This is a genomic window from Pseudomonas sp. S8 (assembly GCF_050473925.1).
Lineage (GTDB): Bacteria > Pseudomonadota > Gammaproteobacteria > Pseudomonadales > Pseudomonadaceae > Aquipseudomonas > Aquipseudomonas parakoreensis.
Genome location: NZ_JBFDVZ010000016.1, coordinates 6,049,652 through 6,163,518, shown reverse-complemented (window position 1 = coordinate 6,163,518; position 113,867 = coordinate 6,049,652). Strand labels below are relative to the sequence as shown.

Here is a 113,867-nt window from a genome sequence, read left to right as displayed (position 1 = left end):
CTCATCGCCAGCGGCATGGCCGCAGGTGTCGTTGACCAGTTTGAACTGGTCCAGATCAAGGAACATCAGCGCATGCCGACCGGGCTGGCGCGTCAGATTGTGCAGGGCCTGCTCCAGGCGATATTCGAATTCGCGGCGGTTGGCCAGACCGGTCAGAGCATCGTGGGTGGCCTGCCACGACAGGTTGGCGATGTATTGCCGTTCCTGAGTCATGTCATGCAGCACCAACACTGTGCCACTGACTTTCTCGGCATTGCGGATCGGTGCGCCCACCAGCGTCACGGAAACCGTGCTGCCGTCCAGGCGCTGAATCAGTTTGGAATGTTCGCTGCCGCCGACCAGTTGCCCGCTGAGGATATGCTCGATCAGCGTCAGCCCTTCTGCCTGCGCGTTGTCGTCCAGCAGATTGAACAGCGCGGCCAGAGGCAGCCCCGCCGCATGCTCGGACTTCCAGTGCGTCATGGCTTCTGCCGCAGGATTCATGTAATCGATCGCACCATTGACATCAGTGGTGATGACCCCGTCGCCAATCGATTGCAGGGTGATGTGCGCCCGGTCCTTCTCCAGCTGCAGCGCCTGGGCAAAGGCATGGCGCTGTTTGAGCAGTTTGTGGGTGCGCAACAGTGCCAGCACGATCAACCCCAGCGCCGTGGCCAGGTTGGTGAACAGCAGCAGGCGCAGGATCATCCGCGAGCCTTCGCCCAAGGCATCGCTGAAAGCCTTGGCCGCCGGCGTTACACCGTCATTGATGGCAAAGATTTGCGCTTTCCAGTGCTGGATATCAGCCGGCGTCGCGACATTCTCGCTGATGCCCTGATGCATCTCGCGCGCGACATTGTCCAGTTGCACCAGATAGGCATCGCCGATGGTCCAGCGGTCGATCGCTGTTTCCAGATAACTGAAATGACGGAAATTGAGGTACAGCCAGATCAGGCTCGAAACGTCATCGGGATGGTTGCCACCCTTGAGAATCCCCTCCCGCGCCGCCTGCAGATCCGGTGGTTGACGATCCAGCGCCAGACGCAACTGGTGACCGCCCTGGGGCACCGCAATCGCGTCCTTGTACTTGAGGAAGATCGCCTCGTCACGGCTGTCGGCATACAGGTTCAGGTAATAGATGGCGTCCTTCTGGCCCTTGGACCAGAGACTTTCACCGGCGACATAGCCACGCACGGCCGACAGGACGTAGAGACTCACGCCCCCCAATAACGCCTGAAATAACACGACGGCAATAAATGGCCAGACGATGCCCAACAACCGTGGCGTTCCGAGTGTCCTTTTTTGCTTCATGAGGTCCTTTGCGCACGTACTGCCATCATCAAGGGGAAACCGCTAAAGCCAGACTAGGGGGCGTTCCCCCTTCCGGCAAGCCAGGAAGCTTGCAACCGACGATACATAAGTACCGCACCCGAGGTGCGCGATGCTTCGACACTGACGGCTTTCAATCATCCAGAGCCGTTTTCCATGCAGTCACTTACAACCGCGCTGCAACGCCATACTGCCCAACAGGACGAATACCGCGCAATGATCACTGCCCTGCGCGCGGTCCTCGACGCTTCGACTTCACTGGAGTCCTGCTACCTGGCGCCCCAGGCCCATTCACGCCTGGGCGCAGCGCAAGAGCAGGCGCAAAACATGCTGCAAACGCTGTTCGAAAACAGCGGCGAACCGCTATTGACCGCGTATCTGCAGACCTCCAGAGGAGCCCTGCTGCAAGTCGACGCCACGGCGGATCAATGCAACTTCTCCTTCAACCGTCGCGATGGCAGCGTCGCCCGTTATGTCATCGAGAGCGTCAGCCAGGCCTCCAGCAGCCTTCAAGCGTTTCAGCGAGCGTTGCTGAGTATAGGCGCACACCTGCGTTCCGACAGGCTGCAGCCGCTGTCACAACTGCTGCGTGAGTCCGGGTTCACATTTGCGGACGCACCGGACGCCACGGCACTGACCCGGCTGATCGGCAAAGTCGAAGAACAGCGCGCCAGCCACCGATTGAATCTGCGACATCACCCGACGCTCGCGGTGTTGATGAACGACGAGGACAAAGCCGCGATTCACGACGTGATGGGCGACTGGCTCATCGGTAAACCCCTGTCGGCCATTGACAGTCTGGCCAGCGAAGTCACGCCTCCTTTTACCGTCCAGCAACTGGAGCAGCAGCCCGCCACCTGCCTGGAGCGCCTGCTCGACACCCCCCAAGCCCATGGCTTGGGCCAGCGCTTGCTGCAAAGGCTGCAATGGTACGGCGCCCGCCCCGATGAACTGACCGTCCCCGATATCGGCCTGCGTTTACTGCTCGAAGCCTTGTGCCTGTGGTACGACCTGCCCGGCAACCGCAGCTCAACCGAGGTGGCCGGTTTTGCGCTCGAACAACGCGCTCACTACGGAGCCGGCTACGCCACCATTCGCCGGGACTTTTTACAGCATCTGGAGGATTCTCACCGAACCTCGACGACGATCGAGAAACACCTGCTGGGATGGGTCTGTCTGGCGCAATTCGGACCGGAATTTCAAGTGCGCGACATCCCTGACGACCTGCCTTACGCCAGCTCGGTAGTCTGGGTCAATTTCGTGCATGGCGTGCACCTCGCTCATGCCCTTGATCCACGGTCGTTGGAGCATTTGAGCTTTCAGCAACTGGTCGATCTACCGCTGCACAAAAGTCACAACGCCAGCAGCGACCTGCAAACCCTGATCGCCATGACCCGCGTGGCTGCCGCACGTACCTGGACCGCAGCCACCGGAGCGCTGGCTGTCGCGAGCGAAGCCTCCAACGGTCACGCGCCGCTGAACGCTCTGGAAGACCATGAGAAACAACTGAACGCGGCGATCCTGCAACTGGACATCGAGCCGCCACGCAGACTCGCCCTGGCGCAACAGGAACTGAACAAGGCGCTGACCAACGATCTGTACGATCACACGACGATTCGCCTCAAGCGCTACCATCATTCAGCGCGCAACCGTGCCCGACGCAGCATTATCGATACCGAGGAAGTGGCATTGCGCACCTGGCCGCTGCTGGAGGTCTATGCCTCTGGCGGGCTGAACAACGACACGCGCTGGTACGTCAGCAGCGATGGCCGCAACGCCAGCGAATGGATCAGCCTGAATCCGGAAGGCAACCTGCACAGTGGTTTTGTCGACACCGGACATCAACCAGGCGAACGTGTTTCACGCTTCCCGAGCAAGTGCACCCTGCCCGATATCAGGACAGTGTTCGATCGGCAGTTCGACGATTATCTGAGCAAGACCCGCAAAGCCTATGAATATTTGATCAAGTCGCTGTTGGTCACTCTGCCGTGGGCTGACCGCCGGGCACTGGAACACGGCGAAGTGAGGATTCACAGCCTCAGGGATAAGACGCGGCACATCGAGGCTCACCTGGAAACACCGGAAAACCTCCTGCCGCTTCGGGCACGCATGGGTTTCTTTCTGCAAGTGACGTATCAGGGCATATCACGCTTCTACGAATGCCTGCCGCGCGCCGGCATCATTCGCCAACGTACAGATCTGGATAGCACCCAAATGGGCGGTGTGTTATTGCCACCACTGCCGCCGAAACGTGGACGCACCAGGGCGCAGAGCATCACTCGCATCGTCGCCCGCCGCCTGCCATTCGATCGAGAAGCACACTGGAACGGCTCGCCCCCCGCCACCGACGCCATGTGCATCGCCATCCTCGAACCACTGGGCGAGCCCCTTCCGGTTTCGATGATCCCGGCGGCCCATCAGGACAGCTCGCCGAACCTGAGCTTCACCTCGCCGCGCACTGCGCAAATCGCCTCTGTCATCGCGACGCAGCTGTTCTATGTCGACGAACAGGCGCTGCGCAGCGACGCCTGGGGAAAAACCCGCTTCGAACAAGACAACAGCAAAACGCACTGGATTCATGCCCTCAAAGGATTTATTCCGTTCTGGGGCAGTCTCGAAGACCTGCAATCGGACAGCCCGGAGAAACGCGCACTGGGCGTACTCGGCCTGTTCCTCGATATCGTCTCGTTCGCGATTCCCCTGGGCAAGTTTGTTGCCGGCAGCATCCGCCTCGCTGCAGTGGCAGGAAAAATGGCGATTCGCGTCGCACTGCCACGCATGGCGCAATTGTCGAAGAACCTGCTGGTTTCGAGCTTGAGAAACTTCAATCCGCTGGACGCTGCGCCTGCCTTGTTCAAGCTTGGCGGCCGAGGCGCAATCGGCGCAGTGCGGGCCGTGGCGCATCTGGAACACCGCGCCGTCATGCGCCTGAAAAAACTGGCCGGCAGAAGCACTGACTACGACCTGATGCACAGCCTGCCTCAGGCACTGGATGCCGGGCGCTGGAAAGCACTGAACCCTGCCGATCATCTGGCCGTGGTCAAAGGCATTGACGATGTGCCGGTGCGCAACGTCGCTGTCGGCGATTCCCGGTATCACCTGCTTGATCCGCTGTCCGACCGTCCTTACGGGCCTCAGTTGCTCGCACACGAACACGACTTTTCGCTGGGGCGTTCGCACTACAGCGTCGTGAAAAGAACCGACAATCAGCTCGATATCGAGCTGGCGCGCGATACGCGCATCGAACTCATGCCCGAGGCTGGCGGACGCACCACAGTACTGATCGATGATGTGCCCTATCGACTCGACGGCGATGAACTGCGCCGGGTCGATCTGCTTGATGACAGTCAGCACTGGACGCTGCTGCCATGCCGGGTACGTCGCGCACCGGGCGCGGGCGACTGCCGCGTCAGCTACGTCACTGCAGAACCGGCTCCGACACCCGGCCTTGGCACGATCGACAAGGAAAAAGGTTACGCGCCGTGGTTTGGCGAGCGGATTTCGGAGCCCGCCGCCCTGCCCCGGCAAGAAGGAACGTTCCTGGCGGTCGATGCCAAGCTTTATCAAATCATCGATAACCGCCCGCGGCTGTTCACCGGTGACCTGCGTCGTCTGGGCTTCAATCAGGGCAGGCTGGTGCCAAGACAACAGATTCAAGCCACGCTGCAGTTTCGCAAAGGTATTTATGCCCGGATAAAAACCGGCGGTACCTACGAGGGGATCAATGATTCACATCAGGTCGGCGCAGTGCTGCTGCCGGCCATCGACGACTCGGCCACCCATGTATTTTTCCGGGTCAACAACCATGAGTACTACCTCGCCACTTTCGCCAAAGGCGAAGTCCCGGGCAGGCAGCTGACATTCAAACGCCTGGCTCCCGCCGAACTGGCCGACGGCAGTCTCGGTGCGGAATTGCTGACCGTCTACACCGGCTCGCTGCACGCCAACAACATCGTGCGCATCCATGGCCTCGAATCGGTGCAGCGCGCGATGAAGACCATGGAGCAGATCGCAATTCCCATCGGCACCACAGCCAGTCCGGCCAACAATCTGAAATGGCTGAAAGTCGACACCAGCCCGGGCGAGGCGCTGATGTTCGATCACTCGACGCGGATGATCGTCACCCGTCTGCCCGAAGGCGCCGTCACGTGGGCGCGCAGCAAGGAAGCGCCGGAAGCCTTTCGGCAGAAAACCGCAGAGATTTTCGACACGTTGTTCCTGTCACCGACGATCAACCCGGCCAACAACAACTCAGCACTGCGTATCGACAGTGCCATGCAGAAACTGCACAACCTGTTGCCCGTGCGTGAACGGCCGCTCAACGCACGTAACATCGCCTATGCCGAAGTCACCACGGCCAGCGGCAAACGGGAAGTCTACGTCAGCGTTTCCGGCGCTCAGGGCAGCACCCAGCGCCTGCCGCTGTTTCGCCACATGGGCGCCAATCATGTGCGGATCGGCAACACCACTTACATCAACATCGACTACAACCCGGCCTTCCCGCGCACCTCGCTGGAGGTCACCGAGCAAGGGCAATTGCTGGCCGTGCCGCTGACCATCAAGGATCTGAAAACCTATCAGCCGACGCAGACCAGCCGGCCGACCTCGCTGGACAGCGAAAGCAAGCTGATCAGCGTGCTGCGCGAGAAATACCCCGATCCGAAGGAGATCCGCTCGGTCGACATCGCGACGACCATGCGCCCGTGCGAATCCTGTTCGGTGGTAATGAAGCAATTTGGCCATGACGGCGGGGAGGCGGCGCTGCAAGTGCTGTGGGGCTGATTACAGACGCTGCAAGTGGCCGTAGAGCTTGGCGTAGAGGCCGCCGTCGGCGATCAGTTGCTGGTGGTCGCCATCCTCGGCCACTTGCCCGCCATCGAATACCAGCACGCGATCGGCCTGCTTCACCGCCGACAGGCGATGGGCAATGATCAGCGTGGTGCGGCCGCTGAGAAAGCGCGCCATGGCCTGATGCAGGTTGTATTCGGTAGCGGCATCGAGGGCCGAGGTGGCCTCGTCGAGGATCACCACTTTCGGCTCGGCGAGGATCATCCGCGCAATCGCCAGACGCTGGCGCTGACCGCCGGACAGGCGCACGCCGGAACGTCCGACGATGCTGTCGAGACCGTCTGGCAACGCCCGAATGGTCGCTTCCAACTGAGCGATTTCCAGCGCCTGCCAGCAAGCTTCGTCGCTGCGGGTGCGGCCCATGGTCAGGTTGGCGCGGACGGTGTCGTTGAACAGCGCCGGATGCTGCAGCACCACCGCGACGTTTTCACGAATCAGCTCCAGGCCGATTTCCTGCTGGGTCGAACCGCCGAAACGAATGGTACCGGACAACGGCGTGTATAACCCGAGCAGCAACTGCACCAGCGTGCTCTTGCCGCCGCCACTGGCACCGACAATCGCGACTTTTTCACCGGGAGCGATGGACAGGTTCATCTGATCCACCACCAACTCGTCGCCATAGCCGAAGCTCAACCCCTGCACCTCGATGCCCACGGTTTCACGGCCCTTGAACGGGTCGACGCCACCCGGGTACTGCGGCTCGTCAGCCCGCGCCAGCAGTTCGTTGATCCGCGCCAACGCGCCGCCCGCCGCGTAGTAGGCGTATTGCAGATTGAGCAGTTGCTCGACCGGGCCGATCATGAACCACAGGTAACTGAACACCGCGAGCATCTGCCCGATCGACAGGTCGGAGAACAGCACCGTGAGCATCGCCGCCGCGCGGAAGATGTCGATGCCGAACTGAAACAGCAGACCACTGGCGCGGTTCGACGCGTCGGTTTTCCACTGCGAATTGACCGCGTAGTTACGCACCTCCTGTGCGCGCAAGCCGAGTCGCCCGAGGAAGAAGCCCTGACGGTTGCCGGCGCGCACTTCCTGGATCGCATCGAGGGTTTCGCTCAAGGCCTGAGTGAAACGCGAGGTGCTGTCGTTCTCCAGTTTCTTCAGGTGCTTGACTCGCTTGCCCAACTGCACCGTGGCGTAGATCACCAACGGGTTGAACAGCAGGATCAGCAGCGCCAGTTTCCAGTGCATCCACACCAGAATGCTCGCGGTGCCGACCAGGGTCAGCATCGCCACCAGAAACCGGCTGAGGGTTTCGCCGACGAATTTGTCGAGGGTGTCGAGGTCAGTGACCAGATGCGTGGTCACGGTGCCGCTGCCGAGGCTTTCGTATTCGCCGAGGGAGATACGTTTGAGGCGTTCAATCAGGCGCACGCGAATGCGGTAGACGATGTCTTTCGCCAGCCGGGCAAACAGCCGCGCCTGCAACACGCCAAAACACAGGGCGCTGCAACGCAGCGTCAGGGTGACCAGCAGCATCAGACCGATGTAGCCCGCCGCCTGCTGCCACATCGACGGCAACACATGGTTCATGACTTTCAGCGCGGCATCGCCATGGCCGAGCAGGACTTCGTCCACCAGCAACGGCAACAGCAACGGAATCGGCACGCTGCACAGCGTCGCCAGCACGGCCACGCCGTTAGCGATCCACAGGGACTTTTTGTGATGCAGTGCCAGGCGCCGGACTTCTGCCCAGCTCAGCCGGTCGACACGCTTTACGGCTGGCGTGTCATCGGCCCGGTCAGGCACAGGCTGCGCGCTCCAGCCAGCGGCCGAGCAACGGCGACAGCTCACTGAGCGGTTGATAGCCGTTGGTCAGCAAGGCCAGTTGGCCATTGCGTTCGGCGAGCAGGGTCGGGAATCCGGCAATGCCCAAATCCTGCACCCAAGTGAAATCCGCCTGAGTCGCTTTGTGTTGGTCGGCATGATCGAACAAGGCAGCAAATTCGATGCGCGGCACGCCAGCCTTTTCAGCCAGCTCCACCAGCACACTGGCCTGGGTAACATCGCGACCTTCAGCGTAAAACGCCTGCTGGATCAGGCCGACCAGTTTCCACGCACAATCCGGTGCCAGGCTGCGCGCGGTAACGATTGCGCGACAGGCCGGTTCGGTGTCGTAGACAAAACCGTCAGGCAACGCGCCGTCGAACTTGAACGGCTGACCGGTGGCCTCGGTGACCGCTTGCCAGTGCTCAAGGATGTAGCGCCGCGTGGTCGGTTCCAGCGCCGCACCGCTGCCAGTGCGCAAGCCGCCGACCACCAGATGCAGCTCCACTCCCGCTGCCTGCGCCTGCTCGACCAATGCCTTGGCGACCGGAGCGAACCCCCAGCACCAGGAACACATCGGATCCATCACATAGAGCAGGCGCGCAGTCATGATCAGGCCTCGGTGGATGCTTGTTTATAGTTGTAGCCGATCGGGTGCGGCATGTTGCGCGCTTTGGCCAGTTCGATCTGCTTCTGCCGATCGATGGCGCTGCGGCGGGTTTTCTCGCTCAGCTTGTCCCAGCAATGCGGGCAGCTGATGCCGGCCACGTAGTGCTCGGAGGCGCGATCTTCAACACTGACCGGAGTGCGGCAGGCATGACATTGATCGTAGTCGCCTTCGCTGAGGTCGTGACGCACGGTCACGCGGTTGTCGAAGACGAAGCAGTCGCCCTGCCACTTGGTTTCTTCCTGCGGCACTTCTTCGAGGTACTTCAGGATGCCGCCCTTGAGGTGGTAAACCTCTTCGAAACCCTCACCCAGCATGTAGCTGGAGGCTTTCTCGCAGCGAATGCCACCGGTGCAGAACATCGCGACCTTCTTGTGCACGGCCGGGTCGAAGTGCTCTTTGATGTAGTCGGGGAATTCACGAAAACTGGTGGTTTTCGGATCGATGGCGCCTTCGAACGTGCCAATCGCCACTTCGTAATCGTTGCGGGTGTCGATCAGCAGCACTTGCGGGTCGCTGATCAGCGCGTTCCAGTCCTGCGGTTCGACGTAGGTGCCGACCTTTTTGTTCGGGTCCACGCCTTCGACGCCGAGGGTGACGATCTCTTTCTTCAGCTTGACCTTGGTGCGATAGAACGGCTGCTCGTCGCAGTACGACTCTTTGTGGTCAATGTCGATCATGCGCGGGTCATTCTTCAGCCAGGCGAGCAGGCCATCGATGCCTTCGCGGCTGCCGGACACGGTGCCGTTGATGCCTTCTTCGGCGATCAGCAGCGTGCCTTTGATGCCGTTGTCGACCATCGCTTTGAGCAGTGGCTCGCGCAGGTCAACGTAATCTTCGAGGGTGACGAACTTATACAGTGCCGCCACGACAATCGGTTGTGTCATGGGTATTTCTCCAGGTGGCTACCCTCGCAAAGGGTGAACCGGATTCAAAAAAAACGCGCCGGCTGAGCGGCGCGTTGCGGATTCTAGCAAAAAAGATCGCAGCCTGCGGCAGCTCCTACAGGGAACTCAATCCAATGTAGGAGCTGCCGCAGGCTGCGATCTTTTGATCTTAATGTTTGCTACCGCCGGCACAGGTTGGCGACGCCGGGGCGGCGCCCACTTCTGCCCATTCCTGCGGGGTGTAGGTGTGCAGCGCCAACGCATGGAACTCGCCCATCAGCTCGCCGAGCGTGCCGTAGACTTTCTGGTGGCGCTTGACCCGATTCAGGCCTTCGAACTGCGCGCTGACCACCACCGCCTTGAAGTGCGTCTGTAACCCGCGACTGTGCATGTGGCTTTCGTCCAGCACTTGCAGATGCTCAGGCTGCAGCAGGCCCAGCGTCGATTCGATGCGTTGTTGCATGGTCATCACGAACTCCGCTTACTTCTTCTTGGCCGGCGCAGCGCCTTTCGGTGCCAGCTCGTTGGTCATGTCGTCGAGCAGCTTGTTGACGACTGGCACGGCGCTTTCCAGTTTGGCCTGGGTCATCTGGGCCGATTGCTGGGTCAGCTGAGGCATTTTTTCCAGGACTTTCTTGCCCAGTGGCGACTGGTAGAACGCGACCAGGTCTTTCAGCTCCGATTCGCTGAAGTTGCTGGTGTAGAGCTTGACCATGTCAGGCTTGAGCTTGTTCCAGCCGATGGCCTGGTCCAGCGCGGCGTTGGCCTTGGCCTGGTAGGTTTCCAGTACGGCTTTTTTGGATTCCGGGGCTTTGGTCTGTTCAAAACGCTGAGCGAACATTTGCTGCACTTGCATGTACACCGGAGTGCCCAGCTTGTCAGCGTGCGCCAGGGTCAGGAAAGCTTCAGCACTGGCGTTGTGGCTGGCGGTATCGGCAAGCACCTGGCCGCTGGCGCAAACCAGTGCAACCGCGGTGCAGATGGCACGAAGACGAGTCATCGAGTTTCCTTTTCAGCTAGGCGAGGTCAAACCCCAAGGGCGACCATTCTGCGCCTAAAAAACCTCGTGGCTCAACCCCCGAGCCTTGCCGTGCTTGATTGGCCGGGTTTTGCCGGTCAACAATCGGTTCGAGGGAACCACCTGGGCCTGACCGGGCCTAAACTGCGCAAACAGACCAACAGGAGTGTGCACGATGAGCCGTATCGAAACCGACAGCCTGGGCCAGATCGAAGTCCCGGACGACGCCTACTGGGGTGCTCAGACGCAACGCTCGCTGATCAACTTCGCCATTGGTCAGGAACGCATGCCGCTGCCGGTATTGCACGCGCTGGCCCTGATCAAGAAAGCCGCCGCCCGGGTCAACGACCGCAACGGCGACCTGCCCGCCGACATCGCCCGCCTGATCGAACAGGCCGCCGACGAAGTCCTCGACGGCCAGCACGACGACCAGTTTCCGCTGGTGGTCTGGCAGACCGGCAGCGGTACCCAGAGCAACATGAACGTCAACGAAGTGATTGCCGGTCGCGCCAACGAACTGGCCGGTAACCCGCGCGGCGGCAAGACGCCGGTGCACCCCAACGATCACGTCAACCGCTCGCAAAGCTCCAACGATTGCTTCCCCACCGCCATGAGCATCGCCACGGCCAAAGCCGTGCAGGAGCAATTGCTGCCGGCCATCGCCGAGCTGTCCGGTGGTCTGGCCGAACTGGCGGCGCGCCACATGAAACTGGTGAAGACCGGTCGCACGCACATGATGGACGCGACGCCGATCACCTTCGGTCAGGAGCTATCGGGCTTTATAGCGCAGCTGGATTACGCCGAACGGGCGATCCGCGCCGCGCTGCCGGCGGTGTGTGAGCTGGCGCAGGGTGGCACCGCGGTCGGCACCGGTCTGAATTCGCCGCACGGCTTTGGCGAAGCGATTGCCGCGGAACTCGCCGCGCTGTCCGGGCTGCCGTTCGTCACTGCGCCGAACAAGTTTGCCGCGCTGGCCGGGCATGAGCCGCTGACCAGTCTGTCCGGCGCCTTGAAGACCCTCGCCGTGGCGCTGATGAAAATCGCCAACGACCTGCGCCTGCTCGGCTCCGGCCCTCGCGCAGGCTTTGCCGAAGTCAAGCTGCCGGCCAACGAACCGGGCAGCTCGATCATGCCCGGCAAGGTCAACCCTACCCAGTGCGAAGCGCTGTCGATGCTGGCCTGCCAGGTGTTGGGCAACGACGTCACCATCGGCATTGCGGCGAGTCAGGGTCACCTGCAACTGAACGTCTACAAACCGGTGATCATCCACAACGTGTTGCAATCGATCCGCCTGCTCGCCGACGGTTGCAGCAACTTCCAGCAGCACTGCATTGCAGGCCTTGAGCCGGATGCGCAGGTCATGGCGCAGCATCTGGAACGTGGCCTGATGCTGGTCACCGCGTTGAATCCGCACATCGGCTACGACAAGTCGGCAGAAATCGCCAAGAAGGCTTACAGCGAAGGTCTGACCTTGCGTGAAGCGGCGTTGCAACTGGGCTATCTGACCGATGAAGAGTTCGATGCCTGGGTGCGGCCGGAGAACATGATCGAGGCTGGCGCCAAGGGCTAACAGCAAAAAGATCGCAGCCTGCGGCAGCTCCTACAGGGGAACGCATTCCAACTGTAGGAGCTGCCGCAGGCTGCGATCTTTTGCTTTTCAGGCCACCCGCATGCGCCGCGCTTTCAGCCCGGCAATCAACGACGGCCCCAGCGCCACCAGCGCCGACCCCAACACCACCAGCACCGCTCCGCCATAACCCAGACCATTGATCTGTTCGGCATGCACATAATCCGGCCACATCCACGCCGCCAATGCCACCGCGCCAAAGGTCACCAACGGCGTGATCGCCAACGTCGCACTGACGCGCGACGCCTCCCAATGCGCCAGCGCCTCGGCAAATGCACCGTAGGCAATCAGCGTGTTCATACAGCAAGCCAGCAGCAGCCAGCCCTGCAACGGGCTCAATTCCAGCGCTTTGAGCGGATGCACCCACGGCGTCAGCAACAAAGCGCAGAACAGGTAAATCACCATCATCACCTGCAACGAATTCCATACCGTGAGCAATTGCTTCTGGCCCAGCGCGTAGAACGTCCAGACGGTCGAGGCCAACAGCACCAGCAACACGCCGGCGGTGTAGTCCGACAATGACGTCAGCAACTCGGCCAGCCGTTGATTGAAAAACAGCACGAAGCCGATCAGCAGCACTGCCAGACCCATGCCCTGACCGATGCTGAAGCGCTCCTTGAACACAAACAGGCTGGCGATCAGCAACATGATCGGCCCCATCTGCACCACCAGTTGCGCGGTGCCGGGGCTGAGCAGATTGAGCCCCATCAGGTACAGCACGTAGTTGCCCACCAGCCCGAGCACCGCCATCAACACCAGCCAGCCGCCCCGGGGGCCGAGGACTTTGCGGCTCGGCAGACGCTTGACCGACGCCAGATAAATAAACAGGCAACCACCGGAGACCAACAGACGAAACCAGGTCACGGTGATCGGGTCCATCACCTGCAACACCTGTTTGAGCTTGATCGGCAGGATGCCCCACAAAAACGCCGTCAGCAGCGCCAGGAACAGACCGTAGACCCAGCGACCGGATGAAATGTGCATGCGAACCCCAAAGCCTGCTGACGAGAGCGGTCATTCTAGGCCCGCGCGCAGGCGCAACACAGGGACAGTTCGGGCCAGGCCGCGAATGAAACTGTGCAGGTCGCAGCATTAAATTGACGTTTTGCCGTTGATCGGCTGACCGGGCGCGCCAAGTGCTTCAGGCATAAGCTCATTGGATCCCTTTCAGCGCATCAACCAAGGAGGCCGATCATGTACGGAATGCGCGCCCAGGACAGCGCCCCCGCCACCCACTTTCGCAGTGAGCGGATGTGCCGGGTCAATGGCGAACTGTTTTTCTGCACGCGGGAGAACACCCTTGAAGGGCCGTTCGCTTCCCCGGAGAAGGCTGAGCAGGAAATAAAAGCGTATATCGCGCGGATGCAGCTTCTGGATTCCAACCGGTCATCAGGTTGATCCCATCGCTGGCAAGCCAGCTCCCACAGTGTTCCAGAGTGTTCACAAATACAGGCAACACCTTCAGAACCTGTGGGAGCTGGCTTGCCAGCGATGACGGCTTGAATGCCGACAATTATCTCCAGGCTTACCGAACAGCCTCAAACAACCCCGTCGCCCCCATCCCGCCCCCCACGCACATGGTCACGATGCCGTAACGCAGGTTACGCCGCTGCAACTCACGCACCAGATGCCCGACCTGCCGCGAACCGGTCATGCCGAACGGGTGGCCGATGGAAATCGAGCCGCCGTTGACGTTGTATTTGTCGTTGTCGATTTCCAACCGGTCCCGGGCATACAGGCATTGCGAGGCAAACGCCTCGTTGAGCTCCCACAGATCGATATCCGCCACCTGCAAGCCTTTGGCCTTGAGCAGTTTCGGCACAGAGAACACCGGGCCGATGCCCATCTCGTCCGGCTCGCAACCGGCGACGGTGAAACCGCGGAAAAACGCCTTCGGCTTGAGCCCCAGTTGCAGGGCTTTCTCCAGACTCATCACCAGCGTCATCGACGCGCCGTCGGACAGCTGCGACGAGTTGCCGGCCGTCACCGAACCGTCCTCGGCAAATACCGGTTTCAGTCCGGCGAGACTTTCGTAAGTGGTGTCCGGGCGGTTGCAGTCGTCGCGATCGACGATGCCGTCGAGGATCTGCACCTCGCCGCTGTTTTTGTCCTCGACCCGGTATTTGACCGCCATCGGCACGATCTCGTCATCGAACAGCCCCGCCGCCTGAGCCTGGGCGGTGCGCAACTGGCTTTGCAACGCATAGCGATCCTGCACCTCGCGACTCACGTCATAACGACGCGCCACGACTTCAGCGGTTTGCCCCATGGTGTAGTAGATGCCCGGCACCTGCTGCTTGAGCAACGGGTTGATCAGGTGATCGGTGTTGACGCTTTTCAGGGTCAGACTGATTGATTCGACGCCGCCGGCGACAATGATGTCGCTGCAACCGGAGGCGATCTGGTTGGCGGCAATCGCAATCGCCTGCAAACCCGAGGAGCAAAAACGGTTGAGGGTCATGCCGGCCACATGGGTGCCCAGCCGCGAGAGCACCGCCACGTTGCGACCAATGTTGTAACCCTGCGCGCCCTCGTTGGAGCCGGCCCCGACAATGCAGTCCTCGACGCTGGCCGGGTCGATGTCGTTGCGAGACAGCAGCGCGTTGACGCAATGGGCCGCCATGTCGTCGGGGCGGGTCTGGTTGAACTTGCCGCGAAAGGACTTGGCCAGGCCGGTCCGCACGCTGTCGACGATCACCACTTCACGCATGGCATACCTCAATTGTTGTTGTCGGAGGAGAGTCAACCGAGGATAAGTCCACCCCGCCGCCGACCGCGACAATCATTCACCCCGCGTATGCGTGCCCATCGGCTCAGTCCTTGTGTTTTTTCGCGCGCTTGTCGGACTTCTCGAACGCCTCTTCGAGTGCTCGGTTGATCGTGCGCAGCACCTTGACCCGCGCCCAGCGTTTGTCATTGGCCTCGACCAGCGTCCACGGCGAAATCTCGGTGCTGGTGCGGTCGACCATGTCGCCCACGGCGGCGCGGTAGGCATCCCACTTGTCGCGGTTACGCCAGTCGTCCTCGGTGATCTTGAAGCGCTTGAACGGGATCTGCTCGCGGGCCTGGAAACGTTCCATCTGCGTGTCCTTGTCGATCGCCAGCCAGAACTTGACGACGATGACCCCGGCGTCGGCGATCTGCTCTTCGAAGTCATTGATCTCGCTGTAGGCGCGCAACCAGTCGGCCGGGCTGCAAAAGCCCTCGACCCGCTCCACCAGCACCCGGCCATACCACGAGCGGTCGAACACGGTGAACTTGCCGCGTGCTGGCAAATGTCGCCAGAAGCGCCACAGATACGGCTGCGCGCGCTCCTCTTCGGTCGGCGCGGCAATCGGCACGATGCTGTACTGACGCGGATCGAGCGCCGCTGCCACCCGGCGAATCGCCCCGCCCTTGCCCGCCGCATCATTGCCTTCGAACACCGCCACCAACGCATGGCGACGCATGCGCTTGTCACGCATCAACCCGGACAGCCGCGCCTGCTCGGTGATCAGTTGTTCTTCGTAATCTTTCTTTTCCAGCTGCTGGTTCAGGTCGAGGCTGTCGAGCAGGTTGAGTTCGTCGACGGCAGTGCCCAACGGGGCGGCGTTGACCTCTTCGGTATGCACCTCAGGACGCTTGAGCGCGTTCTGCAAGCCCTCCAGCAGGATCTTGCCCACCGCGAGGCTGCGGTAGTTGGCGTCCATGCCTTCGATGATGTGCCAGGGCGCGTAGTCGCGGCTGGTGCGGCGCAACACGCGCTCGCCGTATTTGACGAACTTGTCGTAGGTCTGCGATTGCTGCCAGTCCAGCGGGCTGATGCGCCAGCTGTGCAGCGGGTCGTCGGCCAACGCCTTGAGGCGGGCCTTCATCTGTTTCTTGGACAGGTGAAACCAGAACTTGAAGATCAGTGCACCTTCATCGCAGAGCATCTTTTCCAGACGCTCGGCGGCGTTGATCGCCTGATCCAGACGCGGATCCTTGAACAGCCCGTGAACCCGGCCCTGAAGCATCTGGCTGTACCAGTTGCCGAAGAACACGCCCATCCGCCCCTTGGCCGGGAGCATCCGCCAGTAACGCCACGCCGGTGGCCGCGCCAGTTCTTCATCGGTCTGCTGATCGAAGGTACGCACCTCGATCAGACGCGGGTCCATCCACTCGTTGAGCAACTTGACGGTCTCGCCCTTGCCGGCGCCCTCGATGCCGTTGATCAGAATGATCACCGGGAAACGCTTCTGCTGCTGCAACTCGAACTGCGCTTCCAGCAGTGCTTCACGCAAGGCAGGCACAGCCGCGTCGTAAGTCTCTTTGTCGATGGCATGGCCGATTTCGGCGGATTCAAACATGGGGACGGCTCCTTCCAGGATTCAGCAAGACTAGCGGATTGGGCATGGGCACGACGGAGAAATTCCGCTCCTTTTGGCTTCAGGAAAAACTCTGTGGTGAGGGGATTTATCCCCGATGGGCAGCGCAGCGGCCCCAAAGCCATTCAACGCCACATGCACGCTGGTAGCGGGATTGCGACTGCTACGCAGCCGATCGGGGATAAATCCCCTCGCCACAGGTTGCTCTGATCAGCGCCCAAATCATCGATTGTCTTCGAGGCTGCGCACCCAGGCCTTGCCTTGGATCAAGCACCCTCCGCCCGATCGGCTAGAATGGCCGCCTTGTCGTTGCCGAGCCTGCCATGAAACCTGTATTGCCCCACGCCCAACTCGACTGGGATGACCAGGGACGCCCGCGCTCGCGGGTGTTCGATGATGTGTATTTTTCCGACCAGTCGGGGCTGGATGAAACCCGTTATGTGTTCCTCGAACAGAATCGCTTGGCCGAGCGTTTTGCCGCGTTGCCGGCGCACGGGCGACTGGTGATCGGCGAAACCGGGTTTGGCACCGGGCTGAATTTTCTCTGCGCCTGGCAGTTGTTCGAACAGCATGCGGTGGCCGGAGCACGCCTGCATTTTGTCAGTGTCGAAAAGTACCCGCTGAGTCCGGCGGATCTGCAACGGGCTTTGGCCCTGTGGCCGCAACTCAAGCCGCTGGCCGATCAGTTGCTCAAGCATTACGTGGCGATCCATCAGGGCTTTCAGCGGATCATTCTGGGCAATGGCCGCGTGACGCTGACGCTGCTGATCGGCGATGCGCTGCAGCAGCTGCCGCAACTCGATGCGCAGATTGACGCGTGGTTTCTCGACGGTTTCGCCCCGGCGAAAAATCCCGACATGTGGACCGCCGAACTGTTCGTCGAACTGGCTCGACTGGCCGCCCCCGGCTCGACCATCAGCACCTTCACCAGCACCGGTTGGGTCAGGCGTTTGCTCAACGCCGCCGGGTTCAAGATGAAACGCACCCCGGGCATCGGCCACAAGTGGGAGATCCTGCGCGGCGAATTTCTCGGCTGGCCGCAGGATGTCGCGCCACCGCTGCCGGACAAACCTTGGTTCGCCCGCCCTGCTCCGCTGACCGCTGAACGTCGGGCGCTGGTGATCGGCGCCGGACTGGCCGGTTGTGCCACGGCCGCCAGTCTCGCGGCGCGCGGTTGGCAGGTCAGTCTGCTGGAGCGGCATGCCGAGGTGGCGCAGGAAGCGTCAGGCAATCCACAGGGCGTGCTGTACCTGAAGCTGTCGGCCCACGGCACGGCGTTGTCGCAACTTATTGTCAGCGGTTTCGGCTACACCCGTCGTCTGCTGGAAACCCTGCAACGCGGCACCGACTGGGACGATTGCGGCGTGCTGCAACTGGCGTTCAATGCCAAGGAAGCCGAGCGTCAGGTGCAATTGGCCGCGGCGTTCCCGGAAGACCTGGTGCACTGGCTCGATCAGCCGCAAGCCGAGATTCAGGCCGGCATCGGTCTGGCCCATGGCGGTTTGTACTATCCCGAAGGGGGCTGGGTGCATCCGCCCGCGCTGTGCCAGGCGCAAGCCGCGCAGGCGAACATCGAACTGCTCAAGCATCACGATGCGCTGGAACTGCGCAAGGTCGAGGGACAGTGGCAAGCCCTCGATGGCGAACGGGTGCTCGCCAGCGCGCCAGTGGTGGTGCTGGCCGGCGCAGCGGAGATCAAACGTTTTGCGCAAAGTGCCGAGCTGCCGCTCAAACGCATTCGCGGGCAGATCACGCGCCTGCCGCAAACCGCCGAGAGCCAGGCGCTACGCACCGTGGTCTGCGCCGAAGGTTATGTCGCCCCGGCACGTCTGGGCGAACACACGCTCGGCGCCAGTTTCGACTTCAACAGCGACGACCTGACACCGACCACCGCCGAACACCTGGGCAATCTGGCGATGCTCGAAGAGATCTCCAGCGATTTGGTAGCGCGTCTGCACATCAATGAGCTGCCCCCGGAAACCCTGGAAGGACGCGCCGCATTTCGCTGCACCAGTCCTGACTATCTGCCGATTGTCGGCCCCCTCGCCGACCGCGAAGCCTTCGCCGAGGCCTATGCCGCATTGAGCAAGGATGCGCGACAAGTGCCGGACATCGCCTGCCCGTGGCTCGATGGCCTGTACGTCAACAGTGGCCATGGTTCACGCGGGCTGATCACCGCACCGCTGTCGGGCGAGCTGCTCGCGGCATGGCTGGACAACGAGCCGCTGCCGCTGCCGAAAAGCGTCGCCGAGGCCTGCCATCCCAATCGTTTCGCCTTGCGCACGTTGATTCGCGGCAAATGAAAAACGGCGGCTGGCCGCTGGTCAGTCGCCCCCTCTTATAACTCATCGTTCTAAAACTCCCACATCTGCAGCGGGTCAGTTTCTGAGTACCGGCCATTTTGGCCAGACTTGAATGCCCCCTCCCCAACGGAAAAACCGGTAAGGACTTTATGTGCGGATTAGCTGGCGAGTTACGTTTTGATCATCAACCTGCAGACCTTGCAGCGGTAGAGCGAATCACCCATCACCTGGCCCCTCGCGGCCCCGACGCGTGGGGCTTCCATGCCCAAGGGCCAATTGCCCTCGGCCATCGTCGCCTGAAAATCATGGACCTGTCGGACGGCTCGGCGCAGCCGATGATCGACAGCCAGCTGGGCTTGTCCCTGGCCTTCAACGGCGCGATCTACAACTTCCCGGAACTGCGTGCCGAACTCGAAGCGCTCGGCTATGCCTTCTATTCCGGTGGCGACACCGAAGTGCTGCTCAAGGGCTACCACGCCTGGGGCGAAGCGCTGCTGCCAAAACTCAACGGCATGTTCGCCTTCGCCATCTGGGAACGCGATGCCCAGCGCCTGTTCATCGCCCGTGACCGCCTCGGCGTGAAGCCTTTGTACCTGTCGCGCACCGGCCAGCGTTTGCGCTTTGCCTCGGCCCTGCCGGCGCTGCTCAAGGGCGGCGACATCAACCCGATCCTCGATCCGGTGGCGCTCAATCACTACCTGAATTTCCATGCGGTGGTGCCGGCTCCACGCACTTTGCTCGCAGGCATCGAAAAGCTGCCGCCAGCGACCTGGATGCGCGTCGAAGCCGATGGCCGCACCGAGCAGAAAACCTGGTGGACCCTGCCCTACGGCCCGCACGACGACGAGAAAAACCTGACCCTCGAAGACTGGCGCGACCGCGTGCTCGACAGCACCCGCGAAGCGGTAGCGATTCGTCAACGGGCGGCGGTGGATGTCGGCGTGCTGCTATCCGGCGGTGTCGATTCGAGCATGCTTGTCGGCCTGTTGCGTGAAGTCGGCGTGGAGAACCTGTCGACCTTTTCCATCGGCTTCCAGGACGCTGGCGGCGAGCGCGGTGACGAGTTTCAGTATTCCGACCTGATCGCCAGACACTACGGCACGCAGCACCATCAATTACGCATCGACGAAAAAGAGATCATCGAGCAACTGCCTGCGGCGTTCCGCGCGATGAGCGAGCCGATGGTCAGCCACGACTGCATCGCCTTCTATCTGCTGTCGCGCGAAGTGGCCAAGCACTGCAAAGTGGTGCAGAGCGGCCAGGGCGCCGACGAACTGTTCGCCGGTTATCACTGGTACCCGCAGGTCGACGGTGCGGCCGATCCCTACGCGGCCTATCGCGCGGCGTTCTTCGACCGCAGCTACGACGACTACGCCGCCACCGTGCAGCCGAAATGGCTGACCGCGAATGACGCCGCTGGCGACTTCGTGAAAGAGCATTTCGCCCAACCTGGCGCCGAGGCCGCGGTCGATAAAGCGCTGCGTCTGGACAGCACGGTGATGCTGGTGGACGACCCGGTCAAACGCGTCGACAACATGACCATGGCTTGGGGTCTGGAAGCGCGCACGCCGTTTCTCGATTATCGACTGGTTGAGCTCTCCGCAAGGATTCCCGGTCAGTTCAAGCTGCCGGACGGTGGTAAACAAGTGCTCAAAGAAGCGGCGCGTCTGGTGATTCCAAGCGAAGTGATCGACCGCAAGAAAGGTTACTTCCCGGTGCCGGGCCTCAAGCATTTGCAAGGCGACACCCTGAACTGGGTGCGTGAACTGCTGCTGGATCCGAGCCAGGATCGCGGCCTGTTCAACCCGGCCATGCTCGACAAACTGCTGACGGATCCGCAAGGCCAACTGACGCCTTTGCGCGGCTCGAAACTGTGGCAACTGGCGGCCCTGAACCTGTGGCTCAGTGAACAAGGAATCTGATTAATGAAACCTCACGCCACAGCGATCAATCAGCGCCTGATACGCGGCCAGACACCGTCGTATGAACGCTTGCAGGCGCGTCTGGCCGAAGACGGCAGCGAGCTCGGCGCCGACCCCATCGCCGTGCATTGCGGTTGGGGCCGGCTGCTGATCGGCCACACTTTCCCTGACCCGGCGACCCTGGCGCAAGAACTGCTCAACGAGCAGCCCGGCGAACGCGATATCGCCCTGTACGTTGCCGCACCGCAGCAGATTCTCGGGCTGGAACCGACGCAACTGTTTCTCGATCCGTCCGATACTCTGCGCCTGTGGTTCAGCGATTACCGTCAGGCCACCCGGGTCTTTCGCGGCTTCCGCATTCGCCGGGCACAAAGCGAAGCCGACTGGCAAGCAATCAATCTGCTGTATCAGGCACGCGGCATGCTGCCGATCGATGCCACGCGCCTGACTCCGCATCATCAGGGCGGCCCGGTGTACTGGCTCGCCGAAGATGAAGACAGCGGCGCGGTAATCGGCAGCGTCATGGGCCTCAATCACCAGAAAGCCTTCAACGATCCGGAACACGGCAGCAGCCTGTGGTGCCTGGCGGTGGATCCGCAATGTTCGCGGCCCGGCGTCGGCGAAGTGCTGGTGCGGCACTTGATCGAACACTTCATGAGTCGCGGCCTGAGTTATCTGGATCTGTCGGTACTGCATGACAACCGTCAGGCCAAGAACCTGTACGCCAAACTCGGCTTTCGCAACCTCTCGACCTTCGCCATCAAGCGCAAGAACGGCATCAATCAGACGCTGTTCCTCGGGCCCGGGCCGGAAGCCAATTTCAACCCTTATGCGCGGATCATCGTCGAGGAAGCGCATCGCCGAGGCATCGACGTGCAGGTGGATGATGCCGAAGCCGGGCTGTTCACCCTCAGCCATGGCGGGCGTCGCGTGCGTTGCCGCGAATCGCTGAGCGACTTGACCAGCGCGATCAGCATGAGTTTGTGCCAAGACAAGAGCCTGACCCACAAAGTGTTGAAAGGCGCCGGACTGAAGCTGCCCTCGCAGCAATTGGCAGGCAACGCCGACGACAATCTGGCGTTTCTCGATGAGCATCAGCGGGTGGTGGTCAAGCCGCTCGACGGTGAACAGGGCCAAGGCGTGGCGGTGGATTTGCAGAGCATCGAAGAGGTGCAGCAGGCCATCGAAGCCGCCAAGCGTTTTGACAGCCGCGTACTGCTCGAAAGCTTCCACGAAGGCCTCGACCTGCGGATTCTGGTGATCGGTTTTGAAGTGGTGGCGGCAGCGATTCGTTGTCCCGCCGAGGTGGTCGGTGACGGCCATCATTCGATCGGTGCATTGATCGAGGCGCAGAGTCGACGCCGGCAAGCCGCGACTGGGGGCGAGAGCAAGATCCCGCTGGATCACGAAACCCAACGCACTCTGCATGCGGCCGGTTATGACTACAGCACTGTCTTGCCGGCAGGCGAACACCTGTTTGTGCGCCGCACCGCCAATCTGCACACCGGCGGCACGCTGGAAGACGTCACGGCGATTCTGCACCCGACTCTGGTCGATGCCGCCGTTCGTGCAGCGCGGGCGCTGGATATTCCAATGGTCGGCCTCGACTTGATGGTGCCGGCAGCGGATCAGCCGGAGTACGTGTTTATCGAAGCCAACGAACGCGCCGGACTGGCCAATCACGAGCCGCAGCCGACGGCGGAGCGCTTTGTGGATCTGTTGTTTCCGCACAGTCAGCCGGCTGTTTCTTGATCCTTTAGAGCCTGAACCGGACCCATCGCTGGCAAGCCAGCTCCCACACGTTTACCGGTGTACCCCATCACTGTGGGAGCTGGCTTGCCAGCGATGAGGCCCTGACAGGCAACACAAATTCCCTCATCGAAACCATCGATGCGCCTCAACTCATCAGGAGTTTCCATGACCACTCAAATCCCCGAACCGGATCTGAACTACCTGCAAAAAGTCCTGCTGGAAATGCTCGCCATTCCCAGCCCCACCGGCTTCACCGACACCATCGTGCGCTACGTCGCCGAGCGTCTGGAAGAACTCGGTATCCCTTTCGAAATGACCCGTCGCGGCACCATTCGCGCCACGCTCAAGGGCAAGAAAAACAGCCCCGACCGCGCCGTTTCCGCGCACCTCGACACCATTGGCGCCGCCGTGCGCGCGGTGAAAGACAACGGTCGCCTGACCCTGGCCCCGGTCGGTTGCTGGTCGAGTCGGTTTGCCGAAGGCAGCCGGGTCAGCCTGTTCACCGACAACGGTGTGATTCGCGGCAGCGTGTTGCCATTGATGGCCTCCGGGCACGCGTTCAACACCGCCGTGGACGAAATGCCGATCAGTTGGGATCACGTCGAACTGCGTCTGGATGCCTACTGCGCAACCAAGGCCGATTGCGACTCACTGGGCATCAGTGTCGGCGACGTGGTGGCGTTCGACCCGTTGCCGGAGTTCACCGACAGCGGCCACATCAGCGCCCGTCACCTCGACGACAAGGCGGGTGTCGCCGCGCTGCTCGCCGCGCTCAAAGCCATCGTCGACAGCGGTCAGGAATTGATGATCGACTGTCATCCGCTGTTCACCATCACCGAAGAAACCGGCAGCGGTGCGGCGGCGGCATTGCCTTGGGATGTCAGCGAATTCGTCGGCATCGACATTGCACCGGTCGCGCCGGGCCAGCATTCCAGTGAGCACGCGGTGAGCGTAGCGATGCAGGACTCCGGTGGCCCTTACGACTATCACCTGTCGCGGCATTTGCTGCGGCTGGCCAGCGAAAACGAACTGCCGGTAAGGCGCGACCTGTTCCGCTATTACTTCAGCGACGCGCATTCGGCGGTGACCGCCGGGCACGACATTCGCACGGCCCTGCTCGCCTTCGGTTGTGATGCAACCCATGGTTACGAGCGCACGCACATCGACAGTCTGGCGGCGCTCAGTCGTTTGCTTGGAGCGTACATTCTGAGTCCGCCGGTATTTGCCAGCGATGCCGCGCCGGCCAATGCTTCGCTGGATCGCTTCAGTCACCAGATCGAGCACGACACGCAGATGGAGAGCGATACGCGAGTGCCTTCGGTGGACAGTCTGGTGGGGCAGCGCTCCGACACCTGATCCGGGCTTCCGGGGTGGCTGGACTGGCCCCATCGCTGGCAAGCCAGCTCCCACAGTTTTTGGGGTGGCTCAGTTGTTTGTGTACACCATCAAACTCTGTGGGAGCTGGCTTGCCAGCGATAGGGCCGATACTGCCCACACAAAACTGGCAGCCAGCCACCAATCGCCGTAGCATCCCGCCATTGATTGAACCGAGGTGCCCATGCTGATTCCCTACGACGCTCTAGAAGTCGACACCCTCACCCGCCTGATCGAGGACTTTGTCACCCGCGATGGCACCGACAACGGTGATGACACGCCGCTGGAAACCCGCGTGCTGCGCGTACGCCAGGCGTTGACCAAAGGCCAGGCGCTGATCGTCTTCGACCCGGAAAGCGAACAATGCCAACTGATGCTCAAACACGACGTGCCCAAGCACCTGTTCGACTAGCGGACCTTCTCGGTGGCCTGTTTGCGCTGAATCCGCTCGTAGACCTCCGAACGGTGCACATTGATCTTCTGCGGCGCTTCGACACCAAAGCGCACACTGGAGCCGTTGACGGACAACACCCGCAGGGAAATGTCGTCACCGATGGAAATCAACTCGCCCACAACACGGCTGAGTACAAGCATGGAGTTCGTCCTTCAAGGGTTAGCCAGCCCTGAAGATGCGCGGTGCGCGCCCGCTCTACAATGCGTGGCGAGCAATTCAGTCTTGCCCTACACCCGCAAGCGCTGCGCCCGTCAGACGTTTCCTGCAAATCGCTAAACAGTCTCGCCTCACGCGGCGCTAAACCGCGGCCCGAACAGGATCACACTGGCGCCGATCACGCACAGCGCCACGCCGATCCAGTCCGAACCCAAGGGACGTACCCGTTCAACCACTGCCAGCCAGCCAATCGACGCGACGATATAGATCCCGCCATAGGCGGCATAGGCGCGACCGGCGTAAGCCGCTTCGACACGGGTCAGCAACAGGGCGAACAGCGTCAGGCTGAGCAGCGCCGGGATCACCCACAAGGCACTTTTGCCCTGGCGCAACCACATGAAAAAGGCGAAACAACCGGCGATTTCAAACAGCGCCGCGAGGAAGAACCACAGGTAATTGAGCATTGATGCCTCTCGACAGGGTGACCATTGCGGCCACCCTAACGACGCGACACCCATGGGGCAAGTTCAGCCGTTGGTTTGTTTGGCCTTGGCGCGCATTTTATCGGCCATGGTGGTCATTTCGTTGTAGATCAGTTGCGGGTTCTTCTGCTTGATCGCCCAGGCCATGCGTCCCTGCTCGTGCGGCAGGATCATGAACTCGCCGGCGGCCACTTGCTGATAAATGTAGTCGGCGATGTCGGCTGCGCTGATCGGCGAACTTTCCAGCAACTTGCCAACCTGAGCTTTCATGGCTGGCGTCGGGCCACGGAACGAGTCGAGCAAGTTGGTCTGGAAGAACGACGGGCAGACCACATGCACCCCAACTTCCTGCTGCGCCAGCTCCACCAGCAAACTTTCAGACAGCGCCACCACACCGGCCTTGGCCACGTTGTAATTGCTCATCGCCGGGCCCTGCATCAATGCCGCCATCGAAGCAATGTTGATGATCTTGCCTTTGCTCTGTTCCAGCAGCGGCAGGAAGGCCTTGCAGCCTTTGACCACGCCCATCAGGTTGATCGCGATCTGCCAGTCCCAGTCCTCCAGCGACAGTTCGCTGAAGAACCCGCCGGACGCCACACCGGCGTTGTTGACGATGATGTCGATGCCGCCGAGCTTCTCTTCGCAGGCCTGGGCAAACGCGGTGAGCTGGCTGTAATCACGCACATCACAGCGCTGGATGAACCCGTCGCCACCGGCCTCGCGCACCCGCTTCAGGGTTTCCTGCAGGCCAGGTTCGCTGACGTCGGACAAGGCCAGCTGCCAGCCTTCACGCGCCCAGCGCAGTGCAAGTTCGCGACCTAAACCTGAGCCCGCACCCGTGATCATCATGCGATTTTGCATAGCAGACAGCCTTGTTGTTCTGTAGGAGATGCGCCGAGTGTAGCGAAGGAACACTGGCCACCCACGCTCCATCAGAATGCTGAATACAGGATCAAAAGATCGCAGCCTTCCGCAGCGCCTACATCAGTTCCCTGTAGGAGCTGCCGAAGGCTGCGATCTCTTGATCTCGCGCTTCAAAGGAAATAAACGAGTCATCCAAATACATTAAAAAAACATTGAATTTTCTTTCATACGCACCGGTCGGAATTTGTAAGCCGTCTGGAATTAGTTAGCCTCCAGTCGCCCTTGAATACCAAGACTTCTCGAACGCTATAAACAAGGAAATCGACATGGGCACAATTCTTATCATTATCCTGATCCTGTTGCTGATCGGTGGTCTGCCGGTCTTCCCGCACTCCAGAAGTTGGGGTTATGGCCCTTCGGGCATTATTGGCGTGGTGTTGGTGGTGCTGTTGGTCTTGCTGTTACTTGGCAGGATATAAAACCCCAAGACAAAAAAAAGAGGCCCTCAGGGGCCTCTTTTTTGTGCAGCGGTTTTATCAGTCCGGCTTGCCGTTGATCACACCGGCCGTGTTGTCCATCAGGCTCTTGGTCGCCGTTTGCAGGAACGCTTCAAGCTTGAGTTTCAATTCGGCGGTACGCGGTGCGTCCGGAATGATCTCGGCAGAAGGGTTCGCGCCCAGTTGGTACTGGTAGATCTTCGGTGCCATTTCCTTCTCTTTCGGCAAGACCAGGATCTGGTCAGCGGTGACGATGGCAGTGGTCTGCTCGCTGCCCGACGGCTTGATCACACCGAAACCGGTGTCGCCGGCCGGCAGGTTGAGCAGGTCGCGGCCCCAGCACTGGTGACGCACTTCGCCACCCAGACGACCCATGATGGTCGGCACGATGTCGATCTGGGTGCCCACGGTGTGGTCACGGGTACCGAACTTCTCCTGAATGCCCGGCGCAATCATCAGCATTGGCACGTTGAAGCGGCCCAGGTCCATTTCGGTGATCTGACGCTCGTTGCCGAAACCGTGGTCGCCGACGATGACGAACAGGGTTTCCTTGAAGTACGGCTCTTTGCGCGCCTTCTCGAAAAACTGACCCAGGGCCCAGTCGGCGTAACGCATGGCCGTGAGGTGCTCGTTGAGCGTGCCGCGATCCGTCACGCGCTCCACCGGCAAAGGCGTTGGCAAGGCGTACGGCGTGTGGTTGGACAGGGTTTGCAGCAGCGCATAGAACGGCTTGCCGTTTTCCCGCGCCTTCAGTTCCACCAGACCACGGTCGAACATGTCCTGGTCGGATACGCCCCAGGTCGGATCGGAGAACACCGGGTTGACGAAGTCGTTACGGCCAACAAAGTTGGTCATGCCCTGGTTGCTGAAGAAGCCCGACTGGTTGTCCCAGGCGAAGTCGCCGTTGTAGACATACACGTCGTCATACTTGCGCGCACTGAGCAACTGCGGCAGACCGGAGAGTTTGTGGCTGCCTTCCGGGGTCTGCATCAGGTATTCGAAACCCGGCAGGTTCGGGAAGCACGCCATGGTCGCAAACATGCCCTGGTGGGTATGGGTGCCGTTGGAGAAGAAACGGTCGAACAGCAGGCCTTCCTTCGACAGTTTGTCGAGGTACGGCGTGATGTTGCCCGGCGCGCCCAGAGCGCCCACCGAGTGACCGGCCATGCTTTCCATCAGGATCACGACCACATTCTTGATCGGCAGGGTCTTGTCAGCCGGTGGCGTGTAGTCACGACGCACCGCCGCGATGTCGGCATCGACCAGTTTGTCGTCCGGCATCACCAGCATCTCGCGCACCACTTTCTGCGCCTGTTCCTGCGGCAGGGTGGCTTTCCAGATGTTGTTGCGATCCTCGCCCATGCGGTCCTTGGCGGCGGCGATCAGCGACAGCGTGCCGTTGAGGCCAAGCTGGTTGGCGAAGTTCGATTCGGTGGTGTACACGTCACCCCAGCGCAGCGGCGGGCCCTGACGCAGGGTGCCACGGGCCGCCACGACGCAGATCAGCAGGCACACCACAAACACCGCCAGACGGGTGTACCACGGCGCCACCTGGCGGGTGCCGACGTTGCCGCCGCTGAACGGGCCGCGCGGACGGGTTGCACGATCCGCGCCCTTGAAAGCCAGGGTCAGGATCACGGTGCCGATCACCCACGCCAGCAGGTAGCGCACCACCGGGAAACCGTACCAGAGCATGCTCATCACGGTTTTCGGGTCTTCTTTCACGTACTGAAATACCAGGCCATTGAGGCGCTGGTGAAACTCACGGTAGAAGTCCATCTCCATCAGGCCGAGGAACAGCGCGATGCTGGACGCCACGGTCAGCCACAGACGGAAGAAGCCACGCGCAGCCATCGCCCGCGCACTGAACAGTGCCAGCAGCAACGGAACGCAGACGTAGACCACCAGGCGCAGGTCGAAACGCAGGCCGTTGGCGAAAGCTTCGAGGAAGGTCGAAGCCGGGGTATCGAGGATCATCTCGCGGTTGTAGACCAGCAGCGCGAGGCGCAGCACGGAAAACATCACCATCATGACCAGGGCACACAACAGGGTGTAGGCCAGATGCGATTTGACGGTCGGTTGCAGCAGGCGAGTTGAAGATCGCTGCTGATTCAGGGCGTCCGGGTTTGCCATGTCGTTTTAGGACCCATTGGAAGTTGAAGTTGCAAAATACAGCGGCGCCATGCCCTCTATTGGCCATTCCAGGCCCCGGGGCGTGCGCGGTGCGCAAATGTTGCACGATCACCGGCAGCATTGCCATTGATTAGTGCCCCGCTGCCCGACTCTTTCATAAAGGCAATCGTTCGCAGACAGCACGCATTGCGCGGGCGAATTGTCAGGAACGCTTTGTGAAAATTTCGTGCAGCGCATATCTGGAAACATAATATAACGACAAAACAAAACGCCCCGAATCGATCGGGGCGTTTTTGCGCAAAGCGCGCGGATTACTTCTCGGCGCGCTCTTTCAGGGCTTTAAGGGTGTTGAACGGCGCATCAACCACAAACTTGTTGGCAACCATGGCCGGTACGCTGCCGCCTGGCTCAGTGTGCACTTGATAGGTCACTTCGACCTGATCACCTTTCGGCACGAACTTCCAGAAGCCTTTGACCTGAGTGACGCGCACAAAGCCTTTCTCTTCGGGAATGTACTTCGGCAAGCCTTCGAGGTTGCGGGTCAGGCTGCCATCGGCACCTTCCACGGTGGTGATGTGCAGCACCGAATCACGCGAAGTGACTGGCCACGGCGTGTTGAACTGCGTATAGGTCCAACTCTGATCGCCCTCGTGCTTGAGCAGCTTCTGGGCCTTGCACTCGTAGATCCACGCACAGGCTCCGGACACGTCTTCCTGCAAGGCACGCAGTTTGGCCACGGTGGTCTTCATCAGAGTCACGCCCTGATAGGACTTGTAATCCGAGCCCGGTACTTCAGCCAGCGAGACCTTGATCCCGTCCTGTTCCTTGGCGACCTTCCAGTCCTCGGCCTGAGCCACCGACGTAGCCAGCACAGCGGTCAAACCACACAACACAGCGATACGATGCAGCGAACCCATAGTCTTATTCCTTATTGTTGAAGTTCCGTTCGTTTGACACATCACGCCGCCGTCATCTGCTCCCACCAGCCGATCAGTTTGATCGCTTCCTCGGAGCTGCTGCCGCAGACTTCGACATCGGCGGCAAATCCTGAACAAACCGCCGGACGCTCCGGCTGGCCGAAAATGCTGCACAGGTTTTCGACCGAGAGTTGCACGCAACGTTCGCCGGCAGGTTTGCCGTTGGGCATGCCTGGAATGGCAGAACTGATGGAGGGGGCAATACAGCAAGCGCCACAGCCTTCACGGCATTTCATGACGAGCAAGTCCTCGCGACGGGCAATGTGTTAAAGAGACACGGACAGAGTAACCGCTAAAACGGTTGTTTCAAATTCCCTGCACCGGGGTTTTTACCGATAACTGAATGTGACTGACCAGTCTCCGACAAAGCGTCTGGTTCGCGGGTCACGGATCGATTGAATTTATTGCTTGAACTCGAAATCCAGTGCTGCGCCTTCGATATCACGGCGTTCATCGTTGCGCAGCTGCAACTGCATTTCGTTGCTGAGCAGGCGACCATTGAGCTGGAAGCCGCTGTTTTTCTCGCCGAACATCTGCGGCAGGATCGCCTCATGCTTGGGCAGCGATACAGTACCGGCGGGTTTTAGTTGCTGGACCATGTCCTTGGGCAGGCTCAGATCCAGCTTGGCCGGCGGCAATCTGGTTTTCACCACCTCACTGGCCGGTTTCGACTTGGACGCGACCGGGGGCCGTTTCTTCACCGCGGCGGCTTTCTTCTGAGGGGCTTTTTTAGCCGGAGCTTTGTTATCCGCAACGGCTTTTTTGCTCGCCGCCGGTTTGTTTGCCGGCGCGGACGTTGCGGGCTTTTCCTGAACGGCAGCTGCCATGACACCGGGCGCATGGCCCATCATCAACACACCAAGCAATATCCAAGCAGCAGGCAAAATCGCTTTCATGAACCCTACAACACTAACGGCAGAGGGCCATATGCTCGCCTGTTGAGCGTCACAAGACAAGCACGACGCGCCCCCCGTTCAGAAACCGCCAGCCGTTTCCTGACACAGTTGAGTCGCCAGCAAACCGAGGGTCATCAGCGCCCTTTCCGCCTCGCGATTCCACGGTGTGCCGCAGTTCAGGCGGATGCAGTGATTGAACTGCTCGGTATTACTGAAGATCAGCCCCGGTGCAATGCTGATGCCCTGCTGCAATGCGCGGACATGCAATTCCTGGGTATTGACCCTGCCCGGCAGACTCACCCAGAGGATGAAACCGCCCGTGGGCCGGGTCATCTGTGTACCTTCGGGAAAGTACTGCTGCACCGCCAACTGGAACGCGCTGAGATTTTTCCGGTATTCCTGGCGGATGTACCGTAAATGCCGGTCATAACCGCCATTTTCCAGATAAGCGGCAATCGCCATCTGCGTCACGCTGCACGCCGAATGCGTGGTGAAGGTCTGCAGACGCTGGATTTCCTGCTGATATTTGCCGGCAATCATCCAGCCGACGCGCACGCCCGGCGACAATGTTTTGGAAAAGCTCGAGCAGTAAATCACCCGATCCAGTCGATCGTAAGCCTTGAGGGCTTTGGTGCGGCCCTGTTCGAACATCAACTCACCATAGATATCGTCTTCGACGATCTGGATATCGAAGTCCGAAGCCAGACGCAGCAGTTGTTTCTGCCGTTCTTCCGGCATGGTGCCGCCCAGCGGATTGCTCAGGCGCGTGGTCAGAACCAAAGCCTTGATCGACCATTGGTTGGCCGCCAGTTGCAAGGCTTCGAGGCTCATGCCGGTGGCCGGATCGCTGGGGATCTCGATCACTTTCAGGCCCAACAGATCGGCCAGTTGCAGCAAACCGTAATAGGTCGGCGATTCGGCAGCGATCAGATCTCCCGGACGGGTCAGTACCCGCAGCGACATCTGCAGCGCATCGACACAGCCGTGGGTAATGACCACTTCCGACGGATCGACCACCACCCCGGCGTCGCGCATGCGGATTGCCACCTGCCGGCGCAACGGTTCGAAACCCGGGCTGAACATGTAGCTGAAGGCGCGTGGGCTGTGGAATCGGGTGACCTTGGCCAGTTGCTGATGCAGTGCGCGAACCGGGAGGTAATCGACACTCGGCACCGCAGCGCCTAACGGGAAAACCCCCTCGCGGCGAGACTCGACCAACACTTGCTGAATGATACTGGCGCGGGTGACCAGGCCTGGGCGCTCGACCCGGGCGATGTCCGGGGTCGGCGCCGTCAATGCCGGGGTCTGGTGCACGTAGTAACCGGATTGCGGCCGTGCGCGGATCAGGCCCTGATCTTCGAGATTGGCATACGCCTGCAACACCGTCGCATGGCTGACATTGAGCTGCGAACTCATCTTGCGCACCGACGGCACGCGTTCTCCGGGTTGATAGACACCGCGCCGGATGTCTTCCGCCAATTGTTGAGCAATACGTTGGTAGAGCAAGAGGTTGGTCATGACGCAGCACTCGATTTCACGGGCATTTTATTCTTGTGTGAAACAATACCGGAACAGTTTAGAAGTGTACTGGGACAGTTGCCACCATAGTCGACCGTACAGTGCAGTGTCAGCCAAAACTGTACGGATTTGCGTGCTATTCGACAGTCGTAAAAAAGCCCGGCGCTGCATGACAGGCCGGGCTTTCCAGAGACGCAGCCCTCAACGGGCGGCGCCGAGCTGGCCTTTTTCGTCGGAGAAGACAATTTCCACCCGACGGTTCTGTGCCCGACCGCGCTCGGAAGCGTTGGCGTCCACCGGGTATTCGTCACCGTAACCTTCGACCTGAATCCGCTTGTCCTCAATCCCCAGGTCCATCAACACATCGGCTACTGCTTGCGCGCGATCACGCGACAGCTTGAGGTTTTCCTGTTTGCCACCGGTGCTGTCGGTGTAACCCTCGATACGCACCACACGTTTCGGGTTGAGTTGCAGGAACTGCACAATCTTCAACACCACGCGATTGGCCGAGTTCTTCAGCTCCGCCTCGCCAGTGTCGAACAGTACATCGCCGAGGGTCATCACCAGGCCGCGATCGGTCTGCGTAGTGGCCAACGCCACGATCTGTTCCTCAAGCCATTTACCCTGCTGCTGCACGCTCAGCAGTTTGGACTCGCGCAGGGCCAGCTGCAGACGCTGACGCTCCAGTTCAAGCTTCGCCGCGCGCTCTTCGTTGAGCACCAGATTGGTGTGTTCGCGAGCGATTTCGCTGTAGCGCTGACTCAAGTAGGCGTAATGCACCACGTCCGCGCCACTGCCCCAATAGGTGGACAGGCGATCGGCGCGGGCCAGCGACTCACCGGCGCGGATCACATCCTTCGGCGCGATACGCAGCACATTGGAATCTTCCTTGACCTTCTGAAAGTCGCTGCCAGCCTGTTGCAGTGCGGTTTCGCCGTGTTGACCGGCGCAGCCATAGAGGCTTGCGCAACCGGCCAGAATCATCCCGCCGAGGATTTTGGACTTGAGGTTCATTGGGCATCTCCCAGTTGCTTGCGCAGACGGATGATGCGGGTGTTGAGCACGTTGAGTTGCTCTTCGCTTTTTTGCGTCAGCACTTTGGCTTCGGCCAGACGCGCATCCAGCTCGGCCTGTTCGGCGCGCATGCGGGCGTTCTTGAAAGACTCGTCGGTCATGTTGCCCTTGGCCCGGTTGAACTTGTCTTCGGCCAGTTTCATTTCCGGCATTTCATCGGCGGTCGCACCGACAGCCTTGGCCTGGGTGATGGCCTGCTCGGTCAGGCGCATTTGCTCATGGGGTGCCGGATCGTTGGCGCAGCCGGCCAGGGCCAGAACGGCCATGGCCGCGAAAAGAGGTCGAATACTCACTAAGAATCCCTACTGTTTTGGGGCACTGACAGGTGGCTGCGGTTGTTGCTGCTGGGCCTTCCAGCGCTCGATATTGCGTTGCAGCGCGGCCTCGGTCAGTCCGGACGCGGGCAATTCTGTCATCTTTTTAGCGAGCTGTCCGCGCAACCACGGATCGTTGCAGGCCGAGTTATGTGAAACCGCGAGGAACAATCCCGGTCGGTCGATCGGCTGTTCGAACGCCAGCAGGTCATTGGCCATGCCTAATGCCTGCGCGGCAGCCATGCCCGAATAGCGCCCAGCGAGTACATATTCCACTTCGCCCAGCAGAAGTTTCTGAAAGGCCTGAGTGATGTTTGCTGTCCGCGTCAGGGTCAGATTCTGCTCGGCGAAAGTGCCAAAAGCCTGGGTCATTCGAGACTTTTCCGACAACCCGCCAGCGTGCCCGTGCAGGTCTTTTGCTTCGCTGTAGGCAAGCGTCGAGCCTTTGCGCGTCCACACCAGGTAGTCGTTTTCCAGCAACGGCGGATAGACGTAGTCGAGGTTCTCCAGCTCATTGAACATCAGCGGCGTGTCCGCCAGCATGTCCATGCGCCCGCTGCGCACTTCGTCGAGGGCCTGCGCGCGTTTGCCGGCGTAGAGCAGCTCGACCTTGATCCCCAGATCCTTGGCCACTTGCTGCAACAGGTCGGCACTGGCGCCGATCAGATGTTTGGGATTCTGCGGGTCCTGCCACAAGTACGGCGGCGCGTCCGGACTGCCGGTAACGACGAGGCGCTCGCATTTGCCGGCAGCCGCAGCCATCCCCGGCAACAGGATCAATCCCAATAACAACCTGTGGCGCAGATCCATGGCAAACGCTCCCACTCAAATTCGAGACAAAAAAAAGCCCGACCAGAAGGCCGGGCTCTTTATAAGTGAAGCCGCCGGATTAGACCAGCTTCTCCAGCTCAGGGACTGCTTCGAACAGATCCGCCACCAGACCGTAATCGGCCACCTGGAAGATCGGCGCTTCTTCGTCCTTGTTGATCGCAACGATCACTTTGGAGTCTTTCATGCCGGCCAGGTGCTGGATCGCGCCGGAGATACCGACGGCGATGTACAGCTGCGGCGCAACGATCTTGCCGGTCTGACCGACCTGCATGTCGTTCGGTACGAAACCTGCGTCGACCGCGGCGCGGGAAGCACCGACGGCGGCGCCCAGCTTGTCGGCCAGGGCGTAAAGGTGTTTGAAGTTGTCGCCGTTCTGCATGCCGCGACCGCCGGAAACGACGATCTTGGCGGCGGTCAGCTCAGGACGATCCGACTTGGCCAGTTCTTCGCTGACGAAGCTGGAAGTGCCGGCGTCGTGCGCAGCAGCAACGGCCTCAACAGCCGCCGAACCACCTTCAGCAGCAACCGGGTCGAAACCGGTGGCACGCACGGTGATCACTTTGATCGCAGCGGTCGATTGCACGGTAGCGATGGCGTTACCGGCGTAGATCGGACGCTTGAAGGTGTCGGCGCTTTCTACCGAGATGATCTCGGAGATCTGGTCAACGTCCAGTGCAGCGGCAACGCGCGGCAGGATGTTTTTGCCGTTGGACGTGGCGGCAGCCAGGATGTGGCTGTAACCCGCGCCCAGCTCGGCTACCAGCGGAGCAACGTTTTCCGGCAACTGATGCGCGTAAGCGGCATTGTCAGCATTCAGGACTTTGCTCACGCCTGCGATTTTCGCCGCAGCTTCGGCCACGGCGCCAGCGCCCTGACCTGCAACCAGTACGTGAATGTCGCCGCCGATTTTGGCAGCAGCAGCCACGGTGTTCAGCGTGGCCGGGGCCAGCACTTTGTTGTCGTGTTCAGCGATTACCAAGATAGTCATTTTTAGATTACCTTCGCTTCGTTTTTCAGTTTCTCGACCAGTTCAGCCACCGACTTGACCTTGATACCTGCGCTGCGTGCAGCCGGCGCTTCGACTTTCAGGGTCTTGTTGGTGGAGGCGGTGGAAACGCCCAAAGCGTCCGGAGTCAGCACTTCGAGAGGCTTCTTCTTGGCTTTCATAATGTTTGGCAGGGACGCGTAGCGCGGCTCGTTCAAACGCAGGTCGGTGGTGACGATGGCCGGCAGTTTCAGGGAAACGGTCTGCGCGCCGCCGTCGATTTCGCGGGTCACGGCAACGCTGTCGCCGGAGACTTCGACTTTCGAAGCGAAAGTGCCCTGACCGTAGCCGCTCAGTGCAGCGAGCATCTGGCCGGTCTGGTTGTTGTCGCTGTCGATCGCCTGTTTGCCCAGGATCACCAACTGAGGCTGTTCCTTGTCGACCACAGCCTTGAGCAGCTTGGCCACAGCCAGCGAAGTCAGGTCTTCAGCGGATTCGACGAGGATGGCACGGTCGGCACCCAGAGCCAGTGCGGTACGCAGCTGTTCCTGAGCGGTGGACGGGCCGATGGAGACGACGACGATTTCAGTCGCAACACCTTTCTCTTTCAGGCGTACGGCTTCTTCCACTGCGATTTCGCAGAACGGGTTCATCGACATCTTGACGTTGGCGAGGTCTACGCCGGAATTGTCCGCCTTGACGCGAACCTTGACGTTGTAATCCACAACGCGTTTGACAGCTACAAGAACCTTCATGGATTCCTCGTTACTCTCCGGTGAAAAGAAAGTCGCCTAGGCGAACCTGGCGGTTGATGCTCATCGGGCACAAGGGCACCTCTAAAAACGCCGGCTGGGGGCGATGACCGTTCGTCAGTGGTGACCAACGGGTCATTGAATCGCACGGTGTGTAAACTGCGCGCCGGACTTGCGCTGCGCATCACCTTGAACTGCCTGTGCCCTGTCTTTAGAGGTGCTCTTGAAACCGCCAGTCTGCCTACGGCGAGCGCAAAACCGCCCGTATCTTGACCGGAACGCCTATTCCGGTCAATACGGCAAAATGGCCGTTCATAAGCCGCGCTTCTTTGATTTCTCTGGGCTGGAGCCGATTCAAACAAACGTTTGTATTGGACGCTCCGAGTGGTGTAGATATAATGCGCCGCCTAGAGAGAAAGGTGGTTTGCCCATTATTACCCTTGACGTTAACGTAAAGGCAATAACGGATGCGACACCGAACCTCCAAATTAGAAAAAAAACTGTTGAGCCTTGAGTAGGAGATAGCCTGTGGAACGCGAATACATGGAATTCGACGTGGTCATCGTCGGTGCCGGCCCCGCTGGCCTGTCCGCCGCCTGCCGTCTGAAGCAGAAGGCCGCCGAAGCCGGTAAGGAAATCAGCGTCTGCGTGGTCGAAAAAGGCTCCGAAGTCGGCGCACACATCCTGTCCGGTGCCGTGTTCGAACCACGCGCTCTGAACGAACTGTTCCCGGACTGGAAAGAACTCGGCGCCCCGCTGAACACGCCGGTCACCCGCGATGACATTTTCGTGCTGAAAAACGCCGAAAGCGCGCAGAAAATTCCTGACTTCTTTGTGCCCAAGACCATGCACAACGAAGGCAACTACATTATTTCTTTGGGCAACCTGTGCCGCTGGCTGGCCCAGCAGGCCGAGAACCTGGGCGTGGAAATCTACCCGGGCTTCGCCGCTCAGGAAGCCTTGATCGACGAAAACGGCATCGTGCGCGGGATCATCACCGGTGATCTGGGCGTCGACCGTGAAGGCAACCCGAAAGAAGGCCTGTACACCCCGGGTATGGAACTGCGTGGCAAGTACACGCTGTTCGCCGAGGGCTGCCGTGGCCACATCGGCAAGCAACTGATCAAGCGCTACAACCTCGACAGCGAGGCCGACGCCCAACACTACGGCATCGGCCTGAAAGAAATCTGGGAAATCGACCCGGCCAAACACCAGCCAGGCCTGGTGGTGCACACCGCCGGTTGGCCGCTGGACATCATGGGCACCGAAAACACCGGCGGCTCGTTCCTCTATCACCTGGAAAACAACCAGGTTGTGGTCGGTCTGATCGTTGACCTGTCTTACAGCAACACTTACCTGTCGCCGTTCGACGAGTTCCAGCGCCTCAAGCATCACCCGGTGCTGGCGCAGTACCTGGAAGGCGGCAAACGCGTCAGCTACGGCGCCCGCGCGATCTGCAAAGGTGGCCTGAACTCGCTGCCGAAAATGGTCTTCAAGGGCGGCGCGCTGATCGGTTGCGACCTCGGCACCCTGAACTTCGCCAAGATCAAAGGCAGCCACACCGCGATGAAGTCCGGCATGCTCGCCGCGGAATCGGTGGCCGACGCCCTGTTCGCCGAGAAGGATGGCACCGAAGAGCTGACCACTTACGTCGACGCGTTCAAGAAGAGCTGGCTCTACGACGAACTGTTTGCCAGCCGCAACTTCGGCCCGGCGATCCACAAGTTCGGCGCGATTGTCGGCGGTGGCTTCAACTGGCTGGACCAGAATATCTTCGGCGGCAAACTGCCGTTCACCCTGCACGACACCAAACCGGACTACGCCTGCCTGAAGCTCGCGGCCGACTGCAAGAAGATCGACTATCCGAAGCCGGACGGCAAACTCAGCTTCGACAAACTGAGCTCGGTGTTCATCTCCGGTACCAACCACGAAGAAGAACAGCCGTGCCACCTGAAGCTGACCGACCCGAGCATTCCGCTGAGCCGCAACCTGCCGATGTACGACGAACCGGCACAGCGCTACTGCCCGGCCGGTGTATATGAAGTGATCACCAAGGAAGACGGTGAAAAGCGCTTCCAGATCAACGCCCAGAACTGCGTGCACTGCAAGACCTGTGACATCAAGGACCCTTCGCAGAACATCACCTGGGTCACGCCGGAAGGCGCTGGCGGCCCGACTTACCCGAACATGTAAGTCGCATCGCTGAACAACGAGGCTCCCGAAATGGGGGCCTTTTTGTTGCCCAAAATTTAATGCATCACATCATCCCCTGTGGGAGCTGGCTTGCCAGCGATGGGGCCGTGTCAGTCGACATCTTGGCAGCCTGGATCACCGCCTTCGCTGGCAAGTCAGCTCCCACAGGGTCACGCAAACTCTCAGGCAACGCGCTCATCACCAGGGCTACGCTCGAAGTAGCGCTTGTATTCGCGACTGAACTGCGAAGTGCTCTGATACCCCACCCGATGCGCCACTTGCGCCACACCCAGCCCTTCGGCGACCAGCAAGGTCTGCGCCTTGAGCAAGCGCAGGCGCTTGAGATACTGCACCGGCGACAACAGCGTGCTGCGCTTGAAGTGCTCGTGGAAGGACGACACGCTCATGTTGGCGCAACTGGCCAGAGTCTCGACGTTCAGCGGCTCGGTGTAGTGCGCATGCAAATGGCTGATTGACGCCGCGACCCGGGCGAACTGCCCCTGCTGTTCGACCAGTGCGCGCAACACATCGGCCTGCGGCCCGCGCAACGCAGTGAACAACAATTCGCGGACCCGCGCCGGTCCGAGAATCTGCCGCTCCAGCGGATCGTGCAGGCAACGCAGCAAGCGTTCGACACAGCCTCGCATGTCATCGTCGAGCACCACCGAGGTCATCGACTCCGGTGTCTGCGCCGGAATGTGCCGCCCCGGCGCCAGCCCCATGGCCAGCACCAGTTCGCCAAGCAACACCCGGTCGATGGCCACCGACACACCCAGCAACGGTGCATCCGGCAAGGCAAAGGTTTCACACTCGAACGGCACCGGCAGCGCCTGAATCAGGTAGTGCCCGGCGCCATATTCCATGGTGCGCGGGCCGAGGAACGCCAGTTTGCTGCCTTGGGCGATGATCATCAGGCTCGGTTCATAAATGTGCGGGCCACGCGCCACGTCGCAACTGGCGCGCAACACCTGCACACCGGGTAACCCGGTCTGGCTGTAACCGTCGCAAAGCGCCAGCGGCTCGATCAGCGAAACCAGCGTGGCATTGGCATCAAGGTGGCGAGTCAACTGCATCGGAGGGGTCTTCAAAAAAGTCACGGAAAAAGGCATGCAAGCATCATCGCAGATCCTTTTGCCAATGCGCTTGCCCAGACCTGCATGCCGGAGGATTAGGCATGAGACCCGGAGGAATCGTCATGGCCGCAACGGCAGTCGGCGCCCAAAATGCGCCACCTCACCTGTCACTGCTTCTGCGAGGTTTCTCATGTACACCGCTATCGGTTATGCCGCTCAATCGGCCACCACTCCCCTCGCCCCGATGAAATTCGAACGCCGCAGCCCGCGCGCCGACGACGTGGCGATCGAGATCCTGTACTGCGGCGTCTGCCACTCCGACATCCACCAGGCGCGCAACGAATGGGGCATCGCCGTGTATCCGTTGATGCCCGGCCACGAAATCGTCGGCAAAGTCACCGCCATCGGTGCCAACGTCACTCAACATAAAGTCGGCGACCTGGTCGGTGTCGGTTGCATGGTCGACTCTTGCCGCACCTGCGCCGCCTGCCAGCAGAACCTCGAGCAATACTGCCTCGAAGGCCCGACCATGACCTACGCCACCCCGAACCGGGTCGACGGCAGCAACACCATGGGCGGTTATTCGGACAGCATCGTCGTCAGCGAGCACTTCGTGGTACGCATTCCGGAAAAGCTGGATCTGGCCAGCGCCGCGCCGATCCTCTGTGCCGGCATCACCACCTACTCGCCGCTCAAGCACTACGGGGTCAAGGCCGGCGACAAGGTCGGGATTCTCGGCATGGGCGGCCTCGGCCACATGGGCATCAAGTTCGCCAAGGCCATGGGTGCGGAAGTCACGCTGTTCACCCGTTCGGCGAGCAAGGCCGAAGAAGGCCGTCGTCAGGGCGCCGATCATGTGATCGTCTCCACCGATGCCGAGCAAATGGCCGCCGCTGCGGGCCGTTTCGACTTCCTGCTGGACACCATTCCGGTGCAGCACGACCTCAACCCGTACCTGCAAACCCTGCGCTTTGATGGCGTGCACATTCTGGTCGGCCTGATCGAACCGATCGATCCGCCCGTGCACGCCGCCAACCTGGTGCTAGGCCGTCGCGTGCTGGCCGGCTCGTTGATCGGCGGTATTGCCGAAACCCAGGAAGTGCTGGATTTCTGCGCCGAGCACAACATCACCTGCGACATCGAAATGCTCGACATCCGCCAGATCAACGAAGCTTACGCGCGGATGATTGCCGGTGACGTGAAGTACCGCTTCGTGATCGACATGGCGACCTTGAAGCTTTAAACCTTCAAGCCAAGCTCCGCCGAGAGCCGGGCTGTGACCCCTTTGATCAGGGGGATCAGCTCGGCCATTTTTTCCAGCGGCATGTACGGCACGGTGCTGGCGATGCTGATCGCCGCGACAATGCGCTTGCTCGCATCGCGAATCGGCGCCGCCACGCAGCGGATCGACGGTTCGTTGTCCTCCAGATCGAAGGCGTAGCCGCCGGCCACGTACTCGGTCATGCGCTGCTCGAGCTGTTCCCACGATTGCTGGGGATGCTGCGGCCAGAACTGACTTTTCCCACCCGCCGGCAGGCTGATGTCGTACAGGCGCTGCCAATCCTGCGGCGCATCATCGAGCATCAACGCCTTGCCGATCCCGGTGCGCGCCAACGGCATGCGGTGGCCGACTCGCGAGCGCATTTCCGGGCCGTTGCGCCCCGGATTCTTCAGCAGGTACAAGACCTCATCGCCCTCACGAATGCCCAGGTGCACGGTGTCGCCGGTCAGCGCCGACAACTCGTCCAGATACGGCCCGGCCAGACTCACCAGCGGCAACTCTTCACGCGCCTGAAACCCCAGCTCGATCAGCTTCGGCCCCAGCAGATAGCCGATTTGCGGCACTACGCGCAAATAGCGCTCGTCCACCAGGCAACTGGCCAGACGATGGGTGGTGCTGCGCGTGGTGCCGATCAGCCGGGCAATCTCTTTCAGATCGCGGGCGCCACTGGCCACCGCGTGCACCACGCCCAGGCCGCGAAGCAGCGTCTGGGTGCCGGTGGGGGCGGCGTCCTTGGTTTTTTCCGGGGCGTCTTCCTGCATATCCAGCCTTTACCGTTGAGCGAGGGAACGGGCGGCATTATGGTCGCCCGACGCAGACGACTACAACTCGATACGCTCGACCTTGCCCACCAGCAGCACGTAGGACAATGCACCGATCAGCGCCAGAACCGCGATGTAAGTAATCGCCGGGGCGAACGAATCACCGCTGGCGAGGAAACCGATGACAATCGGCGTGGCAATTGCCGACAGGTTGCCGATGAAGTTGAACACCCCGCCGGTCAGCCCCAGCAACCGCGCCGGAGCGAGGGTCGAGACCAGCGACCAGGTGATCGACGCCAGCCCGTTACCGAAAAACGCCAGCGCCAGGAAGGCAATCACCAGCGGTGTCGATTCAACGAAGTTGGCACCGATGATCGAGGTGGAAATCAGCAGCCCGCCAATGATCGGCAACTTGCGCGCAAAGCCGACGCTGCAGCCACGGCGGATCAACAGGTCGGAAAAGAACCCCGAACACAGCACGCCAATGAACGCGGCAAGAAACGGCAGCGACGCCAACAGGCCGGATTTGATGAAGTCCATGCCGCGATATTTCACCAGATAGGTCGGAAACCACGTCAGGAAGAACCACAGCGTCGAGTTCAGACAGAACTGGCCGAGGTAGATGCCCCACAACTTGCGTTTGCTCAGGACGATGCCGAGATCGGTCCAGCTGAATGAGGCCTTGGTTGCTTGCGCTTGAATGTCTACCAGTCCGCCACCCTCGCGGATCAGGTCAATCTCCGCGTTGTTGGCGCCCTTGAAGTCTCGCGGTTCGCGATACACCGCATACCAGATCGCTGCCCAGATGATGCCAGCCGCACCGGTTGCGACGAACACCATGTGCCAGCCGAACTCATGTTGCAGCCAGGCCAGCACCGGGGTCAGAAACGCCAGGCCGACAAATTGCCCGGAAGTGTAGAAACCAATTGCCGTGGCTCGCTCGCGCTCGGGAAACCAGGTGGTGACCACGCGGCTGTTGATCGGATAGGCCGGCGCTTCCAGCGCGCCGACCGCCATGCGCAGCACGAACAGCGCAATGAAACTCGCGGCGAAGCCGAGCAGCACCGTGGCCAGCGACCACAACAACAGCGCGACGCTGTAGAGAATGCGCGGCGGCACCCGATCCACCAGCCAGCCGCCGGGGATCTGCATCGCGGCGTAGGTCCAGCCGAATGCGGAGAAAATCAGCCCGACGTGAACCGGGTCGATGCCCAGTTCACTGGTCAGCGCGGGCGCGGCAATCGACAGGTTGCTGCGGTCGAGGTAGTTAATGACCACGGTGATGAACAGCAGCACCATGATGAAAAATCGCTTGCAGCTGGGCGTGACTAAAGACGCCTGCCCGGTGAGGGTTTGCGTTGGCATGGGGGTGCCTCTTTTTATGATTATTTGAGGACAGTCGTAAAACTTGCGCCGAACCCTGTGGGAGCTGGCTTGCCAGCGATAGCGGTGCATCTGTTACATCAATGTCGGATGTGCCGCCGTCATCGCTGGCAAGCCAGCTCCCACAATGGATTTTGGGTGGGTCAGAAGGGACTCACCACTCGGCAAAACTGCCGTCGGCATGGCGCCAGATCGGGTTGCGCCAGCGGTGGCCGACGACGGCACGCTCGATCACGTATTCTTCGTTGATCTCGATGCCCAGTCCCGGCCCGTTCGGAATCTTCACGAAGCCCTGGTCGTAGTCGAACACCCGCGGATCCTTCACGTAGTCGAGCAAGTCGTTGCTCTCGTTGTAATGGATACCCAGGCTCTGCTCCTGGATAAACGCGTTGTAACAAGCCGCGTCGAGTTGCAGACACGCCGCCAGCGCAATCGGCCCCAGCGGGCAATGCAGCGCCAACGCCACGTCGTAGGCTTCGGCCATGTTGGCGATCTTGCGGGTCTCGGTGATGCCGCCGGCGTGGGAGGCATCGGGCTGAATGATGTCGACGTAGCCTTCGCTCAACACCCGTTTAAAGTCCCAGCGCGAGAACAGCCGCTCACCGAGGGCAATCGGCGTGCTGGTCAACGGCGCCAGCTCCTTCAGTGCCTCATAGTTTTCACTGAGCACCGGCTCTTCGATGAACATCAGCTTGTACGGGTCGAGCTCCTTCATCAGCACCTTGGCCATCGGCTTGTGCACCCGACCGTGGAAGTCGACACCGATGCCGACGTTCGGCCCGACCGCATCGCGCACGGCGGCGACATTGGCCAGGGCCAGATCGACTTTCTCGAAGGAATCGAGGAACTGCAGCTCTTCGGTACCGTTCATTTTGACTGCCGTAAAGCCACGGCTCACTGCCTCTTTCGCGGCACGTGCGGTGTCGGCCGGACGGTCGCCACCGATCCACGAATACACGCGGATCTTGTCACGCACCTGACCGCCGAGCAGATCACTGACCGACACACCAAGGGCCTTGCCCTTGATGTCCCACAGCGCCTGATCGATACCGGCCAGCGCACTCATGTGGATCGCGCCACCACGGTAGAAGCCACCGCGGTACAACACAGTCCAGATGTCCTCGATGTTGCGTGGGTCTTTGCCGATCAGGTAGTCGGACAATTCTTCAACGGCAGCGGCGACGGTGTGTGCGCGGCCTTCGACCACAGGCTCGCCCCAACCGGTCACGCCCTCATCGGTTTCGACCTTGAGGAAGCACCAGCGCGGCGGCACGATGAAGGTGGTGAGTTTGGTGATTTTCATCTGCTTGTCTCTCTTGTTAGATGCAGCGCACGCAGCGCCGGATAAATCTCAGCGAAGGGCTTTCCAGGCGGCCACGTAGGCCTTGGCGTTGGCGGCCACTTGCTCAACCGTCATGCCCGGTTTGAACAGTCCGGAACCGAGGCCGAAACCTTTTACGCCGGCATCGATGAACGCTTGCATGTTGTCCGGGGTGATCCCGCCGACCGGCGCCAGCACCGTCCCGGAAGGCAACACCGCGAGCCACGCCTTGACCACCGCCGGGCTCATCTGCTCGGCCGGGAACAGCTTGAGAATGTCCGCGCCCTCCTCCAGTGCCGCGAAGGCTTCGGTCGGCGTGGCGACACCCGGCGACAGGTACAGCCCCGCCGCTTTCGCTGCACGCAACACCTTGGCATCGCTGTGCGGCATGACGATCACCTGGCCGCCAGCCTCTTTCACCAGTTCGACCTGCTCCGGGGTCAGCACCGTACCGGCACCGATCAGGCAATCGGCGGGCAAGGTCTGACGCAGGATGCGGATACTTTCATACGGCGATGGGGAATTGAGCGGTACTTCGATGACGCGAAATCCGGCGGCATACAGGACTTCTCCGACAGCAGCGGCTTCCTGCGGATGCAGGCCACGCAGGATTGCGATCAGACCGTTTTGTGCCAATGCTTGCTTGAGCATGTCAGGCCTCCAGTCAGGGTTAACGGGATGAGGAATCGAGCAGCCCGGCGGCCAGCGCCAGTTGCCACAGGCCACGCTCGGTGGCCTGCTCGGCCAGCGTGACGCGAGCGAAACCGCAAGCCTCGAGGGCACGGCCGTAACGGGCGCAGAGTTGCGCGTTGCCAATAAGGATGATTGCCGGCAGATGCACGCTGTGGCGCCGACGCCGCTGCACCGCAGCAAGCGCCGCCAGTTCATGGCCGATCATCAGCCCGGACAGGTAATCCGCTTGCGCCGTCGGGGCCAGTTCGCCGGTCAGGCCCAAAGCGCGTGCACTGAATAATGTGGAGAGCACACCCAGTTCGCCGTCCGCCGACAGCGCCACTTGCACGCCACGGTCAAACGCCAGCCCATCGAACGCTGCACCCTGTTGCTGGGTACGCCCGAGAATGCTGTGTTCACTGAGCACGGCGAACACTTCGCCGGTCATGAACGTATCGAAATGCGTGATGCAGCCGTCGATCACTTCCACCCACTTGGAATGGCTGCCCGGCAGACCGATCAACAGATCGCCGCCCGCCTCGGCCGGCAAGTTCTGCAGTACGCCGAGGACTTGGGTTTCTTCACCGCGCATGACATTGGGCAGACGAGAGCGCTGGATCACGCCCGGCACGATATGCACCCGTGTGCCGCGCAGGCTGACCAGCGTTTGTAGGGAGTTTCCGAGATTGGCGACGTTTGCCGGCGTTTCGCAGTAGGCCGCCTCGCGCCAGCCCTGGGCGCTGCCCACCATGCCGCAGGCGATCACCGGCAGATCCGGCTGCGCATCAAGCCAGTCGCCACACGCCTCTTCGAAGGCCAATTCAAAACCGTCGGAGCATTCACCACCGTTGATGACTCGCGGCGTCTTCGGTAACTGCATGATTCCGGACGACAGCGCACGCTGCTCCAGCACCACTGCGCCCGCCGCGAGTTTGTAAGCACGTAATGAGGTCGTCCCCCAATCGAGCGCGATCAATTGCGCCTGCATCGCATCACCTGTTTTGTTTTTGGCAGTGAGTGCGACGGACTATAAACCTTGGCGAAGGAAAATCTCAATATATAAATATCATTCCCACATTGTGGGATTGAAGCAAAAAAGATCGCAGCCTTCGGCAGCTCCTACAAGGATCAGTGCAGGAGCTGCCGAAGGCTGCGATCTTTTCTTACAGGTTAACTACCCTTCGGCAAACTCACGCAACACCTTGCCATCCATGCGATAGCGCACCCACTCTTCCTGCGGCTGCGCACCAAGGGATTTGTAGAATTCGATGGCCGGGGTGTTCCAGTCCAGCACACTCCATTCGAAGCGGCCGCAGTCGTTGTCGCAGGCGATTTTCGCCAGATGCCGCAGCAGGGTTTTACCGGCACCGCCGCCGCGTTGTTCGGGGGTGATGTAGAGGTCTTCGAGGTACAGGCAATTGCTGCCGAGCCACGTCGAATAGCTGAAGAAGAACACCGCAAAACCGATCGGCACACCGTCACGCAGGCAGATCAGACCATGGGCCGTGGCGCCTTCACTGAACAGGCTGCGCTCGATATCGGTGACGCTGGCGATCACTTCGTGGCGGGCCTTTTCGAAATCTGCCAGTTCGGTGATGAAGGCGAGGATTTGCGGCGCATCGCTGGGGGTCGCCGGGCGGATTTCGATCGTCATGAACGGGCCTTGTCGGAAAAGGGAAAGCGCCATACTAAAGCCGTGGGCGGCGCTCGTCACATTCCATACCTGGTAGAGAAACTTGTGGTGAGGGGATTTATCCCCGATGGGGTGCGCAGCAGCCTTGAAAAAGGGGAGTGCTTCGCACTCCATCGGGGATAAATCCCCTCACCACAGAAGTATCATGGGCTTCAAAATTCAGGTAAGTCTGCAAGGATGTTCATGAACGCCACTGCTTTTGCGCCGCTCACCTCACTCGCCGCCGAGTTGCTGCCCCACGCTCTGGAGACCTCCGACGACGGTGCCCACGACCTCGCTCACTTGCAACGGATCTGGCACACCGTGCGCACCTTGCAGGCCGAGGAAGGCGGCGACTTCGAAGTATTGCTCGCCGCCGTGCTGCTGCACGACTGCGTAGCTGTCGAAAAGAACTCGCCGCTGCGCTCGCAGGCCTCGCGCCTTGCCGCTGACAAAGCCGCCAACGTGTTGGCCGATCTGGATTGGCCCGAAAGCAAAATCGCCGCCGTCAGCCACGCCATCGAAGCCCACAGTTTTTCCGCCAACATCACCCCGCTGACTCTCGAAGCGAAACTGGTCCAGGACGCCGATCGGCTCGACTCGCTGGGCATGCTCGGCGTTGCCCGCACCTTCTACGTCGCCGGGCGCATGGGCAGTGCGTTGTATGACCCGCTGGACCCTGAAGCCAAGGAGCGCGACTACGACGACACACGCTTCTGCCTCGACCACTTTCAGACCAAGCTGCTGCACCTGGCCGACGGTTTCCAGACTGGCGCTGGTCAGCGTCTGGCGCAGATCCGCCATCAGCGTCTGAAGGGTTTCATGGAGCAGTTCAAGGAAGAGATCGGCATTGATGCCGCACTTCGCCAATAGACCGTTCGTCGATCATCAGGCACCAATCCGATTCAGGGGCAGACCAAACACAGGTAAGGATTCCAATCACTGGAGAAGCCCTATGATCCCGTCAAGGTTGACTGCCCTCGTTTTCGCCGCCCTGCTGAGCCCTGCGGTTTTCGCCGCTTCTACCACTGCAGCGGGCACCGGCCCTACCGATCCGGTTCCATCACCGCGCGCCCCGGCCATTAACAGTGCCCCAGGCATGAACACCGATGGCTCCGGGGTGCCGTTGATCAACCAGCCACCTGCCACTGGCACCGACCCACGCACACAAGGCAGTGACCCCGGCCGCCAGGGTGGCATGAACACCCCCGACTCCCCCGCAACACCCGATAACGCCGGCCCCGGCATCGGCTCGAAAACCACCACCGGTGGCTCGGGTTCCGAAGGCAGCGGGCAGTAGTTCGCCGACGCGAGCGTCCTATTCACATCCATGAAGAGGTAACCATGAACGTCGATAAAAACCTGGAAAAAGAAGTCCTTACCCGCCTGCTGCACGCCCATCCGAGTGGATTGGGCAAAGAGGTGCTGGACAACTATCGCGGTGAGAAAGTCGTGGCCAGCGCCCTCGCCGCCCTGCAGGATCGCGGACTGATTCACCATGGTCATGTAACCTGCAACGAGGCCGGCGAACACTCCTTGAATCTGCCGATCAAGCTCAGTGCCGCGGGCGTTGAAGCGGCGAGAAAGCTGGATGTCTAGAAGCGGTGGTTGTGTGAACACATGATCTTTTAGGAGCTGCCGCTGGCGGCGATCTTTTGATCTTGCTTTTTAAAATCAAAAGATCGCAGCCTTCGGCAGCTCCTACACATGAAACCCATCTACTGGTGCAAGGAGAAATCCCATGCCTCGTGGAAGCAAAGACAAATACACCGCCGAACAGAAGCGCAAGGCCGATCACATCGAAGACAGCTATGAGAAAAAAGGCTTGTCGAAGGATGCAGCCGAGGCGCGGGCCTGGGCGACGGTCAATAAACAGTCGGGCGGTGGCGAAAAGGCTGGCGGCTCCGGACGCAGGAAACCGGCGAGTGCCAAGTCCGAAGATCGCAAAGAATCATCGCGGCGAGCGGTGGCCAGTCGCGAGGGACATGCGCGCGACAGCAAGACTTCGCGCGAGACGCAGACTGTCGACAGTCTGCGGAAAGAGGCGCGGGCGAAGAATATCGCCGGGCGCTCTTCGATGCGCAAGGATGAGTTGATTGCGGCGTTGCGCAAAGCCGGCTGATATTTGTTGTGAGGCTGATGGCCTTATCGCTGGCAAGCCAGCTCCCACAGTGACTCCGGGGTACACAAATTTGCGTTTCACCCTGTAAACCTGTGGGAGCTGGCTTGCCAGCGAAAGCGTCAGTTCAGTCGCCGCAGGACTCGCGGATAAACCCATCCACTTCAGCCGCCCCCGGCGCTGTCGCCGGCCCCCATCGCGTGACTGCCAAAGCCGCCGCCGCATTCGCCCGCCGCGCCGCCTCATGCGCATCCAAGCCCTGCGCCAACCCGGCGACAAACACCCCGGCATGCGCATCCCCCGCACCGTTGCTGTCCACGGCTTTCACGGCGAACCCCGGCACATGCCGACGTTCACCGGCCTGCTGAATCCAGCAACCCTGCGGCCCGTCGCGTACCACCAACAGCACGTCTTGCGGTAAGTGTTCGGCGAGTCGGTCCAGTGCCGCGCCAATGTCCGCAGCTCCGGTGAAGCGCAACGCCTCGACGCCGTTGCTGGTCCACACATCGATGCGCGGCAGCAGCGCTTGCATCAACGCCGAGTCCGGCGACTCGACCAGCGGGCCCGGATCGAACACCACGTTGATCGCGTCCGGCAGCGCCAGCGTCCAGTCCAGCAAAGCTTGCGCCTTGCCTGCATGCAGCAGGCTGTAGCCGCTCACATAAACGTAATCGCCCGCCTCGGCGGCCACGCTGTTCAAATCCTCCTCGGTCACCTCGCCTTCAGCGCCGATGTAGGAAATGAAACTGCGCTCGGCCGACGCATCGGTCAGCGCCACGCAAATCCCGGTGTCGCGTTGCGCAGGCGTCGAGATGCCAATATGAATGCCTTCATCCTTCATCGCCTGACGCGCCAGATCACCGAAACGCCCACTGCCGTGGCGACCGAGATAAACCACCGGCAAACCATTGCGCACGGCTGCGGCCATCACGTTGAAGCCGCCGCCGGCCTCGAACGCGGCAGACTGCGCCAGCACATCGCCGCCGATTTGCGGCAACCGATCCACGGCCATGACCAGGTCGATGATGACCTGGCCGGTGTGCAACATCTTAGGCATGAGCATTCTCGACTTGCGCGGCGCGGCGGTCTTTCGCCCCGCCGAGAACCAGGTAAATGCCACCGGCCACCACGAAGGTCATGATCCAGCCCAGACCGTTGTGGCCCAGCCACGAGTCAGACAGGAAGCCTTTGAACCAGACGTTCTCGGCGGTGGTGCCGATGGTGGTGAAACTGAAGCCGAGCACGATGGCAATCGCCCAGGCGCCGAACGCACGCCACTCGATGCCGCCGCGATACCAATAGGCGCTGCTCGGGCTGACATCGAGCAGGTCTCTGGGGCTGTAGTAATGACGGTGAATCAGGTCGACGACGAAGATCCCGACCCACGCAGTGATCGGCACCGCCAACAGGGAAATGAAGGTGATGAACGGGCCGTAGAAGCTGTCGGCAATCAGCATGAAGTAGATCGAGCCGGCGAAGATCGCGACGATATCCACCACCACCGCGTAGACGCGTTTGACCTTGAGACCCAAAGTCAGCGTGGTCAAACCGGCGGAGTACACCGAAAGGTTGTTCGACAGCAGCAGGCCGCCGAATGCGGTGATCAGGTACGGCACAGCCATCCACGTTGGCAGCATGTCGCGGATTGCCACGATCGGGTCAGTCGCCGATGCCAGGTCGTTGTTACCCACCGACAGCAGGCCGCCGAGGGTGATCAGCAGCACCAGCGGAATCCCCGCACCGAACGCCGCCGACGCCACCAGCCGTACAGCCTTGACGCTGCGGTGCTGATAGCGCGACATGTCCGCGCCGGCGTTGGCCCAGCCGATCCCGGTGCCGGCGGCCATGGTGCCGATACCAATGATCATCGCGCTCAGCGGCGCTGGCGTGGCGTTGAACACGGCGCTCCAGTCGATGGTCGCGCAAAGGAAGCCGCCGACCAGAATGTTCAGCGCGCCGAACACGTAGGTCGCCCACTTCTGGATCACCAGCAACGTCGCGTGACCGAGGCCGGAAACCGACAGGGTCAGCAACACGAAAATGGCGATGAAGAGCAGGGTCAGCACGGGCGCGCTTTTCGCTTCAACCGGTGAGCCAAACAGGATCGAACACAGCGACAGCAACACGAATGCCGCGGTGGTGGTGTTGACGGTTTCCCAGCCCAGACGCGACATCAGCGAGACCAGGGTCGGGCCGATATTGCCGCGCACGCCGAAGATTGCCCGCGACAAGGTCAGACTCGGCGCGCGGCCGCGGCGACCGGCAATCGAGATGATTCCCACCACCGCAAACGAACCGGCTGCGCCGACAATCGCGACAATGATCGCCTGCCAGATTGCCAGCCCGCGAAACGCCACCAGCGTAGCGCCGAGCGGCAGTCCGAGAATGGAAATGTTGGCGGCGAACCAGACCCAGAACAGTTGCAGCGGATGGCCGTTGCACTCGGCTTCCGGCACCGGCTCGATACCCCGGGTTTCCAGCTGCCCGGCGCTTGGCCCGACGTTTGATGAACTCATGAACAGTGCTCCTGTTTGCCTTTATTGTGTTTGTGGCAATGACGCAAAACGACAAGACATCTGTGGCCTTCCCGGGCCTGTCTGTGCGATCCATTGCGGGTGAATAATTCATAAATGCGTCGCGCCTATCGCGGGCAAGCCCGCTCCCACAGGTTCAAAGTGAACCTTAAGATATGCACGATCCCTGTGGGAGCTGGCTTGCCAGCGAAGGCGTCAATTGAATCAACGCAAGGCCAACAGCCCCTGCACCAACGGCTCAAGCTCCAGATGATTAACAGCCTTCACCGTCTTGATCATCTCGGCAGGCCAGCTCTCAAGACCCAGGCAGGCCCCGAGCATGGCGCCGAGAATCGCCGCGATGGTGTCGGTGTCACCGCCCAGGCTGGCAGCCATGCACAACGCGTCGAACGCGCTCATCTCGCCGACCGCCACTTGCTGCGCCAGGGCAAACGAGACCACCACCGATTCCTGCGAGGCCACTGACGTGCCGATCACGTCGTACAGCAGATCCGCCAGCAGCGCCTTGTCGCTGTCGACGCTGATGCTGCGCGCCCAACTGATGCGCGAAGCGATGCGCCCGCCAGCGACCCAGTGCCCATGTGCCTCGGCCTGTTGCGCAATCTGCTGGCCAAGGTTCAATGCCTCGCCCAGATCCATGCCGTTGATCCCGGCCGAAACCACCGCCGCCACCGCCGCCGCGCTGGAAATCCCCAGCGTGGTGTTGTGGGTGACCTGACAGGCCTGCACCACGGCCGCAATGAAACGCTCGGGATCGGCGACGTTTGCGGCGATGCCAACCGGGGTGATGCGCATCGCCGCGCCATTGGTGGTGCCGTAACGCCCGGCCTCCTCCGGCGAATGCCCGGCGAGGATCATTTCAATGGCGCGTTTGGTCGACGGGCCGAGCAGGTCCTGCGACCCCTTGGCCTGCATCTCGGCTTCCCATTCGATCAGCCGTTGGGCGAGGACTGCCGGCTCGATCTGACCCTTGCCTTCGACCAGCAACTGACCGACCAGAATCGCCTGTTCGGTGTCGTCGGTGATCGAGCCTTTGGGCATGTTGGCGGCAATCGGTTGCAGAGGACCGGCATCCTGCAGATCGGTGATCCGGCCAAAGCGGGTCTTGATCGTTTCGCGGTTCAGCGATTGCGTCGGCATGCCCAGCGCATCACCGAGGGCCAGGCCGTAAAACGCACCGAGGGCACGGTTGAGCGCGGTCATTTCGATTCTCCAAATTGCAGGTGCAGGCGGAAATGCACCGGGTCGAGCAGGCTTTCGACCTGTTCCATGAAACGGTTCTGTCGGTCGTAGGTGGTGCGCAGGGCCTTGAGGAACACGGTCCCAGTCGGGCGCCCGAGCAGTTCGGCGTCCTCGGCATTCAGCGGTTCGGCGCCGATCCATTGATCGCCGCGTTCGCCGATGTAGCCGTAGGCCGCGAGGGTAATGGTCAACGAGTTGTCGATCAGACCGACACGCGGCAGGCTTTCCAGGCCGCCGGTGGCCGGCATCAAAGAGCGCTCGAGGGACACCAGGGTGCCGTCGTTGGAGCGGCGACGGCGGTCGAGGGTGATGAATTGGTCGGTACCGAACCGCGAGAGCAGATCGGGCCGGGTCACGGCTTCCAGGCGCAGCACTTCGGTGTTGATCAGCGCCCCGCTGTCGGCCAGCGCCTGCGCCCAGCCGCTGCGCTGATCGAGCGCTACACCGTCGAACGTGACAATGGAGCCGACCCCGCTTTGCGTGGCGATGTAATTGCGCCGCTTCAGCTCGGCCAGCGCCTCGCGCAACGTGCCACGGCTGACGTTGAATTCCTGCGCCAACTGATGCTCGCCGGGCAACAGAAAGCCGTCCTCCATGAGGCCGCTTTCGATGCGCCGGACGAGCTCGTCGACCACCCGTTGTTTCTTGTCAAATCGTACCTGTCTAATCATGTACAAAGTGATACCCGAAACGGGCGCGAGCGGGCAAGGAATTTTTAGGAGAGATGACGGAAGGTCTGGCGCGGCGCAACCACCTGTGGGAGCTGGCTTGCCAGCGATGGCGGCGGAACATTCAAAGTTAATGTTGAATGATCAACCGAAATCGCTGGCAAGCCAGCTCCCACAGGTTCGCGTGCTGAGCGGGAATCAGCGTTGTTTGAGGCGGTCGATGACCACGGCCAGCAACAGAATCGAACCGCGAATCACATACTGATAAAACGTGTCGATGTTCTTCAGGTTCATCGCATTTTCGATGATCGCCAGAATCAGCACCCCGGCAATCACGTGGCGGATCATGCCGATCCCGCCGCTCAACGACACGCCGCCGAGCACACACGCCGAAATTACGGTCAGCTCGAAACCCTGGCCAATCATTGGCTGCCCGGAGGTCATGCGCGATGCCAGAATCACCCCGGCCAGTGCGCCGATCACGCCGTGCACGGCAAAAATGATGATCTTGGTCCGGTCAACGTTGACCCCGGCGAGCAACGCCGCTTCCTGGTTGCCGCCGATGGCCATGGTGTTGCGCCCGTAGGTGGTGTAGTTCAGCAGCCAGCCGAAGAACAGGAAGCAGACGATGGTGATCAGGATCGGCACCGGCACGCCGAACAACTGGCCGTTGCCGAAGACGAAGAACGACTCCTGCGACACGCCCACCGCTTTGCCGTTGGCAAAAATGTAGGCCAGGCCGCGAACAATCTGCATGGTCGCCAGCGTGGTGATCAACGCGTTGACCCGCAACTTGGCAATCACGATGCCGTTGATCAGCCCGACCATCAGGCCCATCACCAGCGCCGCGCTGACGCCGAGGAACACGCTGTTGGTGTCGCGCATCACCACCGCCGCAACGACCCCGGCGCAAGCGATCACCGAGCCTACCGACAAGTCGAAGTGCCCCGACGCCAGGCAATACAGCATGGTGCACGCGGCAATGCCGGTGGTGGAAATCGCCAGGCCCAGCCCGCGCATGTTCAGTGGCGAGAGGAAGTTGTCGATCAGCAGCGTGCAGGCGACGAAGATGCCGATGGCCGCCAGCAGCATGACCCAGTCGTCGAGGAAGCGCCGCAGGTCCAGCGGTTTGCGGGGAGTCGGCAGCGCCTTGTTTTGGATGGTCATCATAGTCACCTCTCAGTTCGCCACGCCGTCAGCGCGATGGCGCGGCAAAGCCAGTTGCAGCAGGTTGGATTCATTGGCCTGGTCGCGGCTGACTTCGCCGCGCAGCGCGCCTTCGCAGAGCACCAGAATGCGGTCGGAAATGCCCATCACCTCCATGAGGTCGCTGGACACCACGATCACCGAAATGCCGTCGGCGGCCAGGTTATGGATGATCTGGTAGATCTCGGCCTTGGCCCCGATGTCGATGCCGCGAGTCGGCTCGTCGAGCAGCAGAACCTTCATCGGCATTGACAGCCAGCGACCGAGAATGGCCTTCTGCTGATTGCCGCCGGACAGGAATTTGATCTGCTGACCGGCGTGCGGGGTTTTGACTTTCAGCGCCTTGATCTGCTTGTCGGCGTTGCCCTTCTCCCACAGCCCGCGCAGCAGGCAGCCGAGACTGGCATTGGCGCCGCGCGCGCTGATGTTGATGTTCTCGGCAACGCTGGCCAGCGGAATGATCCCTTCTTTTTTCCGGTCCTCGGGGCACAGCAGGATCCCGGCGGCAATCGCGTCGCGCGGCGAGCGCAACTTCAATTCATGCCCGCGTAATTCGAGGCGTCCGGCGGTGTTGCGTTCAAGCCCGCTGAGCAGCCGGAACAATTCCGTGCGCCCCGCCCCGACCAGGCCGAACAGCCCGAGAATCTCGCCCTTGTGCGCCTCGAAACTCACCGGCTCACGCAGCCCCGGGCCGAGCAAACCGTCGACCTTCAACGCCACCGCGCCGCGTGGACGGCTGCGGTAATCGTAGATGTCCTGAATGTCGCGACCGACCATGCAGGTCACCAGTTGATCGTGGGTCAACTGGCTCATGTCATCGAAGGTGCGCACGTAACGGCCATCCTTGAACACCGTCACCGCGTCGCAAATGCGGAACACTTCTTCCATGCGATGCGAGACGTAGAGCACCACTTTGCCCTCATCGCGCAGGCGGCTGATGATCGCCATCAGACGGTCGATTTCGCGCGCCGAGAGGCTGCTGGTCGGCTCATCGAAGGCGATCACATGCGCGCCACGGGACAGCGCCTTGGCGATTTCCACCAGTTGCCGCTGGCCGAGCGACAGGCGCCCGACCTTGGTCTGCGGGTCGATCTCATCGGCCAGGCCCTTGAGGCAGGCCAGGGCATTCTGGCGCAGGACACCACGATTGATCAGGCCGAAACTGGCCGGCAGATGACCGAGAAACAGGTTCTCGGCCACGCTCATTTCCGGCACCAGATGCAGCTCCTGGTGAATCACCGCGACGCCGCTGCCGATGCTGTCGGCGGTCGACTTGAACGCCATGGTCTGCTCGCCGATCTGCAACTCGCCGCTGCTCGGGATGTAGGCGCCGCCAAGGATTTTCAGCAGGGTCGATTTGCCGGCGCCGTTCTCGCCCATCAAGGCGTGCACCTGCCCCGGGTGGGCGACGAAGCTGATCGCGTCCAACGCCTTGACCCCGGGGAAGGTCTTGCCGATCCCGTTGAAGCGCAGGCTGCCGCCGGCGCTGCTTGCATGTGTCTGTACTTGCGCGTGCATCTGAGTCACCTCTTCACACCGATCGAGCAGCCATCAGTTCCACAGGCCGATTTTTTCCAGCTCTTGCTTGAAGTTCTCGCGGGTGATCAGGGTGACATCGTCCATCGCCGTGTACTTCGGCGGTTCTTTGCCGGTGGTGACCCACTCGTACATCATCTCGGCGGTCTTGTAGCCTTCGATGTGCGGGCTTGGCAGCATCGAACCGAAGAAACCGCTATTGGGCTTTTTCAGCTCACCGATGGCGTCGGTGCCATTGATGCCGATACCAATCACGTTGGCCGCAGCGAACCCGGCGGCTTCGGTGGCGCGCACGCCGCCGAGCACGGTGTTGTCGTTCATGCCGCCGATGATCAGGTTCTTCGCTGCGCTGGGCAGCTTGACCAGCGCCGAGTTGGTGGCGTCCATGCTGCCCGGCACGTCGAGGGTTTTCAGCGCGGCGGTCAGGATGTGGTCTTTCGGCAGGCCGGCGTCTTCGAGCGCCTTCATCGAACCGTCGGTGCGCTTCTTGCCGGTGTCGAGCTCGTTGTAGGTGTTGACCACCGCGTAGGTGTCTTTCCAGTCCCAGTTGCGTTTCTTCGCTTCGGCGACCATCGCGTTGCCCTGCTTCTGGCCGACTTCGAACGCGGCCATGCCGAGGTATGGCACGTCTTCCATGAACTTGCCGCTGGCGTCGACGAAACGATCATCGACGGCAATCACTTTGAGGTCATTGAGCTTGGCTTTGGCCATGATCGCCGGGCCGAGCGAGACGTCCGGCGGGCAGATCACGAAGCCTTTGGCGCCGTTCGCCGCAAGGCTGTCGATGGCCGAGAGGGTTTTCTCGCCGTCCGGCACGGCGATCTTGATCAGTTCGAAGCCTTTGTCCTTGGCGGCTTTTTCAGCGAAGGCCCATTCGGTCTGGAACCATGGCTCTTCAGCCTGCTTGACCAGGAAACCGATTTTCACGGCGTCGGCAGCGAGCAGCGTACTGCTCAGACTGAACGCGGTGACCGCCAGCGCGGCACTGCACAGGGTACGAATCCCGAAACGACGTTTCATAAGCTGACTCCTTGTTATTTTTCTTGAGCAAATTAAACAGCTTGTGGCGAGGGAGCTTGCTCCCGCTGGGCTGCGAAGCGGCCCTAAAACCGGTTACCTCGGTCAATCAAACACACCGCGCAGCCCGAATTTACGACTGCTGCGCAGCCGAGCGGGAGCGAGCTCCCTCGCCACAGGTGTGGTGGCGTGACACGTACTGCTGCAAAGCCTGTTGAAAAAAGTCATATCGTATGATGATTGGATTTCAAGCGGAGTGCACCGCTTGAAACCCGATCCACTCAGTCGTGGTACATCACCGAGCGCCCACCATCGATGGTGATACACGCGGCATTGATAAACGGCGCTTCATCACTGGCCAGGAACACGGCGGTCATGGCCACTTCAATCGGCTGGCCGATACGTTTCGGCGGGTGCAGATCGAATGCGCGCTGACGCTCGGCGTGCGGGTCGGCAAAGCCGTTCCAGTAATCGACGTTGAGTTGCGTCTCGATGTAGCCCGGGGCGATAGCGTTGACCCGAACGCCCTTCGCCGCGTACTCGATACCCAGCGCCCGGGTCAGGCCGAGCAGGCCGTGCTTGGCCACCGGGTACGGGAAGCAACCGGGAATGATGTGGGAGGAATGGGTCGAAGCGATGTTGATGATGCTGCCGACACCTTGCTCGATCATCTGCGGCAGCACGGCTTTGCAACCGTACCAGGCGCCGTCCAGATCGATGGCGAAGCAACGACGCCAGTCTTCTTCGGTCATTTGCAGCGGGTCGCGGAATACGTTGACCCCGGCGCAGTTGACCAGCACGTCGATGCGCCCGTGCCGCTCAACCGCCAGTCTGGCCATGGCGTGCAGGTCTTGCTGGCGCGAGACGTCGGCCTTGATTGCCTGCACGTCAGCGCCCTGCTCGCGCCAGTGCGCGGCAACCTTCTCGACCTTCTCTGCCTGAATGTCGCTGATCACCAGCCTGGCCTGCTGTGAGGCGAAGGTGGCGACGATGGCTTCGCCGATGCCTTGGGCCGCGCCGGTCAGCAGCACCACTTTGTCTTTCAGACGCTCACCCTTCGGCGGCGCAGGCACCGGCGGCAAGGAAAGAGGTTCAGCCATGGATCAGGACTCCTGTTCGTCGACACAAAAAAACCGGGCATCTGACGATGTCCGGTCTGGAAGACTGTGAAAACGAAACAGGCAGGCGCGGCGAGCGACGCCGGGCCGTTGCGAGACGCTGACTCCGTTGGGGAGTGCGATAGAGATCCGCTGCATCACTTCACCTGTTTTGTTCTTTTTAAGTGTGAGTGCGTGTTACTGCTGGAGCCGACTATAAACCCGACCGCCGAACAATCTCAATATATAATTTTGCATCCCATATTTTGGGATTCAGCCAGCGAAGCGTGTGCAGAGTTTGCCCGGTACATCGACCCGCATCGACAACAGCGCGCCATCCAATGGATGGTTGTGCGGACTCTGGGCGCTGGTGATGTAGAGGGTTTTCAGGTCTTCGCCGCCGAATACGCAACTGGTCGGTCGGCTGACGGGCAGGTCGATTTTGCGCTCGACCTTGCCTTCCGGGCTCAGGCGCAGCAGACAACTGCCATCCCAGCGGGCGTTCCACACGTAGCCTTCGGCGTCCATTGCCGAACCGTCCGGGCCGCCGTTCTGGTCAGGACCGTACCAGCGTTTGGCGACATCGAGATTGCCATCGGTGTGAATGAAATAGCGATTGAGCGCCCCGTCCAGGCTGTCGCCGAATAGCAGCGTGGTGCCGTCGTCGCTCCACAGCAAGGTGTTGGGAATCCCCAAGCCACGCAGCAACGGTGTGACACGCTGGTCGGGATCAATGCGGAACAGGCCACCGGAACGACGCTCGATCGGCAGGTCTTCGCCGTTGGCGCCGATGTTGTTCTGCATGGTGCCGAGCCACAATCGCCCCTGACCATCGCAGCGCGCTTCATTGGGCCGATTGCCCGGTTGCGGGTCGACGATACAGAACAGCGTCAGGCGTGGCTCGAGGCCTGGTGAGTCGAGATCCAGACGATAGACGCCGCTGCTCAGGGTCACCAGCGCATCGCCGCTGGCACACGGGATAAACGCCGAAACGTGTTCGGGCATCTGCCAGATCTGCACGTTGTTGCCGATCAGTCGCAGCGCCTGCTGGCCGGCGATATCGACCCAGTACAGCGCCTGGGTGGGGGCGTCCCAGAACGGGCCTTCTCCGAGTCTGGCGCGGTGTTGGGTTACGGCGGTCCAGCTCATGGCAACTCCTTGGTTTTTGTGGTTTTTATGGTAGGGATTTGTGTTGTCAGCTGGCTTTTTTGTCGGCCATCACCTGCGGGTAAAAGCGCTTGATTGCCAGGTCGGCATTGTCGATCAGGGTCATGCAGGCCCACACACCGCGCGCCGCATCGCGGGCGACGATGGCGTCGGCCATGTCCTTGTGGATCGGCAATGTGCGACGCAGTTCATCGGGGTCAGCGGCGGAGACTTCAAACGACACGGCGAGCAGGGCGCCGAGGGCCGGGACCATTTGCTCAATGAACTGGTTATGGCTGGCTGCCAGAATGCACTCGTGGAACACCTGGTCGGCACGGTTGTAATCGATGCCGCTGTCGACCGCCCGTTCCAGCGCGTTGTAGGCCAATTGCACCGCATGAATCTGCTCCAGGCTGGCGCGCTCGCAGGCCCAGCGCACGGCCATCGGTTCGATGGTGCGACGCAGATCGAGCAGGTCATCGACAAAGTTTTCCGGCAAGCCATTGCGTGACAGCCAGCCGACGACTTGCGGATCAAACAGGTTCCAGCGCCGCACTGGCAACACGCGGGTGCCGACTTTCGGCCCGACTTCGAGCATGCCTTTGGCGACGAGGGTCTTGATCGCCTCGCGAATCACCGTGCGGCTGACGCCGAGTTGCTCGCCCAGATCGGCCTCGACCTTGATCGTCTGCCCCGGCTTTACCTGGCCAGCGGCAATCCAGCTGCCCAGCCAATCGACCGTTGATGCATGAAAGCTGCTGGACATGAAAACCTCAAAGCGCTTGGCGATGGGTGTCCACGCTAATGATCATATGATTAGCCGTCAATCGAGATTTTAAGGTAATTCTCAAAACCAATGGGGGAGCTCGCTCCCACAGGGATTTTTGTTTAAGGCTCGAGGCCGATGCGGAAGAATTCGCCGCCACTCCATACGCCCAACCAGCGCTGCCCGTCGATTTCGCGACTGACCGCCAGTTCCACCAGTTGGTAAAACACATTGCGGTGAATCAGCGCTTCGAGGTTGGTGCGCACGTGCACGTAAGGCGCGGGCTCTTGAGTCACCGGGTCGATCTCGACGCGGATCGGATGTTCCGGCCCGGCCTCGGCGGTCTCCTCGACGTTGGTGGTGAAGCGCAGCAACTGCGCTTCACCCTCGCCTTCAACCTCCACGGCAATCGCCACAAACGGCGCGTCGTCGACTTTGATCCCGACCTTTTCCACCGGGGTAATCAGGAAGTAATCATCGCCGTCGCGGCGGATGATGGTGGAGAACAGCTTGACCATCGGCTTGCGCCCGATCGGCGTGCCCAGGTAATACCAGGTGCCGTCACGGGCGATGCGCATGTCGATGTCGCCGCAGAAGTCCGGGTTCCACAAGTGCACCGGCGGCAGGCCTTTGGTTTTGGGGATTTGTCCCAACAGGTCATTGGCTTTTTGCGGGCCACTCATGGCGTACTCCTTGGTTTATTGGTCGCCGACTCCCAGCAGGCTGCGCGCATATTGCGCCAGCGGCGGGCCGATCAGGTCTTCCGGCTTGTTGTCGTGGAACGTCAGTAAACCGCCACGACTCTTGATCCGTGCAGTATCAATCAAATACTGGGTGCTGGTCTCGATCAACATGATCTGAATCACCCCGCCGTCGATGCCGAGGCGATCCACGGCTTCCTGATCGAGCCACTCGTCGGAGTTGCCGATGCGGTCGTCAGCCTTGGCGAAGCGGGTATACAGCAGGTAGTGAGCACCGGCATCGCGGGCTTCGCCCAATGCCTGATCGAGGCCTTCCGGGGCTCGCGCACGGCGGACCATCGGGAAGTATTCGACAAAACCTTTGAACGCTTCTTCGGCCACAACGTTCGGGCGCGGATAGGAGCCACCCGGCGGCGCGAATGAACCCTGGGCGATGTAGATGAACGAGTCCGGCTGAATGCGGAAGTTGTTCACACCGACGGCTGTCGCTGTGATCCAGCAGCCCCGCGTCGCTCATCTGATAGCGAGTGCCTTCGGCCATATCGCTGACAGTCATACAGCCGCCAAGCGCCAAAACGGCCAGCAGCAAAACCAGGCTACGCATCCTCATCCTCCAGAAGCCGGTGACGGAAAACCGGCGAATGGCCGTTGGATGCAGCTTTTGCGCCAGCTCAGGAAAATCGTTGATTGTAAGATCGTATTCGCGAGCAAGCTCGCTCCCACAGGAGAATGCATTCGAAATGTGGGAGCGAGCTTGCTCGCGAAAGCGGTTGTTCAGCCGCCGATAATCTTCATAACGGTCGCGCCACCGGAGAACGCCACTTCCTGCTTGTCGCCCAGCGCCTTGACCAGCAAGCGCTGCAACGCTGGTAATGCCTGATGACGCGGCTTGTCGAGCAGATCGCCGACATAGTGACGGTTGCTCGACGACAGGCAGCCGTGCAGCCATCCCGTCGAAGACAGACGCAAGCGCGAACAGGTTCGGCAGAACGGCACGCTTTCGTTGGCAATCACGCCGAAATGGCCCAGCCCCGGGATCGCATAACGCACGGCCGTTGCATCGACTGGCGCATCGGCTTGCGCGTACTCGTAACGCTCGCCAATCAGGCTCAGCAACTGCTGCAGGCTGACGAACTGTTGCAGGAAGGCATTGGAGTCAGTGGCGAGGTGGCCCATGCGCATCAACTCGATGAAACGCAGCTCGTAGCCACGTTCCAGACAGTAATCGAGCAGCGGCATCACCTGATCCAGGTTCTGCCCGCGCAACGGCACCATGTTGACCTTGATCTTCATCCCCGCCGCTTTCGCCTGGTCCATGCCATCGAGCACGGTCGCCAGATCGCCGCCACGGGCGATACTGCGGAACGCGCCGGCTTCCAGGGTATCGAGGGATACGTTGATCCGGCGCAGACCGGCGTCCACCAGCAGCGGCAGCTTCTTCGCCAGGAGTTGACCGTTGGTGGTCAGGCTGATGTCTTCCAGGCCCATCTTGCCGACGGCACTCATGAAAGATTCGAGTTTGGGGCTGACCAGCGGCTCGCCACCGGTGATGCGCAAGCGCTCGATGCCGGCGGCTTCGATCAGATACGCCACGCCACGGGCCATGGCTTCGGCCGACAGTTCATCCTGCGCAGCCACCAGCCGCTTGCCGTTGGGCACGCAGTAGGTACAGGCGTAATTGCAGGCTGAAGTCAGGCTGATGCGCAAATTGCGAAAACGCCTGCCTTGACGGTCAACGATCATGATCACTCCGGCGATAGAATTTCGAGCCGCTAAAACTTGACTCACAAATCAAGTTTTAGCAAGCCCTATGCCTGAGTATATTCCTGCGGTACTGCGTCATGTAGCGAAATCATGGCGCAATAAGGCCGCTGAATGATTCAGCTGCTCGGTGTTTCCGGGTCGCGCTTGCGCTTGTTGCCCATGCGCACGCCGATGTCCATCAGGAACTGGAAGAAACCTTCCTGATCTTCCAGAACATTGCTCCAGAACGGCGAGTGATACAGCGCCACCGCGCCGTGCACCAGCGCCCAGGACGCGCAGTAGTGGAAGTACGGCGGCACGTCTTCGAGCTTGCCTTCGCTGATCCGGCCCTTGATGAGCAAGGTCAGGCGTTCGAAGTTCGAGGCACGGATCTTGTGCAGTTCCTCGACCATTTCCGGTACCTGATTGCCTTTCACCACCTTCTCTTCGAGACGGTCGAACAGGCGATAGCGCTGAGGGTCGCGCATACGGAATTCGAAGTAGGCACGGGACAGCGCTTCCTTGTCCTTGTCGACATCGGCCGAATGCAGCAGCTCGTTCAAATCGCGCTCGTAATCGAGCATCAGCCGCAGATAGATCTCGGCCTTGGATTTGAAGTGCTTGTAGATCGTGCCTTTGCCGATACCCACGGCATCAGCAATCATCTCGACGGTGACACTGTCTTCACCTTGTTCGAGGAACAGCTTGAGCGCGGTATCGAGAATTTCTTGCTCGCGGCGACGAAACTCACGGACCTTACGAGGTTCTTTGTGCATAAGAAAAGGTCTGTAGGGGTCAAAATTCGAAGCCGCGTATTATGCCTAACTTGCACAAAAATGCACGGATCATCCGACCATATCTGTGTTTCTTGTTCATTTTGCGAACGCTGAGGCGGCAATGAGAACTCAACTGAAGCGCACGTATTCCAAATTTGTTTAAAAACCCCGACCGCTCAACTGGACTGAACGCCAGACTGATCAATACTTGAACTGTCGGGCGGCATCTCCCCCAAGTGCCGTGCCGGTAAAGGTACCAAGGGACCGCGTGCCTTTGTTTTACTCCTAATGGTCTTAACCCGGATTCACCCCCCAGAACCCGGGTTTTTTTTGCCTGCGATTTGCCGATGACCTACATGGCAGATTTGACAGAGGCCAGCGGAAACAGGCGCTTGAAGTTCTCGGTGGTCTGCTCGGCAAACCGCTCATAGTCTTCCCCACGCAGCATCGCCAGAAACTCCGCCACCTCGCGCACGTACTGCGGCAGGTTCGGTTTGCCGCGATACGGGATCGGCGCCAGATACGGCGAGTCAGTCTCCACCAGCAGGCGATCAGTCGGCACCTTGCTCGCCACATCGCGCAGAGCGTCGGCGTTGCGGAAGGTGACGATGCCCGACAGGGAAATGTAATAACCCATGTCCAGCGCAGCCTTGGCCATGTCCCAGTCTTCGGTGAAGCAATGCAGCACACCGGCCTGGGGCAACGCCGCTTCGCGCAGCAGTTCGAGGGTATCGGCACGGGCGCCACGGGTGTGGATGATCACCGGTTTACCGGTCTGCCGGGCAGCTTGCAGGTGCAGGCGGAAGGATGCCTGTTGCAGCTCGGCGGCTTCCGGCTCGTAGTGATAATCCAGACCGGTTTCACCGATCGCCACCACTTTCGGGTGATTGAGCTCATGCAGCAGCCAGTCCAGCGCCGGCGCCGCGCCCGGTTGCACATCCAATGGGTGCACACCGACCGAGCAATCGACGTCGTCATAGCGCTCGGCGAGGGCTTTGACGTCGGCGGCGTTGTCGGCACTGACGCCGATGCACAGAAAATGCCCGACCCCACGCTGGCGGGCCGCATCAAGTGCAGCATCCAGCGAGCCGTCATGGGCGGCGAGGTCGAGGCGATCAAGGTGACAATGGGAATCTACGAGCATAAAAGAGACGGCTACTTACATCGTATGAGTGGGACGGTCGGATTTCAGGGCTCCGGCCAGATGGGTTTCGATGCGACTGCGGGCGGTGTTGTCGCCCTCGTTGAATTGCACGCCGACGCCGGCTGCGCGGTTGCCCTGAGCGCCTTTGGGGGTAATCCAGGTGACCTTGCCGGCCACCGGGATCTTCTCCGCCTCGTCCATCAGGTTCAGCAGCATGAACACCTCGTCGCCCAACTTGTAGCTCTTGTTGGTCGGGATGAACAGGCCACCGTTCTTGATGAACGGCATGTAGGCGGCGTAAAGCACCGATTTGTCCTTGATCGTCAGGGACAGGATGCCGTTGCGCGGCCCAGGGCTGATGGCTTCATTCATGTTGACCTCCACTGCTGATGTTCAGAGTCTAGGTACACATTCTTATCTTTGACCAGGCAAACCCGCCCATTGCACCAACAACGCTTCCAGCAGCAGTGCCGGGTTGAGGTTGGCTTTGCTCAGGACTTTCTGCCGCTGGGCGAGAATCCAGTCCTGAATATCGAGGACTTTGCCCTGAGCGCTTTTCTGCGCCAGGTACTGCACGACTTTACGCATATCGGTCAGACCGAGGCCGGTTTCATCCTGGGTCAGTTGATAGCGCAGGACCAGGCTGGACCAGTCGCAGAACCAGTCGAACAGGCGCAGCATCGGAATGCTTTTCCATTCTTCGGCCAATTGTGTCGGCGATTGCTGCTGCTTGAGCAACTTCTTCACCCCTTCGACCACCTGCGCCCGCTGCTCACGCACGCCTTGGGACTGCAGACTGACTGCCGCCAATGGCGAACCTGCCGCCAGCGTCAGCAATTCGATGCGCTCCTCTTCGGAACACTCCGGCAGCGCCTGTGCCAGCCATTGCAGGCTCATGGCCTCACCGGGCAGCGGACACGCCTGCTGCACGCAGCGGCTCTTGATCGTCGGCAGCAAACGGCTAGGCTGGTGGCTGACCAGCAACAGCACGGTATCGCCGGAAGGCTCTTCAAGGCTTTTTAGCAAGGCGTTGGCGGCATTGATGTTCATCGACTCCACCGGCTCGATCAGCACCACCTTGCGCCCGCCCAGTTGCGCGGTCTGCACCACGAAACTGACCAGATCACGGACCTGATCGACCTTGATCGCCTTGTCGGCTTCTTCCGGCTCAAGGATGTAATTGTCCGGATGGCTGCCGGCCTTGAGCAGCAGGCAGGACTTGCACTCGCCGCACGCTTCCGGCGTAGGACGCTGACAAAGCAGGCTGGCCATCAGACGTTCGGCCAGCGCGCGCTTGCCGATCCCGGCCGGGCCGTGCAGCAAATACGCGTGAGCGTGCTGACTGCGTCCGGCCAGTTGCTGCCAGAGGCTGTCCTGCCATGGAAAGGCCTCAGCCACGAATCAGCTCCAGCAAGTTCGGAATCAAGGTATCCAGCGATTGCTGAACCTTGACCAATGACTGACCGGCATCGATGCGCACATAGCGCGCAGGATCAGCCTCAGCGCGCTTGAGAAACGCATTGCGCACGGCTTCGAAAAACGCCCGGCCTTCCAGCTCGAAACGATCCAGACGGCCACGGGCACTGGCGCGAGCCAGACCCATTTCCACCGGCAGATCGAAAATCAGTGTCAGATCCGGACGCAAGTCGCCCTGAACGAACGTCTCCAGCGCAGCAATACGCTCCATTGACAAACCACGACCGCCGCCCTGATACGCGTATGTCGAATCAGTGAAACGATCACACAACACCACCGCGCCACGGGCCAGTGCCGGACGAATCACTTCGGCCAAATGCTGGGCGCGCGCGGCGAACACCAGCAACAGCTCGGTGTCGGGGTTCATGACCTCATCGGCCGGGGCCAGCAGCACGTCGCGAATCCGTTCGGCCAGTGGCGTTCCGCCGGGTTCGCGAGTCAGCACCACTTCGATACCTTCGGCGCGCAGACGCTCGGCGAGGTACTCGCGGTTGGTGCTCTTGCCGGCGCCTTCCGGGCCTTCCAGGGTAATAAACAAGCCAGTCACAGGCAGTCCTTAATCAAAGTCATTGCGCGCTCTGCGGTGCGGTCGTCGCGGGTTCGGCAGCAGGGGCTGGCGCAGGTTCCTGAGGCGGAACTTGCGGTAGCGCCTCAGGGCCGGTGTCCGGGGACGCCGCGGCCGGCGCATTTGCCGGGGCCGGGCTGGAGCGGTAATCGGCGCGGCGCTTGAGCTGAAATTCGCGCACCGCACTGTTGTGTGCATCCAAATCATCGGAGAACACATGGCTACCATCACCACGGGCGACAAAATACAGACTGTTGCCTTCCACCGGATTGAGCGCGGCGTGAATCGCCTCGCGTCCGACCATGGCAATCGGCGTCGGCGGCAACCCGGGAATCACATACGTGTTGTACGGCGTCGGCTCTTTGAGATGCGCACGGGTCAATTTGCCGGTGTAGCGGTCGCCCAGGCCATAGATCACGGTCGGGTCGGTCTGCAACTGCATGCCCAGCGCCATGCGACGCACGAACACGCCGGCAATCTGCCCACGCTCCTGCGGCACACCGGTTTCCTTCTCTACCAGCGACGCCATGATCAGCGCCTGATAAGGCTCGCTGTACGGCGCATCGGCCGAGCGGTTTTCCCACTCCTTGGCCAACACTTCATCGAGCCGGTCAAAGGCCTTCTTCAGCAATTCGACATCGGAAACGCCCCGCACGAAACGGTAGGTATCCGGGAAGAACCGACCTTCCGGGAACAATCCACGATGACCGATTTTCTCCATCACTTCGCTGTCGCTCAAGCCCTTGAGGGTTTGCTCGATCTTTTCATCTTTTGCCAGCGCGGCGCGGACCTGGTGGAAATTCCAGCCCTCGACCAGCGTCAGACTGTATTGCACCACTTCGCCACGCTTCCACAAGTCGATCAGACCGTTGACGGTCATGCCTGGCAACATGCGGTACTCGCCGGTATGGATCGGTGTGCCGGCCAGATTAAAGCGCCAGTAAATGCGCAACCAGAAGGCGTCCTTGATGACCCCATCGGTTTCGAGTTCAAGAAAGGTGCGGGTCGGTGTCGAGCCTTTCGGCACATCCAGCAGTTCTTCCTGCGTGATGTTCAGAGGCTGTTCCAGCGCCGAATGAATTTTCCAGGCGCTGGCGCCCAGTAGCAGCCCTGCCAGAACCAGTCCGGTTTCCAGCAGCAGCAAGAATTTACGTCTCACGAATCAGGCATCCAGTAGCGCGCGGGCAATGGTTTGCAGTTTACGGGTGAGCGGGCCAACCGGCCAGCTCAGTGCAGCGTAGGCGCGTACCGGCCAGACGCCATAAACGCTGTTGCAGATAAAGACTTCGTCAGCCCATTGCAGCTGTTCGAGGCTGACATCGGTAATTTGGGTGGGGATGGCCAATGACTCGGCCTGAAACAATAGTTCGGCACGCATCACACCGGCCACGCCACAGCGCTTCAGATCCGGGGTGATCAGTACGCCGTCGCGCACCAGAAACAGGTTGCTGAACACGCCTTCGATGACGCGTCCGGCCTGATCAAGCATCAAGCCTTCGGCGTGTTCGCCGTCGCGCCATTCGGCGCGGGCAAGCACTTGCTCCAGACGATTCAGATGCTTGAGCCCGGCCAGCAACGGCTGATTCGACAGCCGCGTGACGCAGGGAAACAGACGCACACCCTGCTCTCCATGCACGGCAGGATAAGCCGCAGGCGGGTTGCCTTGCAGGATGCGCCGACCCTGCGCCGCAGGATCGGGCGCGTAGCCACGCAAGCCATCACCACGGGTGAGGATCAGCTTGAGCACGCCCTCGCCCATTGCCGCGGCATAGGCCCGCAGTTCCGTGCGAACCCGATCAATATCCGCAGTGATAGCCAGTCGCGAGCAACCCTCGGCCAAACGCGTCAGGTGACGATCCAGCAATATCGGCTGGCCGCCGTGCACGGCGATGGTCTCGAACAGCCCATCGCCATAAGCCAGGCCGCGATCTTTCAGCGACAGAGCGTCAGCCGGCTGACCGTCGACCCAGCTGTCCATCAGCCGGCGAACCGACGGAACGCCAACGTGCCGTTGGTGCCGCCAAACCCGAAGGAGTTGGACAGGACGACATCGATGTCCATGTTGCGCGCCGTGTGCGGCACGAAATCGAGATCGCAGCCTTCATCCGGCTCGTCGAGGTTGATGGTTGGCGGGGCCACCTGGCTGTTGATTGCCAGCACACTGAAGATCGCCTCGACCGCCCCCGCCGCACCCAGCAGGTGACCGGTCATGGACTTGGTGGAGCTGACCGCCAGGTTGTAGGCGTGATCACCGAACACGGTCTTGATCGCGTTGGCTTCGGCAAGGTCGCCGGCCGGGGTCGAAGTACCGTGGGCGTTGATGTACTGCACCTGTTCGATGTTGATTTTCGCATCGCGCAGGGCATTAGTGATGCAGCGCGCTGCACCAGCGCCATCAGCGGGTGGCGAAGTCATGTGGAACGCATCGCCACTGGTGCCGAAGCCGATCAGCTCGGCATAGATGGTCGCGCCGCGAGCCTTGGCGTGCTCGAGCTCTTCGAGCACCAGCGCGCCGGCACCGTCGGAAAGCACGAAGCCATCACGGCCCTTGTCCCATGGACGACTGGCGCGAGTAGGTTCGTCGTTGCGGGTCGACAGCGCACGGGACGCGCCGAAGCCGCCCATGCCCAGACCGCATGCGGCCATCTCGGCACCACCGGCGATCATCACGTCGGCTTCGTCGTACATGATGTTGCGCGCCGCCATGCCAATGCAGTGCGTACCGGTGGTACAGGCAGTGGAAATGGCGTAGTTCGGCCCCTGTGCACCCAGATGGATGGACAGAAAACCGGAAATCATATTGATGATCGAGCCTGGCACGAAGAATGGCGAGATTCGACGCGGGCCCGTCTCATGCAGGGTACGGCTGGTTTCTTCGATATTGGTCAGACCGCCGATGCCCGAACCCATGGCCACGCCAATGCGCTCACGGTTGGCGTCGGTGACTTCCAGACCAGCATTGCGAACAGCCTGAAAACCCGCGGCCAGACCGTACTGAATGAACAGGTCGAGCTTGCGTGCTTCCTTGACCGACAGGTATTCCTCGACATTGAAGCCCTTTACCGAGCCGCCAAAACGGGTGGAATAGGCAGAAAGGTCGGTGTGTTCGATCAGACCAATGCCACTGCGGCCAGCCAGAATGCCCTGCCAGCTGCTTGGCACATCCGTGCCCAGTGGCGACAACATACCCATACCGGTGACTACGACGCGTCTACGCGACACAGCACTCTCCTTTTTCAAATGACGACTTTGCATCAGGCCTAAAGAAAAAACCGCACGCCATGATGGCAGTGCGGTTTTTCCATGACAGCAGACAACGATTACAAACTATTACGCCTGGTGGCTAGTAACGTAGTCGATTGCAGCTTGTACAGTAGTGATCTTCTCAGCTTCTTCGTCAGGGATTTCGGTCTCGAATTCCTCTTCCAGAGCCATCACCAGCTCAACGGTGTCAAGGGAGTCGGCACCCAGGTCTTCAACGAAGGAAGCAGTGTTGACCACTTCTTCTTCTTTAACACCCAGTTGCTCGGCAACGATTTTCTTGACGCGCTCTTCGATGGTGCTCATACCTTGTTTTCACTCCTAATGGACAAATTCAGGCAGCTGGCCAGTGGGTAAGTGTATAGAAAGGCTTTTCAGCTTTTCAACTGAAAGCTTCACTCCTCAAACCCTGCGGCCCTCTGCCTATAAATAGATTGCAGCTTTATAACGGATTTTAGACAGCTCGTATGACATTTTTTTGAAGCAATCCGTCACATTTTACTTACATGTACATCCCACCGTTCACCGGGATTGTAGCCCCAGTGACGTATGCCGCACCGTCGGATGCAAGAAAAGCGACCACCGAGGCGATCTCTTGAGCTTGCCCCAGACGACCCAGCGGAATCTGCGTCTGCAAGGCTTCACGCTGTGCTTCCGGCAGTTCGCGGGTCATATCGGTGTCGATGAACCCTGGGGTTACCGAGTTGACCGTAATCGAACGCGAACCGACTTCACGCGCCATCGCACGGCTGAAACCTTCCAGACCGGCCTTGGCGGCTGCATAGTTTACTTGGCCTGCGTTGCCCATGGCACCCACCACCGAGCCAATACTGATAATTCGGCCCCAGCGCGCTTTGGTCATGCCACGCAAAACGCCCTTGGACAGGCGATACAGACTGTTCAGATTGGTATCGATCACGTCGTACCATTCATCGTCTTTCATGCGCATCATCAGATTATCGCGGGTGATGCCAGCATTATTGACCAGAATGGCCGGCGCACCGAACTGCTCCTGAATGCTCGCCAGCACCGCGCTGACCGATTCGTCGCTGGTGACGTTCAGTTCCAGACCCGTGCCCTGGATACCGTGCTCTTTCAGGGTGGCAGCAATGGCCTCGGCGCCTTTGGCGGAGGTCGCGGTGCCAACAACGATGGCGCCCTGACGACCCAGTTCCAGTGCGATGGCCTGGCCGATACCGCGGCTTGCACCGGTGACCAGTGCAACTTTACCTTGCAGACTCATGCAAGTTTCTCCTGATTCAGGCCAGCGCTGCACGGGCGGCAGCGAAAGCGTCTGGGGTATTGAGGTTGGAAGTCGAAACGCCTTCGGCGCAACGTTTGTTCAGACCGGCCAGGACTTTGCCCGGACCGCATTCGACCAGACTGGTGGCGCCTTTGGCGGCCAGGGTCTGGACCGATTCAACCCAGCGAACGGGCTTGTACAGTTGTTCGAGCAGATCACGCTTGAGGGTGTCCAGATCGGCCGGCACTTGCGCGCTGACGTTCTGTACGACCGGGATCTGCGGTGCCTGCCAGTCGATGGCAGCGATGGATTCGGCAAAGCGCTCGGCCGCCGGACGCATCAGCTCGCAGTGCGACGGCACGCTCACCGGCAACGGCATGGCACGCTTGGCACCACGGGCCTTGCAACCTTCAATAGCACGCTCGACGGCAGCCTTGGCACCAGCAATCACCACCTGGCCCGGCGAGTTGAAGTTCACCGCGCTGACCACTTCGCCTTGCGCCGCTTCGGCACAGGCGGCCAGCACATCAGCGTCTTCCAGACCGAGAATCGCAGCCATGCCACCCTGCCCGGCCGGAACAGCTTCCTGCATCAGCTGACCACGGCGCTCGACGAGCTTGACCGCATCAGCCAGGCTCAGGCTGCCAGCAGCAACCAGCGCGCTGTATTCACCCAGGCTGTGACCGGCAACGAATGCCGGACGCGCGCCGCCTTCAGCCAGCCACAGACGCCACAGGGCGATCGAGGCGGTCAGAATGGCCGGTTGGGTTTTATCGGTTTGATTGAGCAGCTCTTCCGGGCCCTGCTGGGTCAATGCCCACAGGTCATAGCCCAGAGCCTCAGAGGCTTCTTTGAAAGTTTCGAGGATCAGCGGATGTTCCGCGCCCAGCTCGGCCAGCATGCCGAGGGACTGCGAACCCTGTCCTGGAAAGACGAATGCGAGGGAAGCAGACATGTAACAAGCCCCTAATGATCTTGTCGTCGGAAAGTGACGCCCCACCGGGGGACGCAAGAAACTGACAGTTGGATGGCCCTTTGAACCGGGCGGTCACATTTAAGCATTGTCCGACGAAAACGCCTAAGACAACAGATCCTCCAGACGACCGTGGAGGCGCTCGGGCAGGTTCTCCTGAATCTCGATCAGCGCGCGCTGAATCGCGCTCTGAAAGCCCTGAACCCCGGCCGAACCGTGACTTTTCACCACGATGCCCTGCAAGCCGAGAAAACTTGCGCCGTTATGTCGCGCAGGCGCCAGATCCGCCTGCAGACGCTTCATCAATGGCAGGGCCAAAGCACCCACCACGCGGGAAGCGAAGCTTTGCTTGAACAAGGCCTCGATACGCGCAGCGATCATTGTCGCCAGGCCTTCGCTGGACTTGAGCAGGATATTGCCGACAAAACCGTCACAGACCACCACATCCGCCTCGCCGCGATACAGGCCATCGCCCTCGACAAAACCGATGTAGTTGATGCCGCGCGCCGCCTGCAACAAGGTCGCCGCCAACTTGACCTGCTGATTGCCCTTGATGTCTTCGGTACCAATATTCAGCAACGCGACACGCGGCCGGGCGATGCCCAGCGTCTGCGCCGCCACCGAGCCCATCACCGCGAACTGCAATAGATGCTCGGCGCTGCAATCGACGTTGGCGCCCAGGTCGAGCAACTGGCAATAACCCTTCTGCGTCGGAATCGCCGCCACCATCGCCGGCCGATCAATCCCCGGCAAGGTCTTGAGCACAAATCGCGACAGCGCCATCAACGCCCCGGTATTGCCGGCGCTGACACAGGCCTGGGCCTTTCCGTCACGCACCAGTTCCAGGGCGACACGCATCGACGAGTCAGGCTTGCCACGCAAGGCCTGGGTCGGCTTTTCGTCCATGGTGATGACTTCAGACGCCGGGACAATTGTCAGGCGCGCGCGATCGGCAGCCGATTGGCCGTTGATCAGTTCTTCAAGTAGGGAGGGTTGACCGACGAGGGTCAGGTGCAGCGAGGGCGTAGCAGAAAGGCAAGCAAGGCTGGCCTGAACAATGCTGCGGGGACCGAAGTCCCCGCCCATTGCGTCAATCGCGATGACTTGAGCGGACAAGTGATTACTCGTCAGCGCCCTTGTCGATCACTTTACGGCCACGGTATACGCCTTCTGGCGATACGTGGTGACGCAGGTGAACTTCACCAGTGGTTTTTTCTACAGACAGGGTGCTAGCCTCGAGAGCGTCGTGCGAACGGCGCATGTCACGGGCAGAGCGGGATTTTTTGTTCTGCTGAACAGCCATAATTGATTAACTCCTAAACGTTTGGGTCACGCTTTAACTGCGCCAATACACTGAACGGGTTGGACCGCGTTACCTCGTCCTCGCTCGGTTCGGGCTCATCTGCTCCCGCCGGCTGCTGGCATTCTTCCGGATGATGAGCAGGCACAATGGGCAAGGCGAGCAGAAGCTCCTCCTCGATCAGTGACTGCAGATCCAATGGATCTTCGCCCAGTTCCAGCACGTCATAACCTTTCGGTAACGACTGGGTATTCGCACCCTCCTTCACAACAGCGTAACTGCATTCGCTGTGGATCGGCAGGGTGACCAGCTCAAGACAACGCTGGCAAACCATTTTGACTTCGGTGTCGATAAAGCTGTGGATCACCACAGATTTACGTTCATCTCGCTCAAAAACGAATTTGGCCTGCACCGTACCGACATCGTCGGAAAGCGGGTCGCAGAGTCTCTTCAAATCGGCCAGCAGCAGTTCACCTTGAAGGGTGGTGCCACGGTCAGCCAATTTGCGCGGGTCAACGTGAGGTGGAATCGGGTCATTCAACATAGGCGCAGCATTATAGGGATGCCCCCACCCATGTCAAAGGAAATTGTGCCCTGTCCGTCACTTGCGTGCCTCCGCTAGAATTCGCGCCTGCCTCAGGAGACGTCAATGCTGCCTTTATTACTTGCTTCGAGCTCGACTTATCGCCGTGAATTGCTCGCCCGCCTGCACCTGCCGTTCGTCTGCAGCTCGCCGGATATCGACGAAAGCCACCAGCCGGGCGAATCCGCCATCGAACTGGTCAAGCGCCTCGCCGAACAGAAAGCCCGCGCACTGGCCGCCAGCTACCCCGCTCATCTGATTATCGGCTCAGACCAGGTCGCAGTGCTCGGCGAACGGATCATCGGCAAGCCACACACCTTCGATAGGGCTCGCGAGCAACTGCTGGCCGCCAGCGGCGCCAGCGTGACCTTCCTCACCGGCCTGGCCCTGCTCAACAGCCAGACCGGCCACTGCCAGGTCGACTGCGTGCCATTTACCGTGCACATGCGCCAGCTCGACGAGGCGCGCATCGAGCGCTACCTGCGCCTGGAGCAGCCTTACGACTGCGCCGGCAGCTTCAAGGCCGAAGGCCTGGGCGTGAGCCTGTTTCAGTCCACCGAAGGATCTGACGCCACCAGCCTGATCGGCCTGCCACTGATTCGCCTGATCGACATGTTGCTGGCCGAAGGCGTGCAAATCCCTTAAAGCAAAAGATCGCAGCCTGCGGCAGCCCCTACATTGATCTCTGTAGGAGCTGCCGCAGGCTGCGATCTTTTGATCTTTACAACGAATCAGCGCAACGAAGGCCCGTGGAACCCCATCCACATCGCCAACTGCTCAGCCACACTGGCACCGAGCTTTTTCGAGAAGCGGTCGAACGGCGACTCCTGAACCGTGAAATCCACCAGCTCTTTCTCGCCAATCACGTCCCGCGCCACCGAACTGGCATTCCCCAAACCATCGATCAGGCCCAGCGGCAGCGCCTGCTCGCCAGACCAGACCAGCCCGGAGAACAGCTCCGGATGCTCCTTGTCCTTCAGACGTTCGCCACGACCCTGCTTGACGCTATTGATGAACTGCTTGTGCGTGGTGTCCAGCACGGTCTGCCAGAACGCAGTCTCATCAGGCTTCTGCGGCTGGAACGGATCGAGGAACGACTTGTGCTCACCCGACGTATAGGTGCGACGTTCGACGCCCAGCTTGTCCATGGTGCCGACAAAACCGTAACCGGCCGCCGTTACACCGATGGAGCCGACCAGACTGGCCTTGTCGGCATAGATCTGATCCGCCGCACTGGCGATGTAATAGGCACCGGACGCACCGAGATCGGAAATCACCGCGTACACCTTGGTATCCGGATGCAGGCCGCGCAAACGCTTGATCTCGTCATACACATAACCCGACTGCACCGGGCTGCCGCCAGGACTATTGATCCGCAGAATGACACCCTTGACCTTCTTGTCTTCGAAGGCGGCACGCAAGCTGCCGACGATGTTATCGGCACTGGCAGGCTCCTTGTCGGCAATCATGCCGGTGACGTCGATCAGCGCGGTGTAGTTCGGGCCACGAGTGGCGCTCTTCTCCATGTCCATCAGCGGCGTGAACAAGATCAGCGCAACAAACAGGTAAACAAATGTCAGCAGCTTGAAGAAAATCCCCCAACGCCGTGAGCGACGCTGCTCCTGCACACTGGCCAGCAAGGTCTTTTCCAGCAGCTTCCAGCTTTTCTCGTCACCGTCGTCGGCACTTGCCTTGGCCGGTGCTTTCCATTCGTCGGTCATGCGCTGTACCCCAGCAAAAACGTATTAAGCCTGCTGCCCCAGCCAGGCGTGCAATTCACTAAAACGGTCGATCGACAGGCACGGTTCGAACTGCTGCAACGACTCGATCGACTGCGCGCCATAGCTGACAGCCACCGACGCCATGCCCGCATTGCGCGCCATCAGCAGATCGAAGGACGAATCCCCGACCATCAGCGCCTGCTCGGGCCGCACGCGACAATGCGCGAGAATCTGCTCCAACATCAACGGATGCGGCTTGCTCGCGGTCTCGTCGGCGGCGCGGGTGATATCGAAATAATCTTCCCAGCCATTAGCCTTGAGCACCCGGTCCAGTCCGCGACGATTCTTGCCGGTCGCGACCGCCAGGTGATAGCCCTGCTCGCGAAACGACGCCATCGACTCGACCACACCCTCGAACAGCGGCGAAGGCACGGCTTCTGCCGCGATGTAATGATCGGCGTAGTACTCACGAAACAGGGTCATTTCGGCATCGCTGATGTCCGGGTACAAGGTACGGATTGCCTCGGGCAAGCCCAGACCGATGATGCCCTTGACGGCAAAATCATCACGCAACTCGAAACCGGAACGCGCGGACGCAGAATGCATCGCCTCGACAATCCGACCAATGGAATCGGCGAGGGTGCCGTCCCAATCGAAAATCAGCAGTTTGTAATCAGATGGGCGCACTCAATCGCTCCACGGTCTTGGCCCACATTTCATCCACTGGGGCTTGCAGCTTGAGTTCACCGCCATCGGGCAGTGGCACGGTCAGCATGTAGGCGTGCAGAAACAGGCGCTTGCCGCCCAGATCACGGATTTCCTTGCTGAAACCGTCATCGCCGTACTTGGTGTCGCCGGCAATGCAATGCCCGGCGTGCAACGTGTGGACGCGGATCTGGTGGGTGCGCCCGGTGATCGGCTTGGCTTCGATCAGGGTGGCAAAGTCGCCAAAGCGGCGCAGGACCTTGAACACGGTCACCGACTCCTTGCCCTCCTCCTCGTCGACCTCGACCATGCGTTCGCCGGAGCGCAGGTTGCTCTTGCCCAGCGCCGCGCGGACTTGCTTGATCGAAGTCGCCCAATTGCCACGCACCAGTGCCATGTAGCGCTTGTCGACACCATCGCCACGCAAGGCGGCGTGCAAGTGCCGCAACATGCTGCGCTTCTTGGCGATCATCAGCAGGCCGGAAGTGTCACGGTCGAGACGATGAACCAGCTCCAGCTCCTTGGCATCGGGACGCAACTGACGAAAGGCTTCGATCACCCCGTAATTCAAGCCGCTGCCGCCGTGAACCGCAATGCCGGCGGGCTTGTTGATCACGATCAGAGCTTTGTCTTCGTAGACAATCGAGGCTTCCAGACGCTGCAACAGGCCTTGAGCCAATGGCACCGGTTCGTCGCGCTCAGGCACACGAACCGGCGGCACGCGCACGATATCGCCGGCCTGCAGCTTGTATTCGGGCTTGATCCGCCCCTTGTTCACGCGCACTTCGCCTTTACGCAAAATGCGGTAAATCAAGGTCTTGGGCACGCCTTTGAGCCGGGCAAGGAGGAAATTGTCGATTCGTTGGCCGGCATACTCCGGCGAGACTTCAAGCAGTTGAACGCCTGGAGTCGAAGGGGCAGTAGTTGTCATGCCGCGGATGATAACAATTTTTATGGAATTGAAGCACTTAATCATTGCTGCTATAGTCGCGAACGCCGCCAAAAGCGGCCTGGACAGCGGAACCACGGTCAAAAACCGGCCCTGACCAACGCAATTCACCAGGACGCGAGGCCGTCCTACGGGGCTTTCGCTACGTAACGGTGGAGTTTGCAGTTGTAACAAGCGCAGGTGACATGAGGCCTGAATTACACCGTCGAGCAGAGTTTTCACTCGCCTGACAGGCACATATTCAAGGCCAGTTCACAAAGTGCAGTCAGCTGCAGATGACCCCGAGCGAAGGCTTCGGAAACATCGCCTGAATTAGCCATGATGCGTGACCTCCCCTTTCGGAGCTCACGGTAAATGCCAACCCGCTGCGGATTCTGCGCGCGGCAGCACCCGAATTATCAGGGATACGTGTAGGGTGGAGATGCACAACCGCCGGACTGTGTAGCAATAGGCTTTATCAAGACGCTTCATCTCGTCCACAGCCGCTGGTTGATTCCTCCTCCTGACTGAGTGCTTAAGTAGCCACAGCAAGCAGGACGCGTACGTCGCGATATCGGCCCAATTGGCCTGACATCGCTGGACACGGGAATGGCCAACCACTCCCGACGCACCTGACACCGACCGTGAGAAGTCGTGTGTGCCGAACGCCGTTTCCGGCAGCCCGGAAACCGACGGTACTACATGAAAAGAATGCTGATTAACGCAACTCAACCCGAAGAGTTGCGTGTTGCACTGGTAGATGGCCAACGCCTCTACGACCTGGACATCGAATCCGGTGCACGCGAGCAGAAAAAGGCCAACATCTACAAAGGCCGTATCACTCGCATCGAACCAAGCCTTGAGGCTGCCTTTGTCGATTTCGGCTCCGAGCGCCACGGCTTCCTGCCCCTCAAAGAAATCTCCCGCGAATACTTCAAGAAAGCCCCTGAAGGCCGCGTCAACATCAAGGACGTCCTGAGCGAAGGCCAGGAAGTCATCGTTCAGGTCGAAAAAGAAGAACGTGGCAACAAGGGCGCCGCCCTGACCACCTTCATCAGCCTGGCCGGTCGTTACCTCGTGCTGATGCCGAACAACCCGCGTGCCGGCGGTATCTCCCGTCGCATCGAAGGCGAAGAGCGCAACGAACTGCGTGAAGCGCTGAACGGTCTGGTTGCTCCAGCCGACATGGGTCTGATCGTGCGCACTGCCGGCCTGGGCCGCAGCAGCGAAGAAATGCAGTGGGACCTCGACTACCTGCTGCAACTGTGGACTGCCATCAAAGAAGCCTCGCTGGATCGCTCCGCGCCATTCCTGATCTATCAGGAAAGCAACGTGATCATCCGCGCCATCCGCGATTACCTGCGCCAGGACATCGGCGAAGTGCTGATCGACAGCGTTGAAGCCCAGGACGAAGCCCTGACCTTCATCCGCCAGGTGATGCCGCAGTACGCCAGCAAGATCAAGCTGTACGAAGACAGCGTGCCGCTGTTCAACCGTTTCCAGATCGAAAGCCAGATCGAGACCGCTTTCCAGCGCGTCGTCGAACTGCCTTCCGGCGGCTCCATCGTCATCGATCCGACCGAAGCCCTGGTGTCCATCGACATCAACTCGGCGCGCGCCACCAAAGGCAGCGACATCGAAGAAACCGCGCTGCAGACCAACCTTGAAGCCGCCGAAGAAATCGCCCGTCAGTTGCGCCTGCGCGACATCGGCGGCCTGATCGTCATCGACTTCATCGACATGACCCCAGCCAAGAACCAGCGTGCCGTGGAAGAGAAAGTCCGCGAATGCCTGGAAGCCGACCGCGCTCGCGTGCAGATCGGCCGCATCTCGCGCTTCGGCCTGCTGGAAATGTCCCGTCAGCGCCTGCGTCCATCCCTGGGCGAAAGCAGCGGCATCGTCTGCCCGCGCTGCAACGGCACCGGCATCATCCGTGACGTCGAATCGCTGTCGCTGGCGATCCTGCGCCTGATCGAAGAAGAAGCCCTGAAAGACCGCACTGCCGAAGTGCGCGCCCAGGTGCCGATCCCGGTCGCCGCGTTCCTGCTCAACGAAAAACGCAACTCGATCACCAAGATCGAACTGCGCACCCGTGCCCGTATCGTCATTCTGCCGAACGATCACCTGGAAACCCCGCACTTCGAAGTTCAGCGTCTGCGTGACGACAGCCCGGAAGCTGCGACCAACCAGTCCAGCTACGAAATCGCTGCTGCCGCTGCCGAAGTCGAAGAAGTCCAGCCAGCCGCTGCGACCCGCACCCTGGTTCGCCAGGAAGCCGCGGTCAAGACTGCGCCGGCCCGTGCCAATGCGCCGGTGCCGACCGAAGTCGCCGCGCCTGCCGCTGCTGCACCGGCTCCGGTTGCCGCGCCAGAGCCAAGCCTGTTCAAGGGCCTGGTGAAATCGCTGGTCAGCCTGTTCGCGACCAAAGAAGAGCCAGCCGCTCCGGTCGTCGTTGAAAAACCGGCCACCGAGCGTCCGGCCCGCAACGAAGAGCGTCGCAACGGTCGTCAGCAGAGCCGCAACCGTAACGGTCGCCGCGATGAAGAGCGCAAGCCGCGCGAAGAACGTGCACCGCGTGAAGAACGCGCCCCACGCGAGCCGCGTGAAGAGCGTCAGCCACGTGAAGCCCGTGAAGTCCGCGAGCCACGTGAAGCCCGTACCGAGGCGCCAGCCGCTCGCGAAGAACGTGCTCCACGCGCTCCACGTGAAGAACGTGCGCCACGTGCTCCACGTGAAGACCGCAAGCCACGTGGCGAGCGTGAAGAGCGCGTGCGTGAACTGCGCGAGCCTCTGGACGCCGCTCCGGCTGCACCCGTAGCGGCTGCCACTGCCGCCGTGGTGGCAGAAGAACGTCCGGCCCGTCAGCCACGCGAAGAACGCGCACCGCGTCCGCCGCGTGAAGAGCGTCAACCGCGCGCCGAGCAGGCCGCTGCTGCCGTCGCCGAAGAAGAAGTGAACACTAACGAAGAGCAACTGCCGGAAGACGGTCAGGACAACGCCGAAGGCGATCGTCCACGTCGTCGCTCCCGTGGTCAGCGCCGTCGCAGCAATCGTCGCGAGCGTCAGCGTGATGCCAACGGCAACGTGATCGAAGGTTCGGAAGAATCCGAGTCCGGCGAAAACGCCGCTGCTCCAAGCGCTGCCGATCTGGCTGCCGGCCTGGCCGTGACCGCCGCTGTTGCCAGCAGCGTGATCAGCGCTCCGGCCGAAGCACAGGCTCACGAGCAAGCCGAACGCGCTACCGCCGCGGTTCAGGAAACCGCTCCAGTGGAAGCGCCGGTTGTTGAGGCCACTACCCCGGTGGAAGTGATTGCTGCTCCGGAAGTCGAAGTCGCGCCGGTTCGCGAAGCTCAGCCTCAAGCTGACGTCGCTGCCGAACCTGCTCCGGTGGTTGAAGCGCCAGTCGTGGCCGCAGAGCCGGTTGCTGAAACCGTCGCTGAAACCGTGACCGAAAGCGTGCGTGAAGTTCGCGAAGAACAGACTGCGTTCAACTGGGTTGCCGAGCCTGCCGTCGCTGAAACGCCAGCGCCAGTCGTTGAAGCCCCAGTGGTTGAAGAAGCCAAGGCTGCCGCGCCAGTGGTCGAAGCCGCTGCACCTGCTCCAGCGCCAGTCGTTGAAGCACCGGTCGAAGCACCTGTGGTGGCCGAAGAGCCTGCTCCAGTGGTTGAAGCCGCTCCGGTCAGCGCCCTGACGCCAAACGGCCGTGCACCGAACGACCCACGTGAAGTGCGTCGCCGCAAGCGTGAAGCCGAGCGCCTGCAGAAGGAAGCCGAACTGGCTGCCGCTGCTGCTGCGGCTACTGAAGTGGTCGAGGTTGCTGCCGTGACTGAAGAAACCGTGGTTGAATCGGTCATCGCCGAAGCACCACGCTCCGTTCAGGACGCGGTCGAGCATCACCAAGAGGCCCAGGAAAAAGAACACGAGCCTAAACCGCTCGTCTGATTCCGAAAGCCAATAAAAAGCCCCGCCGGGTGAAAACCTGGCGGGGCTTTTTTATTTCATTTAGAAGATCAAAAGATCGCAGCCTTCGGCAGCTCCTACATAGGTCTCCTGTAGGAGCTCCCGAAGGCTGCGATCTTTTGATCTGGCTTTATTTGAACACCAACGCTTCTGGCACATCGATATCCCACAACACCCCGGGATCATCCACCGCTACCTCAATCACCCTGCCCTGCTTGAACAAAGGCCTGGCGCCGCGATCACCACTCAAGGCCTGCAAGCCCGGCCCGAACGAACGCCCAAACCCCACCGGATGGCCAAATTCGCCCTCCTGCACCGGCACACTAACCGCGTCATCGGTCATTGCCGCCACCACCCGCTCAATGCTCGACGGCAAAATAAACGGCATGTCCCCCAACACGATCAGCCAGCCATCCGCCTCGGGGCAGGCGGCAACGCCCGCCGCAATGCTGTCACCCATCCCGCTCGATTCAATCGAGACCACGTCACAGCTATAAGCCTGAGCCATGCGCATCGCCTGCGGCCGTGCTTCAGTGGTCACCAGCACCCGCTTGTCGAGGTTGGCCGGCAGATTCAGCAACACTTGCTCGATCACCGAGCGCACCGCGCCATCACGCCCGGTGCAATCGGCCAGCAACTTGTCCTTGTCGGCACCGGCAACCTGGCGAAAGCGACTGCCCTCGCCCGCCGCCAATACGATCACTGCGATGGATCGACTCATGCGCCCTCCACGGCTTTCTTCTGTTTCAACTCGACACCATTCTTGATCGCCACAATCTCCGCCAACAACGACAGGGCAATCTCCGCCGGTGAATGGCTGCCGATGTGCAGACCGATCGGCCCATGCAATCGCGCAATGGCTGATTCTGACAAGCCTAGCTGAGCCAGATTGTCCCGGCGTTTCTGACTGTTGACCCGAGAGCCGAGTGCACCGACATAGAAGGCCGGCGAATCGAGCGCCGTAAGCAACGCCATATCATCCAGACGTGGGTCGTGGGTCAGCGCGACAATGGCTGTGCGTTCGTCCGTCTGAATGCTTAGTACAGCGTCATCCGGCATGCCCGGGACAAAGCGCCCGTGATGCTCTTCCCAACCGTAGACGAACTCGGTACGCGGATCGCAAATCAGCACTTCGAAATCCAGCAGCCGGGCAATGTCCGCCACGTAGCGCGACAGTTGCCCGGCACCGATCAACAGCAGACGCCAGCGCGGGCCATAAATGGCGCGCAGGGTCTTGCCGTCGAATGCCAGCACATCGGATTTGCTCGCCGCTGATAGCACCACTTCACCGGTTTCGATGTTCAGCTCACGGGCGACAATTTCATGCGCCTCGCACCGCGCGAGCAATTCGGCGACCCACGCCGGATCAGCGACCCGCTCTTCGGTCAGACGCAACGTGCCGCCACAGGGCAAGCCAAAGCGCGCAGCCTCCTCGCGGGTGACGCCATAAGTAATCAGCTGCACCGGTGGCCCGTCGCTGGCGATGCGCCCGTCGTGCAGACGGGCGATCAAGTCATCTTCGACACAACCGCCCGACACCGAGCCAATCACCACGCCGTCTTCGCGCAACGCGAGCATCGCACCCGGCGCCCGGGGCGCGGTGCCCCAGGTCTGCACCACGCTGAACAGCACTACTCGCTGCCCGGCGCGGCGCCATTCGAGCACGCTGCGCAGAACGTTGAGATCGGCGCCGTCCATCACGCTTGCGCCTTCTGCCAACCCTGCAACTGATAACGCACCGGCAGGTTGCGGATGCGCTGGCCGGTGGCAGCGAAGATGGCGTTACACAGCGCCGGCGCAATCGGTGGCACGCCGGGTTCACCGACACCACCCAACGGCACGTCGCCCGGCGGCGCCACCAAATGCACCGCGATTGCCCTCGGCGCCAGCGACATGCGCGCCACTTCGTACATGTGGAAGTTGTCCTGCTGGACCTTGCCGTCCTTGAAGCTGATTTCACCCAGCACCGCGTTGCCCAGGCCCATCACACAGGCGCCTTCGAACTGCGAGCGGATGCGTTCCGGGTTGATCTGCGGCCCGCAATCGACGGCGATGTCAGCCTTGTGCACGATCAGCGTACCGTCGTCCTTGACCTCGACTTCGATCACCGCCGCCACATAGGTGACGAAGCTGTAATGCACCGCCAGACCCAGACCACGGCCCTTGGGCAACTGACGCCCCCAACCGGCAGCCTTGGCCGCAGTTTCCAGTACCGTGCGCATGCGTCCGGTGTCGATCGGGTAGCGCTCGGGGGATTCGCCGTAGTTCCACTCCTCACTCAGGGTGCGTGGATCGATCTGCCGATCCGGGCCGAGCAACTTGATCTGATATTTGAGTGGATCAACGCCGGCCTTGTGCGCCAGTTCATCGACAAAACTCTGAATCGCAAACCCGTGAGGAATGTTCGACACCGAGCGATACCAGCCGACGCGGGTATGCACCGTGGCTTCGGGGTTTTCCAGACGCACGTTGGGAATCGCGTAGGCCATGTTGGTAAAGCCCATGCCCAGCTCGAACGCCGCCTCATGGTTCATGCCCGGAGCAAACAGCGCAGTAATGCTCGGCGCCACGGTACGGTGCAGCCAGCCGGACGGCATGCCGTCCTTGCCGACAGCCGCCTTCAAATACTCGGCGGACACTGTGTGGAAATACGAGTTATGGATGTCATCTTCGCGGGTCCATTGCACTCGCACGGCTTTACCGGGGAACTCCTTGGCAAGGATCGCCGCTTCGACGACGAAATCCGGCTTGGATTTGCGGCCGAAACCACCACCGAGCAGCGTGACGTTGAAGGTGACATTGTCGAACGGCAGCCCCAGACGCTCGGCGATGCGCTCGCGAGTCACCTGCGGCGCCTGGCTCGGCGCCCACGCTTCACACACACCTTTGTCGTAGCGAGCGATGGCGACCATCGGCTCCATCGGTGCCTGCGCCAGATGCGGCAAATAGTAGGAGGCTTCGAGGCTACTGGCAGCGCCGCTCAGTGCCTTGTCGATATCACCGGTATTGCGCACCACTTTGCCGGGTTTGCGCGACGCCGCTTCCAGCGCTTTGCGGTAAGCGATCGAGTCGTAACTGGCGTTGGGGCCGTCGTCCCATTGGATCTTCAGCGCCTCGCGACCCTTGATCGCCGCCCAGGTATTGCTGGCAATCACCGCAACGCCGCCCAGCGGCTGGAATTCCGACGGCAGCGGACGGCTTTCGATCTGCATGACCTTCAGCACACCCGGAACCTTCAGCGCGGCGCTGTCATCCAGCGACTTGACCTTGCCGCCGTACACCGCCGGACGGGCGATGGTCGCGTAGAGCATGCCGTCGAAATGCACGTCGGCGCCGTACACAGCGCGCCCGTTGACGATGTCGTCACCGTCGATGGCCTTGGTGCCTTCCTTGCCGATGTAGCGAAACTCCGACGGCTGCTTGAGGCGCAAGCTGTCACGGGCCGGCACCGCCAGCGCGCTGGCTGCGGCGGCAAGTTCGCCGTAACCCAGCTCGCGGCCGGACGGTGTGTGCAGCACTTTGTGCAACTGCGCATGGCACTCGCCCACCGGCACCTGCCACTGCGCAGCGGCGGCTTGTTCCAGCATGGTCCGGGCCGCCGCGCCGCAACGGCGCATCGGTTCATACCAGTGACGCATGCTGCGTGAACCGTCAGTGTCCTGGTTGCCGAACCGCACTTCATCGCCCGGCGCCTGCTGCACTTTGACCTTGGCCCAATCGGCGTCCAGTTCATCGGCGACCACCATGGTCAGGCTGGTGCGCACACCCTGGCCCATTTCCGAGCGGTTGCAGACCACGGTGACCGTGCCGTCTGCGGCAATGCTCACGTAAACCTTGGGATCGTCGATCCAGCCGTTGGGCATGCCATCAGCGCCAAACTTCTTCGGCGCGTCTTCAGCCAATGCATCCTGCCAGCCCCAGCTCGCGGCCAGCACCAATGCGCCCGTGGCGCCGACGCCTTTGAGAAAACCGCGGCGGCTGAGATTGCTCAGGGCGAAATCATTCGGCAAGCGGCTCATGCCTTGGCCTCCTTCAGGTGAGTTGAAGCCTGACGGATCGCGGTCTTGATCCGGTTATACGTGCCGCACCGGCAAATGTTGCCGACCATTGCCTCTTCGATCTGCTCATCGCTCGGATTCGGATTGGTTTTAAGCAACGCCGTGGCAGACATGATCTGCCCGCCCTGACAGAAACCGCACTGCGCCACGGCGCTGTCGAGCCAGGCTTGCTGAACGACTTGTCCAACCGGATCGGCGTGCAGATTGTCGATGGTGCTGACGTTCTGCCCGATCACCGAGCCGATCGGCGTAATGCAACTGCGCGCCGGCAAGCCGTCGATGTGAATGGTGCAGGCACCGCACAGGCCCATGCCGCAGCCGAATTTGGTGCCGTTGTAACCGGCGACATCACGAATAGCCCACAACAGCGGCATGTCATCCGTGACATCGAGGGAATGGTCTTGACCGTTTAGTTTCAGGGTAATCATGGGCACGCCCGCATATTAGTGGTTATGGGGTCGAGCAGAACTGGCGGTGGTTCACGCAGATCGACTCAGGCTAATGGGCTCTCTTGTGCCGACGCGAACGTCTGCACCGGGCCTTTGGTGGAGCAAATGACGGTTATCGTTAGCTGGCTAAGTTAACCCACCGTTAACAAAAAAGCCCTGCACTTTCGCTCAGTGCAGGGCTTTGGATACCGACTTGAAGCGTAGCCTCAATAACGGTTCGGCTCCATTTCCAGCTCGACATTGAAACGTTCGGCAATATCTTTCTGGATGCGTTGCGCCAGCTCCAGCAATTGCAGGCCGGTGGCGGTGCCGTAGTTGACCAGCACCAGCGCCTGCAATTTATGCACGCCGGCATCGGCCTCGCGGAAACCTTTCCAGCCAGCGCGCTCGATCAACCAGCCGGCGGCCAGTTTCATCTGCCCGTCCGCTTGCGCATAGGCCACCAGATCCGGGTGTTGCGCCTTGATCTGCTCGACCAGTGCGGCCGACACCAGTGGATTCTTGAAGAAACTGCCGGCATTGCCGAGCACCGCCGGGTCCGGCAGTTTTTCGCTGCGGATACTGCAGATTGCGCGGCTGACGTCGCTCGGCGTTGGTTGCTCAATGCCCTGCTCAGTCAGGCGCTGGCGCACCGGGCCGTATTCCAAATGCAGATGCGCGACACGATCAAGCTTGAAGCGCACCCGCAGGATCAGCCAACGTCCCGGCTGCTGCTTGAACAGACTGTCGCGGTAGGCGAAGTTGCACTCCTCCAGGCTGAAGTCGCGCAGTTCGCCGGTCTGGCGGTCCAGCGCGGTCAACCCGGCGAACACATCCTTGATCTCGACGCCGTAGGCGCCGATGTTCTGCATCGGCGCCGCGCCAACAGTGCCGGGGATCAGGCTGAGGTTTTCCAGACCGGAAAAACCCTGCACCAGCGTGTGCTGCACGAACGGATGCCATGGCTCGCCGGCTTCCGCTTCGATCACCACGCGGTTGCCGTCGTCACTGATCAGCCGAATGCCTCGGGTCGCCATGCGCAGCACCAGCGCCGGAATATCTGCAGTCAGCAGCAGGTTGCTGCCGCCGCCGATCACCAGCAACGGCACGTCATGGGCAGTCGCGTAGGCCAGGGCTTCACGGACATCGGCATCGCTGTGGGCCTCGGCAAACAACTGCGCGCGGACATCGACGCCGAAACTGTTGAACGGTTTCAGCGAAACCTGTGATTGAAGCTGCAAACTCATAACCGGCCCTTCACTTCAATCAACAGTTGGTCACACGCCGCCTCGATCAGGTCCAGCACCTGCTCGAAGCCCTGATCGCCGTCATAGTACGGATCCGGCACTTCATCGACCACACCGGCGTAACGCCGCAAAAACAGATCGAGTTCAGCCTTGCCAGTGGACGGCTGCAGGGCCTTGAGGTTGCGCAGGTTGCTGTGGTCCATGGCCAGAATCAGGTCGTAGCTGGCGAAATCGGCACGGCTGACCTGCTGCGCGCGTTGCGCCGACAGGTCATAACCCCGCACTTTGGCTGCGGCCTGGCTGCGTTTGTCCGGCGGATTGCCGACGTGCCAGTCACCGGTGCCGGCGGAGGCCACTTCGACCTGATCCGCCAGCCCCGCTGCGCGCAGTTTGTGGCGCAACACGCCCTCAGCGGTGGGCGAACGGCAGATGTTACCCAGGCACACGAACAGAACGCGCATCAGGCCTCCAGCAGGCGACGAACGCGCTCGAGGTCTTCAACGGTGTCGACCCCGGTTGGCGGCGCGATCAACGCATCGGCCACATGAATCCGCACGCCATGCCACAGAGCACGCAGCTGTTCCAACGATTCAGTGTTTTCCAGCCAGCACGGGCCCCAGCTCACAAAGTCCTGAAGGAAGCCGGCGCGGTAGGCATAAATGCCGATGTGGCGACGGTACGGCACGCCTTCCGGCAACACGTCACGGCTCTTGGCGAAAGCATCGCGGGCCCACGGCAAGGTGGCGCGACTGAAGGTCAGCGCCAGACCGTTAATGTCGCTGACGACCTTGACCACGTTGGGGTTGAACAGGGTTTCGACGTCTTCGATCGGCTCGGCCAGGGTGGCCATGCGCGCTTCGGTGTGGGCCGCAAGGTTGGCGGCGACCTGGTCGATCACGCTTGGCGGAATCAGCGGCTCATCGCCTTGCACGTTGACCACGATCGCGTCCGGCGCAAGGCCCAGCTTCGCCGCGACTTCCGCGAGGCGGTCAGTCCCGGAATTGTGATCTTCACGGGTCAGCACCACTTCCGCGCCGAACGCCTTGCAGGCTTCGACGATGCGCGCATCGTCCGTCGCCACCACCACACGGCTGGCGCTGCTTTTGCTCGCCTGTTCCCAGACGTGCTGGATCATCGGCTTGCCGGCGATATCCAGCAGCGGTTTGCCCGGCAGGCGGGTCGAGGCGTAGCGCGACGGGATGACAACGGTGAAAGCAGTGGTCATTTATCCAGACGCTCGTCGGTGGTCAGGGTGCGCGCTTCGCTTTCGAGCATCACCGGGATGCCGTCGCGGATCGGATAGGCCAGACCGGCGCCCTTGCTGATCAGTTCGGTCTTGTCGGCGCTGAGCTTGAGCGGGCCTTTGCAGATCGGGCACGCGAGGATATCGAGCAATTTGGTGTCCATGAACATTCCCTGGATAAAGAGTTAAGGCAAAAGACGATCGGGCAACAGGCGCATCAACTGGGTGTCGAACCAGGCCACGAAGGCCGGAGACGGCACGGCATCGACCGCCAGATACCACCAGTCGTCAGCCGCGAAGGCACGGCACTTCACCGCATCCTTCTCGGTCATCACCAACGGCAATGACGGTGTGAAATTCAAGGCCTGCACGCTGTACTCGGCGTGGTCGGCAAACGCATGGGGGATTGCCCGCCAGTCTAGCGCTTCGAGGGTATTGAAGAAACGTTGCGGATTGCCGATCCCGGCCACCGCGTGCACTGATTGACCGGGCGCAAAATGCGCCAGCGGCTGGCGCTCGCCGCTGCGCAGATTGACCAGCGACGTCGGCTGCAGGTGAAAGGCGAAACCCTCTTCACGATCCGCCGTGGCACCGTTGAACAGTACGCCATCGACGCTTTGCAGGCGCTCGATCGGCTCGCGCAACGGGCCTGCCGGCAGGCAGCGTTTGTTGCCCAAACCTCGGGCGGCGTCGATCAGTACCAGCTCCAGATCCCGCGCCAGACGGTAATGCTGCATGCCGTCGTCGGAGAGGATCAGGTCCAGCGGTTCACTGGCGAGCAAGGCTTTGACCGCTGCGCTGCGATCAGGGTCGATCATCAGCGGTACGCCGGTGCGCTGCACGATCAACAGCGGTTCGTCGCCGGCGATATCGGCGCCCTGCTCGGCGGTGACCCGCCATGGCAGTTGCGGTGGTTTGGCGCCGTAACCACGACTGACCACGCCGACGCGCAGGCCGGCACGGCGGCAATGCTCGATCAACCACAGGATCATCGGCGTCTTGCCGGTGCCGCCCACCGTGATGTTGCCGACCACGATCAACGGCACCGGCGGCTGATAGATCGGGCCTTCACCGTCGAGAAAGCGCTGGCGCTTGTTGACCACCACGCGGCGGTAGAGCATTTCCAGCGGCCGCAGCAGCGTCAGGGCCGGATGCCCCTGATACCAAGCGGCGAGCAAACGATCGGACAGGCTCATCAGGATTTGGGCGCCGCCTCGACCGTGGTCATGCGCAGATGGCTGAAACCGAGCTTGCCGGCCGCATCCATGGCGGTGATCACCGATTGGTGTTGGGTCTTGCCGTCGGCACTGATCGACAACGGCATGTTGGTGTCACCGTTGGCTTCTTTCTGCATGGCTTCCATCAGCGTCGCCAGGTCGTTCTTCGGCAGAATCTTGTTGTTCACCGAGAACACACCTTCGGCGCTGATCGCGACGTCCAGTTGCTTGAGCTGCTGGTCTTCGGCAGGCGAGCCGCTGACCGATTCCGGCAGATCGACACGTAGCTGGGTTTCGCGGGTGAAGGTGGTGGTCACGACGAAAAACAGCAACAGGATGAAGACCACGTCGATCAGCGACGCGAGGTTGATGTCGATCGTTTCCCGGGGTTTGCGACGGAATTTCACGCTTTATCCCCGGCCAGATCGACGTCACGGTCGCCCTGCACCACTTCGACCAGTTTGATCGCTTCCTGCTCCATGCCCACCACCAGCTCATCGATGCGGCGCTGCAGGAAACGGTGGAAGAACACCGACGGAATACCGACCATCAGGCCCGCCGCCGTGGTAATCAGCGCCTTGGAAATACCGCCGGCCAAGACCGATGCATTAGTAGTCATGCCCGAACCGGTGAAAGCGCTGAAAATGTCGATCATGCCCAACACCGTGCCCAACAGCCCCAGCAACGGCGACATGGCAGCAATGGTGCCCAGCGCGTTGACGTAGCGTTCGAGCTCGTGAATCACCCGCGCCGCGGCTTCTTCGATGCATTCCTTCATGATCTCGCGACCATGCTTGGAGTTGGCCAGGCCCGCGGCGAGAATTTCACCCAGCGGCGAGTTGGCGCGCAATTCCTTGAGCTTTTCTTTATTGAGCTGCTTGTCCTTGATCCAGACCCAGACCTGGCCCAGCAGATGCTCGGGGGTGACGCGGCTGGCGCGCAGGGTCCACAGGCGCTCGGCGACAATCGCCATGGCCGCGATGGAACTCAGAATGATCGGCAACATCATCCAGCCGCCGGATTTGACCAATTCCCACACAGTGACAGTCCCCTCGAAAAAGTGCGCCACTTTACCATACCGTTTCGCGATTAAGACCCGCTGCCCCGACGACCTGATGCCGCATTCGGCGATCCCGCGATCAGTGGTGATTCAACGCCAGAAACGCCGCTGTTGACGCATCAGCCACGGCGCCTGAAAGCCGCCCAGGCGCAGATGAATGGCGCCGTGCTGCGCGCTGTCGTAGATGCGCAGCCCTTGCTGGCGATAACGCGCCAGCACCAGCGGATGCGGATGCCCGAACGAATTGCCCTGCCCCCGGGAGATCAGCACCGAATGCGGCCTCAGAGCCCGAAGCAGAGCCATTGAAGACGAACTGCGACTGCCATGATGCGGCGCTTGCAGCCAATGCGTCGGCAGCGCCAACGGACTCTTCAGCAGAGCCCGTTCGGCAGCCGTGTCGATATCGCCTGTCAGCAGCAGACGCTCGCCATTGGCCTCGATCTGCAACACGCAGGAGCGCTGATTGCGGTCATGGGCCGCCGACCACTGCCACAGTTGAAACCGCACCCCGTCCCACTGCCATTGACGTCCGCTTTCACAGGCTTCGGCCCGCAGGATGGCGGGCAGCCCCGGAGGATCGCCGCTGATCACCCGCGTCACTTTCAGGCCCCGCGATACCGCCAGCGCACCACCGGCATGGTCGGCATCGGCATGACTGAGCAGCATCAGGTCGATGCGTTCAACCCCCAGTTTGTGCAGCGCCGGCAACACCACCCGCTGCCCCAGATCGAAATCGCCGAAACGTGGACCGGCGTCGTAGAGCAGCGTGTGATGACGCGTGCGGATCAGGATCGCCAGGCCCTGACCGACATCGAGTTGCCAGATATCAGCCAGTCCCTCGGCCACCCGCTCGCGAGGCGGCGCCAGCAAAATCAACAGCAACGGCCAGCCCAATGGTCGCAATGGCACACCGCGCGGCAACAGCAACAATACGGCCCCGAGACTGCCAATCAACAAGGTCCACCACGGCAGCGACGGTGAGATCCATGCCGGCCAGGCGCCGGCGATCACCGACAAGCCACGAAACAGCCAGTCAATCAAACCACCGGCCAGCCACAACAAGCCTGCACCGACGTAGGGCACCGGCAACAATAGCGTGCCGAGCAGCGCCGGTGGCAGCACCAGCAGACTGACCCACGGCACCGCCAGCAGATTCGCCAAGGGTCCGCTGAGGCTGATCGGCAGGTTCAGCGCCAGCAACACCGGGCACAGACCCAGCGCAATCAGCCATTGCGCCCGAGTCCAGGTCTGCCACCATTTCCACGCGCCGAGCCGCCCGCCGAAGGTGAAAATCAAAATCCCCACCGCGGCGAACGACAGCCACAAACCCGGACGCAAACTGGCTAACGGGTCGAGCAACAGCAACGCATCGAATGCCAGCAACAGCGGCCACCACGCGCCGAGATGGCGAAAGCGCAGGCGCCACAACAACACCAGCCCGACCATCACGCAGGCCCGTTGCACCGGCACATCGAACCCGGCGAGCAAGCCGTAGCCGAGCGCTGCGGCAAACGCCAGCCCACAGGCCCATGGCAGCCAGGGCCAGCGCAGCGGCCACCAGCCGTAGCGCGCCAGCCCGGCGACCAGCAGATACATGACCGCCGCCAACATCCCGATGTGTTGACCGGAAATCACCAGCAGATGCACGGTGCCGGTGTCCTGCAGGATCTGCCAATCCTCGCGACTGACCCCGGAGCCGTCACCGAGCACCAGCGCCGCCAATGCACCGCCCCGGCCCTGCGTGTCCACTTCAAGCAAGCGCTGGCGAATGCTGTCGCGCCACGCCCAACCTGCCTCGGCCAGGCGCTGACCGTCCTTGATCGTGCCGGTCGCGCCGATGCGTTGCGCCAGTAGCCACGCTTCGTAATCGAACGCATCGGGATTGAGCAGGCCACTCGGGCGCTTGAGCTTCACCGCCAGCCGCCAACGCTCGCCGCTGTTGAGCGGCGGCCCGGCGTGCCACGCCAGACGCATCAACGACGGCAATTTCTCGTGTCGCGAGCGGGCATCGGCGAGTTCGAAACGCACGACGCCCTCGCCGGTTTGCGGCAAGCCGACCACCCGCCCCTCGACCCAACGGGTTTCGCCATCAAGCGCTGCGGGCAGGCGATCATTCAACGCCGACTGCGCACTGACGCACGCCCAGGTGAAACCGAACAGCAGAAACGCCAGCGGATAGCTGCGAAACGGCAGCAACATCAGCCCCACCAGCGGCAACAACATCATCAACCCGACCGGCGGTAAAACCGGCAAAAAAACCGGAACCAGCAGACCGACTGCCAGCGCCATCATCCCTGTGCGCATAAGCCCGTCCTTGAGAGTTCCTGCATTAGGGGTAGCTGGTATGAGGGAGGGTCGTCGTCAACAATTGTCACAAAGTCTGAATGGGCGCTTCGTAGAATCCAGACATACTTGCCGCCTTAACCGACCGAGAAGCCTTATGCCCCGGCGCTTATTCAAACGTTACATGCCCGACCCGACGAGCATCAGGGAACACAAATCCTTACGCTTTCTCGGCAAGTTGCTGCATGACCCGAACCTCTGGCACCTCAATCGTCACTCGGTGGCCCGGGCGATGGCCGTCGGCCTGTTCGCCGCGTTCCTGCCGATTCCGGCGCAGATGCTGGTGGCGGCCGCACTGGCGATCACCGTGCGCGGCAACATGCCGATTGCCGTCAGCCTCGTGTGGCTGACCAACCCGATCACCATGCCGGCGGTGTTTTTCTGTACTTATCAGGCCGGAGCCTGGTTGATGAATGTGCCCGCTCGCACCCTGCCCGACTCCTTGACCTGGGAATGGATCAGCGGAGAGCTCTCGACCATGTGGCAGCCGTTTTTGCTGGGGTCGGTGGTATGCGGACTGCTTCTGGGCATCCTCGCCTACTTCACGGTGATGCTGTACTGGCGCTGGTGGGTGGCGCGGCAATGGGCGCGGCGCAAAAAAAACCGCATGCATTGAATGCAAAACGGTCTCCGCAAGGGAGGCCGTTTTTTGTAGCGTCTGAATGGGCCCCATCGCGGGCAAGCCCGCTCCCACAGAATCTGGTTTGCCCGAAATTATTTGAACGACACAAATCCCTGTGGGAGCGGGCTTGCCCGCGATGGCAGCGACGTGGTATCGGATCAGGTCCGCATTCCGCGCCCACTCACCAGCAACCGCGCACAACCGAGGTACAACACCACGGTCGCCACCAGCATGAAGGTGATCGCGATACCGATGCGGATATCCGACACCCCGAGAATGCCGTAGCGGAAGGCGTTGACCATGTGCAGCACCGGATTGGCCAGCGACACGGTCTGCCAGAACGGCGGCAGCAAGGTGATCGAATAGAACACGCCACCGAGGTAGGTCAGCGGCGTCAGCACAAACGTCGGGATGATCGAAATATCATCGAAGTTGCGCGCAAACACCGCGTTGATGAAGCCCAGCAGCGAGAAGATCGTCGCGGTCAGAATTACCACCAACAAGGTCACGCCGAGGTGATGCACCTGCAGATGGGTGAAGAACAGCGACAGGATGGTCACGATCACCCCGACCATCAGACCACGCAGCACGCCGCCGATGGTGTAGCCGATCAGAATGGTGTGCGGCGACACCGGCGAGACCATCAGTTCCTCGATGGAACGCTGGAACTTGCTGCCGAAGAAGCTCGAGACCACGTTGCCGTAGGAGTTGGTAATCACCGACATCATGATCAGCCCCGGCACGATGTACTCCATGTAACTGAAGCCACCCATGCCGCCGATCTGCTTGCCGATCAGGTTACCGAAGATCACGAAATACAGAACCATGGTGATCGCCGGCGGCAGCAGGGTCTGCGGCCAGATCCGGGTAAAACGCCGGACTTCACGGTAAACGATGGTATTGAGGGCGACGAGGTTGGGGCGCAATTCGGAACTCATACCGCCACCTTCGACAGATTTTTCTCCACCAGGGACACGAACAGCTCCTCGAGGCGATTGGTTTTGTTACGCAGGCTCAGCACTTCGATGTTCTGTTGCGCCAACTGAGTGAACAGCGCGGTGATGCCCATGGATTTGTCGACCTGGACCTCCAGCGTATGGCCGTCGAGCAACCGCGCGGGATAGCCGATCAATGGTGGCGCAGCGTGCAAGTCGTTTTTCAGATCCAGCAGGAAGGTCTCGACGTGCAATTGGCCCAGCAGCTGTTTCATGCTGGTGTTCTCGACGATGGTGCCGTGGTCGATGATGCCGATGTTGCGGCACAACTGCTCAGCCTCTTCCAGATAATGCGTGGTGAGGATGATGGTGATGCCTTTCTGGTTCAGCTCGGTGAGGAATGTCCACATCGAACGACGCAGTTCGATGTCGACGCCTGCGGTCGGCTCATCAAGGATCAGCAGGCGCGGCTCATGCACCAGGGCGCGGGCAATCATCAGTCGGCGTTTCATGCCGCCGGACAGCGAACGCGACGGCACATCGCGCTTGTCCCACAGGCCAAGCTGGGTCAGGTACTGCTCGGCGCGCTCCTTGGCGATCTTCGCCGGAATGCCGTAGTAACCGGCCTGGGTCACGACGATGTCGAAGGTCTTTTCGAACTGGTTGAAGTTGAATTCCTGGGGCACCACGCCGATCGAGCGCTTGAGCGCGGCGGGGTTCTTGTCCAGGTCATGACCGAAGATATTCACCGTGCCGCTGGTCTTGTTGACCAGGGTCGAGAGAATGCCGATGGTCGTAGATTTGCCCGCGCCATTGGGGCCGAGCAAGGCGAAAAAGTCACCTTCGGCGACGTCCAGATCGATACCACTCAAGGCCTGGAACCCGTTGCCGTAGGTTTTGGTTAGCTGCCGGATGGACAGAGCGGAACTCATATCGGATTTACGCACCAAGAAGGGAAGAAAAGGAAAGATTGGGCCGGGCGGCGAACAAAACAACCACGGCGCGTGAACGCAATGGTGCTTGCCGCCGCCACACAAGTACAGTCAAGAGTGTCGATAGTTATTATCAAGTCAACGCGGTCATGACCGCTTTCTGATAAGCCGGACGCTGCTTCAAACGTGCGTACCAGGCCTCCAGATGCGGCTGCGCGGCACGGTCGATGGGCATCTCAAACCAGGCATAAATGAAACTGCCGAGGGGAATATCGCCCATGCCGATTTCGCGGCCGGACAGGTATGGCTGGCTGGCGAGGGCCTGATCGGCCATGGCCAGCAGCGCCGTGCATTCTTTGATCGCGGCGTTGATCGCCGGCCAATCCTGCTTGTCCGCTGGCGTACGCAGCACACCCCAGAACACCGTGCGGAAAGGTCCGGCAAAACTCGAGGTGGTCCAGTCCATCCATTTGTCGGCGATGGCCCGGGCTTGCAGGTCTGCCGGAAACCATTGGCTGTTCGGCGCATGTTTGGCCAGCAGGTAACGCACGATCGCATTCGATTCCCACAGCACGAAGCCGTCATCCTCGATCACCGGGACCCGGCCGTTCGGGTTCATCGCACGATATTCAGGTGTGTCGACCACCCCGAAAGCGCCACCGGCGTCAATCGCCTGATAAGCCAGGCCAAGCTCCTCGGCGGCCCACAGTGGCTTCCTGACATTCGATGAGTTTTTCCGTCCCCAGATCTTCAGCATGACCGCCTCTTTTCCAATGCGTGGGCAGGCAGCATACGCCGGATCATGTGCGGCTCAAATCACTCTGCATATCGCCCAGCACCTTCGCCTGATGTTCGCCGAACAGGTGCGGGTAGCACTTTTCCAGATGTTCGAAGAAGAACTGTTCCGGCACATCGGCGAACTGCCCGTGATCGACCAGATACTCCATCAACAGCGCGCCGTCTCGGTTGTACGGGTGGAAAACGCTGTCACTGATGCCGTCAAAGTCCAACGGTGCGACATTGAACAGTTCGCAGAGTTGCTGGTTGAAGGCCGGCGTGGCCTTGACCCAACGGTCGTTAAGGAACAGCTCGGTGTAGCCGTGCATGGCGAACACATCGCTGCGCAACAGTTCCAGCAAACGCGGGGTCGACAGGTGATTCCTGACGTCGGCCAGACCGATACGCGCCGGGATGCCGCAATGCCGCGCACACCCGGCCAGCAAGGTGGCCTTGGGCACGCAATAACTTTCTCCGGTCGCCAACGCATGGCTGCCACACAGGGTCTGCGGGTCGAGGCTGAACGTGTACGGGTTGTAACGCACTGCTTCGCGCACGGCGTAATAGAGACCGAGCGCCTGCTCGAGCGGGTCGCGGCTGGGACCGCGGTGTTGTTCGGCGAACTCCACCACCGCCGGGTGGTCACTATCGATGAAGCGGCCGGGACTCAGATACTCGCGCATGACGATGTTCTCCTGGGGGAGCCCCGAGTCTAGCGACAGCTCAAGCACAGAGATAACGACGTTTCGGCCAAACATGCACGCGAAGATGCGGGAACGGCGAACGATTTCCCACGGGTGTTGCCCACCGAACCTACGAAAACCATCCGGGGTTTCCCACGAGTTCAATCACCATGTTCTGACCACCCGTTTTACAGATGCCGTCTAAGCTCTGGTGGGTTGGTTGGCCTTGGTTCACGGAGGATTACATATGCTGTTGTTGTGGATACTGGTTCTGATCGTCGGTGTGGCGTATCTCGCTCACCGCCGCATCGCCCCCCTGCCCGCGTTGGGCATCGTCGCCATTTACCTGCTGGCGATGAGTATTTTCAGCCATGCTCCGGGCTGGTTGCTGCTGGTGCTGTGGGTCGTGCTCGCGGTGGTTGCCGCGCCGTTGATGCTGCCCGACCTGCGCCGCAAACACTTCACCGCGCCGCTGTTCAACTGGTTCCAGAAAACCCTGCCGCCGATGTCGCAGACCGAACGCGACGCAATCGATGCCGGTACCGTCTGGTGGGACGGCGAGCTGTTCAGCGGCCGTCCAGACTGGGACAAGCTGCTGTCCTACCCGAAAGCGCAACTGAGCGAAGAGGAGCAGGCCTTTATCGACGGCCCCACCGAAGAGCTCTGCGCGATGGTCACTGACTGGCAGATCGGCCAGTCGATGGACCTGCCGCCAGAAGCCTGGAGCCACATCAAGGAACACGGCTTCTTCGCCCTGATCATTCCCAAGGAATTCGGCGGCAAGGGCTTTTCCGCCTACGCTCACTCGCAAGTGGCGATGAAACTCGCCACCCGCAGCGGCGACCTCGCCTCCACCGTAATGGTGCCCAACTCCCTCGGCCCGGCCGAATTGCTCCTGCATTACGGCACCGACGAACAGCGCAATCACTACCTGCCCCGACTGGCCCGTGGCGACGACATTCCGTGCTTCGCCCTCACCGGTCCGCTGGCCGGTTCCGATGCTGGCGCCATGCCGGACACCGGGATCATCTGCAAAGGTGAATGGGAAGGCCAGGAAGTCATCGGTCTGCGTCTGAACTGGGAAAAACGCTACATCACCCTCGGTCCGGTGGCGACCCTGCTCGGTCTGGCCTTCAAAGCCTATGACCCGGAGCATCTGCTGGGCGACAAGGAAGATCTCGGCATCAGTCTGGCGCTGATTCCCACCGATACACCGGGCGTGGAAATCGGCCGTCGGCACCTGCCACTGGGCGCCGCATTCATGAACGGCCCGAACTCGGGCAAAGACGTATTCATCCCGCTGGACTTTCTCATCGGCGGTCAGGAAATGCTCGGCAAGGGCTGGATGATGCTGATGAACTGCCTGTCGGTCGGGCGTTCGATCTCGCTGCCAGCCGTCGGCACTGGCGCGGCCAAATTCACCAGTCTGGTGACCGGTCAATACGCGCAGATACGTGAGCAGTTCAACGTCCCGCTGTCGGCCTTCGAAGGCATTCAGGAAGCCATGGCACGCATCGGCGGCAACGCCTGGATGATGGACGCCGCGCGCATGCTCACCGCCAACGCGGTGGATCTGGGCGAGAAACCGTCGGTGCTGTCGGCGATCCTCAAGTACCACCTGACCGAACGCGGCCGCGAGTGCATCACCCACGCCATGGACGTGCACGGCGGCAAGGCGATCATCATGGGGCCGAACAACTACCTCGGGCGCAGCTGGAACGGCGCGCCAATCTTCATCACCGTGGAGGGCGCCAACATCCTTTCGCGCAACCTGATGATCTTCGGTCAGGGCGCCATTCGCTGCCATCCGTTCGTCCTCAAGGAAATGGCCCTCGCCGGCCGTGAGGACAAGGATCAGGCACTGAAAGAATTCGACGGCCTGCTGCTCAAGCACATCGGTTTTGCCGTCGGCAACGCCGCCAGTACCCTGGTGCTGAACCTGGGCTTTGGCCACTTCGAACATGCGCCAGGGGACAGGATCAGCCAAGGTTATTTCCGCGCACTCAATCGGCAGGCAGCGGCTTTCGCCATGCTCGCCGACTTCAGCATGATGTTGCTGGGTGGCGAACTGAAGCGGCGCGAACGCCTGTCGGCGCGTCTCGGCGATGTATTGAGCAACCTGTACCTGGCCTCCGCCGCGCTCAAGCGTTATCACGACCTGGATTCGCCGGCGCATATGGAGCCGCTGTTCCGTTGGGCGATGGAAGAAAGCCTCGGTCAGTCGGAACGGGCACTGGATGAGCTGCTGAGCAACTTCCCGAACAAAGTGTTTGGCTGCCTGCTGCGGGTGATCGTGTTCCCGTTCGGCCGTCGCCACAAAGGCCCATCGGACAAGCTCGGTGCCGAAGTGGCAGCTGTTATTGGTCGCGCCAAAGGTGATCCGACTCTCGAAGAACTGCTCGCCGGTTGCTATCGCCCGCAGTCCGCCGACGATGCCGTGGGTGCCCTGCAACACGCCAGCGATCTGCTGGGTGCCGCGCAACCCCTGCACAAGAAACTGCACACTGCGCTGAAAAGCGGCCAGGTCAAACCGGCGGCGGGCGAACACGCCATCGACGCCGCGCTGGAGGCCGGGGTGTTGCAAGCGGCGGAGGCGCAAACCCTGCGCGATGCTGAAGCGGCTCGGCGCAAGGTGATTGATGTCGATGATTTCGACAAGGAAGAACTGAAACAGGCAGAAGGCAAAGTCCGCTGATGCTGACGACCGTGTAGCTGTTTATTTGTGAAAAACGGGCGCGAGAGCTTTATACTCCCGCGCCCGTTTTGCTCTTGAGGACTTATCTCGTGTCCAACGTCGTTGCCGATCATCTGGTTTTGCTCGACCACCTGCGCAGTATCCTGGTCGCCGTAGGTGAGGCCGATCAGGTTCCCGAAGAAAGCCATGCCTTGTTCCTGGAGCGCTTTGACGAACTGCTGGCATCCCTGCCGATCGATCCGATCGAAAGCCAGTACCTGGGCCAGGACATCCTGACCCAAGTGATTACCCGCTATCCGCAAATTGCCCACCTGATCCCGCGGGATCTGCTGTGGTTCTTCGCTGGTGACTGCCTGCACTACTTGTCTGATGAAGAAATCGACCTGTATCAGGCACTGGAAGAACGTCGCTACGAAGCCGAACAGAACGACGAACCGTTCGACTGGAATCAGGAAAAACAGCTGCTGGCGATGTCTGCTCAGGACAGCAAGCACTGATTTAATGGTTTGAAGATCAGAAGATCGCAGCCTTCGGCAGCTCCTACAGGGATTGTGTAGGAGCTGCCGCAGGCTGCGATCTTTTGCTTTTAAAGCAGCCCCTCGCTCTCCGGCAATTCATACGCAAGCGCCAGATTATTCGGCGCCCCCGCCTTGCCCGGCTTGCTCAACGTCGGCTCTTTCTCCAGACATTCCACCAAATAATCGATGAACACCCGCAGCTTCGGCGGCAGATAACGCGTCGGTGAATGCAGCAGCCACAGCCCACCGTGATAGGACGCGAGGAATGTCCACTCCGGCAGCACCTGCACAATCAGTTTCTGCTCCAGCGCATAACGCGCGGTGAAGTACGGCAAGCTGCCGATACCAATGTGCTGCAACACGGCTCCGAGCCGCACGCCGGTATGGTTGGCGGCATAGCGGCCACGCACGCCGACCGTCACTGCTTTACTGCCCTTCTTGAATTTCCAGCGGGCATCGCTCGGGGTTTCTCCCAGATAGATACAACTGTGATTGAGCAGATCATGCGGATGCGTCGGTGTGCCGTGGTCGGCCAGGTATTGCGGGGTGGCGCAGAGCAAATGGTCGATGGTCAGCAACTGTCGCCCGACCAGCCCGGCCGGCGGACGGTCCGTAATTCGAATCGCCAGGTCGACATGATCGTCAATCAAATCAACCTGGCGGTCTTCCAGCAGCAACTCGACATCGACCTTTGGATAACGCCGCAGAAACTCGGGCATGTGCGGATGAATCACGAAGCGTCCGACCGCTTTCGGCACACTGACCCGCACCAGCCCTTCCGCCTCGTGGGTGAACTGCCCACTGATCTCCATCACCGACTTGGCGGCGCTGACCATCTCCTGACAGCGCTTGAACACCTCTTCACCACCATCACTCAGGCGCAATTTGCGCGTTGTTCGCTGCAGCAAACGCGTGGCCAGAGCCTTTTCCAGTCGGGAAATGCTGCGACTGATCGCCGACGGCGAGGAACCCAGCTGGCGGGCGGCTTCGGAGAAACTGCCGGTCTCCACGACCTTGACGAAGATCGCCATTTCACCGAGCAGTGGCAGCGGAAGATTGATGCTCACAGCGCACAAGTCCTTTGATGTTTGAACGGATTATCACGTTATTGCACGATTCATATAATAAAAACAGACACTTTAATAAGGGCATGGAATATGACGCTTCGCCTCTTTTTCCATAGTGATGACCTCAAGGCTAATGTGGAAGTCCTCGACTGCACGCCCCACGAGAACGAATTTGCCGTGGTGTTGCGCGCCACGCTGTTTCATCCGCAAGGCGGTGGGCAGCCTTGCGATACCGGCATGATCGGCGAAAGCCAGGTGCTGCGCGTGGTCCAGGAGCCGGATCGGATCGTGCATTACGTCGACCGTCCGGTGAAACTGGGCATGACCTGCATCCACGTCGATGAACAACGTCGCCGCTACAACACCCGCATGCATTCAGCCGGGCACCTGATCGGGCATTTCGTGCAAGCGATGGGCTGGACGCCGGTCAAGGCGCACCACTGGCCAGACGAAGGTCGGGTGCAGTTCAAACCGGGCGATGCTGCTCAGGAAGTCGACGCACCAACCGTTCAATACGGTATTCGTGAGTGGATCGAACACGACCTGCCCCGCCTGACCTCGCTGCGCGAAGGCGCGCGGGAAATCGGTTTTGGCGAGCTCCCGGCCTACGGTTGTGGTGGCACCCATGTACGCAGCCTGAAGGATTTGGGCACAGTCACGATCGCTTCCCTTTCGCAGAAGAAAGGCACGTTATCCGTCCACTACAGCGTGGATTAAGCATCTCGGGCGCTGCCTCGCGCAGCGTCCGGCGCCGGGGGAACCGCACTCGCCGGTTCCGTTGACTATCGATAGATGGACCTAAAACAATGATGCTAGACGTCGAGCGTCTCGATGAGACGTGCATAAAAAAACTGGCCAACGAAGAAGTCCTCGCCATCCGCGTCAAAGGCTTTCTGCCGGAGCCGCTGGCGGTTCAGCTTGGCGACAAGATTCTGGCTCCGGGCTTTGAGGGCTACATCAACGCGCCGAGCATCGGCCGCATCGGCATGGCGTTTTACGAGGCGGAGAACCAGCCGCTGCTGATCGAGGACTACTTCGAACGCGCCACCCGCAACATCGCGGAACTGCGCGAACGTTGCGCCCCCTACTCCTCGCCGGTCGATACCCTGCGCTGCATGCTCGACGAGTCCTGGCCGGCCGGCGCTCATCTGGAAAACCTCTATGGCCGCAAGATGTATGTCGGCCTGTCGCGGGTGGTCAAACCCGGTGTGTGTTTCCTCGCTCATCACGACATTTTCGCCAAGGACGCCCCGGACAGCTTTCAGGCCCGCAGCCTGGAAGCGCAGTTCGCCTGCAACGTGTACCTGAACATGCCGACCGAGGGCGGTGCACTGCAGATGTGGGACGACGATATCAGCCCGGACCGCTTCGACGAGATGCGCGGCGACAGCTACGGCATCGACCCGGCGCTGCTCGGCCCACCGACCCTGGAAGTGCGGCCGGAGCCGGGCGATTTCATCATGTTCAATTCGCGCTGCATGCACTCGGTGACGCCGGGCGTAGCGGATCCGCGACTGAGCCTTTCATTCTTTGTCGGCTATCGCGGCAATGCTTCTCCCCTGACCTTCTGGAGCTGAGATGTTATCGAACTACCTGGGCGAGTTTCTGGCACTGGCCACCATTCACTTTCTGGCCGTGGTCGCTCCCGGCCCGGACTTCGCCGTGACCATCCGCCAGAGCGTACGCTTCGGCCGACTGGTGGGCATCTGCACCGCACTGGGCATCGGCGCCGGCATTTCCGTGCACGTTCTCTACACCTTGCTCGGCGTTGGCGCGCTCATGCACACCACGCCGTGGTTGCTGACCGTGGCCAAGGTGATCGGTGGCGCGTACATCTTTTACCTCGGCATCAGCCTGATTCGCAGTAAACCGAAGTCCACGCTCGAGGGTGAAAACAATAGCGACGAGCCGCTGGTCGCGCAGTCACTGTTCAAGGCGTTCAGCACCGGTTTTCTGACCAATGCCACCAACCCCAAGGCCACGCTGTTTTTCCTGGCGATCTTCACCACGATCATCAGCGCCACTACCCCGCTGAACATCCAGGCGCTGTACGGGGTGTGGATGTGCTTCGTCAACGCGCTCTGGTTCGTGATCGTCGCACTGTTTTTTTCCAGCAGCCGGGTGCGGACCCTGTTCATGCGCATGGGCCATTGGTTCGAACGCAGCATGGGCGTGATCCTGATTCTGTTCGCCGGCAGGCTGGTGCTGTCGATGTAAACGCTGCGCCCAAAGACAAGGCCCGATCAGTTGCACACTGCTCGGGCCTTTTTCGTTTGTGCGCCGCTTTTGCATTTCTGTGCGACGGATCCCACTTCAGGGGCTCCCCTTCAACACCTTCGCGGTGTTAGTTTGGAAAAGATTTGTTTCAACTTTCAAACACTTCCCTTCAAATGCCTGCAAAGGAATGCCCACTGCAATGAATTTTTCCCTCAAGCGTCTGGCTGCCGCCAGCCTGATTCTGGCCAGTCTTTCGTCGTTCACCCTGCCGGCCCAGGCCAACATCAGCCCCGAGCAAAGTGCTGCGATCCTCAAGGCCTTCAGCGATACGACGGTCAGCGATTTTCGTCAGTTTCTCGGTGCGGTAGCGAACAGCAATCCGGGCAAGACCGACAACCTCGCCCCGGCGATCAATGGTTTTCTCGACAACAAGACCCTGACCGCCGAGCAGCAGAACGAGATCCACCGTCTACTGGGCCTGTACACCCGCGCCAAGTACGGCAAGGCCGCCCTCGAGACCCTGCGCGAGCTGGTGGAAATCCCGACCTTCCGCAAAGAAGGCGTGGCCCAGCACGACAATCCCGAGTTCATCAAGATCGCCGAAAAGATCAAAAACCTCGCCGAATCGTTCAACCTGAAATTCCGCAACGTCGACAACCGCGTCTATGAAATTTCCCTCGACGGCAGCGGCGATGACGTCGTGGGCATTCACGCGCATGCCGACGTGGTACCGGTCACCCCGGAAAACTGGGTGCTGAAGGACGGCACCAAACTTGATCCATTCAAAGTGACGTTGATCGGCGACCGCATGTATGGCCGTGGCACCGAGGACGACAAGAACGGCATCGTCGTCGCCATGTACGCCATGAAAGTGATCAAGGAAGAAAAGCTGCCACTGGCACGCAACTTCAAACTGCTGGTGGACACCACTGAAGAAACCACGGGTGACGCGATCCCCTACTACTTCGAGCACAACCCGACGCCGAACTACAACATGGCACTGGATGGCGGTTACCCGGTGGTCATCGCCGAGAAAGGCTACGGCACGGTCATGGCCAATTTCCCGCTGCGCAAGGCTGAAGGCAGTGGCGCCGAAATCACTTCGATGACCGGCGGCCTGGCGACCAACCAGATTCCGTCGGTTTCGGTCGCCACCCTCGTCACCGACAAGCCGGAGCCATTGGCGGCGAGCCTGCAGAAGGCCGGCAACGAGTACGCGAAAAAACACGGTGGCGACTTCAAAGTGGCGGCAAAAGTTGACGGCAAAGACGTCAAGCTGAGCGTCACCGGTGTGTCCGCGCACTCCTCCGAACCCGAGTCCGGCGTCAACCCGGTCGCGCGGATGCTCGACTTCATCAACGCTCTCGACGGCAAGGTGGCGCTCAAGCACAACCAGATCACCGACGCTGCACGCTATGCGTCCAACAACTGGGGCCTGGATTATCTGGGGAAAAAACTTGGCGTCGGCTTCTCCGATTCGTTCATGGGCCCGCTGACTGCTTCGCTGACCTACGTCGGTGTGGACGACAAGGCTTTCAAACTGGCTGTCAACCTGCGCGTGCCGAAGGGTAAATCGCCAGAAGTGCTGCAGAAGGAAATCGCTGACAAACTCGCCGCCTGGAGCAAGAAAACCCACGTCGCCGCGGACTTCACCTACTCGATCGACGAACCGATGTACCGCAACCCGGAAGGCGAATGGGTCAAAGCACTGTTGGCGGTGGCCACGGAGAACCTGGGCATGAAGCACGAGTTCGGCACCTCGGCCGGGGCGACCTCGGTGCATGACTTGCCGAACGGCGTGCAGTTCGGCCTGGCCCGTCCTGAAGTCAAATACACCGGCCATACTGACGGTGAGTTCAAGACGGTTGACCAGTTCCTGCTGGACCTGCAGATCGTCACTGAGATGATGGGCCGTGTCGGCCAACTGCCGAAGCTCTGATAAGACACGGGCCCGTGATTCAGCGGGCCTGACGTGAAAACAGAAAAGGACCCGAAGGTCCTTTTTTGTTGCGTGCAAAATGCTGCACAAACAAAAACGCCGATCATCACTGATCGGCGTTTTTGTGAAATTGGAGCGGGAAACGAGACTCGAACTCGCGACCCCGACCTTGGCAAGGTCGTGCTCTACCAACTGAGCTATTCCCGCAATGGCGTCCCCTAGGGGACTCGAACCCCTGTTACCGCCGTGAAAGGGCGGTGTCCTAGGCCACTAGACGAAGGGGACAGGCTACAACTTTCACTAATAAAAACGCCGCTCACTGAGCGGCGCTTTTAGAATTTGGAGCGGGAAACGAGACTCGAACTCGCGACCCCGACCTTGGCAAGGTCGTGCTCTACCAACTGAGCTATTCCCGCAAATGGCGTCCCCTAGGGGACTCGAACCCCTGTTACCGCCGTGAAAGGGCGGTGTCCTAGGCCACTAGACGAAGGGGACACGCTACCCGGAACACATGGTGTGTGTTTCGGTGTCCAGAGCCGTCTCCGAAGATCAGGTTCTGGTTTCACTCAGCCCTGCCCGAAAGCAATGCTGTTTAAAATTGGAGCGGGAAACGAGACTCGAACTCGCGACCCCGACCTTGGCAAGGTCGTGCTCTACCAACTGAGCTATTCCCGCATTGGCGTCCCCTAGGGGACTCGAACCCCTGTTACCGCCGTGAAAGGGCGGTGTCCTAGGCCACTAGACGAAGGGGACACACTACAACATTCACTCCCTGCCGCGTTTCGCTGTGTGCTTTACGCTGCAAGTGGCGCGCATTCTATGGATGGTTTGAGAGGTCGTCAACCCCCGAATATAAATTTATTTAAATCAATGACTTCGACCTGCTTTACGAGAGCATTCGGGCTTTTCCGTCGCCCGACGATTGACGCCTATATTCCGCCACTCGCCAAGGCGTTATAGTCCGCAACACGATGATGGCAATCTGCGCACTCTGCGCCAGCATTCATATAAGCAGTGTGCAGCCGATATACACAGAAGCTGCTGAATCAACTCGTCGAGCGGCGCTGGGCGCCTGAATGTCCAGCCACTACACTCGCATGCGAACCCTATAAAGAGGTCTTACCGGTGACACCACTCATGATCACCCTGCTAGTCGTAGCCGGGATCGCAATTCTGATCGCCATTGGCTACATGAACCATGTGGTGGAAAACAACAAACTGGAGAAGGCCCGCACCAAAGTCGAACTCAACGACCGCCTGCGCCGCTGCGGCGAACTGACCGAAACCTTCCCCGGTCAGTTCATGACGCCGGCACTCAAGCTGCTGCTGACGCGTCTGGAACTGAACGTCTGCCAGCGTCTGCTGAACCTGGAAAAAACCAGCGCCACAATCAAGGCACGGATCACTGAACTCAGCGCACTGGTGGCTCAGGGCGAATCGATCCCGGTCAACAACCCGCCGGCACCGATCCTGACCGAAGCCAAAGCCAAGGACGTCCGCTTCCTGCTCGAAGCCCTGCACGGCCAGATCACCCGCGCCGCCCACGACGGCTTCCTGCCGCCGAACGAAGCCAAACACTGGATCAAGGAAGTCCGCCACATCCTGGTCCTGCTGCACATCGAGTTCTTCAACAACCTCGGCCAACAATCACTGCAACAAAACCAGCCAGGCCAGGCCCGCCTCGCCTTCGAACGCGGCGTGCAATACCTGCGCAAACAGCAAGACCCGCAGATGTACTCGGAACAACTGCAATACCTGGAAAAACTGCTGGCCCGCGCCAATGCCCAAGTCATGGACAAAATTGCACCGGTCGAAGGCGAAGTGAACCAGCTGACCGAAGGCCTCAAGGAAGTTGAAGCCGATGCGGACTGGAAGAAGAAAGTGATCTACGACTAAGTGTCGAGAGTTAAGAAAAGCCACCGAGAGGTGGCTTTTTTGTGGGGGGTGAGCTGGCTGCCATTGAGAACATTCAGTTAGAGATTGGTCGGCTGTCAGGCCGCCATCGCTGGCAAGCCAGCTCCCACAAGATCAAGATCAAGATCAAGATCAAGATCAAGATCAAAAGATCGCAGCCTTCGGCAGCTCCTACACAGGATGAGCGCAAGCTCGGCTGCAGCTTTTGATCTTGCCGTGCCGGCCCCGTCGGCAGGCTGAGTGGAGGGGTTTATCCGGGGGTGGGAGCGCAGCGACCGTTCGACGCAGTCGAACACATCGAGAGGAGGTGCAGCGAAGCAAACCGGAGGCGATGCCCCCGGATGAATCCCGGAGCGAAGGAACCCGAGCCACGGCGAGGGCCGTACGTTGGGGCCAAAGACCTTTGCTTCCTTTGGGGCGTTTGCCAAAGGGAGTCGCTGTAAGAGCGAAACCGTCAGCCGCAACACCCAAAAAAACGGATATACACCCAAAACCCCAAGAACCTGGTCGGCCCAGAGGCCGCCAAGTCAAAGCCGAAAATGCCCCACCATCCCCTTGAGCTCCCCCCCCAACCGCGCCAGCTCAACACTCGAAACCGCATTCCCCTGCATCGCCATCGAAGACTGATCCGCACTCGCACGAATACTCGTCACACTGCGATTAATCTCCTCGGCCACCGAACTCTGCTCCTCGGCCGCCGCCGCAATCTGCTGATTCATCTGCTGAATCAACGACACCGCCGCCGCAATACTCCCCAGCGCACTTTCAGTCTGCAGGGCATCACTGACCGCCAGCTTCACCAACTCGCCGCTGCTCTGAATTTGCTGCACGGAAGCATGCGCTGCCGAACGCAACGCGCTGACCAGCCGCTCGATCTCCTCCGTCGACTGCTGCGTACGTCGCGCCAACGCACGAACCTCATCGGCCACCACCGCAAAGCCCCTGCCCTGCTCCCCGGCCCGCGCCGCTTCGATCGCCGCGTTGAGCGCCAGCAGGTTGGTCTGCTCGGCGACGCTTTTGATCACATCCAGCACCGTACCGATATTCTGGATCTGCGCACTGAGGCTTTCGATGCTCGAACTGGCTGATGTCGCCGAATCCGCCAGTTGCTCGATCCGCACCATGCTCTGGCGCACCACCTGCTGCCCGCTCTCGACCTTGGCATCCGCCGTTTGTGCGGCCAGCGCGGCTTCCTCGGCATTGCGCGCCACGTCATGCACGGTGGCGGTCATCTGGTTCATGGCCGTGGCCACTTGCTCGGTCTCTTCCTTCTGGCTGTTGACCTCAAGGTTGGTCTGCTCGGTGACCGCCGACAGCGATTGCGCGGAACTGGCCAACTGCTCGATGCCCGCCTGCAAACCGCTGACGATCGTGCTCAGCCCAGTGCCCATCTGCTGCATCGCCAGCATCAGTTGCCCGATCTCATCACGCCGGGTGACCTCCACCCTCGCACTCAAATCTCCGGCCGCAATCTGTTGCGCCACCCGCATCACACTGCGCAACGGCGCGACGATCAACCGGGTGATGAGCCACGCGGCAATCAGCCCGACCAGCAATGCCAGCGCCGAAGAACCGATGATCAACACCGAGTTTTTCTTCAATTCCGCCTGCATCGCTCCATCCTCGGCGCCATACGCCTGATCCACGCGCTCCATCACCTGCGCCGCACGCTGGTGCAACTGTTCGTAGACGGTTTTCTCCTGGGCCAGCAGGCCGGTGTACTCGGCGAGCTTGTCGTTGAAACCGGCGATGTGCCCGGATACTTCATTGAGTACCGTCAGATAGCCCTCATCCTTGACCGTGGTCTTCAACTGCTCGGCCTGAGCCTGGGCCTGGGCCGCCTGTTCAATGCTGCCCTTGTCGGCACTGTCGGCATCGCCCTTGCGGCTCTGATCCAGACGAACCCGTGCCTCGTTCATCGCTTGCAGCATCAACCGCGACACCTGACTGACCTGACTGGCCTGTTCGATGAACTGCGCACCATCCTTGCCTTCGCTGTCCTTTAACGTGTACGCGCCATCATCGGCCAGCCCGGCTTGCAGTACGTCCAGGTTATTGGCCACGCTGGACACCGACCAACTGGCCATTTCCAGCGCCAGATCCTTGGCCTGGGTCAGTGAAACGAACTCGTCAAACGCCTTGCGATAGTCGCCCAAGGCTTGCTCGACATCGCTCATCACCGCCCCGTTCGCCGGCGTCTGCGCCTTGAGTTGCGCGGCCTGGGCCAACAGACCGTCGACGCCCTCGTGCACGGCATCAACCGTTTTCGGGTTGCTGTGCAGCGCATAGTCCTGCTCCAGCAACCGCACCTTGAGCAAGGCACTGTTGAGCGACGACATTTGCTTCAAGCCGTCGAAGCGCTGGCTGATGGTCTGCAGGGACCAGACTCCAATGGCAGCCACCAGCGCAGTCAACAGCAGCACCAGTACGAACCCGAGACCCAGTTTCTTTGCCATACCGAGGTTGGCAAAACGTCCTTGCACGGCCGAAATCATTGCGCGTAGTCCCCTGCCAAAGTCTGTTGCCGAAGATTCGCAACGGTCATGGAGCAGCACAAGTCTCTGGCGTCGGAATAATGGCAAAAAGCTACGCACGCGTCGTTTTCAGAACGCTTGAGGTCGATTCACGCCGGTACTGCGAAAAAACTGCCGGGCCCGTGGATCACAGGCATAGGCCACATTGATTCGCTGCCACTCACTGATCTCGCCGCTCGGACTGAAAGCCCCCGCAGGACTGAGACTGACACCACTGCACTGCGCATGCCTGTGCAAGCGGTCCGGATCACTCAGCGGGGAGCGGGCCCAGATGAACAGGCCGCCACACGGCTTGCCGAAAACCTCCCAGCCTGCGTCCTCCAATGCCTGCAATGCGGCGACGCGGTCGGTATTCAGGCGTTGACGCTGGCGCTGGACCATTTTTCGATAGGCGCCACTGGCCAGCAGGCTCGCCAGCACCGCTTCATTGAAACTCGAAGCTCCCATGCTGCTGATCATCTTGACCCGGGCCAGACGCGCGATCAGTTCTGGCCCGGCGTACACAAACCCGACGCGCAACGAGCTGCTCAGCGTCTTGGAAAAACTGCCGACATAAATCACCCGTTCATCAAGCGCCGCCAGGCGTACACCGTTGCCATTGTGCAGATCGGCGTAGACATCGTCTTCGATCAGTTGCACATCGTGCGCGTTGCACAATCGCAGGATCTGCTGTGCCACACACGGACTCAGGCAGGAGCCGGTGGGATTGTGGTGATGGCTGTTGACGAACATCGCGACGGGCCGGCACTGGCGCAACAGTGCCTCCAGCGCCTGAGGGTCAGGCCCGCTTGGCGTACGCCGGACTTCCAGCAGCTGCGCGCCACGCAGGCGCAACAGCTCGAACAGCGGCGCATAGCCCGGGGTTTCGACAACAACGCAGTCCCCGGCCTTAACCAGCGTGCGCACGAGCAGATCCAGCGCCTGGCTGGCACCGGAGGTCGTCAGCACCTGTTCCGCCGGGGCCTGGATGTCGATCAGCCTGAGACGCCTGACGATCTGCGCACGCAGCGCCGCAAACCCCAGCGGGGTGCTGTAATTGAACAGACTCGCCATGTCGGTTCGCGCCACCTGACGGATTGCATAGCTGAGGTCATCGGACTCGCGCCAGCTTTGCGGCAAACCGCCCTCGCCGAGTTTCAAACTGCTCTCGGCCCGCCCGTATTCAAGCCCGAGCAAAGCGCGGCTGTGCGCGGCGACCATGAATCCCGCGCCCTGCCGCGGGGCCAGGATACCTTGCGCCACCAGCCGCTCGCAGGCCTCGGCCACACACGACTGGCTGAGCAGATTGGAGCGTGCTATCTGTCTGACGGAGGGCAGTCGCGTGCTCGGCGCCACACCCGTTCGCGAGATCCACTCGGTCATTCCATCAACAATCTGCTGTACGACCGGCACCATTGCCTGTCGGTCAATTCTCAATTCCATGAGCACGCAAACTCCTGTCCGTTTTGCTGGCGGCAGTAAATCACAGCCGCGTCGTTCAGGCTGTGCGACAACGCCGTCAAAAGCAGCCGTTCTAACCGTTTGATACACATTGTTTAGCGGTTTAACGGGACGGATCGCCAGCCATGAAAAAACCCGCACGATGGCGGGTTTTTTCATGGCTGACAGAACCGTTTCAGAAAGCAGTGACGCCGCCATCCACCGCCAGGGAGTGACCGGTGGTGAACGCCGCGCCATCACTGCACAGATACAGCACGGCACTGGCGATTTCCTCGACCTTGCCGATACGCCCCACCGGGTGCATCGCATTGGCGAACTCGCCTTTTTTTGGATCGGCCTCGTAGGCCCGGCGGAACATGTCAGTGTCGATCACCGCCGGGCACACAGCGTTGACGCGGATTTTTTTCTTCGCGTATTCGATCGCCGCCGATTTGGTCAGGCCAATCACCGCGTGTTTGGACGCCGCATAGATGCTCATCTTCGGTGCCGCGCCAAGCCCTGCCACCGAAGCAGTGTTGACGATCGCCCCGCCGCCCTGGGCCAGCAGCAACGGCAACTGGTACTTCATGCACAGCCAGACGCCCTTGACGTTGACGCCCATGATCGCGTCGAACTCGTCCATCGAGCCGTCTGCCAACTTGCCCTGTTCGATTTCGATCCCGGCATTGTTGAAGGCGTAGTCGAGGCGACCGTAGGTATTGATCACCTCGTCCATCAGATTCTTCACTTCGCTTTCGACGGTAACGTTGCAGCGCACGAAGGTCGCTTCGCCACCGGCTGTACGAATCAGCGCCACCGTACCCTCGCCCCCTGCCGCGTCCAGATCGGCCACCACCACTTTCAGGCCTTCGGCAGCGAATGCTTGGGCAGTCGCGCGGCCAATGCCATTGGCCGCGCCAGTGACTACGGCAACCTGACCGGAAAACGTCATGCTCATTGTTATGTCCTCGGAGGAGAGATGCAGGAGGGTTTGCAGACTCGCAGCATAGCCATCACGGCCCGCCCCGCATCAGCACTATCAGAAGGCTGTTTATGCCTTCATGCGTCGCAGTGATAAAACCCGCCGGGCGACTATCACTGCACTGGATCATTGTGCATTCGCCGCATCAGCCCACCTTGCAGCATTGGCCTTGAGGGTCTATCAACAAGGCTTCATTCAGTTCGAGTGCCTGCCATGACCAGCCAGACCAATCGCCAATTCCTGCTCGCCAAACGCCCAGTGGGTGCTGCCACCCGCGAGACCTTCACTTATCAGGAAGTCCCGGTCGGCGAACCTGCGGCAGGGCAGATTCTGGTCAAGAACGAATACCTGTCCCTCGACCCGGCCATGCGTGGCTGGATGAACGAGGGCAAGTCCTACATCCCGCCGGTGGAAATCGGTGAAGTGATGCGCGCTCTGGGCGTCGGCAAAGTCATCGCTTCGAATAACCCGGGCTTTGCCGTCGGCGACTACGTCAACGGCGCCGTCGGTGTGCAGGATTACTTCCTCGGCGAGCCCAGAGGTTTCTACAAGGTCGATCCGAAACTGGCGCCGCTGCCGGTGTATTTGTCTGCACTGGGCATGACCGGCATGACCGCTTACTTCGCGTTGCTCGACGTCGGCGCACCAAAGGCTGGTGACACCGTGGTGCTGTCCGGGGCTGCGGGCGCGGTAGGCAGCATTGCCGGGCAGATCGCCAAGATCAAGGGTTGCCGGGTGGTGGGCATCGCCGGCGGAGCCGACAAGTGCAAGTACCTGATCGATGAACTGGGCTTCGACGGCGCCATCGATTACAAGCACGAAGATGTGCTGGCCGGGCTCAAGCGCGAGTGCCCGAAAGGCGTGAATGTGTATTTTGATAACGTCGGCGGCGAGATCCTCGACGCCGTGCTCAGTCGTCTGGCGCCAAAAGCCCGGGTGGTGATCTGCGGCGCCATCAGCCAGTACAACAACAACAAGGAAGCGGTCAAAGGCCCGGCCAACTACCTGTCATTGCTGGTCAACCGCGCACGCATGGAGGGCTTTGTGGTGATGGACTACGCCGCGCAATACGCCAGTGCCGCGCAGGAAATGGCCGGCTGGATGGCCAAGGGACAACTCAAAAGCAAGGAAGACATCGTCGAAGGTCTGCAGACCTTTCCGGAGACACTGATGAAATTGTTCAGCGGGGAGAACTTCGGCAAGTTGGTGCTGAAAATCTAAACAAAAGATCGCAGCCTCTGTAGGAGCTGCCGAAGGCTGCGATCTTTTGATCTTGCCTTTAACAAGCAAAATCAACAGATCGCAGCCTTCGGCAGCTCCTACAGGTAATCCTAATACCTGCGGAAACTGATCAGGCCAGTTCGGCCACGACCGACGCCAGCGCCTTGGCTGGATCCGCCGCCTGGCTGATCGGACGGCCGATCACCAGGTAATCGGAACCGGCATCCAGTGCCTGACGTGGGGTCAGGATACGGCGCTGATCGTCCTGCGCACTGCCCGCCGGGCGAATCCCCGGGGTCACCAGTTGCAGCGAAGGATGCGCCGACTTCAGTGCGGTGGCTTCCAGCGCCGAGCACACCAGACCGTCCATTCCGGCCTTCTCGGCCAGCGCAGCGAGACGCAGCACCTGCTCCTGCGGCTCGATGTCCAGACCGATGCCGGCCAGATCCTCGCGCTCCATGCTGGTCAGCACGGTCACGCCGATCAGCAACGGCTGCGGGCCGCTGCGCTTGGAAAGCTCTTCACGGCAAGCGGCCATCATGCGCAGGCCACCGGAGCAATGCACGTTGACCATCCACACGCCCATCTCGGCAGCGGCTTTCACGGCCATCGCGGTGGTGTTGGGAATGTCATGGAATTTCAGGTCGAGGAACACCTCGAAGCCTTTGTCACGCAGGGTGCCGACGATTTCCGAGGCACAACTGGTGAACAGTTCCTTGCCCACTTTGACCCGGCACAGTTTCGGGTCCAACTGGTCGGCCAGCTTCAGTGCGGCGTCACGGGTGGGGAAATCCAGGGCGACGATGATAGGAGTCTGGCAGGCGGACATGGATGGGCTCTCAGGCAAGTCGAAATCGGCGCGCATTGTAGCGGAAGCGGCGACGGCGCGGCACCCGATGATCGGTAAATCGTCGCCGCAACCGTGATCAGCATAGCGCTCGCTGCTATTGTGTCGAACCCGATACACAACCGACACGCCGCCAACAAGCGTCCGCGCTAGCCTCGCCAGCCGCAACACGTCCTTACATCAGCACTTCCCGCCTCACGGCAGGACGCCTATGCTGAAACCACCACCTCGCAGCCCATCTTTGTGGTTGGCGGCCTACTGGCAGATGAACAGCCCCATGCACAACACCCAAACGACCATGACTGATGAGCAGAAAGACGACAAGCGCTGGAGCATCCGCGCGCTGATCGTCGATGACGATGTGCCGATCCGCGAGCTGATGATCGACTACCTCGCGCGCTTCAACATCCACGCCAGCGGCGTCACCGACGGCGCAGCCATGCGCCA

The 113,867-nt window shown here is 60.8% G+C and carries 105 protein-coding genes, 6 tRNA genes and 3 pseudogenes (2 of these 114 running past the window's edge); 27 read left to right on the top strand and 87 right to left on the bottom strand.

What is annotated here, in order from left to right; genetic code table 11:
• On the bottom strand, positions 1–1,290 hold the 5' portion of the coding sequence (locus AB1J88_RS29125; protein WP_222018719.1) for an EAL domain-containing protein. It extends 1,170 nt beyond the left edge of the window; the window shows 1,290 of its 2,460 coding nt (coding positions 1–1,290); it begins with the start codon at positions 1,288–1,290; its stop codon lies beyond the left edge, outside the window.
• A 174-nt stretch (positions 1,291–1,464) separates the two neighbouring features.
• On the opposite strand from AB1J88_RS29125, the gene AB1J88_RS29120 reads away from it, so the two are divergent.
• Positions 1,465–6,090 carry a deaminase domain-containing protein gene (locus AB1J88_RS29120; protein WP_430292637.1) on the top strand — a complete coding sequence of 1,542 codons (4,626 nt, stop codon included), beginning with the start codon at positions 1,465–1,467 and terminating at the stop codon, positions 6,088–6,090.
• On the opposite strand, the gene AB1J88_RS29115 is transcribed toward AB1J88_RS29120, so the two are convergent.
• The 5 genes from AB1J88_RS29115 to AB1J88_RS29095 form a co-directional block, all read right to left on the bottom strand.
• Complete coding sequence (locus tag AB1J88_RS29115; RefSeq protein WP_430292636.1) at positions 6,091–7,908, bottom strand: ABC transporter ATP-binding protein; 1,818 nt, start codon at positions 7,906–7,908, stop codon at positions 6,091–6,093.
• Positions 7,901–8,503, bottom strand: coding sequence for a DsbA family protein (locus AB1J88_RS29110; RefSeq protein WP_186448459.1), 603 nt, complete (start codon positions 8,501–8,503; stop codon positions 7,901–7,903). Before AB1J88_RS29110 ends, AB1J88_RS29115 begins: the two co-directional genes overlap by 8 nt.
• A gap of 35 nt (positions 8,504–8,538) precedes the next feature.
• A complete protein-coding gene (locus tag AB1J88_RS29105) occupies positions 8,539–9,480 on the bottom strand; it encodes a rhodanese-related sulfurtransferase (RefSeq protein WP_041069334.1) in 942 nt (313 codons plus the stop codon).
• 169 nt (positions 9,481–9,649) lie between these two features.
• The gene (locus tag AB1J88_RS29100; RefSeq protein WP_003226935.1) at positions 9,650–9,949 is read right to left on the bottom strand and encodes a BolA family protein; all 300 of its coding nucleotides are present in this window, start codon (positions 9,947–9,949) and stop codon (positions 9,650–9,652) included.
• Positions 9,950–9,961: 12 nt separating this feature from the next.
• Positions 9,962–10,480, bottom strand: coding sequence for a DUF2059 domain-containing protein (locus AB1J88_RS29095; RefSeq protein WP_003226938.1), 519 nt, complete (start codon positions 10,478–10,480; stop codon positions 9,962–9,964).
• Positions 10,481–10,673: 193 nt separating this feature from the next.
• On the opposite strand from AB1J88_RS29095, the gene AB1J88_RS29090 reads away from it, so the two are divergent.
• A complete protein-coding gene (locus tag AB1J88_RS29090; RefSeq protein ID WP_430292635.1) occupies positions 10,674–12,068 on the top strand; it encodes a class II fumarate hydratase in 1,395 nt (464 codons plus the stop codon).
• Positions 12,069–12,155: 87 nt separating this feature from the next.
• Here the strand turns inward: AB1J88_RS29090 and AB1J88_RS29085 are convergent, their stop codons facing one another.
• Positions 12,156–13,109, bottom strand: a complete 954-nt coding sequence (locus AB1J88_RS29085; RefSeq protein ID WP_108183453.1) for a DMT family transporter — start codon at positions 13,107–13,109, stop codon at positions 12,156–12,158.
• 210 nt (positions 13,110–13,319) lie between these two features.
• Here AB1J88_RS29085 and AB1J88_RS29080 point away from each other — a divergent pair, with 210 nt between their 5' ends.
• Positions 13,320–13,523 (top strand): DUF6316 family protein, encoded by a 204-nt coding sequence (locus AB1J88_RS29080; protein WP_041069325.1) that lies wholly within the window; start codon positions 13,320–13,322, stop codon positions 13,521–13,523.
• Between the two features lie 127 nt (positions 13,524–13,650).
• On the opposite strand, the gene AB1J88_RS29075 is transcribed toward AB1J88_RS29080, so the two are convergent.
• Entirely contained in the window at positions 13,651–14,835 is a 1,185-nt protein-coding gene (locus AB1J88_RS29075) for a thiolase family protein (RefSeq protein WP_430292633.1), read from the bottom strand.
• A 103-nt stretch (positions 14,836–14,938) separates the two neighbouring features.
• Positions 14,939–16,453, bottom strand: coding sequence for a polyphosphate:AMP phosphotransferase (gene pap, locus AB1J88_RS29070; RefSeq protein WP_041069320.1), 1,515 nt, complete (start codon positions 16,451–16,453; stop codon positions 14,939–14,941).
• Between the two features lie 341 nt (positions 16,454–16,794).
• Here pap and mnmC point away from each other — a divergent pair, with 341 nt between their 5' ends.
• The 5 genes from mnmC (at position 16,795) to AB1J88_RS29045 (ending at position 24,234) form a co-directional block, all read left to right on the top strand.
• Positions 16,795–18,774, top strand: coding sequence for a bifunctional tRNA (5-methylaminomethyl-2-thiouridine)(34)-methyltransferase MnmD/FAD-dependent 5-carboxymethylaminomethyl-2-thiouridine(34) oxidoreductase MnmC (mnmC, locus tag AB1J88_RS29065; RefSeq protein ID WP_430292632.1), 1,980 nt, complete (start codon positions 16,795–16,797; stop codon positions 18,772–18,774).
• A gap of 149 nt (positions 18,775–18,923) precedes the next feature.
• Positions 18,924–20,696 (top strand): N-acetylglutaminylglutamine amidotransferase, encoded by a 1,773-nt coding sequence (locus AB1J88_RS29060; protein WP_047295591.1) that lies wholly within the window; start codon positions 18,924–18,926, stop codon positions 20,694–20,696.
• A 3-nt stretch (positions 20,697–20,699) separates the two neighbouring features.
• Positions 20,700–22,448 (top strand): N-acetylglutaminylglutamine synthetase, encoded by a 1,749-nt coding sequence (gene ngg, locus AB1J88_RS29055; protein WP_430292631.1) that lies wholly within the window; start codon positions 20,700–20,702, stop codon positions 22,446–22,448.
• Positions 22,449–22,613: 165 nt separating this feature from the next.
• On the top strand, positions 22,614–23,804 hold the full coding sequence (locus AB1J88_RS29050) for an osmoprotectant NAGGN system M42 family peptidase (RefSeq protein ID WP_430292630.1): 1,191 nt from the start codon (positions 22,614–22,616) through the stop codon (positions 23,802–23,804).
• 202 nt (positions 23,805–24,006) lie between these two features.
• Positions 24,007–24,234 carry a YheU family protein gene (locus AB1J88_RS29045; RefSeq protein ID WP_003192759.1) on the top strand — a complete coding sequence of 76 codons (228 nt, stop codon included), beginning with the start codon at positions 24,007–24,009 and terminating at the stop codon, positions 24,232–24,234.
• Here AB1J88_RS29045 and csrA read toward each other — a convergent pair.
• From csrA to AB1J88_RS29030, 3 genes are all read right to left on the bottom strand, one after another.
• Positions 24,231–24,416, bottom strand: coding sequence for a carbon storage regulator CsrA (gene csrA, locus AB1J88_RS29040; protein ID WP_041069300.1), 186 nt, complete (start codon positions 24,414–24,416; stop codon positions 24,231–24,233). The genes AB1J88_RS29045 and csrA overlap by 4 nt on opposite strands.
• Positions 24,417–24,563: 147 nt before the next feature.
• Positions 24,564–24,896, bottom strand: coding sequence for a YnfA family protein (locus AB1J88_RS29035; protein WP_003226957.1), 333 nt, complete (start codon positions 24,894–24,896; stop codon positions 24,564–24,566).
• 63 nt (positions 24,897–24,959) lie between these two features.
• Positions 24,960–25,775: an SDR family oxidoreductase gene (locus tag AB1J88_RS29030; protein WP_041069294.1), complete on the bottom strand. Its 816-nt coding sequence runs from the start codon at positions 25,773–25,775 to the stop codon at positions 24,960–24,962.
• A 323-nt stretch (positions 25,776–26,098) separates the two neighbouring features.
• Here AB1J88_RS29030 and AB1J88_RS29025 point away from each other — a divergent pair, with 323 nt between their 5' ends.
• The gene (locus AB1J88_RS29025; protein ID WP_169432680.1) at positions 26,099–26,257 is read left to right on the top strand and encodes a DUF3309 family protein; all 159 of its coding nucleotides are present in this window, start codon (positions 26,099–26,101) and stop codon (positions 26,255–26,257) included.
• Between the two features lie 57 nt (positions 26,258–26,314).
• On the opposite strand, the gene AB1J88_RS29020 is transcribed toward AB1J88_RS29025, so the two are convergent.
• The 10 genes from AB1J88_RS29020 to AB1J88_RS28975 all read right to left on the bottom strand — a co-directional run bounded on the left by AB1J88_RS29020 (position 26,315) and on the right by AB1J88_RS28975 (position 35,758).
• Entirely contained in the window at positions 26,315–28,408 is a 2,094-nt protein-coding gene (locus AB1J88_RS29020) for an LTA synthase family protein (RefSeq protein WP_041069289.1), read from the bottom strand.
• Positions 28,409–28,719: 311 nt separating this feature from the next.
• Positions 28,720–29,325, bottom strand: a complete 606-nt coding sequence (locus tag AB1J88_RS29015; protein WP_222018662.1) for an START domain-containing protein — start codon at positions 29,323–29,325, stop codon at positions 28,720–28,722.
• Between the two features lie 41 nt (positions 29,326–29,366).
• On the bottom strand, positions 29,367–29,621 hold the full coding sequence (locus AB1J88_RS29010) for a YkgJ family cysteine cluster protein (RefSeq protein WP_041069283.1): 255 nt from the start codon (positions 29,619–29,621) through the stop codon (positions 29,367–29,369).
• Between the two features lie 165 nt (positions 29,622–29,786).
• A complete protein-coding gene (locus AB1J88_RS29005; RefSeq protein WP_430292629.1) occupies positions 29,787–30,281 on the bottom strand; it encodes a translation initiation factor 2 in 495 nt (164 codons plus the stop codon).
• A gap of 78 nt (positions 30,282–30,359) precedes the next feature.
• The gene (locus AB1J88_RS29000) at positions 30,360–31,799 is read right to left on the bottom strand and encodes a PLP-dependent aminotransferase family protein (RefSeq protein WP_003226969.1); all 1,440 of its coding nucleotides are present in this window, start codon (positions 31,797–31,799) and stop codon (positions 30,360–30,362) included.
• 201 nt (positions 31,800–32,000) lie between these two features.
• On the bottom strand, positions 32,001–32,813 hold the full coding sequence (locus AB1J88_RS28995) for an OmpA family protein (RefSeq protein ID WP_430292628.1): 813 nt from the start codon (positions 32,811–32,813) through the stop codon (positions 32,001–32,003).
• Entirely contained in the window at positions 32,810–33,166 is a 357-nt protein-coding gene (locus tag AB1J88_RS28990) for a DUF4398 domain-containing protein (protein ID WP_047295606.1), read from the bottom strand. Before AB1J88_RS28990 ends, AB1J88_RS28995 begins: the two co-directional genes overlap by 4 nt.
• A gap of 9 nt (positions 33,167–33,175) precedes the next feature.
• Complete coding sequence (locus AB1J88_RS28985) at positions 33,176–33,997, bottom strand: substrate-binding periplasmic protein (RefSeq protein WP_430292627.1); 822 nt, start codon at positions 33,995–33,997, stop codon at positions 33,176–33,178.
• Between the two features lie 79 nt (positions 33,998–34,076).
• Positions 34,077–35,006 (bottom strand): electron transfer flavoprotein subunit alpha/FixB family protein, encoded by a 930-nt coding sequence (locus tag AB1J88_RS28980; RefSeq protein ID WP_041069267.1) that lies wholly within the window; start codon positions 35,004–35,006, stop codon positions 34,077–34,079.
• Between the two features lie 2 nt (positions 35,007–35,008).
• Positions 35,009–35,758, bottom strand: a complete 750-nt coding sequence (locus AB1J88_RS28975; protein WP_003226982.1) for an electron transfer flavoprotein subunit beta/FixA family protein — start codon at positions 35,756–35,758, stop codon at positions 35,009–35,011.
• 525 nt (positions 35,759–36,283) lie between these two features.
• Here AB1J88_RS28975 and AB1J88_RS28970 point away from each other — a divergent pair.
• Complete coding sequence (locus AB1J88_RS28970; protein WP_430292626.1) at positions 36,284–37,948, top strand: electron transfer flavoprotein-ubiquinone oxidoreductase; 1,665 nt, start codon at positions 36,284–36,286, stop codon at positions 37,946–37,948.
• 182 nt (positions 37,949–38,130) lie between these two features.
• Here AB1J88_RS28970 and AB1J88_RS28965 read toward each other — a convergent pair whose 3' ends face one another.
• Positions 38,131–39,021, bottom strand: a complete 891-nt coding sequence (locus tag AB1J88_RS28965; RefSeq protein WP_007961974.1) for an AraC family transcriptional regulator — start codon at positions 39,019–39,021, stop codon at positions 38,131–38,133.
• Between the two features lie 190 nt (positions 39,022–39,211).
• On the opposite strand from AB1J88_RS28965, the gene AB1J88_RS28960 reads away from it, so the two are divergent.
• A complete protein-coding gene (locus AB1J88_RS28960; protein WP_430292625.1) occupies positions 39,212–40,264 on the top strand; it encodes an NAD(P)-dependent alcohol dehydrogenase in 1,053 nt (350 codons plus the stop codon).
• Here AB1J88_RS28960 and AB1J88_RS28955 read toward each other — a convergent pair.
• From AB1J88_RS28955 to AB1J88_RS28930, 6 genes are all read right to left on the bottom strand, one after another.
• Positions 40,261–41,064: an IclR family transcriptional regulator gene (locus AB1J88_RS28955; RefSeq protein WP_041069258.1), complete on the bottom strand. Its 804-nt coding sequence runs from the start codon at positions 41,062–41,064 to the stop codon at positions 40,261–40,263. The two genes, AB1J88_RS28960 and AB1J88_RS28955, sit on opposite strands and share 4 nt — an antisense overlap.
• A gap of 60 nt (positions 41,065–41,124) precedes the next feature.
• Positions 41,125–42,429 (bottom strand): MFS transporter, encoded by a 1,305-nt coding sequence (locus AB1J88_RS28950; protein WP_430292624.1) that lies wholly within the window; start codon positions 42,427–42,429, stop codon positions 41,125–41,127.
• Between the two features lie 172 nt (positions 42,430–42,601).
• Positions 42,602–43,750, bottom strand: coding sequence for a galactonate dehydratase (gene dgoD / locus AB1J88_RS28945; RefSeq protein WP_430292623.1), 1,149 nt, complete (start codon positions 43,748–43,750; stop codon positions 42,602–42,604).
• 48 nt (positions 43,751–43,798) lie between these two features.
• Positions 43,799–44,419 (bottom strand): 2-dehydro-3-deoxy-6-phosphogalactonate aldolase, encoded by a 621-nt coding sequence (locus tag AB1J88_RS28940; RefSeq protein ID WP_103369247.1) that lies wholly within the window; start codon positions 44,417–44,419, stop codon positions 43,799–43,801.
• Between the two features lie 19 nt (positions 44,420–44,438).
• Complete coding sequence (locus AB1J88_RS28935; RefSeq protein WP_222018659.1) at positions 44,439–45,428, bottom strand: 2-dehydro-3-deoxygalactonokinase; 990 nt, start codon at positions 45,426–45,428, stop codon at positions 44,439–44,441.
• 186 nt (positions 45,429–45,614) lie between these two features.
• Complete coding sequence (locus tag AB1J88_RS28930) at positions 45,615–46,094, bottom strand: GNAT family N-acetyltransferase (RefSeq protein ID WP_007961964.1); 480 nt, start codon at positions 46,092–46,094, stop codon at positions 45,615–45,617.
• 222 nt (positions 46,095–46,316) lie between these two features.
• On the opposite strand from AB1J88_RS28930, the gene AB1J88_RS28925 reads away from it, so the two are divergent.
• The 4 genes from AB1J88_RS28925 (at position 46,317) to AB1J88_RS28910 (ending at position 48,234) form a co-directional block, all read left to right on the top strand.
• On the top strand, positions 46,317–46,985 hold the full coding sequence (locus AB1J88_RS28925; protein WP_430292622.1) for an HD domain-containing protein: 669 nt from the start codon (positions 46,317–46,319) through the stop codon (positions 46,983–46,985).
• A gap of 82 nt (positions 46,986–47,067) precedes the next feature.
• The gene (locus AB1J88_RS28920) at positions 47,068–47,412 is read left to right on the top strand and encodes a hypothetical protein (RefSeq protein ID WP_047295624.1); all 345 of its coding nucleotides are present in this window, start codon (positions 47,068–47,070) and stop codon (positions 47,410–47,412) included.
• Between the two features lie 44 nt (positions 47,413–47,456).
• Positions 47,457–47,711: a hypothetical protein gene (locus AB1J88_RS28915; RefSeq protein ID WP_007961959.1), complete on the top strand. Its 255-nt coding sequence runs from the start codon at positions 47,457–47,459 to the stop codon at positions 47,709–47,711.
• Between the two features lie 142 nt (positions 47,712–47,853).
• Positions 47,854–48,234 (top strand): Rho termination factor N-terminal domain-containing protein, encoded by a 381-nt coding sequence (locus AB1J88_RS28910; protein ID WP_430292621.1) that lies wholly within the window; start codon positions 47,854–47,856, stop codon positions 48,232–48,234.
• A 124-nt stretch (positions 48,235–48,358) separates the two neighbouring features.
• On the opposite strand, the gene AB1J88_RS28905 is transcribed toward AB1J88_RS28910, so the two are convergent.
• The 27 genes and pseudogenes from AB1J88_RS28905 to AB1J88_RS28775 all read right to left on the bottom strand — a co-directional run bounded on the left by AB1J88_RS28905 (position 48,359) and on the right by AB1J88_RS28775 (position 73,169).
• Positions 48,359–49,288, bottom strand: coding sequence for a PfkB family carbohydrate kinase (locus AB1J88_RS28905; protein ID WP_430292620.1), 930 nt, complete (start codon positions 49,286–49,288; stop codon positions 48,359–48,361).
• Entirely contained in the window at positions 49,281–50,747 is a 1,467-nt protein-coding gene (locus AB1J88_RS28900; RefSeq protein ID WP_430292619.1) for a purine-cytosine permease family protein, read from the bottom strand. Before AB1J88_RS28900 ends, AB1J88_RS28905 begins: the two co-directional genes overlap by 8 nt.
• 222 nt (positions 50,748–50,969) lie before the next feature.
• A complete protein-coding gene (locus AB1J88_RS28895; RefSeq protein WP_430292618.1) occupies positions 50,970–51,968 on the bottom strand; it encodes an ADP-ribosylglycohydrolase family protein in 999 nt (332 codons plus the stop codon).
• Positions 51,965–52,678 carry a GntR family transcriptional regulator gene (locus AB1J88_RS28890; protein ID WP_108183475.1) on the bottom strand — a complete coding sequence of 238 codons (714 nt, stop codon included), beginning with the start codon at positions 52,676–52,678 and terminating at the stop codon, positions 51,965–51,967. Before AB1J88_RS28890 ends, AB1J88_RS28895 begins: the two co-directional genes overlap by 4 nt.
• A gap of 195 nt (positions 52,679–52,873) precedes the next feature.
• On the bottom strand, positions 52,874–53,842 hold the full coding sequence (araH, locus tag AB1J88_RS28885; RefSeq protein ID WP_041069807.1) for an L-arabinose ABC transporter permease AraH: 969 nt from the start codon (positions 53,840–53,842) through the stop codon (positions 52,874–52,876).
• A gap of 12 nt (positions 53,843–53,854) precedes the next feature.
• Complete coding sequence (araG, locus tag AB1J88_RS28880; protein ID WP_134787069.1) at positions 53,855–55,399, bottom strand: L-arabinose ABC transporter ATP-binding protein AraG; 1,545 nt, start codon at positions 55,397–55,399, stop codon at positions 53,855–53,857.
• 33 nt (positions 55,400–55,432) lie between these two features.
• Entirely contained in the window at positions 55,433–56,437 is a 1,005-nt protein-coding gene (locus tag AB1J88_RS28875) for a substrate-binding domain-containing protein (RefSeq protein WP_047295641.1), read from the bottom strand.
• 278 nt (positions 56,438–56,715) lie between these two features.
• Positions 56,716–57,534 (bottom strand): SDR family oxidoreductase, encoded by an 819-nt coding sequence (locus AB1J88_RS28870; RefSeq protein WP_041069220.1) that lies wholly within the window; start codon positions 57,532–57,534, stop codon positions 56,716–56,718.
• 270 nt (positions 57,535–57,804) lie between these two features.
• Positions 57,805–58,680 (bottom strand): SMP-30/gluconolactonase/LRE family protein, encoded by an 876-nt coding sequence (locus AB1J88_RS28865; protein ID WP_430289914.1) that lies wholly within the window; start codon positions 58,678–58,680, stop codon positions 57,805–57,807.
• A gap of 46 nt (positions 58,681–58,726) precedes the next feature.
• Positions 58,727–59,443 (bottom strand): FadR/GntR family transcriptional regulator, encoded by a 717-nt coding sequence (locus AB1J88_RS28860; RefSeq protein WP_041069214.1) that lies wholly within the window; start codon positions 59,441–59,443, stop codon positions 58,727–58,729.
• A 122-nt stretch (positions 59,444–59,565) separates the two neighbouring features.
• On the bottom strand, positions 59,566–60,126 hold the full coding sequence (locus AB1J88_RS28855; protein WP_041069211.1) for a DUF1285 domain-containing protein: 561 nt from the start codon (positions 60,124–60,126) through the stop codon (positions 59,566–59,568).
• Between the two features lie 15 nt (positions 60,127–60,141).
• A pseudogene (locus AB1J88_RS28850) lies at positions 60,142–60,748 on the bottom strand (DUF4823 domain-containing protein).
• Positions 60,749–60,918: 170 nt separating this feature from the next.
• Positions 60,919–61,887, bottom strand: a complete 969-nt coding sequence (locus tag AB1J88_RS28845) for a GTP 3',8-cyclase MoaA (RefSeq protein ID WP_430289915.1) — start codon at positions 61,885–61,887, stop codon at positions 60,919–60,921.
• 137 nt (positions 61,888–62,024) lie between these two features.
• Positions 62,025–62,663 (bottom strand): TetR/AcrR family transcriptional regulator, encoded by a 639-nt coding sequence (locus AB1J88_RS28840; RefSeq protein ID WP_007950805.1) that lies wholly within the window; start codon positions 62,661–62,663, stop codon positions 62,025–62,027.
• A 352-nt stretch (positions 62,664–63,015) separates the two neighbouring features.
• Complete coding sequence (locus AB1J88_RS28835; RefSeq protein WP_108183480.1) at positions 63,016–63,807, bottom strand: TatD family hydrolase; 792 nt, start codon at positions 63,805–63,807, stop codon at positions 63,016–63,018.
• Positions 63,808–63,822: 15 nt separating this feature from the next.
• Positions 63,823–64,179 carry a PilZ domain-containing protein gene (locus tag AB1J88_RS28830; RefSeq protein ID WP_430289916.1) on the bottom strand — a complete coding sequence of 119 codons (357 nt, stop codon included), beginning with the start codon at positions 64,177–64,179 and terminating at the stop codon, positions 63,823–63,825.
• A 42-nt stretch (positions 64,180–64,221) separates the two neighbouring features.
• Positions 64,222–65,205: a DNA polymerase III subunit delta' gene (locus AB1J88_RS28825; RefSeq protein WP_430289917.1), complete on the bottom strand. Its 984-nt coding sequence runs from the start codon at positions 65,203–65,205 to the stop codon at positions 64,222–64,224.
• A complete protein-coding gene (gene tmk, locus AB1J88_RS28820; RefSeq protein ID WP_430289918.1) occupies positions 65,198–65,830 on the bottom strand; it encodes a dTMP kinase in 633 nt (210 codons plus the stop codon). Before tmk ends, AB1J88_RS28825 begins: the two co-directional genes overlap by 8 nt.
• Positions 65,831–65,849: 19 nt before the next feature.
• A complete protein-coding gene (gene mltG / locus AB1J88_RS28815; protein ID WP_430289920.1) occupies positions 65,850–67,007 on the bottom strand; it encodes an endolytic transglycosylase MltG in 1,158 nt (385 codons plus the stop codon).
• Between the two features lie 3 nt (positions 67,008–67,010).
• Positions 67,011–67,826 (bottom strand): aminodeoxychorismate lyase, encoded by an 816-nt coding sequence (pabC, locus tag AB1J88_RS28810; RefSeq protein WP_430289921.1) that lies wholly within the window; start codon positions 67,824–67,826, stop codon positions 67,011–67,013.
• Complete coding sequence (gene fabF, locus AB1J88_RS28805; protein WP_430289922.1) at positions 67,826–69,070, bottom strand: beta-ketoacyl-ACP synthase II; 1,245 nt, start codon at positions 69,068–69,070, stop codon at positions 67,826–67,828. The genes pabC and fabF overlap by 1 nt, the downstream gene beginning before the upstream one ends.
• A 108-nt stretch (positions 69,071–69,178) precedes the next feature.
• On the bottom strand, positions 69,179–69,415 hold the full coding sequence (acpP, locus tag AB1J88_RS28800) for an acyl carrier protein (protein ID WP_003175607.1): 237 nt from the start codon (positions 69,413–69,415) through the stop codon (positions 69,179–69,181).
• Between the two features lie 196 nt (positions 69,416–69,611).
• Complete coding sequence (gene fabG, locus AB1J88_RS28795) at positions 69,612–70,352, bottom strand: 3-oxoacyl-ACP reductase FabG (protein WP_007967600.1); 741 nt, start codon at positions 70,350–70,352, stop codon at positions 69,612–69,614.
• Between the two features lie 16 nt (positions 70,353–70,368).
• Complete coding sequence (fabD, locus tag AB1J88_RS28790; RefSeq protein ID WP_222018646.1) at positions 70,369–71,307, bottom strand: ACP S-malonyltransferase; 939 nt, start codon at positions 71,305–71,307, stop codon at positions 70,369–70,371.
• A gap of 123 nt (positions 71,308–71,430) precedes the next feature.
• Positions 71,431–72,441 carry a phosphate acyltransferase PlsX gene (plsX, locus tag AB1J88_RS28785; RefSeq protein WP_369426606.1) on the bottom strand — a complete coding sequence of 337 codons (1,011 nt, stop codon included), beginning with the start codon at positions 72,439–72,441 and terminating at the stop codon, positions 71,431–71,433.
• Between the two features lie 4 nt (positions 72,442–72,445).
• Positions 72,446–72,628 carry a 50S ribosomal protein L32 gene (gene rpmF / locus AB1J88_RS28780; RefSeq protein WP_003179396.1) on the bottom strand — a complete coding sequence of 61 codons (183 nt, stop codon included), beginning with the start codon at positions 72,626–72,628 and terminating at the stop codon, positions 72,446–72,448.
• Positions 72,629–72,641: 13 nt separating this feature from the next.
• Complete coding sequence (locus AB1J88_RS28775; RefSeq protein ID WP_003204262.1) at positions 72,642–73,169, bottom strand: YceD family protein; 528 nt, start codon at positions 73,167–73,169, stop codon at positions 72,642–72,644.
• Positions 73,170–73,274: 105 nt separating this feature from the next.
• Between AB1J88_RS28775 and AB1J88_RS28770 the strand changes: the two genes are divergently transcribed.
• Positions 73,275–73,853, top strand: coding sequence for a Maf family protein (locus AB1J88_RS28770; protein ID WP_041069150.1), 579 nt, complete (start codon positions 73,275–73,277; stop codon positions 73,851–73,853).
• 86 nt (positions 73,854–73,939) lie between these two features.
• On the opposite strand, the gene sppA is transcribed toward AB1J88_RS28770, so the two are convergent.
• The 3 genes from sppA to rluC are packed head-to-tail and all read right to left on the bottom strand — an operon-like array spanning position 73,940 to position 76,565.
• Positions 73,940–74,929 carry a signal peptide peptidase SppA gene (sppA, locus tag AB1J88_RS28765; protein WP_430292617.1) on the bottom strand — a complete coding sequence of 330 codons (990 nt, stop codon included), beginning with the start codon at positions 74,927–74,929 and terminating at the stop codon, positions 73,940–73,942.
• 24 nt (positions 74,930–74,953) lie between these two features.
• On the bottom strand, positions 74,954–75,616 hold the full coding sequence (locus tag AB1J88_RS28760) for an HAD-IA family hydrolase (protein ID WP_430292616.1): 663 nt from the start codon (positions 75,614–75,616) through the stop codon (positions 74,954–74,956).
• The gene (gene rluC / locus AB1J88_RS28755; RefSeq protein WP_007950779.1) at positions 75,603–76,565 is read right to left on the bottom strand and encodes a 23S rRNA pseudouridine(955/2504/2580) synthase RluC; all 963 of its coding nucleotides are present in this window, start codon (positions 76,563–76,565) and stop codon (positions 75,603–75,605) included. The genes AB1J88_RS28760 and rluC overlap by 14 nt, the downstream gene beginning before the upstream one ends.
• 699 nt (positions 76,566–77,264) lie before the next feature.
• Here rluC and rne point away from each other — a divergent pair.
• The gene (gene rne, locus AB1J88_RS28750) at positions 77,265–80,504 is read left to right on the top strand and encodes a ribonuclease E (RefSeq protein WP_430292615.1); all 3,240 of its coding nucleotides are present in this window, start codon (positions 77,265–77,267) and stop codon (positions 80,502–80,504) included.
• 148 nt (positions 80,505–80,652) lie between these two features.
• On the opposite strand, the gene AB1J88_RS28745 is transcribed toward rne, so the two are convergent.
• The 12 genes from AB1J88_RS28745 to AB1J88_RS28690 all read right to left on the bottom strand — a co-directional run bounded on the left by AB1J88_RS28745 (position 80,653) and on the right by AB1J88_RS28690 (position 92,079).
• On the bottom strand, positions 80,653–81,243 hold the full coding sequence (locus AB1J88_RS28745) for a nucleotidyltransferase family protein (protein ID WP_041069139.1): 591 nt from the start codon (positions 81,241–81,243) through the stop codon (positions 80,653–80,655).
• Complete coding sequence (locus tag AB1J88_RS28740; protein ID WP_430292614.1) at positions 81,240–82,220, bottom strand: XdhC family protein; 981 nt, start codon at positions 82,218–82,220, stop codon at positions 81,240–81,242. Before AB1J88_RS28740 ends, AB1J88_RS28745 begins: the two co-directional genes overlap by 4 nt.
• Positions 82,220–84,541 (bottom strand): molybdopterin cofactor-binding domain-containing protein, encoded by a 2,322-nt coding sequence (locus AB1J88_RS28735; RefSeq protein ID WP_430292613.1) that lies wholly within the window; start codon positions 84,539–84,541, stop codon positions 82,220–82,222. Before AB1J88_RS28735 ends, AB1J88_RS28740 begins: the two co-directional genes overlap by 1 nt.
• Complete coding sequence (locus AB1J88_RS28730) at positions 84,538–85,008, bottom strand: (2Fe-2S)-binding protein (RefSeq protein WP_430292612.1); 471 nt, start codon at positions 85,006–85,008, stop codon at positions 84,538–84,540. The genes AB1J88_RS28735 and AB1J88_RS28730 overlap by 4 nt, the downstream gene beginning before the upstream one ends.
• Before the next feature lie 227 nt (positions 85,009–85,235).
• Positions 85,236–86,255: a UDP-N-acetylmuramate dehydrogenase gene (gene murB / locus AB1J88_RS28725; protein ID WP_430292611.1), complete on the bottom strand. Its 1,020-nt coding sequence runs from the start codon at positions 86,253–86,255 to the stop codon at positions 85,236–85,238.
• Positions 86,252–86,716: a low molecular weight protein-tyrosine-phosphatase gene (locus AB1J88_RS28720; RefSeq protein WP_041069125.1), complete on the bottom strand. Its 465-nt coding sequence runs from the start codon at positions 86,714–86,716 to the stop codon at positions 86,252–86,254. The genes murB and AB1J88_RS28720 overlap by 4 nt, the downstream gene beginning before the upstream one ends.
• The gene (gene kdsB / locus AB1J88_RS28715) at positions 86,716–87,480 is read right to left on the bottom strand and encodes a 3-deoxy-manno-octulosonate cytidylyltransferase (protein WP_047295688.1); all 765 of its coding nucleotides are present in this window, start codon (positions 87,478–87,480) and stop codon (positions 86,716–86,718) included. Before kdsB ends, AB1J88_RS28720 begins: the two co-directional genes overlap by 1 nt.
• Positions 87,477–87,662, bottom strand: coding sequence for a Trm112 family protein (locus AB1J88_RS28710; protein ID WP_003174668.1), 186 nt, complete (start codon positions 87,660–87,662; stop codon positions 87,477–87,479). Before AB1J88_RS28710 ends, kdsB begins: the two co-directional genes overlap by 4 nt.
• Before the next feature lie 21 nt (positions 87,663–87,683).
• The gene (gene lpxK, locus AB1J88_RS28705; protein ID WP_430292610.1) at positions 87,684–88,694 is read right to left on the bottom strand and encodes a tetraacyldisaccharide 4'-kinase; all 1,011 of its coding nucleotides are present in this window, start codon (positions 88,692–88,694) and stop codon (positions 87,684–87,686) included.
• Positions 88,694–89,122 (bottom strand): ExbD/TolR family protein, encoded by a 429-nt coding sequence (locus AB1J88_RS28700; RefSeq protein ID WP_027612340.1) that lies wholly within the window; start codon positions 89,120–89,122, stop codon positions 88,694–88,696. The genes lpxK and AB1J88_RS28700 overlap by 1 nt, the downstream gene beginning before the upstream one ends.
• Complete coding sequence (locus AB1J88_RS28695) at positions 89,119–89,754, bottom strand: MotA/TolQ/ExbB proton channel family protein (RefSeq protein ID WP_003227083.1); 636 nt, start codon at positions 89,752–89,754, stop codon at positions 89,119–89,121. Before AB1J88_RS28695 ends, AB1J88_RS28700 begins: the two co-directional genes overlap by 4 nt.
• 111 nt (positions 89,755–89,865) lie before the next feature.
• Positions 89,866–92,079, bottom strand: coding sequence for a DNA internalization-related competence protein ComEC/Rec2 (locus tag AB1J88_RS28690; RefSeq protein WP_430292609.1), 2,214 nt, complete (start codon positions 92,077–92,079; stop codon positions 89,866–89,868).
• A gap of 136 nt (positions 92,080–92,215) precedes the next feature.
• On the opposite strand from AB1J88_RS28690, the gene AB1J88_RS28685 reads away from it, so the two are divergent.
• Positions 92,216–92,734, top strand: a complete 519-nt coding sequence (locus tag AB1J88_RS28685; RefSeq protein WP_041069099.1) for a DUF2062 domain-containing protein — start codon at positions 92,216–92,218, stop codon at positions 92,732–92,734.
• A 164-nt stretch (positions 92,735–92,898) separates the two neighbouring features.
• Here AB1J88_RS28685 and AB1J88_RS28680 read toward each other — a convergent pair whose 3' ends face one another.
• The 4 genes from AB1J88_RS28680 to AB1J88_RS28665 all read right to left on the bottom strand — a co-directional run bounded on the left by AB1J88_RS28680 (position 92,899) and on the right by AB1J88_RS28665 (position 96,067).
• Complete coding sequence (locus tag AB1J88_RS28680; protein ID WP_041069097.1) at positions 92,899–93,678, bottom strand: ABC transporter permease; 780 nt, start codon at positions 93,676–93,678, stop codon at positions 92,899–92,901.
• Positions 93,675–94,607: an ABC transporter ATP-binding protein gene (locus AB1J88_RS28675; RefSeq protein WP_121186661.1), complete on the bottom strand. Its 933-nt coding sequence runs from the start codon at positions 94,605–94,607 to the stop codon at positions 93,675–93,677. Before AB1J88_RS28675 ends, AB1J88_RS28680 begins: the two co-directional genes overlap by 4 nt.
• Positions 94,608–94,740: 133 nt before the next feature.
• A complete protein-coding gene (locus AB1J88_RS28670) occupies positions 94,741–95,364 on the bottom strand; it encodes a glutathione S-transferase family protein (protein ID WP_430292608.1) in 624 nt (207 codons plus the stop codon).
• Positions 95,365–95,407: 43 nt separating this feature from the next.
• Complete coding sequence (locus tag AB1J88_RS28665) at positions 95,408–96,067, bottom strand: transglutaminase-like domain-containing protein (protein ID WP_430292607.1); 660 nt, start codon at positions 96,065–96,067, stop codon at positions 95,408–95,410.
• A 247-nt stretch (positions 96,068–96,314) separates the two neighbouring features.
• Between AB1J88_RS28665 and AB1J88_RS28660 the strand changes: the two genes are divergently transcribed.
• Both AB1J88_RS28660 and AB1J88_RS28655 read left to right on the top strand, forming a co-directional pair.
• Complete coding sequence (locus AB1J88_RS28660) at positions 96,315–98,762, top strand: acyl-CoA dehydrogenase (RefSeq protein WP_430292606.1); 2,448 nt, start codon at positions 96,315–96,317, stop codon at positions 98,760–98,762.
• Between the two features lie 89 nt (positions 98,763–98,851).
• Positions 98,852–99,259 (top strand): PA2817 family protein, encoded by a 408-nt coding sequence (locus AB1J88_RS28655; RefSeq protein ID WP_041069086.1) that lies wholly within the window; start codon positions 98,852–98,854, stop codon positions 99,257–99,259.
• Between the two features lie 89 nt (positions 99,260–99,348).
• On the opposite strand, the gene AB1J88_RS28650 is transcribed toward AB1J88_RS28655, so the two are convergent.
• Positions 99,349–100,347 (bottom strand): LysR family transcriptional regulator, encoded by a 999-nt coding sequence (locus AB1J88_RS28650; RefSeq protein ID WP_239777885.1) that lies wholly within the window; start codon positions 100,345–100,347, stop codon positions 99,349–99,351.
• 90 nt (positions 100,348–100,437) lie between these two features.
• On the opposite strand from AB1J88_RS28650, the gene AB1J88_RS28645 reads away from it, so the two are divergent.
• The 4 genes from AB1J88_RS28645 to AB1J88_RS28630 all read left to right on the top strand — a co-directional run bounded on the left by AB1J88_RS28645 (position 100,438) and on the right by AB1J88_RS28630 (position 104,503).
• Positions 100,438–101,064, top strand: a complete 627-nt coding sequence (locus AB1J88_RS28645; RefSeq protein WP_041069080.1) for a serine-tRNA(Ala) deacylase AlaX — start codon at positions 100,438–100,440, stop codon at positions 101,062–101,064.
• Positions 101,065–101,153: 89 nt separating this feature from the next.
• On the top strand, positions 101,154–101,924 hold the full coding sequence (locus AB1J88_RS28640) for a 2OG-Fe(II) oxygenase (protein ID WP_095668580.1): 771 nt from the start codon (positions 101,154–101,156) through the stop codon (positions 101,922–101,924).
• 1 nt (position 101,925) lies between these two features.
• Positions 101,926–102,564 carry a LysE family translocator gene (locus AB1J88_RS28635; protein WP_430292605.1) on the top strand — a complete coding sequence of 213 codons (639 nt, stop codon included), beginning with the start codon at positions 101,926–101,928 and terminating at the stop codon, positions 102,562–102,564.
• 199 nt (positions 102,565–102,763) lie between these two features.
• Positions 102,764–104,503, top strand: a complete 1,740-nt coding sequence (locus AB1J88_RS28630; RefSeq protein ID WP_430292604.1) for a dipeptidase — start codon at positions 102,764–102,766, stop codon at positions 104,501–104,503.
• A gap of 131 nt (positions 104,504–104,634) precedes the next feature.
• Here AB1J88_RS28630 and AB1J88_RS28625 read toward each other — a convergent pair.
• The 6 genes from AB1J88_RS28625 to AB1J88_RS28600 all read right to left on the bottom strand — a co-directional run bounded on the left by AB1J88_RS28625 (position 104,635) and on the right by AB1J88_RS28600 (position 105,256).
• A tRNA-Gly gene (locus AB1J88_RS28625) sits at positions 104,635–104,710 on the bottom strand.
• A 2-nt stretch (positions 104,711–104,712) separates the two neighbouring features.
• Positions 104,713–104,788: transfer RNA gene (locus AB1J88_RS28620), tRNA-Glu, on the bottom strand.
• Positions 104,789–104,843: 55 nt separating this feature from the next.
• Positions 104,844–104,919, bottom strand: a tRNA-Gly gene (locus AB1J88_RS28615).
• Between the two features lie 3 nt (positions 104,920–104,922).
• A tRNA-Glu gene (locus AB1J88_RS28610) sits at positions 104,923–104,998 on the bottom strand.
• 104 nt (positions 104,999–105,102) lie between these two features.
• A tRNA-Gly gene (locus tag AB1J88_RS28605) sits at positions 105,103–105,178 on the bottom strand.
• A 2-nt stretch (positions 105,179–105,180) separates the two neighbouring features.
• Positions 105,181–105,256: transfer RNA gene (locus AB1J88_RS28600), tRNA-Glu, on the bottom strand.
• Between the two features lie 384 nt (positions 105,257–105,640).
• Between AB1J88_RS28600 and AB1J88_RS28595 the strand changes: the two genes are divergently transcribed.
• Positions 105,641–106,399, top strand: a complete 759-nt coding sequence (locus tag AB1J88_RS28595) for a hypothetical protein (RefSeq protein ID WP_174377049.1) — start codon at positions 105,641–105,643, stop codon at positions 106,397–106,399.
• Between the two features lie 545 nt (positions 106,400–106,944).
• Here the strand turns inward: AB1J88_RS28595 and AB1J88_RS28590 are convergent.
• From AB1J88_RS28590 to AB1J88_RS28575, 4 genes and pseudogenes are all read right to left on the bottom strand, one after another.
• Positions 106,945–107,535, bottom strand: a pseudogene (locus AB1J88_RS28590) (methyl-accepting chemotaxis protein); the annotation flags it as partial.
• 318 nt (positions 107,536–107,853) lie between these two features.
• A pseudogene (locus AB1J88_RS28585) lies at positions 107,854–108,756 on the bottom strand (HAMP domain-containing protein); the annotation flags it as partial.
• 264 nt (positions 108,757–109,020) lie between these two features.
• Positions 109,021–110,373, bottom strand: a complete 1,353-nt coding sequence (locus tag AB1J88_RS28580) for a PLP-dependent aminotransferase family protein (RefSeq protein WP_430292603.1) — start codon at positions 110,371–110,373, stop codon at positions 109,021–109,023.
• 193 nt (positions 110,374–110,566) lie between these two features.
• Positions 110,567–111,328, bottom strand: coding sequence for an SDR family oxidoreductase (locus AB1J88_RS28575; protein ID WP_041073750.1), 762 nt, complete (start codon positions 111,326–111,328; stop codon positions 110,567–110,569).
• Between the two features lie 237 nt (positions 111,329–111,565).
• Between AB1J88_RS28575 and AB1J88_RS28570 the strand changes: the two genes are divergently transcribed.
• Positions 111,566–112,573 carry an NADP-dependent oxidoreductase gene (locus tag AB1J88_RS28570; RefSeq protein WP_430292602.1) on the top strand — a complete coding sequence of 336 codons (1,008 nt, stop codon included), beginning with the start codon at positions 111,566–111,568 and terminating at the stop codon, positions 112,571–112,573.
• A 130-nt stretch (positions 112,574–112,703) separates the two neighbouring features.
• On the opposite strand, the gene pyrF is transcribed toward AB1J88_RS28570, so the two are convergent.
• Positions 112,704–113,402, bottom strand: coding sequence for an orotidine-5'-phosphate decarboxylase (gene pyrF, locus AB1J88_RS28565; RefSeq protein ID WP_041073746.1), 699 nt, complete (start codon positions 113,400–113,402; stop codon positions 112,704–112,706).
• Positions 113,403–113,685: 283 nt separating this feature from the next.
• Between pyrF and AB1J88_RS28560 the strand changes: the two genes are divergently transcribed.
• Positions 113,686–113,867, top strand: the 5' portion of a protein-coding gene (locus tag AB1J88_RS28560; RefSeq protein ID WP_419186751.1) for a response regulator. 580 nt of this gene lie beyond the right edge of the window; the window shows 182 of its 762 coding nt (coding positions 1–182); the start codon lies at positions 113,686–113,688; its stop codon lies off the right edge, out of view.

What these genes read in the sequence shown, in the direction of transcription:
- AB1J88_RS29120 (WP_430292637.1), top strand. Translation starts at nt 1,465, where the DNA reads ATGCAGTCACTTACAACCGCGCTGCAACGCCATACTGCCCAACAGGAC.
- AB1J88_RS29110 (WP_186448459.1), bottom strand. Translation starts at nt 8,503, where the DNA reads ATGTGTTCCTGGTGCTGGGGGTTCGCTCCGGTCGCCAAGGCATTGGTC.
- AB1J88_RS29105 (WP_041069334.1), bottom strand. Translation starts at nt 9,480, where the DNA reads ATGACACAACCGATTGTCGTGGCGGCACTGTATAAGTTCGTCACCCTC.
- AB1J88_RS29100 (WP_003226935.1), bottom strand. Translation starts at nt 9,949, where the DNA reads ATGACCATGCAACAACGCATCGAATCGACGCTGGGCCTGCTGCAGCCT.
- AB1J88_RS29095 (WP_003226938.1), bottom strand. Translation starts at nt 10,480, where the DNA reads ATGACTCGTCTTCGTGCCATCTGCACCGCGGTTGCACTGGTTTGCGCC.
- AB1J88_RS29090 (WP_430292635.1), top strand. Translation starts at nt 10,674, where the DNA reads ATGAGCCGTATCGAAACCGACAGCCTGGGCCAGATCGAAGTCCCGGAC.
- AB1J88_RS29085 (WP_108183453.1), bottom strand. Translation starts at nt 13,109, where the DNA reads ATGCACATTTCATCCGGTCGCTGGGTCTACGGTCTGTTCCTGGCGCTG.
- AB1J88_RS29080 (WP_041069325.1), top strand. Translation starts at nt 13,320, where the DNA reads ATGTACGGAATGCGCGCCCAGGACAGCGCCCCCGCCACCCACTTTCGC.
- AB1J88_RS29075 (WP_430292633.1), bottom strand. Translation starts at nt 14,835, where the DNA reads ATGCGTGAAGTGGTGATCGTCGACAGCGTGCGGACCGGCCTGGCCAAG.
- pap (WP_041069320.1), bottom strand. Translation starts at nt 16,453, where the DNA reads ATGTTTGAATCCGCCGAAATCGGCCATGCCATCGACAAAGAGACTTAC.
- mnmC (WP_430292632.1), top strand. Translation starts at nt 16,795, where the DNA reads ATGAAACCTGTATTGCCCCACGCCCAACTCGACTGGGATGACCAGGGA.
- AB1J88_RS29060 (WP_047295591.1), top strand. Translation starts at nt 18,924, where the DNA reads ATGTGCGGATTAGCTGGCGAGTTACGTTTTGATCATCAACCTGCAGAC.
- ngg (WP_430292631.1), top strand. Translation starts at nt 20,700, where the DNA reads ATGAAACCTCACGCCACAGCGATCAATCAGCGCCTGATACGCGGCCAG.
- AB1J88_RS29050 (WP_430292630.1), top strand. Translation starts at nt 22,614, where the DNA reads ATGACCACTCAAATCCCCGAACCGGATCTGAACTACCTGCAAAAAGTC.
- AB1J88_RS29045 (WP_003192759.1), top strand. Translation starts at nt 24,007, where the DNA reads ATGCTGATTCCCTACGACGCTCTAGAAGTCGACACCCTCACCCGCCTG.
- csrA (WP_041069300.1), bottom strand. Translation starts at nt 24,416, where the DNA reads ATGCTTGTACTCAGCCGTGTTGTGGGCGAGTTGATTTCCATCGGTGAC.
- AB1J88_RS29035 (WP_003226957.1), bottom strand. Translation starts at nt 24,896, where the DNA reads ATGCTCAATTACCTGTGGTTCTTCCTCGCGGCGCTGTTTGAAATCGCC.
- AB1J88_RS29030 (WP_041069294.1), bottom strand. Translation starts at nt 25,775, where the DNA reads ATGCAAAATCGCATGATGATCACGGGTGCGGGCTCAGGTTTAGGTCGC.
- AB1J88_RS29020 (WP_041069289.1), bottom strand. Translation starts at nt 28,408, where the DNA reads ATGGCAAACCCGGACGCCCTGAATCAGCAGCGATCTTCAACTCGCCTG.
- AB1J88_RS29015 (WP_222018662.1), bottom strand. Translation starts at nt 29,325, where the DNA reads ATGGGTTCGCTGCATCGTATCGCTGTGTTGTGTGGTTTGACCGCTGTG.
- AB1J88_RS29010 (WP_041069283.1), bottom strand. Translation starts at nt 29,621, where the DNA reads ATGAAATGCCGTGAAGGCTGTGGCGCTTGCTGTATTGCCCCCTCCATC.
- AB1J88_RS29005 (WP_430292629.1), bottom strand. Translation starts at nt 30,281, where the DNA reads ATGAAAGCGATTTTGCCTGCTGCTTGGATATTGCTTGGTGTGTTGATG.
- AB1J88_RS29000 (WP_003226969.1), bottom strand. Translation starts at nt 31,799, where the DNA reads ATGACCAACCTCTTGCTCTACCAACGTATTGCTCAACAATTGGCGGAA.
- AB1J88_RS28995 (WP_430292628.1), bottom strand. Translation starts at nt 32,813, where the DNA reads ATGAACCTCAAGTCCAAAATCCTCGGCGGGATGATTCTGGCCGGTTGC.
- AB1J88_RS28985 (WP_430292627.1), bottom strand. Translation starts at nt 33,997, where the DNA reads ATGGATCTGCGCCACAGGTTGTTATTGGGATTGATCCTGTTGCCGGGG.
- AB1J88_RS28980 (WP_041069267.1), bottom strand. Translation starts at nt 35,006, where the DNA reads ATGACTATCTTGGTAATCGCTGAACACGACAACAAAGTGCTGGCCCCG.
- AB1J88_RS28975 (WP_003226982.1), bottom strand. Translation starts at nt 35,758, where the DNA reads ATGAAGGTTCTTGTAGCTGTCAAACGCGTTGTGGATTACAACGTCAAG.
- AB1J88_RS28965 (WP_007961974.1), bottom strand. Translation starts at nt 39,021, where the DNA reads ATGCAGTTGACTCGCCACCTTGATGCCAATGCCACGCTGGTTTCGCTG.
- AB1J88_RS28960 (WP_430292625.1), top strand. Translation starts at nt 39,212, where the DNA reads ATGTACACCGCTATCGGTTATGCCGCTCAATCGGCCACCACTCCCCTC.
- AB1J88_RS28955 (WP_041069258.1), bottom strand. Translation starts at nt 41,064, where the DNA reads ATGCAGGAAGACGCCCCGGAAAAAACCAAGGACGCCGCCCCCACCGGC.
- AB1J88_RS28950 (WP_430292624.1), bottom strand. Translation starts at nt 42,429, where the DNA reads ATGCCAACGCAAACCCTCACCGGGCAGGCGTCTTTAGTCACGCCCAGC.
- dgoD (WP_430292623.1), bottom strand. Translation starts at nt 43,750, where the DNA reads ATGAAAATCACCAAACTCACCACCTTCATCGTGCCGCCGCGCTGGTGC.
- AB1J88_RS28940 (WP_103369247.1), bottom strand. Translation starts at nt 44,419, where the DNA reads ATGCTCAAGCAAGCATTGGCACAAAACGGTCTGATCGCAATCCTGCGT.
- AB1J88_RS28935 (WP_222018659.1), bottom strand. Translation starts at nt 45,428, where the DNA reads ATGCAGGCGCAATTGATCGCGCTCGATTGGGGGACGACCTCATTACGT.
- AB1J88_RS28930 (WP_007961964.1), bottom strand. Translation starts at nt 46,094, where the DNA reads ATGACGATCGAAATCCGCCCGGCGACCCCCAGCGATGCGCCGCAAATC.
- AB1J88_RS28925 (WP_430292622.1), top strand. Translation starts at nt 46,317, where the DNA reads ATGAACGCCACTGCTTTTGCGCCGCTCACCTCACTCGCCGCCGAGTTG.
- AB1J88_RS28920 (WP_047295624.1), top strand. Translation starts at nt 47,068, where the DNA reads ATGATCCCGTCAAGGTTGACTGCCCTCGTTTTCGCCGCCCTGCTGAGC.
- AB1J88_RS28915 (WP_007961959.1), top strand. Translation starts at nt 47,457, where the DNA reads ATGAACGTCGATAAAAACCTGGAAAAAGAAGTCCTTACCCGCCTGCTG.
- AB1J88_RS28910 (WP_430292621.1), top strand. Translation starts at nt 47,854, where the DNA reads ATGCCTCGTGGAAGCAAAGACAAATACACCGCCGAACAGAAGCGCAAG.
- AB1J88_RS28905 (WP_430292620.1), bottom strand. Translation starts at nt 49,288, where the DNA reads ATGCCTAAGATGTTGCACACCGGCCAGGTCATCATCGACCTGGTCATG.
- AB1J88_RS28900 (WP_430292619.1), bottom strand. Translation starts at nt 50,747, where the DNA reads ATGAGTTCATCAAACGTCGGGCCAAGCGCCGGGCAGCTGGAAACCCGG.
- AB1J88_RS28895 (WP_430292618.1), bottom strand. Translation starts at nt 51,968, where the DNA reads ATGACCGCGCTCAACCGTGCCCTCGGTGCGTTTTACGGCCTGGCCCTC.
- AB1J88_RS28890 (WP_108183475.1), bottom strand. Translation starts at nt 52,678, where the DNA reads ATGATTAGACAGGTACGATTTGACAAGAAACAACGGGTGGTCGACGAG.
- araH (WP_041069807.1), bottom strand. Translation starts at nt 53,842, where the DNA reads ATGACCATCCAAAACAAGGCGCTGCCGACTCCCCGCAAACCGCTGGAC.
- araG (WP_134787069.1), bottom strand. Translation starts at nt 55,399, where the DNA reads ATGCACGCGCAAGTACAGACACATGCAAGCAGCGCCGGCGGCAGCCTG.
- AB1J88_RS28875 (WP_047295641.1), bottom strand. Translation starts at nt 56,437, where the DNA reads ATGAAACGTCGTTTCGGGATTCGTACCCTGTGCAGTGCCGCGCTGGCG.
- AB1J88_RS28870 (WP_041069220.1), bottom strand. Translation starts at nt 57,534, where the DNA reads ATGGCTGAACCTCTTTCCTTGCCGCCGGTGCCTGCGCCGCCGAAGGGT.
- AB1J88_RS28865 (WP_430289914.1), bottom strand. Translation starts at nt 58,680, where the DNA reads ATGAGCTGGACCGCCGTAACCCAACACCGCGCCAGACTCGGAGAAGGC.
- AB1J88_RS28860 (WP_041069214.1), bottom strand. Translation starts at nt 59,443, where the DNA reads ATGTCCAGCAGCTTTCATGCATCAACGGTCGATTGGCTGGGCAGCTGG.
- AB1J88_RS28855 (WP_041069211.1), bottom strand. Translation starts at nt 60,126, where the DNA reads ATGAGTGGCCCGCAAAAAGCCAATGACCTGTTGGGACAAATCCCCAAA.
- AB1J88_RS28845 (WP_430289915.1), bottom strand. Translation starts at nt 61,887, where the DNA reads ATGATCGTTGACCGTCAAGGCAGGCGTTTTCGCAATTTGCGCATCAGC.
- AB1J88_RS28840 (WP_007950805.1), bottom strand. Translation starts at nt 62,663, where the DNA reads ATGCACAAAGAACCTCGTAAGGTCCGTGAGTTTCGTCGCCGCGAGCAA.
- AB1J88_RS28835 (WP_108183480.1), bottom strand. Translation starts at nt 63,807, where the DNA reads ATGCTCGTAGATTCCCATTGTCACCTTGATCGCCTCGACCTCGCCGCC.
- AB1J88_RS28830 (WP_430289916.1), bottom strand. Translation starts at nt 64,179, where the DNA reads ATGAATGAAGCCATCAGCCCTGGGCCGCGCAACGGCATCCTGTCCCTG.
- pabC (WP_430289921.1), bottom strand. Translation starts at nt 67,826, where the DNA reads ATGGACAGCTGGGTCGACGGTCAGCCGGCTGACGCTCTGTCGCTGAAA.
- acpP (WP_003175607.1), bottom strand. Translation starts at nt 69,415, where the DNA reads ATGAGCACCATCGAAGAGCGCGTCAAGAAAATCGTTGCCGAGCAACTG.
- fabG (WP_007967600.1), bottom strand. Translation starts at nt 70,352, where the DNA reads ATGAGTCTGCAAGGTAAAGTTGCACTGGTCACCGGTGCAAGCCGCGGT.
- fabD (WP_222018646.1), bottom strand. Translation starts at nt 71,307, where the DNA reads ATGTCTGCTTCCCTCGCATTCGTCTTTCCAGGACAGGGTTCGCAGTCC.
- rpmF (WP_003179396.1), bottom strand. Translation starts at nt 72,628, where the DNA reads ATGGCTGTTCAGCAGAACAAAAAATCCCGCTCTGCCCGTGACATGCGC.
- AB1J88_RS28775 (WP_003204262.1), bottom strand. Translation starts at nt 73,169, where the DNA reads ATGTTGAATGACCCGATTCCACCTCACGTTGACCCGCGCAAATTGGCT.
- AB1J88_RS28770 (WP_041069150.1), top strand. Translation starts at nt 73,275, where the DNA reads ATGCTGCCTTTATTACTTGCTTCGAGCTCGACTTATCGCCGTGAATTG.
- sppA (WP_430292617.1), bottom strand. Translation starts at nt 74,929, where the DNA reads ATGACCGACGAATGGAAAGCACCGGCCAAGGCAAGTGCCGACGACGGT.
- rluC (WP_007950779.1), bottom strand. Translation starts at nt 76,565, where the DNA reads ATGACAACTACTGCCCCTTCGACTCCAGGCGTTCAACTGCTTGAAGTC.
- rne (WP_430292615.1), top strand. Translation starts at nt 77,265, where the DNA reads ATGAAAAGAATGCTGATTAACGCAACTCAACCCGAAGAGTTGCGTGTT.
- AB1J88_RS28745 (WP_041069139.1), bottom strand. Translation starts at nt 81,243, where the DNA reads ATGAGTCGATCCATCGCAGTGATCGTATTGGCGGCGGGCGAGGGCAGT.
- AB1J88_RS28740 (WP_430292614.1), bottom strand. Translation starts at nt 82,220, where the DNA reads ATGGACGGCGCCGATCTCAACGTTCTGCGCAGCGTGCTCGAATGGCGC.
- AB1J88_RS28735 (WP_430292613.1), bottom strand. Translation starts at nt 84,541, where the DNA reads ATGAGCCGCTTGCCGAATGATTTCGCCCTGAGCAATCTCAGCCGCCGC.
- AB1J88_RS28730 (WP_430292612.1), bottom strand. Translation starts at nt 85,008, where the DNA reads ATGATTACCCTGAAACTAAACGGTCAAGACCATTCCCTCGATGTCACG.
- murB (WP_430292611.1), bottom strand. Translation starts at nt 86,255, where the DNA reads ATGAGTTTGCAGCTTCAATCACAGGTTTCGCTGAAACCGTTCAACAGT.
- AB1J88_RS28720 (WP_041069125.1), bottom strand. Translation starts at nt 86,716, where the DNA reads ATGCGCGTTCTGTTCGTGTGCCTGGGTAACATCTGCCGTTCGCCCACC.
- kdsB (WP_047295688.1), bottom strand. Translation starts at nt 87,480, where the DNA reads ATGACCACTGCTTTCACCGTTGTCATCCCGTCGCGCTACGCCTCGACC.
- AB1J88_RS28710 (WP_003174668.1), bottom strand. Translation starts at nt 87,662, where the DNA reads ATGGACACCAAATTGCTCGATATCCTCGCGTGCCCGATCTGCAAAGGC.
- lpxK (WP_430292610.1), bottom strand. Translation starts at nt 88,694, where the DNA reads ATGAGCCTGTCCGATCGTTTGCTCGCCGCTTGGTATCAGGGGCATCCG.
- AB1J88_RS28690 (WP_430292609.1), bottom strand. Translation starts at nt 92,079, where the DNA reads ATGCGCACAGGGATGATGGCGCTGGCAGTCGGTCTGCTGGTTCCGGTT.
- AB1J88_RS28685 (WP_041069099.1), top strand. Translation starts at nt 92,216, where the DNA reads ATGCCCCGGCGCTTATTCAAACGTTACATGCCCGACCCGACGAGCATC.
- AB1J88_RS28680 (WP_041069097.1), bottom strand. Translation starts at nt 93,678, where the DNA reads ATGAGTTCCGAATTGCGCCCCAACCTCGTCGCCCTCAATACCATCGTT.
- AB1J88_RS28675 (WP_121186661.1), bottom strand. Translation starts at nt 94,607, where the DNA reads ATGAGTTCCGCTCTGTCCATCCGGCAGCTAACCAAAACCTACGGCAAC.
- AB1J88_RS28670 (WP_430292608.1), bottom strand. Translation starts at nt 95,364, where the DNA reads ATGCTGAAGATCTGGGGACGGAAAAACTCATCGAATGTCAGGAAGCCA.
- AB1J88_RS28665 (WP_430292607.1), bottom strand. Translation starts at nt 96,067, where the DNA reads ATGCGCGAGTATCTGAGTCCCGGCCGCTTCATCGATAGTGACCACCCG.
- AB1J88_RS28660 (WP_430292606.1), top strand. Translation starts at nt 96,315, where the DNA reads ATGCTGTTGTTGTGGATACTGGTTCTGATCGTCGGTGTGGCGTATCTC.
- AB1J88_RS28645 (WP_041069080.1), top strand. Translation starts at nt 100,438, where the DNA reads ATGACGCTTCGCCTCTTTTTCCATAGTGATGACCTCAAGGCTAATGTG.
- AB1J88_RS28640 (WP_095668580.1), top strand. Translation starts at nt 101,154, where the DNA reads ATGATGCTAGACGTCGAGCGTCTCGATGAGACGTGCATAAAAAAACTG.
- AB1J88_RS28635 (WP_430292605.1), top strand. Translation starts at nt 101,926, where the DNA reads ATGTTATCGAACTACCTGGGCGAGTTTCTGGCACTGGCCACCATTCAC.
- AB1J88_RS28630 (WP_430292604.1), top strand. Translation starts at nt 102,764, where the DNA reads ATGAATTTTTCCCTCAAGCGTCTGGCTGCCGCCAGCCTGATTCTGGCC.
- AB1J88_RS28595 (WP_174377049.1), top strand. Translation starts at nt 105,641, where the DNA reads ATGATCACCCTGCTAGTCGTAGCCGGGATCGCAATTCTGATCGCCATT.
- AB1J88_RS28580 (WP_430292603.1), bottom strand. Translation starts at nt 110,373, where the DNA reads ATGGAATTGAGAATTGACCGACAGGCAATGGTGCCGGTCGTACAGCAG.
- AB1J88_RS28575 (WP_041073750.1), bottom strand. Translation starts at nt 111,328, where the DNA reads ATGAGCATGACGTTTTCCGGTCAGGTTGCCGTAGTCACTGGCGCGGCC.
- AB1J88_RS28570 (WP_430292602.1), top strand. Translation starts at nt 111,566, where the DNA reads ATGACCAGCCAGACCAATCGCCAATTCCTGCTCGCCAAACGCCCAGTG.
- pyrF (WP_041073746.1), bottom strand. Translation starts at nt 113,402, where the DNA reads ATGTCCGCCTGCCAGACTCCTATCATCGTCGCCCTGGATTTCCCCACC.